Source organism: Spirillospora sp. NPDC127506 (assembly GCF_040302145.1).
Taxonomy (GTDB): domain Bacteria; phylum Actinomycetota; class Actinomycetes; order Streptosporangiales; family Streptosporangiaceae; genus Spirillospora.
The window spans coordinates 56,183-167,208 of record NZ_JBEORG010000002.1 but is presented as its reverse complement, the minus strand read 5'-3'; the positions used below and the strand labels follow the sequence as shown (position 1 = coordinate 167,208).

Here is a 111,026-nt window from a genome sequence, read left to right as displayed (position 1 = left end):
GCGGCCTCGTCCAACTCCTCGCGGGCATGTGGGAGTTCCGCAACCGGAACGTGTTCGGCTGCACCGCCTTCTCCACGTACGGCGGTTTCTGGATCGGCCTCGGGCTGTACGTCCTCCTCGTCGCCGGCGGGGCGACCCCCGCCCAGGAGGCGAACGACCTCGGCTGGATCCTGCTGGCCTTCGCGATCTTCAACACCTACATGATGCTGTGGTCGACGCAGGTCAACCAGGCCGTCCTGGCGGTCTTCGTCACCCTGGAGGCCACCGAGATCATCCTGTTCATCGGCCAGTTCTCCACCAGCGAGAACACCATCAAGATCGGTGGCTACGTGGGCGTCCTCACCGCCCTCTGCGCCTGGTACGCGTCCGCCGCGGGCGTCATCAACGGCATGATGGGCCGGACGTTCCTCGGCGTCGGCCGTCCCATGGCCCGGCAGCTCAGCCCCAGCCCCGACCCCACCCCCCACTGACCCCGCACCCCACCCGACGCCCCCGCCGCCCCGCGGCGGGGGCGTCCGCCGTAGAAACAGATCCGCGCCCGAGCGTGTTGCACCCGGTGACCCCTACGAGGAAGGTGCGACCCGTGCGCGTTGAAATCTGGTCCGATGTCGTCTGCCCCTGGTGCTACATCGGAAAGCGGCAGTTCGAGAAGGCGCTCGCAGGCTTCGAGCACCGCGACCAGGTCGAAGTGGTGCACCGCTCCTTCCAGCTCGACCCGTCCTTCCCGCCCGGCGAGACCGTCGACGTGGCCGACATGCTGGCCGCCAAGTACGGCATGCCGCGCGAGCAGGCCGTGGAGATGAACCGCCAGATGGAGAAGCGCGCCGCGACCGTCGGCCTGGAGTACCGCCTTGAAGGCGGCCGCGCAGGCAACACCTCCGACGCGCACCGCCTCGTCCACCTGGCCGCGAAGCACGGCCTTCAAGACGAAACCGTCGAGGCCCTCTTCAAGGCGCACTTCACCGACCGCCGCTCGGTCTTCGACCACGACTCCCTGACCGAGATCGCCGGAGAAGCCGGCCTGGACGCGGCCGCGGCGCGCGAAACCCTCTCCTCCACCGCCTTCACCGCCGAAGTGGAGGCCGACCAGCGCGAGGCCCGCGACCTGGGCGCTACGGGCGTCCCCTTCTTCGTGATCGACCGCCGCTACGGCATCTCAGGCGCCCAGCCCCCGGAGGCCTTTACCGAGGCCCTGACCCGCGCCTGGACGGACGCCCATCCCACCCTCACCACAATCGGCACGCCCAGCGAAACCTGCACCGACGAAACCTGCACGCCCTGACGCCGGCCCGCCCACGGCACTTGGTCTCGTCCTATTCTCCGCTTCCGGTGATACGCGCACAGGCTTCGGCGCAATCATCAGCCTGCTTGTTGAGCTTTATCTCCCGATACAAGTCGGCAGCGTGCCGATACTGTCGGCGCGCTTCGTCGTGGTGTCCCTGACACTCTGCCAGTTGGGCGAGCTTCATACGGATCTGGGCTTGACCGCCCCGATCGTCGAGCTCCTGGAACAACTCGGAGGCCCTGCGGTAATGGGCGCTCGCCTGGGGGAAGTCACGCCTCGCCCGCGCGACGTCTCCCAGGCCCCTGAAAGCTCCCGCCTGGCCACTCCGGTCCTCTAGCATTTCGTGAAGCTGAAGGGCTCGCCGGCCGTAAGCCTCGGCTCCGCCGAGATTCCCCCGCGCCAGCGCGACGTCCCCCAAGGCTATGAAGGTGTGCGCCTGCCCGAGCCGGTCCTCGAGCTCCCGGTAATGCTCGAACGCCTGCTGGTGGCACGCGTGCGCTCGGTCCAGTTCGCCCAGCAGCCTCGCCACGCGCCCCGAGGCCAGGAGCGCATCAGCCTGTCCGAGCCGGTTCCCCGCCTCCCCGTAGTGCTGGAGGGCCTGCCGGAAATACGCCTCGGCCTCGCCCAGGTCGGCCCGCGCCTGGGCGACGAACCCCGAGGTCAGGAGGATGGGGGCCTGGCCGGCCCGATCTCCAAGCTCCCGGTGGAGCCGGAGAGCCGACCGTAGACATCCGTCCGCCTGGTCGAAATCATTCCGTATCCGCGCGACCCTCCCCAGGCCGGCGAGGGCGTTCGCCTGGCCGCGCAGGTCGCCCGCGTCACAGGCCGCGGCGTGGCCGGCGGAATAAAGGCGGGCCGCCTGCTCGGGCTTGTTGTCCAAGGTCAGCCAGAAAGCGACATGGTCGACAAAGGCGTTCGCCTGTTCCCACTCCTCACTGAGGGCAGTCTGTGCGGCGACGGTGAGTTCGTCACTGGCGGCCGTCAGCCATGCACGCGCCTCGGGCGGCGTGCCGAACTGGTCGCTGGCCGCCTGATCCATGCTCTGCTTCGTGAGAGCGGCACTGGCCGAGTAGACCGCCGCTTCCAGGTGCTCGTACAAACGGCGACGCCCCTGCCGGACCTCGGGGTCATCATTCGCGTAATCGGTGGTGCGGCGGGCGTAGCCCAAGAACAGGTCGTGGAACGTATAGCGCCCCTGGGGCAACCCGATCAGCAAGTTGCGTTCAAGCAACCTCGCCAGCTGAACCGCCGCCAGCGGGCGGGGCCTCCCGGCAAGCGCCGCCACAGACGCCGCGTCGAAGTTCGGCCCCGGATGCCGGGCGCAGACGCCCAATGCCCGCCGCAACGCCGGAGGCAGCGCGCTGTAGGAGGCGGTGAAGGCCGCCTGGACGACCTGATCAACGTCCTCCAGATGCTCCAGCGGGTGTTCGGCGGAGCGCATCACCTCGATCACCTCGGCCGCGCTCAACACGGCCAGCAGCGATCCGGCGGGACGCAGCGCCAACGGCAGGCATCCGCACAACCCCGCCAGTTCGGCGAGTTCGCCGTCACGTGCCGCCATCTCCTCCTGCGACCGTCCAGCCACACCCACCAGCAACGCCACCGCGTCGGAGACGGACAGAGTGTCCACCCCGATCCGGACGGCGGCCTCCAGTTCGGTGAGACGATCACGGCTGGTCACCACGACCAGGCATCCCGCGGAGGTCCGCGGTCCGGGCAGCAACGGCCGCACCTGTGCGGCGTCGCGGGCGTTGTCCAGGATCAGCAGGACCCGGCGCTCGGCCAGCCATCCGCGCCACAGCCCGCCCTTGGCCTGCGCATCCGCCGGGATCTCGGCCGGCGCGAACCCGACCAGGGCCAGCAGCTCACCAAGGACCTCACCGGGGTCGCGCGGCCGATGCCCCGGGGTGAACCCTCTGAGATCGACCTCGAAACGCCCATCGGGGAACTGCTCGCCGATTTCAGCCGCCAACGCCCGGGCCAACGCGGTCTTCCCGGCCCCGCCCATCCCGTGCACAGCGGACATCACCACCGGCCGACCGGCCTCCCGCGCCCGCAGCCCCTCCCGCTGCAGCCGCTGTAACTCCGCGTCCCGGCCGACCAGGACCGGCGGCGGCACCAGCGTGTCCAACGCGACCGCCGTCCGCCCGCCCGTCCCGGAGTAGTAGTTGAACTGGACACCTCGCCCCTGGACCGCCTGCTGCGCCTGCCCGAGCGCGTCGGCACGGACGTCCGGGCCGGTCATGACGCCGGCGGAGAGCCGAACGTGTTGTGCTGGACGCCCCGCCCCTGGACGGCCTGCTGCGCATGGTCGAAAGCCCGAGCATCGACCTGCACCGCGCCAAGGTGCGCCACCAGCTCCCGCACAGCGGCCTCAGCCTCGGGATGGTCCCCCAGCAGATCCTCGAAGCGGATCCGCCATGCCTCTCCCTGACGCCTGGCGACTTCTTCGATCCGGTCTGCCGACGCCCCGACGACCTCCCGGCGGGTCTGCTCCAGCCGGTCTTCCTGCCGTCGCCCCTCCTCGGCGTCCCCACGGCTGAGCAGCCGCGCCGCCCGCACCCGCACCTGCTGCCATCCGTCGGTGACCATCGCCGCGACGAGGCCCGTCCCCGCCGACGCGGCCAGCGCCGCCAGCCCTTCGTTCAGCATCCCCGGACCTCCGGTCTAGGCATAAGAGCCAGTTACAGTATTGGCCGAACACCGCAAAAGCGCGCAGCGCCCATACGGCTAGAGCGCCCCGGTAGGTCGCACCTTCACCACCAGACCGGACAATCCGCCACCAAGCCGCCGCCCCCGATCAGCCCCCACACCAAGGAAGCACGACACCCTCCTCGCAGGTGTCCCCGTCCACGTCGTGCACGGCCGTCCGGTGACAGGCGCCCTCGCCACACCCTCCTAGCCGGCCAAGCACGCTGGCCTCGGCCACTGGCATCCGCATGAACTGCGGCACTCGGGGGCCTCGCTGATGCTGGCGCAGGGAACGCCGCTGCACGTCGTCTCTGAGATCCTCGGGCACACGTCCATCGCGACCACGAAGGACGTCTATAGGCACCTGCTCGTCGACGACAAGCGTGCGGCGGCTGAGGCGATGAGCGGCGCCTGATCGGTGCCCGTGGCTCCCACGGCGTACGTAAAAGCCCCCTTGCAAGATCGCAAGGGGGCTTTGACCTGGGCGCACCCGAAGGGATTCGAACCCCTAACCTTCTGATCCGTAGCAAGATCAACGCCGTCCAGGCGCGTCCCCACAAGTTCCCTGACCAGCGCCGCAATCTCCCGCAAGTCCACACCCGTCCAAGGTCATCCGACCCCGTTGTTAGCACCGCCGTTAGCACGCACACCCGCCCCGGAGGGTGCGCCCGCGCGAACGGCGAGACGGTGGGACAGACAGTTTCGCGCGGGCGTACCCGCCGGCCCGCGGGGGGCTGGGGGCCGCGAGGCCCCCGCTTCGCGCTCGCTCCGCCACTAGGACTCTGGAGACACTATGCAACAACCACGTTGTCCCAAGAGAGGGAGTTTCTTAAAAAGCTCCAGAGGTAAGGAGCGTGGAAAGTGCTCCGGCCACGCCTCCCGCGATTGCGCCTCCACCGGCAGCGATTGCATTAAGCCTATTATCCAGAGTGGTGCTCACCTGCCTAATAGCTGACGCTGCATACTCCATATCGAGAGCGGAAACGACTTCCACGTCATCATGAACATCACCGGCGAAAATAAGGTTGACGCCACAGTCGTCCATGTAGCCTTGATAGTCTCTGTAGGCGTCACCCCATTGACGCTTCATCGCCTCAATGTTAGCCAGAGATAGCCATATTCCAGCTAGGACGTACCGGGCGTGTCGCCGCCACCTCCGACCCTTCCAGCGCAGTCGATAAGACTTTCGCATTGGCAGGTCCATGAGGCGCGCGTGAGAATAGTAGTGCTGGAGTAGGTGCACCACCTCCTTGTCGATGGCACTTTCAATGTCCATCAGGCGTCGGGCATAGTTCTTGACTTGACCGAAATGACGCCCAATGCCGTCCAAGTTTGAGTGCAGCCAATCGACAGTTTCGAACTCGCTCTCGGCGACAAAATTCGGGAGCGTGACCTCGACGACCCCTTCGTTCGCTTGCTTTGTTACAAGAATGTCCTCTTCCATAAGTTCGTCGACGTCATATGATAGGAGCATGCTCGTATGGAGGAAAATATTTTTACATGCGGGGCTGCAGGCTTGCTCGTAGAGTGAATCACCCAGAGCTTCTACGGCGTCTTCGAGTATTCTCGCGACAATATGCCCTCCCGACAAGGGTTCAATTTCAGTGTTCTGGTCCCATAGGACAACAAGTACTATGCCATCCCAGGCTGCCCAATATGTGTCACTGGGAACGTCGTCGGCCCCGTGATGCTTGGGCTGGTTCTTTTCGGGAACTCGTACCTTAAATAGGATGGGGTTTGGAATATTGAGCGCATCGAACCCATCCGCTCCAGTTAGGAGAGTCTGGGACGAAGATTTCGCTCGGGGCCAGTAGACGTTTGTATCCATAAATTGAACGTTGACTTCGGGGCGACGAAGTTCGATTACGCGAGGGTCATTATTCAGTTTCTCGCATAGTGAATCCATTCGCTTCAAGCCGGCTGCCTCTAGTGATGAATCGATATCCTCGCTAAGTTGCCACAATAGAACAGCAATACGAGAAAAGCGAAATGAATCCTTGCTGGGCAGCGTCTCTTTTCTAGCGGCTGTTCGCCCTTCCATCACCGGTAGCCCCCTGAAGGTAACTTGTCCCTGCTTGCCCCGATTGGGGGCCGATTGTATCGCTTCGACTGGAAGTCTGAGCGGTCTTCCACAAAAGATCAAGGAACGCCCATAACTCGGGATCATTGTTGGCCCTGATGCAAGTGACCGGTTCGGCGTACCGGGTCCGGCCCGGAGAGGCCGCATGCCCGGTACGCCTAACCGGTCGGCGGCGCGGAGCGGCGCCCTTGAAGACGTGTAGAAAGTTCTCATCCGGCGGACGGGTGTTCCGGGTTCGGGGCCTCTGACCTGCGGTTATGGGATGAGCTTGGTTAGGGCTCGGCGGGTTTGGTCGGCGAGGCTGGTGGCTGCGCCTAGGCGGTTGTCGATGGTGAGGTGTGCGGCCTCGGGCGGGTCTTCGGTGTTGAGTCCGGCGGCGTACTCGTCCCAGTGGGCTAGTTTCCAGCCGTCCCGCGGGGCGTCGCGTAGCTCGATGTACTCGTGCATGGTGTCGATGTCGCTGTGCACCCAGATCGCGGTCACGTCTACGCCCTTGGCCTTGCAGCGGTGGGTGAGGCGGGGGAGCCAGTTCGGGTTGTTGAGTTCGGCGATGAACGGTGCGGCGAGGATGATCGATACTCCGCAGTCGATGTTGGCGTAGGCGGCGTTCATCAGGCACCGGTACTCGTGCGGGCGTACATCGGCGCGGTACAGGTCGGTGTGGCGGTCGTGCGGGTCACCGTGAAGCGAGATCAGCAGGCGCTCGGCCAGGCGGCGGGTGAGGGCGTCCTTGTCCAGCAGTGCCCAGCCTGACAGGTCGGACAGGAAGCGGGCGAACTCGGTCTTGCCGGATCCGGCGTATCCGCCGACCAGGACGAGGGTGGGGTTGCCGCCGGCGTTGGCGACGGCGCGGCCGTGCCAGGCGTTGGCTAAGCGTGTCTTCAGGGGGACGGAGTCGGGGAAGAACGCCGACAGGTCGAACGGCGCCCCGTCTGGGCCTGGGGTCTTGCCGCGTGCGTCGGCGGCCATGCGTTCTAGGACGGTGAGCGGGATGTTGTGGACGCGTGCCAGGTGCGGCAGCCAGTCGTCGGGGATGCGTTCGCCGCGCTCCCATCGGGAGATCTCGTGTCGGGTGAGGGTGTCAGAGCCGGTGAGGTCGCACAGCTCGGCGGCTAGTGCGCGTTGGCTCCTGGTGCCTCGTAGGCGCGCCAGATAGGCGCCGAACTCCCGTCGTTTCTCAGTGGGCATGTGGTGCTTCCTCCCGTAGTCGAGTGTGGCCCACACCTGGCCCCCTGTCAGGCTCCTTTGTAAATCGCGAGGCGGCGGAACGCTGGTCGTCATGCCGTACGGGCCCTCGGCGGGCTCGCCGTCGACTACAAGGACACCCACGATGGAAACGCGTGCGTCGCAGGAAGATCCGGCTCTCCGCCAGCTTCGGGAGGAGTTCACCGGGCATCGCATCTGGCGGTCTCGTCGCTGGGACGGCAAGGCCGGCGACTGGGTCGCGACGCTGCTCGACCCGGCGGCGGGTATCGACCCGACCGTGATCTGTTCGGACGCTGAGGCGCTGCGGTCGGCGCTCATCCGCGAGCGTCAGCGCGCGGTGACCCGCACGACCAAGAGGACCCGGTGATGGCTTCGGCCCCCGTGCCATCACCGGATGGGGTCGCCTTCGAGGCGGCTCCGGGGAAGGCTGAGGTGGCGCGGTCGGTGCTTATCCCCCCCGGATGCACTGGCCGTGTCCCCTCGGCGCTGGCGGTCGCGTCTGCTGTTGGGTCGGCTGCGGCGGGCGCTGCGGCGTGAGGGGTGGATGGCACAACGCCGGTATGGCGGGTCGCCGGTGGTGCTGCGTGTGTACTCGTCGGCTGCGCCGTTTCTCGGGGACAGCATCACGGTTGTCCGGGGTGATGGCGGGTGGTGGTTCCGGTCCAGTACCGGTGATCTGCTCGCGCCGTGCAGCCGTGTGGACCTGGCCGCGTCCGAAGTGGCGGCGCTGTTGGGTCCCTGGGTGGCTGCGGCCTCTGGATGCGGCGGCGCGGGCGGCCGGTGATGAGCGACGTGGCGGCGCTGGACGAGCTTGAGGCGCGGTTCGGGGTGCCGTGCTGGTGGGGGACGTATACCCGGGCGTATTGGGCGCTGGTGCCCGTGTCTGGGCGGTGGCGTCTGGTGGAGGCGTTGTCGCTTGGAGAGTTGGCCATGGCTATCCGGTCGCCGGACGGGTGGCCTTGGCCATAAGGACGGCCGCGCGGCAGGGTAGACGGCTGGGGTGTCGTCGGACGGCCCTGCCGCGCGGTCCTTTATGCCAGGTCGGCCGGGATGGTGACGGGGTCGCCGGGTCCGGTCGTCACGGCGGTGATGATGCGGCGGGCCGTCTGGGGCACGTCGGTTTCGTCGGTGTGAATGATCGCGTTGAAGACCGGCGTGTCCGCGGTGGCCCGTAGATCGGCAAGGGTCTCGTCCCATGCCTGGAGACGCTTGGCGGTGTCGACGTCGCCTCGGTGCTCTGAGCGCTTGGCGCAGACTTCCCGCGGGACCCACAACAGGACGCTCGTCCAGACGAGCGGGACGGCGAGGCGCAGGCGTTGAAGGTCGGCGACGTTGCCCATGTGGACGACGGGGATACGGTCGGCGTCCACCAGGGCGGCGATGTCCTGGCGGTCGATGGCGTAGACGTTGCCGTAGCGGTGCGTGCGGGTCACCTCCCATCGAGATCAGCAGGCGCTCGGTAAGGCGGCGAGTGAGCGAATCCTTATCCAGGAACGCCCACCCGGACACGTCGCCGAGAAAGCGCGCGAACTCCGTCTTTCCTGATCCGGCGTAACCCCCCACCAGGACGAGTGTGGTCGTTCCGACGCTGCCGCTCATGGCTCGGCCTCGCCACGCGCTGACCAAGCGGGCCTTGAGCGCGTCGCCGGCGGTGGGGTCCTGGCCCTGCGTCTGGTCGGAGACGCGGTCGAGTCCCTGCGTGATGGTGTTGGCGGCGTCCTCGGTGGCTGCGGGGTTGAGTGGAGCAGGGAGCGGGAGCGTTAGGTCTCCGGTCTCCTCACCGGGAAGCGGTAGACGAAAGCCAAGCTCTGGCTCTGTGGCCTCGTACAGCAAGCAGTAGGCGCGGCGGTAGTGCGGGCCTGGATACATGCTGCCGCTCTCATGGCCCCACAGCGTCTGAAAGTTCGCCGCGACCCTGAGCCCCCCTCGCTCGGCAACCCTGCGCAACTTGTCTCCGGCGGCCTCAAGACTCAGCCCGTGAGTCTCTCGGCGTTCACGCAGTTTGGCGGGCTGCCAACCGGGATGCTGCTTGGTCGTGGTCATTCGTGGCCTTCCGTTTCGCCGCAGATTTCGGCACATATGCGCAGGTGCCGAGCGTCTGCCGTGGGGGTGTGAAAACGGACGTATAAACGGACGTGAAAGAACCTGATGATGCATCAGTGATGGGCTAGAGGCGTCTCCTGAACTGAAATATCGGTGTGCCGAACGAGAGAACGGATCATGGCGGGAGGCGATCACCGGTGGCTGGCAGCGGCGAGCAGGGGCGGACTCCACAGGAGCAGTTGGAGCTGATTCTTGCCGAGCTGGACGAGCTCATTTGCCGGACTGACCAGCTTGCGGAGGGTCTGGGAAGACGGCCCGTTCGATCCGGGCGACGCGCTCTCCCAGATCACGGACGGCGGCGAGTACTTCCGTGAGCTGCTTCATCGTCACTTCGTCGTCGCCGGTCGCCGGCGCGGCCTCACCGGGTGGGCGGGCGTCGGCCTGGTCGCGGACGAACACGCCCTTGCCCTGCTGGCCGATCACGACACCTTCGGTCCGCAACACGCTGATGGCGGCCTTCACGACCCCGGCGGACACCTCGTACTCCTCACGGAGCCGAGCCGTCGACGGTAGGGCCTGCCCTGCGGCAAGGCGTCCGTCCCGGATCTGTTGCCGCAGGTCATCAGCTATCTGCAGGTATCCGGGCCGTCCGGTCCTCTCGACCACTCATCTGCCTTCCGTCGGGGGCTCCGACTCAAGTTCAGCACACCCGACCGGCCAAGAAAACCATGGCTGCCTTGACAGCTTGGTCGTCTAGGCAGACTATGTTGTCCAAGTAGTTCGACGTAGCTCGGAGGTCTCTCCATGCGCAACATCCCGGTGGACGTGTCGGCGCTGACGTTCGTGTGCGTGTCGGCGCCGCGTCCCAAGCTGGTGAACCAGGACACGGGGGAGGTGAAGACCGACCGCAACGGCCAAACGGTGTTCACCGTCGGCCTGTCGGCCGCCGATGCGATGGGGCGGGTGGACCTGCTCAACGTGGCGGTGGTCGGTGACCAGTCGGTGACGATCGGGGAGGTCGTGACGCCGGTCGGGCTGGTGGCGTTCCCGTGGGAGGCGGTGCTCGGGGGTGAGAAGCGGTGGGGGGTTGCCTACCGCGCCGACCGCATCGCCCCCATCTCCTCGGCCGCGCCGTCGTCGGCCTCGTCGGCGTCGGCGTCCTCGTCGGGGTCGGGGTCGTCCGCTGCGGCGGGCGTGGCCTGATCGGCGGTCGTGATGACTGACCTACTCCTGGTGCTCGGGGCCTTGGCCGCTGCGGCGGCCGGGCTCTGGGCCTGGCGCCGCTGGCACCCGGCCTCGTTCTGGTACGGGATCGCTTTCCCGGCCCGTGCGGTGCTGGTGTATCTGACGTGGCATCACGTCGCCTCGGGCTGCAAGCTGACCCGTAACCGGCGGCGGTTCCGGCTCACCCTCGACGCGGTCCCGGTGGTGGGGCCGGCAAGCCGGTCCGCTGCGACCGTGGTCGAGCACAAGCGGCGGGTGCGGCGGGTCGACGTCGAGCGCGCTCCTCGCCTGGGGGTTCTGCGGCCGACCCGGCTGGGGTGGCGTATGCGGCTGCGGCTGCATGACGGGCAGGTCCCGGCCGACTACGAACGCGCGGCGGAGGGGATCGCGCACGCCTGGCGCGTCCACTCGGTGCGCGTGGTCGACGTCCGACCGGGCTACGTGACCCTGTGGGCCACGATGCGTGACCCGCTGGTGGATGTGGTCACTCAACCCGAAACCGGCGAACTGCTCACCGTCCGTCCCGGCAAGCTGGAAAACGGCCGTGACTGGCTGATCGACCTGCGCACCGTGCCGCACTGGCTCAACGCCGGGGCCACCCAGTCGGGCAAGTCCAACCTGGCCAACGCCCTGCTCAAGGGCCTGGCCCCGCAACCGGTCGCCCTGGTCGGCTTCGACCTCAAAGGCGGGGTCGAGTTCACCCCCTACGCCCCCCGCCTGTCGGCGCTGGCCACCACCCGCAAAGAATCGGTCGACCTGCTGACCGACCTGGTCGGCGAGGTAGAGAACCGGATGACCACCTGCCGCGCCCACGGCGCCCGCAACGTCTGGACCCTGCCCGAACACCTGCGCCCCGTGCCGGTGGTGGTCCTGGTGGACGAGGTCGCCGAACTGTTCCTGATGGCCGACAAGTCCGAGAAACAAGAGGTGTCGCGGACCGCTACCGCGCTGCTGCGGGTCGCCCAGCTCGGCCGGGCGTTCGCCGTGCACCTGATCGTGTGCGGGCAGCGCATCGGCGCCGACCTGGGACCCGGCGTCACCGCGCTCCGCGCTCAACTGTCGGGACGGGTGTGTCACCGGGTCAACGACCCCGAAACCGCCACCATGACCCTCGGCGACCTGGACCCGGCCGCCCTGGACGCCGCCCGCGCCATCCCCGCCGAGACACCCGGCGTCTGCATCGTCGCCGGACAAGACGGCTCATGGCACCGCGCCCGCTCGGTCTACGTCCCCGAGCATGAGGCCGAACAGGCAGCCCGCGAGTACGCGCACCTGACCCCTGCCTGGGATGCCCTCATCGGCTCCGTCCCGGCTGTCAACTCGGCCGCATAAGCGGCCCGCTCCCTCTCCCTCCCTCTCTTCTGGCTTGGCGTGAGCCCTGATCGCGCCACGTCCCTACCCGCCCCATGCCGAAACCGCTCCTTGGAGGCTGCCTGATGGTCGCCCGCGTCCGTGTCCTTCGTCCCCGTCCTCGTCCCCGGTTCACCGTCGTCCCGTCCCCCTCGTCCCCGTCCTCGGCATCGTCCTCGCCGTCCGGCTCGTCGTCCTCGGGCCCGTCCCGCTCGTCCTCGGGCTCGTCCTCGTCCGGGTCGTCGGTGGTGTCGTCCTGGGATGTGTGGCCGGTCGGTGTCGAGTGGGATGAGTCCGGTTCCCTGCACATCGCCCGCTGCCAGCGCTGCGCCGACTCCTTGGCCTCCCCCTCCTGCGACGAGGTCGACGACTGGGCCGACACCCACCGCTGTGACCCCGAACTGGCCGCGCTGCTGGCGCTGGTCACCTCCCGGCGGGCGGCATGACCCGCCGCATTCTGGGCGCGGTCGCCGATTCGGGGCCGGTGGTGGTGCTGGCCGGTATCGCGGCGGCAGGGTCGTTCACTCACATCCGCGACACCGCTATCGAGCACGGGCAACGCGGCTGGATGGCCTGGGCGATCGCGGTGTGCATCGACCTGACCTGCGTCATGGCGGCCGGAGAACGCCAACGTGACAAGCGCACCGGACGCGCAACGGGGCGGCTGTCGTGGCCGACCGTCGTTCTGGTCGGCGGGGTGCTGTTGTCGCTGGCCGCGAACCTGGCGCAGGCCGACCCGTCGGTGTGGGGCTGGATCACCGCGGGCACTCCAGCGGGCGCGTTCCTGGTCGCCGTCTCCATGCTCGAACGCCGCAAGGCCGGCCCCGGTGTGGTGGCTCGTCCTTCGCCGGTCCCGGACTCCTTCGGCCACCCGTCCCCGTCGCCGTTCCCGTCCGGGGCGCCGTCCCAGTCCTCGTCCTCGACGCCGTCCCGGTCCTCGTCCTCGTCGCCGTGGGTGGTGTGGGAGGACAAGCAACCCACCGTCGCCGCCGTCCCGGCCGTCCAGCACGCCACCACCGAGCAGGGCCAGGACGAGCAAGACGAGCGGGACGGCCAGACCTCCATCCCCATACCTGCCGATCGCTCCGCCCCGTCGCCCTCGGCCGCGTCGCCCTCGTCAGGTCCGGAGGGTCCGGCGGGGCCGCTGTTCGACTTCGCGCGCCGTGTCGCCGCCGAACACGAGAGCGAGCACGGGCGGCCCATCACCCGTGACGCGCTGCGCGCCCGGCTCGGGGTGTCCAACCAACTCGCCTCCGACCTGCTCCGCCAACTCCGCACCGAAACCGCATCCCTGTCCTGACCCTCTGGAGGAACCCGCCATGACCGCCCCCACCCACCACACCGACCAGACCGGCCAGACGGCCCCGATCGTGCCCGGTGACCTGTTCGCCCGGCACCAGACCATCACCGGCCTGCGCGCGCTCGCTGACTTCCTGGAGGCCAACCCGGCCGTACCGGTCAACGAGTACGGCGCGACCTTCCACGTGCCCATCCGGGCCACCGACGACGCCTCGGCCGCCGCACTGGTCGACCACGCGGCGGCACTGCTGGGCGTCAACGCCCAACACGACACACGGCGGGGCGGCCACTACATCGCCACCCGCACCTTCGGCCGCATCGACTACACCGTCTTCCACATCCCCGAACAGGAGCGGGCGGCCTGCCTCGCCCGCGACAGCTACCGCACCAACATCACCCTCGACACCACACAGGACGACCAGAACACCGACCAGGACGGCGGCCAGGACACCGGGCGGACCGCCTGATGCGCGCCCGTACCGGTCACCCGCGACCGCTGCCCGCACTCCCCCCGCTGGTCGGGCTGGTCGCCGGGTGGGTGTGCGGGACGTGCGGCGGGGGCGGGGTCACCTCCGACGGGACCACCTGCCCGGACTGCAACGGCCACGGCCACACCATCTGAGGGGATCCGCCGATGTTCCTGCGCCGCTGCGGCTTCGTCTGCTTCTGGCTCGTCCTGGGCCTGTTCCTGGTCCGCCAACCCGAACGGGCCGCGCACGCCGTCCGGGCCATCGTCGGCGGCCTGGCCCTGGTCGCCGATGCCCTCGCGCGGTTCACCACCGCCTTCTAGTCCCCGGCGTGGCCGCTGTCGCCGGCAAGCATCCGCGGCCACGCCGGGTCATCCCACCCACCCGCAACGGATGAGGAGACCGGTTCATCGTGCCTGATCCTGCCCCGTACGTCACTGGACTGGCCGCCCGCGACATGGCCGCCCGCTACAACCGGGCCGACTTCCGAGCCTGGGCACGCCGCGCGCACTCCACCGGCGGCTGCGCGCAACCGGTTCACCTGCGCGGCCGCGTCACCCACCTGGACCCGCTGACCAGCGAGATCCTGCACCACTACTCCACCGCCCGTGAGCCGGGCGGGGTGCTGCGGGTGGCGTGCAAGACCCGGCGGGCCTCGCGGTGCCCGGCCTGCGCCGAGACCTACCGCGCCGACACCTACCAACTCGTCCGCGCCGGACTCGTCGGCGGCAAAGGCGTCCCCTCCTCTGTGTCGTCGCATCCGGCGGCGTTCGTCACCTTGACCGCGCCCTCCTTCGGGCCGGTCCACACCCGCCGCACCGGCAAGGCCGGGGGCGTGGTGGCCTGCCGTCCCCACCGCGATGGCGGGACATGCCCGCACGGGCGGCCGGTCTCGTGCACCGTCCGCCACTCGGCCGATGACCCTCGGCTCGGGCAGCCGATCTGCCCCGACTGCTTCGACTACACCGGCGCGGTGCTGTGGAACGCCCACGCCCCCGAACTATGGCGCCGCTTCACCCTGGCCTTCCGCCGCTATGTCGCCCGGTCGGCCGGGCTGCGGGTCTCGGACCTGCGTGAGGTGCTGACGGTGTCGTTCGCCAAGGTCGCCGAGTACCAGCGGCGCGGCCTGGTGCACTTCCACGCCGTCATCCGCCTGGACGGACCCGGCGGCCCCGACAACCCTCCGCCCGCCTGGGCGTCCCTCGACCTGCTCAACGCGGCCGTGGACCACGCGGCGGGCGCGGTCACCGTCTCCACTCCGGCGGCGGGCGACGTCCCGGCCCTGACACATGAGTGGGGCTCACAGGTCGACGTCCGCCCGATCACCACCACGGGGGAACTGACCGATAGCGCGGTGGCGGGCTACATCGCCAAGTACGCCACCAAGGCGGCTGAGTGCGTCGGCACCCTCGACCGGCGAATCAGGCCGACTGACGACCTGGCCGACCTTCCCGTGAGCGGTCACGCGCGGCGGCTGATCGCCGAGTGCCTGCGCTTGGGTGCGATCGAGGAGTACGCCGGGCTGCGGCTGGCCGAGTGGGCGCACATGCTCGGCTTCCGCGGCCACTTCTCCACCAAATCCCGCCGCTACTCCACCACCCTCGGCGCGCTGCGTGCCGCACGCATCGAACACACCCGGCGTGACCTCGACATCTCGACCGGTCGCCTGCCCTTCGACGACGACCAGGTCCTCGTGATCGCGCACTGGCGCTACCTCGGCCAAGGCATGACCCCCGGTGAAGCACTGCTGACCGCTGCCCTCACCGGCAAACCGCTGCCCTCACTCACCACCACCGATGAACGGAGTTCTGCGTGCCCAAGCTCCTGCTGACCGTCCCCGAAGCGGCCAAAGCCCTGGCCATCTCGCGCAGCAAGCTCTACGAACTGCTCGCCTCCGGCGCGCTGCGCTCGGTCCGCATCGACGGCTCACGCCGCATCCCGCTCCACGCCCTCAACGACTACATCAACGCCCTCATGCAAGCAGAAGAGGCAGCCTGATGACCGACACCCCCAGCTCCGGAAACCCGCGCAAGCCGTCCAAGAGCAAGCCGAGCAAGAACCGGCCCAAGCTCCGCGACGGCGTGATGAAACGCGGCAGCACCTGGTCCTACGTCATCCGCGTCACCGACCCCGAAACCGGCATCTCCAAACCCAAGTGGGTCGGCGGGTTCGCCACTGAGGACGCCGCCAAGGAGGCGCGGGACGAAGCACGGGTCAAGGCGCGGCGCGGCGAGTACATCGACCGCAACGCCATCACCGTGGGCGACTACCTAGACGAGTGGCTCGACGCTCACGCGGTCGAGATCAAGCCCAAGACCCTCGCCGATTACCGGCACCTGATCGAACGGCACGTCAAGCCCAACATCGGCGGCCTGCGGCTCCAAGCCGTCCGGCCGGGCCAGATCACCAAGCTCTACCGCGACCTCATCACCACCGGCGGGCGTCAAGGCACCGGGCTCTCGCCTCGGACGGTCGCCTACGTTCACGCCGTGCTTCGTAAGGCGTTCGGTGACGCCGTCTTGGTCGACCAGGTCATCCCGTCCAACCCGGTCGAGCGTGCCAAGCGGCCTCGGATGCGTTCTGCCGAACCTGGCGAGGTCTGGACGCCTGCGATGCTGCGGGCCTTCCTCAAGGTTGCCGAGACTCACCGGCTGTTCGCCTTCTTCCACCTGGCCGCGTACTCCGGTGCTCGGCGCGGGGAGTTGCTCCACCTGCGGTGGCGCGATGTCGACCTGGACGGCGCAACCATGCAGATCAAGGGATCGGCCTCGTTCATCGCCGGCGAGCGCATCGAGGGCACGACCAAGAGCGGCCGGTCCCGCACGGTCAGCCTCGACGCCGGGACGGTCGACGTCCTCAAGGCACACCGCAAACGCCAGCTCGCCGACAAGCTCAAGCTCGGCAAGTCCTGGAAGGGCGCCGACAGGGAAGCGGACGGCTACGTCTTCGTCACCGGATGGGGCGAACCCGTCCATCCCGACACGGTCTCGTCCCTCATGACGTCCCTGATCAAGCTTCACAACGCACCCACGGACGGGACGCCTCCGGCTGAGCCGTTGCCGCACGCTCGGCTTCACGACCTCCGTCACGTCCACGCGACGACACTCCTCCTGGCGGGCGTCCCCGTCCATGTGGTCGCCGCGCGGCTCGGGCACGCTGACCCGTCCATCACGCTCCGGGTCTACGCACACGTCATCAATCAGCAGCTCGTGGAGGCAGCCGAGATCTTCGCCAAGCGAGTGGAGGACACCGCCTAGATCAGATGCCCTGTTAGCAAGACCGTTAGCAAAAGCCCCCTCGCGGAAGATCGCAAGGGGGCCTTGACCTGGGCGCACCCGAAGGGATTCGAACCCCTAACCTTCTGATCCGTAGTCAGATGCTCTATCCGTTGAGCTACGGGTGCCTGCCGCAGCCAACTGTACCGGCTCCGCGGACCTGTCCGCGAATCAGTTGGCCGATGCGAGGTTACGGAAGTGTGACTTGAGTCACGGAACCCTCCATCAGGGTGGTACGCCAAAGGGAGATCGAGACGGGGTGACGTGCTATGCCCGTCCGAATCCCAACCCCCTGAAGGAGAACCCTCATGCGCATGTCCGCCACCAAGCTGGTCGGCGTTGTCGTCGCCGGTGGCTTGATGCTCGGCTCCACGGGCTGCGGCGCGGTCGACGCCATCGCCGGCGGGAAGAAGAAGACCGCCTGCAAGAACATCGAGACGGAGCTGCGGAACTTCTCCACCGGCGGCATGTCGATGACGTCCCCGAGCGGCGCGTCCGCGACCGCCCAGAAGTTCACCGACACGGCCGCCAAGGTCCGGTCGGAGGGGAAGAACGCCGGCGGCGACGTCGAGACCGCCGCGACCGCGTTCGCGGGCGACCTCGACAAGACCGCCGAGATGCTGCGCAAGCTGAGCTCCGGCGACACCTCCGCCATCGGCCGGCCCGACACGGCCGCCATGCAGCGCCACGGCAACGACCTGGCCAAGGCCTGCGGATACACCGGGTTCCGCTTCGGCTGACCGTGGGGATCTCGCTCCCGCGGCCCCGGGAGCGACGCGCCCGCAGCGCTTTCCCACTATGCTGTCGGGTCCACGGGACGCTGGCTTTGCCGGTTGGCTCGCCGAACCGGTAGCCTGTCCTGAGCCTGATGGCTACTGGAGGATTCGCCTAGTCCGGTCTATGGCGCCGCACTGCTAATGCGGTTTGGGTTCACGCCCATCCGGGGTTCAAATCCCCGATCCTCCGCCACTCCGACAGGGACTTCGTCCAAGATCTCCATCTCGGACGAAGTCCCTGTCGCATTCCAGATGTCCGTATTTCCGCACCTGGTGTGCACATGGTGTGCGTGGGACGTCAGCGGAGTGCGCTTCGTCCCCGGCCAGGGCCGGGTCCTGGCCCTTTCGGGCTTGGTTACCCTGCGTTTTGCCGCGCCTGGTGGCGGTGCGGGACAGCAAGGACCTGGACGGGCCCGTCCTCCTGCTGACCCGCGTGGCCCTGCGGACGGCGGTCCAGTCCGCCACCGACACGCACCGACCACCCCGCCCCCGTCGAGCGGCGGCGAACCGTTCGTCCAAGCGTCCCGGCGCCCACCGGTCTTCATGAACGTGCGTCGTACCGGGCGCGGGCCTCGAAGACGCGATCCATGTGCGTCTCCGCCCACGTCTTGATCGCACTCATCACCGGGAGCAGGTCCTGGCCGAGCGGGGTGAGCTCGTAGTCGACGCGGGCCGGCACCGATGCGGTCACCGTGCGGGTGAGCAGGCCGTCGCGTTCCAGCGTGCGCAGGGTCTGGGTGAGCATCTTCTGGCTGACACCGGCGATGCGGCGGGCGAGTTCGCTGTGCCGGTGCGGGCCGTCGGCAAGGGCCGCGATCACCAGCGCCGCCCACTTGTCGGTCAGCGTGCTCAGCAGCTCCCGGGTCGGGCAACCTGCCAAGAACGCGTCATAGTCGCGTTTGGCCTGCTCTCGACGTTGCGCGGCAGTCGTGGTCGCCATGTGCCACCTCCCGTGCGGTTCCCTAGGCACTTCTAGGTACCTACTTTCTCATGGTGCCTCACCTTACCTAGCTTGGAGAAACCACGACGTACAGCGGAGGGCACGAAGATGCGCGCAGTCAGATATTCGCAGTTCGGAGGGCCAGAGGTCCTGTATGTGGCGGCTGACCTACCGGTACCCGAACCAGGACCCGGGCAGGTACGGGTACGGGTCGCCGCATCCGTGCTGCACCCGGTCGACCTCATGATTCGCGCCGGCCGGTTCCCGGCGCCGCTGCCGACCGAGCCGCCGTACACACCCGGCTGGGACGTGGCGGGCACGATCGACGCGGTGGGTCCGTCCGTCGGCGCTTTCGCCGTCGGTGACGACGTCATCGGCTTCTCACCATGGATACGAACCACGGTCGGTACCCACGCGGAGTACGTGGTGCTGGAGGCCGCCTGGCTGAGCTTCGCACCCGCCGGGGTTCCCGCCACCGAAGCCGCGGCCCTGCCGACCAACGGTCTCGCCGCCGCCCAGGCCCTCGACCTGCTCGCGCTCCCGGCGGGCTCGACCGTCCTCGTCACCGGCGCCGCGGGGCAGGTCGGCGGGTTCACCCTGGCCCTGGCCCGGGCGGCCGGGCTGCACGCCACGGGACTCGCGGGGGCCGACGACCGCGAGTTCGTCGAGTCGCAGGGCGCGGCGTTCATGCCCCGCTCGGACGATCCTGTCGCGGCGGCGCCAGGCAAGTTCGACGCGGTCGTCGACCTGGCGGTGCTCGGCCCCTCACTGATGGAAGTGGTCAGGGACGGCGGCGGCTATGTGGCCGCTTCGCCCCCGCTACGCCCAGAGCCGGTGCGAGACATCCGGACGTTCGCAATGGACGTGGCACCGGACGGCTCCCGACTGGGCGACCTGGTCAAGCGAGCCGAGAACGGTGAAATCCCGCTACGGGTTGCCGAAGTGCACTCCTTCGCCGACGCCGCTGCGGCGCACGACCGACTGGCCCAAGGCGGCGTGCGCGGCGCCGTAGCGGTCATTCCCTGATCCGCAGCGCGGGTGGGCAGCGGTGAACCTGGAGGTGTGGGCTCAAGCGGCGGACGTCGTCAGCTTGGTGTGTGCCCAGATCATGCAGTCGTGCCAGGTGTCGGAGTCGGGGTCGGGTGACGTCCAGGCACGACAGTGGTGTGGGAGACGTTGCTCGTACTGGTAGCCGGCGCGGTCGGCCAGGCTCAGCGAGGGCGTGTTGGTGGGGTCGATCTCAAGCCAGATCCGGTCTAGGCCCAGTTCGTCGTGCGTCCAGCGGGTCAACGCGTTGATACCGCGCAGGGCCAGGCCCTGGCGACGGCTCTCCGGTCGCACCCAGTAGGCGAGTTCGGCGCTGTCCGGGCCGTCGATCATCAACCCCAGGGCACCGAGCAGGCGGTCGCGTTCGATGATCCCGTAGGACGCCTGGCGTCCCGCGGCCGGATCCCAGGCGTCCAGCGCCGCGCGCGCGTCCCGAGGTGTATAGGGCCCCACGTGCGGCCCCCAGAGGGCCCGGGCCGACTCGGTGCCGGTGTTTTCCGATGCTGGACACCGACCCTTGCACGAAGCTCGGCGCGGATCACCGCGCCGACGCTGCTCGTCTGTGGTGATGACGACCCGTTCCCCGCTGATGACCAGCAGGTGTTGCTCGACGCCATCCCCAACGCCCGGCTGTCGCTCTACACGGGTGCCGGGCACGGAGTCCACCTGGCGCAACCCGCACGCGTCGTCAACGACATCGTCGTTTTCCTCGCCGATACAACCCCTTCGACCTAGCGGAGCGTCGACTGCACCATCCGCTCATGCCGCGAAGAGTTGCCGTGTTCGGATCCTCTGCCGACGTCGGGCTCGTGGTTACATCAGCGAGACCGCGATGCGTCCGCCACGCCTGTATCGTCCGGTCCCGAAACATTCACCGCTCAACGAAATCGATCCTGTCCAGGATGGGTCAGCGGCGTCGGCGGGTCACTGGACTCGGCAGTTCTGCGGCGATCTCAGCGAATCCATCCAGCACCTTGGGCTCGAAAGCACCCTTGACGTTTTCGGCTTCGGCAACGGTAAGCCGCGCACCTTTGTCGATCGAATGGTAATAACGTCCGGTGAACCGAACGCCAGCCAGGCCGAGCATACTCGCGGCCAGGGGCTTGATGTCGCCGGTGCCGTATACGTCGATCACCTCCTGGAACCGCTTCCGGGCACCGCTGGTTCGAAAGCTCACCCAGGCAACCGAGACGAGGGCGGTGTTCCCACGCCGATCAGCGATGGCAATCAACCTCCGCTGCAACGAGGTACACGGATTGCGTATGAGGGTTCGCTGCACCTCACCGAACGTGGCGCGCGCGCACGCCCGATTCCGCCGACTGGTCGTCTGTTTTAATCGCCGCATTCCCAAACGACGCCACGCTTCGTCGGACTTGCCCTTGCGCGCTGACCGTTTTGCGTTCACCTTACGGACCTTGACGGTCTCCACGTTCACCGGTGAACTTCCCGTCCCGCCAGTGACTCCGCCACTCCCCAGGATCATGATCGCAGCCACTCCGGCCGCGACGATCTTTCCTCCACCGTCGTCGATCGGAATCCTGCGGCCATCCTTGGTGATCCAGCGTTCCGCCATGACCACTCCAGACATCATTGGTCAGATCGTAGTCAGGCTAGAACAGACCACCGACAGTTCATGGCGGTTCCCCTATGATGTCCGGCTCCGGACGTGGCGTCCCGGATCTCCGAATCAGCAGCGCACCGCACAACAGGACCAGCCAACGCCGACGCGGCAGGCCCTCGAGCCGGCCCATGCGCCCGAAAAAGAACTGCTAATGCGGTTAGGGTGCAGGCCAATCTGGGGTTCAAATCCCCGATACTCCGCCACTCCGCCCAGGGACTTCGTCCAAGATCGCGATCCGGACGAAGTCCCTGTCGCGTCTTTTGGACGCCTGCTTCGCGGCTCTGGATAGCACGTGGCTAGGCAGGGGATGCCGCGCCAGCCTTGGCCAGCGCAGGTCATAGGCCCTGGGTGGAGCACCGGAACGACTGCCCCTGTGTGTTCAGTTCAACTCCCTGCACCAGTCAGTCGGAGTCGGCTGCGCGGTTGTCGGGCGTCAGGTGGGTAGGCGGGTGGCGAGGCCGTCCAGGACTATGTCGAGTTGGCGTTCGAAGCGAGGGTCGCCCTCGTCGCGTAGGTGGCCGGCCGCCTTGACCAGTTCCGCGCCCTCACCCAGCCAAGCATCGCGCTCGTCGGGCGAATAACGTCCCGGCTCCGACTGGGTCCGTTCCTGCTCCTCGATGACGAAACCGACCACGAACGCGATGACCAGGTCGAGGACGTCGTCCGCCTCGGCGAGCGTGAAGCCGGCAGCGGTCAGGCGGGCGAGCCAGGACTCCTTCGCCTTCACCACCTCGGGGTCGGCGAGGCGCGTGCCGCTGAAGATGCGCGCTCCGTCCCGGTGGCGCAGGTACTCCGCGCGCAGAGCGCGCGCGTAGGCGGCCACGTCGTCACGCCAACTGCCGCTGGGAGGGATCGCGGAAACGGCGTCGGTGACGCGGCGCATGACGAACGTGCTCATCTCGTCGAGCAGTTCCTGCTTGTTGCGGACGTGCCAGTACAGCGCGGGGGCTCCCACATCGAGCCGGGACGCGAGTGCTCGGACGGTGAGGGCGTCCATGCCCTCGTCATTGAGCAGCTCGAGCGCCGCCGCCACGATGCGCTCCCGCGTGATGCCCTTCGCCACGGTTGACACCTTAACAAAGTTCAGGCACGGTGGGTCTCGTCCGAATTGAACTTAGTTCAGGAGCGTGCCATGCGTGCTGCAGTCGTCAACGACCCTCAATCGGCCCCCGCCTGTGCCGACTTCCCCGACCCGGAACCCAGGCCGGACCGGCCGCCGCTGCGTCTCGTGGGCGCGGGTCTGCACCACATCGTCCGCGGGCTGGCCTCCGGCCGTCATTACGGCAGTGACCAGGCGTATCCGCTCGTCCCGGGAATCGACGCCGTGGCTCGGACCGACGACGGCCGGCTGGTCTACACGGGGTTCCCCCGGCCGCCGTGGGGCACGATGGCCGAGCGGATGGTCACCCCGTTCGAGGTGGAACTGCCCGCCGGGGCCGACCCGCTGGCGGTCGCCGCCGGTATGAACCCGGCCATGTCGGGCTGGATGGCGCTGGCCGCCCGCCACAAGGAGGTCGGCGAGATCGGTACCACGCTGGTGCTCGGAGCGACGGGCATGTCGGGCGGGCTGGCGGTCCGGGCGGCACTGTCCCTCGGCGCGAAGCGGGTCATCGCGGCCGGACGCAACGCCGAGGCGCTGGAACCGCTACGCGACCTCGGCGCCGACACCGTCGAGCTCGCGGCAGCCGCGCCCGACACCTGGGCGGAGTCCCTCGGTGCGGCCTTCGCCGAGGCGCAGCCCACGCTCGTGCTCGACTTCGTGTGGGGCCCTGTCGCCGAGGCCGCCTTCGCCGCTCTGGGCGCCGCCGGAATGGACGAAGGCGCCCCGCCCACCGACTACGTGCAGATCGGCTCGCTCGCCGGGACCGACGCGGCCCTGCCCGCGGCGCTCCTGCGCAGCCGGCGGATCCGGATCAGCGGCAGCGGTGCGGGCTCGGTCTCGAAGGCCCAGATGATCGCGGAGCTTCCCGAGATCATCGCCCGGTTCGGCGACGGGACGTTCGAGGTGCCCTACACCGCCTACCCGCTCAGCCGCGTCCACGAGGCGTGGGCCCACGAGGGACGCGGCAGAGCGGTCATCGTCCCCGACTGACCGGGCCCCGTTCGAGGAGACCGGAGGACGGCCGTGCACAGCGCGCATTGGTCGTCCTCTCGGGTTCGCGGGCATGCCCACGGCGGGAGCTGCGTCAGCCCGATCGTCGAACAGGCCCGGAACAACGGAAAGGCGGCTGCTTCGCCGGCCCATGCGCAAGGAGGGCAAACACGCAGCCGCCGACTCAACATCGCCGATCAGGGCCCCGAACGGCGCCGTGACCAGCACCTAGCGGCCCGACGCGATCTGCTTCCACGAGCGCGAAGGCCACGGGATCGGGGGGTGGCCGGCCTGGAAGAAGGTCAGGTGGGTGGGCGGATTGCGCGTCTGCGGATCACGCCGTCCACGTTGAAGCGGGATAGGAGTTCGGCGAGTAGTGCGCGTGTTTCGTCCACGCGGTCCCTGCCGAATTCATCGGCCAGTTCCGCGTCGAGGGCCGCGCGATGTCTGCGGGCGGCATCGACTGCCGCCTGGCCGTAGTCGGTGAGGTACAGCAGCTTGGCGCGTGCGTCGTGGGGGGACGGATCGCGGGTGAGCAGCCCGCGGCGCTCAAGGTCGGCGACGGCCTTGGACGCGGCCTGCTGGCTGACGTTCATCCGTTCGGCGAGGGAAGTGATCGACAGCGGTCCGGCGAGCACGTGCTGGATCACGACCCCGTCGTTGAATCGCAGCTCGCCGAAGCCGTCGGCCGCCAGCCGCCGTTGAACCTCGTCGGCCATGGCCCAGCCCGCGAACAGAGCGGCCAGTGACAGGTCGATGTTCTCGGGCGTAGGATGCACAACCATGGTTGTGGATTCTAACAGGGCCGAGGCAGGGCCGCTCGACGACTTCGTCCGCATCGCGCACCGCATCGTCTGGTGCTCCCTGGCCACGGTGGATCGGAACGGCCGTCCGCGCTCCCGCGTCGTCCATCCCTACTGGGAGCGCGGTGAGAACGGCCTCACCGGCTGGATGTTCACCCGCTCGGCTTCGCCGAAGATCGCACACCTCGGCCACCGTCCCTACGTCTCGTGCTCGTACTGGGACCCGGCGCAAGAGGTCGCGGTAGCCGAGTGCGAGGGGGAGATCGCCGACGATGAGGCGACCCGGGCCAGGGTCTGGGACCTGTTCGCGACGGCGGCGGAACCACTCGGTTACGACCCGCGGATCATGGGCGTCGAGGACCATCGCGACACGGGCGTCACCGTGATCAAAATGACTCCGTGGCGGCTGGTCACTCTGAACGGCTCATGGCGGCGGGACGCAGCCGTGCCCATGGAGTCGGTCGGGTGACCGGCCCCATGAAGCCGCGGGTTACGGTAGGCGGCCGACGCCGCCGGTGATCTTCAGGCGGGTGGGCAGCGGTTCGATGTCGGGCCGCCACTGCTCGACATCGACCAGGCCGGGCGGCAGGAGCTCGAACCCGTTGAAGAACCGCAGGACCTCCTCCCGGTCCCGGAAGTAGGTCTCCACCGGGGTGCCGTCGGCGACCGCGCGCAGCTGCGCCATCGCCTCCGGGTCGCTGTGCGCGGCGAACTGCGACAGCACCAGATGGCTGCCGGGGACCAGCGGAGCGCAGAACCGGCGGACGAGCCCGGCCGGATCCTCGGCATCGGGGACCAGGTGCAGCACCGCCGCCAGCAGCACCGCGACCGGCTCATCGAAATCGAGCAGGTCCTGCTGCCGCACCTGCTCCAGGATCGCGTCCGGCTCGCGGATGTCCGCCTCCAGGCAGGTCACCCGGGGCGTGGTGGCCAGGAGGGCATCGTTGTACACCTTCACGACCGGGTCCCGGTCGACGTAGACGACGCGCGCGGCGGCGACCTCGCCGACCGCCTCGTGGACGCTGGGTGAGGTGGGCAGCCCCGTGCCCAGGTCGAGGAACTGGCGGACGCCGCTCTTCGCCAGATACCGGACGGCGCGGATCACGAACGCCCGGTTCGCCCGCGCGAGCAACCGCTGGTCGGGGACGACGGCCAGCACCGCCTCGGCGGCCTGCCGGTCGACGTCGTAGTTGTCCTTGCCGCCCAGCAGGTAGTCATAGATGCGCGCGGCACTCGGCTTGCTCTGATCGACCGGGGTGTTCCCGGACTGCAAGCCGTCCACGGCCCTCACCGCCCGCCTTGTACCAAATGCCCGTCTACCGACTGCACGATGGTAACGCCGTCCAAGGAACCCTCCTCCTTCGCAAATAGAACATTTCGGTGTCGCCCGGAGACGCGCTTCGATGACCTCGACGGGGCCGCAACGCGGCCCATGCGCTGATGGGACACAATGCCGGAGTGACGCGGTTGCTCGATGATGAGGCGCTGGTGCGCTCGTCGGTCGTGGCGAACTGCGCGATGAACCGCGAACGGTCCCTCAGCGGCTCCAATGGCTACGGTCGAGAACTCGGCATTGACGTCATGGCCGAGTTGAGCACCCGCGCCAGGACGGCATCGCCCGTACGGTGGCTGGACGTGTGCTGCGGGAGTGGACGGGCTCCGGCCGAAGCGGCCGGGCTCCTGGCCGATCGCGGCCTCACAACCCAAGCCGAGATCATCGGGCTGGACCTGGTGGACCAGTTCGTCTCAGGCAGCCGTCCCCCGCTTCTGCGTCTGATCAGCGGATCGGTGACCGAGTGGGTCCCTGACGGCCGCTTCGACCTCATCACCTGCGTGCATGGGCTGCATTACGTGGGCGACAAACTCGGCGTCCTGAGCCGCATCGCCTCGTGGCTCACCGGCGATGGGCTCTTCGTCGCCAACTTCGACGCCCGCTCGGTCCGCCGCGCGGACGGCACACCCGCCGGCCGCCGGCTCACCGCCCGACTGCGCGCCCAAGGGTTCGCCTATGACTCCGCCCGCCGCCGCATCTCCCGCCGCGGAGGCGGGGAGGTACGGCTCCCGTACCGGTATCTCGGAGCGGACGATCAAGCCGGCCCCAACTACACCGGACAGCCCGCCGTCGACTCGTTCTACGAACCACTCCCATGAAGGGGTCTACGACGACCGGCTCGTCATAAAGGCACGGGTTCAGTCGTCCTCCGACAGTTGCCGGCGGCAGCGCCGCAGGCGCTTCTCAAGCCGGTCTCGTGTGGTTGCCACCTCGGGTGGCGTGGCGCTGGTATGCGGTTGCGCGAGGCGCACGGGGCGGGTCATCATCGGGGCATGATCTTCAACCGAAAGGGCGGCGACGCCCAGGCGCGGTGAGCGCGCCCGTGCGGCGCGTAGACGCCGCCGAACCCCTGACCGGCCTTCCTCGCAAGAGCGCACGCGGTGTGTGGCAGGAGGCCACCAAGATCCGTCGGGAGTGGCTCGAACAGGGCCTGTCCACGCAGCCCGCCGACCGCAAGAAGGCCGAAGACGCCATCGCCGGCCTGTACACGAGGATGTTCCGTCCCCGGCCCCGGTTCCAGTGGGTCGACTCTCCGCACCGGGCGATCCCGCTCGTCGCCGGCCTGCCCACGCTCGACCGGCTGTACGAGCGGATCCGGGAGCCGCGCCCGCAGGGACCGCCGCCGGTGGCCAGCGATCTGGCCATGGTCGCCAGTCAGCTGCGCGGCTCGCTCAGCGCCGGTGTCGTCCATCCAGATCCTGAGCTGACGCCGGTGCGCAAGGGCAAGCACAAGGAGCCGTGGCCGGAGCTGCCGCCGCTGGAGGCGCTCGACGCGGGGGTTCCCGTGGGCGTCGTGCTCCACCAGGGCATCCATACCGCCCTGCATCGCAGCCTCGCGCACGGATTCCGCCGGCCCGTCCGCGCCGCGCTGGCCGGCGGACGTGTGCCGGTGTGCTGGTACGGGCAGCAGGACGCGGGGTGGGTCGCCTACTACGACGCCCTCCACCGGCTCGGGCTGGCCCGGTACGGCCCGGACGCGTTGGACCACCTCGGCCTTTGGGCCGCCCTTGCGCGCTCGTGCGGCTGGTGGTGGCCCGGCGAGGACGTGTGCGTCGTGGTCGAGCGCCCCGAACTCGTCCTTACCGAGCCCGTTCCCGGGACCTGGCACGGGGAGGTCCGGCTCCGGCGCGGCGGCGTCCGCTACCGCGACGGCTGGCACCCGCTGCTGAGCTGACCGCAGTGCCGGGACGAGAGCCGTTTCTCGTCCCGGCCCTCTGCCAAGCTGATCGGGTGACTGGGAGGGCATCGGCGGCCGATCGGTTTCGGGATCGGCGGGAACGCAAACGCGGGTACGACTTCGTCGACGAAGTGCTGGTGCACTGCCCCAGGCGGCGAGCCTGGTGGAGCGTCTCCCCAGGTGGCTCAAGGCGGCCAAGAATCGGGCCGAGGTTTTGAGGACGATAAGGCGCTTGCGTTCGACGCTTCCCGCTGAGGCATAGGACCCGCTCCTCCCGCGTTCTTGCAGGCTCGCTCGATCTTCCTATGGCCGCCATGTGATGCTTGGGCTGCGTGAACAGGTCGGGACGGCGGTGGGGCGGGGATGGGCGGACGACGCAGGGGCGGCCGGGGATTGAGGAGATACCGGCTCCACAACCTCGGGCCTTTCGCCGTCACCCAGCTCGTGATCGGCATCGGGTTCCTGATGATCTGGCCCTTCGTCTTCGGCGTCTTGGTGGAGGACGTCACGGCCACCGGGCGCGCCGCGAAAGGCGAGGGGGTTCCCGGCACGTTCACTGCGCTGTCGGAATCGTGCGGGCGCGGCGGGTGCACCTGGTACGGGACGTTCACGACCGACAGCCTCTTCCAGCTGACCCATGGAAGCGTCCAGCTCAGAGGGAAAGGCACCCGTTCCATTGAGGCCGGGGACGCGATTCCCGCCCTCGACGTCGGCTCAGGAGACTTCGTCCAGATGAAGGGCGGGTCGCCGGATTGGGACCACCCGCTCGGCGTCGGGGCCATCGCCGTGGTGGTCGGCGGCCTCGGGGTGGGGCTGAACGCCATGGTGATGTGGGGCGTCTACTGGACGCGGGCCGCTCCCGCGTCGCGCAGGCGGCAGGCGAGCGAACGGGAGGGTTCCCGGCTGGGCCGCCTCGGCGACCGAGACCGGTGGGGCTGGCGGGCGCGGCCGGCCGCGTCCACCGTCCGGGTGAGAATCGCGAGGTCCAGGGGGCGGACGCTGGCCGCGGCCGTCGGTGTGCTCTCGTTGGCGGCCTGGCTGGGGCTGTTCATCCTGATCTGGGATGAGTTCAACGAGGAGACCACCCGCGCCGAACTCGTAGGGGCGTTGTGGTTGCCGCTCTTCGCGGCGGTCCTCGCGGGGGTGGCGATCCAGACGTTCAGGCTGGTGCTGGTCCGGCCTCGGCTCTGGGTGACGGACGACGAGATCGTCATCTGGGACGCGCTGCTGCTGTGGAAGGTGCTGCGCGTCCCGCGCACGGCGATCGCAGCGATCCATTACGGCGATGAGCCGCGGCGGCGCCGGATCGAGGACGGCGTGACCCAGTTGACGCCGTTCCGGGAAGAACTCAACCTCGTCCTGCAGATGCGGGACGCCATTCCCCTCCCCGCGCGCCGGCTGCGGTGGGGGAACTGGTTCTGGGTCATGCTGACCTTGCGGGATCTGAATCCGCATAGGCCCATGCCTCAGCGGGGACGGCGGGTCCGCTGGCTGTGCCTTCGGGTGAAGGAGCCGCGCAGGGCGGCCACCGACCTCGACCGCTGGCTGGCGGAGGGCGAAGCACCCCCGGTGCCGGGGTCCGCGCCGGTCGATCACTTCCATTACGCCGCCGCCCGTACGCACCGCGGCACCGGCACTGCGCGCATCAAGATCAAAGGCCGGCTCCCCCAGCCGGTGCTGGCCGAGTTCAGGAACGAAGGCCCCGGGACGCTCCGGGCCTGGCTTCGACGCACCGAGTTCGGCCGCGGCACACCGGTCGTGGTGTGTCCCAGGGCAGCGACGATCGTCCTGGACGACCGTCTGGTGTCCGACAAGGCGCTCACGAAGAGGTTCCTGCACGTCGAGGCGGAGGGGCCGTGGACCGTCACGATCTGCGGTCCGGAACGCGGGCGCGGCTTCACCGGCTCGGCCACGGGCAGCGGACACGAGGTGCTCAGCTACCAGGGGCCGCCCGGAATCGCCGTCATGACCTGCCCGGACGGGCAGCCCCACCAGGTGCACCTGCACGGGCCTGACCTGGTCGCGCTCCACGGCTGCGATCCGGTCGTGGCCGGCGCGGTGCCCGGCACGCCATCCCTGCCGAGCCGGAGCACGTTCGCGGTCCCGGCGCAGGCGATACTCCAGGTGAGAACCGCCGCAACGGACTGGCGGATCGAGGTCACGCCTCTCGGACAGGCCGACGACCGCGCCAAAGCGCCGACCGGCCGCGTCCGGCCGTTCGAGCACTCCCTGTCCGGTGACCGGACCGCCGTGGTGCGCTACCTGGGCCCACCGGGACCGGTGCTGTTCCACAGCGGGAACGCGTTCGGCCTCCTCCAACTCGACGACGCCACCCTGATCCCCGTCCGGACGCTCGCCCTCCCGGACGGCGGCCAGGCCGACGGCACCGAGATCCACCTCCGCCCCCGCGCGCTCCTCCAGGTCACCGGAGGCAGCGGCACCTGGTCCTTGAAGGAAGCCCACCTCACGGAAGCAGCAGGCTACGAAGGGCCGTCATCCGCCTCGACGGCGTAGTCCGCCAGCTGAGGGGGCAGCGGCAGGCCGTGCTTCTCGGCGAGGAAGAGCGTCTGCGCGTAGAGACGGGCTTGCTTAGCGACGTCTCCGATGACCCAGGCGTTGGTCTCGCCGACGTCACGATCGACACGACCGGGATCCCCTTGGCCGCCGCCGCGCTCCCAGCCGGTGGTGCAGCGGTGCCCCTCGGGCAGTTCCGCGGCGGCGCTGCGCTTCCGGCGCCCGCGATGCGCGAGCGGCGGTCCCGTCCGGGACGCGCGGCGCCGCCTCGGCCGGCGAGGACCGGGGCCGCGGTCCTCACCGGCCGGCGCCGTCCCGCTCAGGACGCGACCTCGGCGCGGGCCGCCTCGTCGAACAGGGGGTTCGTCATCGCGACGATCTTGGGCCGGAACCTGCCCTTCGCGCACACCAGGCCGGTGGCCTTCTCGCCCGGGGCGAGCTCGGTGGTGGCGATCTGCCCCTCGTAGTCGCCGAGGGCGGTGCTGGTGTCGTGCTTGGTCTTCTTGGTGTCGGTGATCGAGAAGTAGAGCGGGTTGACCTCCAGCTGCTTCTTGGTCTGGTTGGTGACGGTGACCTTGACGCAGGACAGGGCGCCGCCGTCGCTCAGGACGCTCCGCTTCGCGGTCGCCCGCTTGGCGGTCAGCTTGATCGGGAACTTCTCGGCCTTGCCCTCGGCGCCGCTCTTGCCGGCGGACTTGCCGGGGCCCGCCGACTGGACGGCGACCGGGTCCTCCTCCAGGTTGCAGCCGGCGGCGAGGACGGCGACCGCGACGAGGCCGATGGTGATCTTGCGCATGGTGTGCTCCTTGGTGTCAGGGGGTGAGAGCGGAGGCCGGAAGGCCTCCGCTCGGGCGGCTCAGCCTTGGGCCGCCGCGAGCAGTTCGAAGAACTCCTCGTGGTCGATGACGGTGATGCCGTGGCCGCGGTCGCGGAGCCGCTGCGCCTTGGCGTGCTTGCCGGTCGTGGTCGCTCCGGGCGCGAGCCGGTGGGGCTCGACGCCGCCGAGCACCAGCAGGTCGACGAAGCGGGTGACGTCGTCGGCGATGTGGGCTCCGAGGGCCGCGATCCGCCGGGCGGCCTCCGCCCTCGTCATGCCGGGCAGCTTTCCGGTGAAGCAGACGGTGGCCCCGTAGAACGGGTTGTCGGGGTCGGCGCCGGGGTCGGCGGCCGGGGACGGCTCGGGCGGTGCGCCGCCCCGGTGGACGCACCCCCGGCGGACGCCGCCGCGGTAGGAGCCCATCCGGATCCCGTGGGCGGCGAGGAGGTCGCCGAGCCTGGCCGTCCCCTGCCGGCGCAGCGCGGCGATCATCACCTCGGCCGCGGCCCGCGCGTCGGCGGCGGCGTCGTGATGCCGGGGAAGGTCGATGCCGAGGGCGCCGGCGAGCACCGGCAGCTTGTACGACAGCAGGCCGTCCCAGGCGCGCCGCGCGACGACGAGCGTGCATGCGAAGCGGAGGTCGGGGACGGGCAGGCCGACGGCCCGGCACGCGTCGGCGAGCACTCCGATGTCGAAGGCCGCGTTGTGCGCGACGAGCGGGGCGCCGCCCGCGAACTCGACGATCCGCTCCAGCGTCTCGGGCCAGCCGGGGGCGTCCCGGACGCGGTCGGCGGTGATGCCGTGGATGCGGACGTTGCAGGCGTCGAAGTGGTCGTGCCCGGCGGGGGGCTTGATGAACGACGACCACTCCTCGACGATCTGCCGTTCCTTCACCTTGACGAGGCCGACCGAGCACGGGCTTCCCCGCAGGGAGTTCGCCGTCTCGAAGTCGATCGCCACCCACCCGGTCATCCCGTGCTCCTCGCGCCCTGGCCGTCTGAAAGCACCATCATGAGAGCATGCCGTGAAAGCACTGTCAAATGCTTTCGCGGCATTGGGTGGTGTACAGTGGCGATGCTCCCGAAAGCTGACAAGGATGTGCCGATGGCATCGCAGAGCGAGCAGCTGACCGCCGCCGAGATCTCCCGGCTCGCCGGCGTGACGCGCGCGACCGTGAGCAACTGGCGCCGGCGCCACCCCGACTTCCCGCAGCCCACCGGCGGGACGGAGGCCAGCCCGAGCTACGACCGGCAGCAGATCGAGGCGTGGCTGGACGCCCGGGGCCGCCTCCCGGCCCGCTCGTCCAGCGACGAGCTACGGGCCCGCCTGCGCGGCCGCCCGCCGGGCGAGATCGAGGCCGTCGCGCTGTTCACGGCGCACCTGGCCGGGCTGGACGCCCGCGAGCGCGCCGCGACCGCGAAGCTGACCGACGGCGAGCTGACCGCGCTGCTCGCCGAAGCCCTCGCCTCGACCGGGTCCGGCGCGACGGGCGACGCGAAGACGCCCTCCGCGGGCGACGCGAAGACACCCGCGACGGGCCGCGCGAAGACACCCGCGACGAGCGGCGCGACAGTGTCCGCGACGCTGCTGCGAGCGGCCGCGCAGGTCGCGCACCAGGAAGGCCCGCTCGCCGCCTTCGACGTCCTCGACGAGCACACCGAGGCGCCGATCGGCGTCCGCGGGACGCATCCGACACCGGACGCGCTCGCCGATCTGATGGCCGCGCTGGTGACGACCGGCCACGCGCGCGTCCGCAGCGTCCTCGACCCGGCCTGCGGCGGCGGGCGCCTGCTCGCCGCGGTCGCCGCAGCCCTTGAGCCCGGCGCGGACGTGCGCGGCCAGGAGTACCGTCCGGTCACCGCGGCCCAGGCCAGGGCCCGGCTGGCGGAGGCGGCGCCGCGAGCCTCGGTGGACGTGCGGACCGGCGACAGCCTCCGCGACGACGCCTTCCCCGGCCTGCACGTGGACGCCGTGGTGTGCAACCCGCCCTACGGCGACCGCGACTGGGGCCACGACGAGCTGGCGTTCGACACCCGGTGGGCCTACGGCGTGCCGCCGCGTTCGGAGCCGGAACTCGCCTGGGTCCAGCACGCCCTGGCGCATCTGGCCGAGGGCGGCCAGGCCGTGCTCCTGCTGCCGCCGGCGACCGCGTCGCGGCCGTCCGGCCGCCGCATCCGGGCCGAGCTGATCCGGCAGGGCGCGCTGTGCGGGGTGATCGCCCTCCCCGCGGGCCTCGCCGTGCCGCACCACATCGGGCTTCACCTGTGGATACTCCGGGCCCCCGACGCCGGGCGCCCCGGCCGCGACCTGGTGCTGCTGATGGACGCCTCCGCCGGCGAGGGCAGGGCCGCCGACGCCGGCAAGCTCCACGAGACGATCACCGGGACGTGGCGGGCGTTCACCGAGACCGCCGCCGAGTTCGCCGAGATCCCGGGAACCGCGCGCGCACTCCCGGCGATCGACCTCCTGGACGAGCTCGTCGACCTCTCGCCCGGACGGCACGTCCGCATCGCGCCCGTGATCACCCCCGACGCGGCCCTGCGCGACGTCGCCCGGCTCATCGAGCGCCTCGAAGCGGACGTCGCCGCGCTGGCCGCCGCGACCGAGATCGGGCCGCTGGCCTCGGCCGGGGAGGCGAGCCGCACCTGGCGAACCGCGACGGTCGCCGACCTGACCCGCGGCGGCGCCCTCGCCGTCCACAAGGGAACGCGGGCCGCCACGACCGACCCCATGTCCGCCGGCCACGCGGACCGGCCCGTCCTGCGGGCGCGCGATCTGATCGGCGGGACGCGGGCCGGCGGCGACGCGCGCGGACTGCACCTGGCCGATCCGATCGTCGTCGAGGCGGGCGACGTCCTGATCACCCAGATCGTCGGCCCGCACGGCGTCGCGGCGCGCGTGGCGGACGAGGAGGACGCCGGATGCCTGCTCGGCAACGGCGTGTTCCTGCTGCGCCCCGACCCGGCGCGACTCGACCCGTGGTTCCTCGCCGGATTCGTCAGCGCGCCCGACAACGTCAGCCAGGCGACGACCGGCAGCTCCACGCAGCAGCTCGTGGCGTCCCGGCTGCGCGTCCCGCTCCTTCCGATCGGCGAGCAGACCGCCTACGGCCGCGCGTTCCGCAAGGTGGACGAACTCCGGAGCACCGCACGGAACGCCGCGAACCACGCCGACGAGGCAGCGGACCTCATAGCCACCACCCTCAGCAGCGGTGCGCTGCTCCCCCCGGGGATCGAGTTGCCATGAGCCGCAGCGCAGGCCGTCCCGCATCCCCCAGACTTGAGAATCCCTGCTCCGCAGGCCGGCACATCCGGAGGGGAACCCGTTGAACTCGAGCAAGCACACCGAACTGGTCAACCACGCCTGGTCGGTCGCGGACCTGCTGCGCGGCGACTTCAAGCAGTCGGAGTACGGCAAGGTCATCCTGCCGTTCACCGTGCTGCGCAGGCTGGAGACCGTCCTGGAGCCGACCCGGGCGGCCGTCCAGGAGACGGTGGAGCGGTTCAAGGGCAAGGACATGGACACCGACCGGTTCCTCCGCCGCGCGTCGGGCCAGTCGTTCTACAACACCACCGGCTACACCCTCGCGAAGATCGCCAACGATCCGGAGCACGCCGCGACGAACCTCACCATGTACATCGCGGGCTTCTCCCCGAACGCGCGGGAGGTGCTGGAGAAGTACGAGTTCGCCCAGCAGATCAGGCGGCTGGACGGCGCGAACCTGCTCTACAAGGTCGTCGGGCGCTTCGCCGACCTGGACGTCCGCCCCGAGGTCGTGCCCAACCACGCCATGGGCTACTTCTTCGAGGACCTCATCCGGCGCTTCTCGGAACTCTCCAATGAGACGGCCGGTGAGCACTTCACGCCGCGCGAGGTCATCAAGCTGATGGTGAACCTGCTGGTGGCGCCGGACGCGGACGCGCTCAGCGTGCCCGGCGTCGTCCGCAAGGTGCTGGACCCGGCCTGCGGCACCGGCGGGATGCTCAGCACGACGCAGGAGTACATCACCTCGCTCAACCCGGACGCGACGGTCGAGGTGTACGGGCAGGAGCTCAACCCCGAGTCGTGGGCGATCTGCCGGTCCGACCTGATGATCAAGGGGCAGGACCCGGACCACATCGCGTTCGGCAACTCCTTCAGCGACGACGGCCACCGGAACGCCAAGTTCGACTACCTGCTGGCCAATCCGCCGTTCGGCGTCGAGTGGAAGAAGGTCAAGGAGGAGATCGAGCACGAGTACGAGACGCTCGGCGAGTCCGGGCGCTTCGGGGCGGGGCTGCCGCGGATCAACGACGGCTCGTTCCTGTTCCTCCAGCACATGATCTCGAAGATGAAGCCGCGGGAGGCCGGCGGCAGCCGCATCGCGATCGTCTTCAACGGCTCGCCGCTGTTCACCGGCGCCGCGGAGTCGGGCGAGTCCCGGATCCGCCAGTGGATCATCGAGAACGACTGGCTGGAGGCGATCGTCGCGCTGCCCGACCAGCTGTTCTACAACACCGGGATCTCCACCTACTTCTGGATCGTCACCAACCGCAAGCAGCCCGACCACGAGGGCAAGGTCGTCCTCCTGGACGCCCGGGACTACTGGCAGAAGATGCGCAAGTCCCTGGGCGACAAGCGCAAGGAGATCGGCGACGGCCAGGACGGGCGCCCCGACCACATCGGCGAGATCACCCGGCTCTACGGCGACGCCCTGGAGGTCGCGGCCGACCCTGCGCACCCGCTGCACGGCAAGGTCAAGGTCTTCCGCAACCAGGACTTCGGCTACCGCCGCATCACCGTCGAGCGTCCCCTCAAGCTGCGTTTCGAGCTGACCGAGGAGACCTTGGCGGCGCTTGAGGCCGCCAAGCAGGTGCAGAAGCTCGACTACGCCGCAGCCCTCGTCGACGCGGTGCGGCCGCTCCTGGGGAGCAGCTGGCCGACCAAGGCGGAGATGCTCAACGCGCTCATGGGCGCGGTCGTGGACGCCGGCCTGCAGTGGCCGCCCGGCGCCGCGTTCGCCAAGGCCGTCCGCGACGCCATCGGCGTCCGCGACCCCGAGGGCGAGACCCAGTACGTGCGCAAGGGCGTCATCGAACCGGACACCGACCTGCGCGACTACGGGAACGTCCCGCTGGACCAGGACGTCGAGGACTACCTCAAGCGCGAGGTCCTCCCGCACGTCCCGGACGCCTGGATCGACCACACCAAGACCAAGATCGGCTACGAGATCCCCTTCACCCGCCACTTCTACGTCTACAAGCCCCCGCGCCCCCTGGCGGAGATAGACGCCGAACTGAAGGCCCTCGAAGCCGAAATCCAAACCCTCCTCAGCGAGGTCACCGAATGACCGTGGTGCGCATCAAGTCGGCGGTCTCCAACCCGGTGGAGAAGTCGGACGGCACGCCACGGCCCTTCATCGCCTTGGAGGACATTGAGAAGGGCACCGGCAGGCTGCTCACCTCGCAGCTCGCCGTGAAGGCGGCCGGGGACAGCGTCGCCCACCGGGCCGGAGACGTGCTGTTCAGCAAGCTCCGCCCCTACCTCGCCAAGTCGTACATCGCCACCGAGGCCGGCACCGCGACCGGGGAGCTTCTGGTGCTGCGTCCAGGGCCGAGGATCGCCTCGGAATTCCTCTTCTACCTGACGCTGTCGCGGCCGTGGATCGAATGGGCGACCACGACCGCGTACGGGTCGAAGATGCCCAGGACGTCGTGGGAGCTGGTCGCGGAACACCGCGCCTGGCTTCCGTCCGTGGAGGAGCAGCGGCGCATCGCCGGTTTCCTGGACGCCGAGACCGCCCACATCGACCGGCTCGCCGGCGACTACGGCAAGCTGAAGGCGCTGTTCATCGAGCGGCACCAAAGGGTCATCGACTCCAACTTCGAGCCGATCGAAGACACCACGATTCCCCTGAAGTACATGGTCCGCTTCATTGAGGGTCCGGGGATCATGGCGGAGGACTTCCGGTCGTCCGGGGTGCCGTTGGTCCGGCTGCGCGGCCTCAGGGACGGAAATGTCACGCTGACCGGCTGCAACTATCTGGACGCCGCGATGGTCGCCAAAAGGTGGAGCAAGTTCGCTCTCAGGCTCGGCGACCGCGTGATCAGCGGCAGCGCCACCATGGGAGAAGTCTCCTCTGTCACCTCGCCCGAGGTCGTGGGCGCCATCCCGTACACCGGGCTGATCATCCTGCGTCCCACGTCCCCGGCAGTGGACATGGACTACGTCGAGTGCTTCCTACAGTCATCGTCGTTCTTCAAGCAGATCGACGCCCTCAAGGCGGGCGCGGCCATGCAGCACTTCGGCCCCACGCACCTGGCACAGATCAGGATGCCGCTGCCGGACATGGGCACTCAGCTGCAGATTTCTAAGGAAGTGAAACGCGCGACCTCCCAGATGCAGCAGATGAGGGACCTCGTGGACCGGCAGCTGTCCCTGCTGGCGGAGCGCCGCCAGGCGCTGATCACGGCGGCGGTCACAGGGGAGTTCGATGTTTCTACGGCATCCGGTCGTGGGGTTGCGGAGTAGGGCATGAGTCCGGTGCATGACGAGAAGGCGTTCGGGGACGCGATCGTCGCGGCGATGCTCAAGAGCGGCTGGCAGGAGGGCGATCCGCGCGACTACCGGCCGGAACTCGGCCTGGACACCCGGCAGCTCTTCACCTTCATCGGTGCCACCCAGGGCGACGAGTGGGAACGGCTCGTCATGCTCTACGGGAGCAGCACCGAGGCCGCGCAGGTCGGTTTCGCCAAGCGGCTCGATAGGGCGATCGCGGAAGACGGGGTGCTCACCGTCCTGCGGAAGGGCGTGAAGGATCGGGGCGTCCTGATCCGCGTCGCCTACTTCAAGCCGAACCTTGTGCTGGACGACTCCGCCCTGAACGAGTACCGGGCCAACCGGCTGACGGTCGTGCGCGAGCTGGAGTACGCGACCAAGCAGGCCGACAAGGGCAACCGGCTCGACCTGGCACTGTTCGTCAACGGGATTCCGGTCGCGACGGCCGAGCTGAAGAACCCGCTGACCGGGCAGGGCGTGGAGCAGGCGAAGGAGCAGTATCGGCGCGACCGCGACCCGAGTGAGCTGATCTTCCGGCAGCGGGTGGTGGCGAACTTCTGCGTCGATCCCGACCTTGTCTTCGTCGCGACGCAGCTGCGGGGGCAGAAGACGCGGTTCCTGCCGTTCAACACCGGGTCCGAAGGGCCGGGGCAGCCTGGCGGCGCGGGCAATCCGGCGCCGGTCGAGCCCGGAACGTACGCGACCTCGTATCTGTGGACGCGGATCTGGGAGCCGGAGAACTGGCTGGACATGCTCCAGCGGTTCGTCCACGAGCAGAAGTCGAAGAGCGCCGGCGGCCGCACGAGCAAGACGATGATCTTCCCGCGCTACCACCAGTGGGATGTGGTCAAGAAGCTCACCGCGCACGCCGCCCGCCACGGGGCCGGTCACAACTACCTGGTGATGGCCTCCGCAGGTTCCGGCAAGTCGAACACCATCGCATGGCTGTCGCACCGGCTGTCGTCGCTCCACACGCCCGTGAACGCCGCCGAGCTTGCGCCGGAGGCGGTGGCGAACGGGGTCGAGCCGGGGACGCCGGTCTTCGACAAGGTCGTCGTGATCACCGACCGGCGGAACCTGGACGCCCAGTTGCGGGAGACGATCGGCGCGTTCGAGCAGACCGCCGGGCTCGTGGTGAAGATCGACGAGAAGACCGGCGCGAAGTCCGAGCAGCTCGCCAAGGCGCTGTCCCGGTCGTCCGGGAAGATCATCACGGTGACGCTGCAGACGTTCCCGGCGCTGATCGACTTCTTGAAGCGCAACCCGACCGAGATCGCCGGTCACCGGTTCGCGATCGTCGTGGACGAGGCGCACTCGTCTCAATCCGGAGACGCGACGACGGCGGTCAAGGCCGCGCTGCGCGACCTGGGCCTGGACGCCGACGACGAGGACGAGGGTGCCACGACGGTCGAGGCCAAGCTGGAGCGCAAGGCCGCGCAGCGCTCCCAGGCGTCCAACCTGTCCTACTTCGCGTTCACGGCGACGCCCAAGAGCAAGACGCTGGAGCTGTTCGGCACGCTGGACACCGCGGCCGGAAAGTCGACGTACCGGCCGTTCCACACCTACTCGATGCGGCAGGCCATCGAGGAGGGCTTCATCCTCGATCCGCTGCGCAACTACGTCACGTACGACACCTATTGGAAGCTCGTCAACAAGAACCCGGACGAGCGGGAGGTCGACCCGTCCAAGGCGAACACGCTGCTGGCGCGGTACGCGGTGACGCACCCCTCGACGGTCGCGCAGCACGCGAAGATCATCGTGGAGCACTTCCGGGCGCACACTCAGGGGCGGCTCGGCGGACGCGCCAAGGCCATGGTGGTGACCGCGTCCCGCAAGAGCGCCGTGCAGATGTCGCGTGCGATCAAACAGCACATCGACGACATGGGATACGGCATCGGCGTCCTGGTGGCGTTCTCCGGCTCACTCACGTACGAGAAGGAAGAGGTCACCGAGTCCAAGGAGAACGGCGGCCTGCCCGAGGGCGCCCTTCCCAAGGCGTTCGCGTACACGCGGGCCGACGACCTGGCCGCGCATACGGGCGGACGCGGCAAACCCGAATACCGCATCCTCGTCGTGGCCGAGAAGTATCAGACCGGCTTCGATCAGCCGTTGCTGACGACGATGTACGTCAACAAGAAGCTGGCGGGGATCTCGGCCGTCCAGACGCTGTCCCGGCTCAACCGCACCGCCGACCGCAAGAGCCAGACCGACCTGGCGGTCGTGGACTTCGTCAACGACGCCGAGGACATCCAAGAGGCATTCCGCCCCTACTACGAGGAGGCGATGACCCTCCCGTCAGACCCGAACCTCCTCTACACCGCGCAGAGCCGCGTCATGTCGGCGCAGATCCTCGTCAACGCGGAGATGGAAGAGTTCGCCCGCGCCTACCTCGAAGCCGAGGAGAGAGCCGCCGGCTCTACGGCGCGATGGCAGAAGCTGCACGCCGAGCTGTACCGGCTGCTGAACCCGGCCGTCGTGCGCTTCACCGCGCTGATCGACAGCGAGGACGAGGACGACCACGAGACAGCCGAGGACTTCCGCGCGAACCTCAACGACTATGTGCGGAAGTACGGATTCCTTTCGCAGATCGTCCCGTATCACGACGCCGAGCTGGAGCGTCTCCACCTGTACGGGAGGCACCTGCTCAACAGGCTCCCGAGGCGCGCTGACGGCGGCGTCGACATCGGCGAGATCGACCTAAGCCACATGCGGGTCGAGAAGACCGGCGAGCACGACCTCAGGCTCACCCCCGAAGGCGCGACGGTGGTGAAGGGATTCGGGGACGGCGCCGGCGGCGCCAAGGAGCCGGAGAAGTCGCCTCTCGCAGAACTGATCGAGAGGTTCAACGCCAAGTTCGGCACGGACTTCACCGAAGAGGACATCATCCAGCCGTTCGAAGAGGCGATGGCCGACCCCAAGGTCAAACAGGCCGCGGTCGCCAACAACGACCAGGAGAACTTCGGGGTCGTCTTCGACAAGGTCTTCGAAGACAAGATGATGGACCACGTCGACACCATCGCCACCCTCGGCGAGAAGTACTTCGGCTCCGACCCCGAGTTCAAGTCGTCCCTGAACAGCCGCGCCCGACGTGCCGCCTGGCAACTGCTGCGCGAACAGGCCGGCGTCGCCTGATGCCTTCGTCCGTCCAGCCGTCCCCGAGCGAATCGGAGGGCGGCTGGACAGGCCATCTCCGCTCTCGAAACACTTAGCCAGGGCAAACAACGGCGAGTGCACGCGGAGTAGGAATGCCGGTCAGGACCATTGCCGACCGCTATGAACTGATCGAGGAGATCGGGTCCGGCGGCATGGGCACGATCTGGCGCGGCTACGACTCCGTCCTGGACCGCGAGATCGCCGTCAAGGCCATCCGCCCCGAGATGCTGCTCGCACCCGAGCACATCGCCGACCTGGCCGAACGGTTCCGCCGCGAGGCGCGCGTCACCGCCCGCATCCAGCACCACGGCGTGCCCCAGGTGTACGACGCCGTCCTGGACGCAGACTCCGCGGATCGCCTCTACCTGGTGATGCAGTACATCCCGGGCAGGAACCTGCGCTCCTACATCGACCCGGCCGACCCGCTGCCGGTCGCCTGGGCCGCCGCGATCGGCGCGCAGATCGCCACCGTGCTCTCCCACGCGCATGCGATCCCGGTCGTGCACCGCGACCTGAAACCCGACAACGTCCTGGTGACCGATGACGGGACGGTCAAGGTCCTCGACTTCGGCATCGCCGCGATCCTCCGCCGCGACGTCACCAGGATCACCGTCACGGGCAGCCCGATGGGCACCAGCCGCTATATGTCGCCCGAGCAGGTCAACGCCGCGCAGGTGACCCCGCAGAGCGACCTCTACGCCCTGGGCTGCGTCCTGCACGAACTGCTGTCGGGGACGCCCGTCTTCAACGGCAAGAGCCAGTACGAACTCTGGAAACAGCACATCACCGCCGAGCCCAAGCGGCTGCGCAGCCTGCGCCCGGACGTGCCGCCGGAGCTGCAAGAACTCGTCCTGGACCTGCTCGCCAAGAAGCCCGAACAGCGACCGGCCGACGCCTACGCCGTCTACGAGCGCCTGCTCCCGTTCCTGCCGTCCCCCGGCTCGCCGGCGCTCCCCACGAGCCCGCGGCTCGGCGAGATGCCCGACCCGACGCTCCTGTACCGGCAGCCGAACGCCCCTCGCCGCCGCCCGCGCCGTCCTGCTCCGGTTCCGGCAGCGCCGCCGACCGTGCCGCACGCACCGACCACACCGCCCACCCAGCTCCAGAACGCCATCGAAGACGCGCTAAAGCGCTCCACGCAGCTCCTCGAATCCGAGCGGTTCGCGCAGGCCGCCGACGCCGTTGAGGCCGTCATCGGCCCGGCCGCCAAGGTGCTGGGTTCCGAAAGCCCGGACCTGCTCAAGCTCCGCTTCCACCGCGCGCTGATCCTCTTCCTCGGCGGGGACTCGCGCACTGCCCTCCCGGAGTTCGACTCCCTGGCCGACGCCTACGCCCGCACCGCCGGGCCGTCCAGCGATCGCGCCCTGGAGTCCCGCCGCTATGCGGCCCACTGCCGCGCCAACCTCGGCCAGAACACCGTGGCGCTCGACCAGTTCCGGCGCCTCCTGGACGACGTAGCCGCCGCCGACAGCCACGCCAGCGAACTCGCCCTCGACATCCGGTACAGCATCGGCATGCTCCTGCTGTCCGCCGACGACCGAGCCGCCGCGGAGAACGTGTTCGAGTCCCTCTACCAGGACCACCTCGTCATCAGCGGCCCCGACGACGAACGCACCCGCGAAATCGCCGACATCCTCACCCGCATCCGCCTCCCCACGTCTCCATAGCGGCACCGGAGCACAGAAAGTGCCCCAATGCGGTCGCGGGCAGCTTTTCGCGCGGCAGCCGATGGTTGAGCGGGCTCGTGAGCACGCATTCCGATGGGTAGCGGAGGGGCGGACGGGAGGGAACGCCCCTCCGCTGGTCTTCAAGTGCGGTCGATGACCGCGAAGACGACCTTGCCGGCCTTGCCCGCGAGCGGGCGGACGCCCCAGCGGCGGGAGAACTGGTCGACGATGAACAGGCCCCGGCCCACCTCGCTGACCATGTCGGCTTCCCGCACGTGCGGCAGGACGCACGTCGCGTCCTGGACCTCCATCCACAGGGCGTCGTCCTCGGTGCGGTCCAGCCGCAGAATCACATCGCCGTCCTTTTCGGACGCGTAGAACAGCGCGTTGGTGACCAGCTCACTCGCCACCAGGCACGGTACGAAGTCGTCCATGCCCCACTGGCCGACGACCAGCCGCACGAACTGCCGGACCTCCGCGACGACCTTGAGGTCCTGCTTCACCACCATCTCGTTCCGCGTCGCCGCCTGGCCCATGACCTCTCCTCACTGTGTGTGGCGAACACCACACATTTAGCAAGGTTCCCAGCTACGATGCTGTTACCGAGCTGGCTTGGTAACGACTGGTGACACACGCACCCTCTCGGCGAGGTACCAAGAAGGGGAAACTTTGCGATCATGCCCCCAAGACGCCAACGCCCCAAGGAGTCCCCCGCCCTGATCGCGTTCGGTGGACAGATGCGCCGAATGCGCGAGGCAAAAGGCATCACCCAACAGTCCATCGCCGACCGCACGAACATCAGCAAGGCTCAGGTGAGCCGTATCGAAAACGGCACCAGGCGGGCTACACGGTCATTCGTGGAGCAGGTCGACCGCATCCTCGGCTCCGACGGAGCCCTGAACAAGCTCTGGGAAGACCTGAACAGGGACGGCCACCCGGTCCCGATCTGGTTCGACTGGCCCAAGATCGAGATGGATGCGGCGATGCTTGTCTCGTGGGAGCCCATGCTGATCGCGGGCCTCGCCCAGACTCCGGCCTACGCGTCCGCCCTCCTGCAAGGCAACGAAGAGGCCGTGGCAGCGCGGCTCGCTCGCCAAGAGATCCTTAAGGGGCGCGACAGACGCACGCCTCCGGAGCTTGTGCTGCTGGTCGACGAGCAGGCGCTTCGTCGTCCGGTCGGCACAGCCGAGACGATGAAGGAGCAGTTGGAACACCTATTGGACCTGAGCATGTTGCCCAACGTCACGGTTCAAGTAGTGTTAGAAAGTGGCGAGCACGATGGCAACATGGGCGCGTTCACCATCGCCACGATGGACGATCGAAGTGAGGTTGCATACGTCGAGACGGCGATTCGCGCCATCACGACGGATGATCCGACGGACTTGTCCGTGCTGGCGCGTACTCTAAACGCTCTTCGTTCACGGGCACTCACCGAAGAGATGTCGCGCGAGTTGATTAGAAAGGTGGTCCGGGAGAGATGGACCTGAGAAACGTCAAGTGGCGCAAGAGCAGCTACACCGGCTCCAACGGCGGCAACTGCGTCGAGTTGGCTGAAGTGGCCGGCTCGGTGGTCGCGGTGCGGGACAGCAAGGACCCGGACGGCCCCGTCCTCCTGCTCACCCGCACCGCCCTGCGAACCGCCGTCCAAACTGTGAGAGACGCCCACTGATCATCCGACGTCACCACCCGGCTCCCGACCTACCGAGCAGCAGCCATAGAGGGCAGAGCGATCACAAACAAGCCAGCCGTCCGGCATCACCACTAACAATCCGGCGGGATCTGTCCAACCTCACGAACCCCTAGTCGTGCACCTCATCAGGTGCTCACGCAGGCAACATCACGTGAACTGATCCGAAAGGTCGAGGAGAGATGGACCCGACGAACACCACGTGGCGCAAGAGCAGCTACAGCGGCTCTAACGCCGCCGAGTGCGTCGAGCTGGCGAACGTGGCTGGGGCGGCCGGTTCGGTGGTGGCGGTGCGGGACAGCAAGGACCCGGACGGTCCCGTCCTCCTGCTGACCCGCACCGCCCTGCGTGCCGCCGTCCGAGCCGCCACCGACACCCACTGACCAGCCCACCGCCCGGCTCACCGAGCAGCGGCCGGCCGTTGCTGGGCGTAGATGAGGGCCGGGGCGTTCTTGTAGTCGGTTTCGCGTAGGAAGCGGTGGCCTATCCGTCGCGCCACTGCGATGGAGCACGTGTTCCCCGGGCGGATGACTGAGATGACCTCGTCGGCGCCCAAGGTGGTGAAGCAGTAGGCGACGGCGGCGCGGGCGGCTTCGGTGGCGTAGCCCTTGCCCCGGTGCTCGCGGGCCAGGCACCAGCCGACGCCGAGGCCCGGGAAGTCGTGCGGTTTCCAGGGGCCCGCGCGTCCGACGAAACGGCCCGTCGCCCGCTCGACCACCGCCCAGTGGGAGTAGCCGCGGATTTCGCGGTGCCCGATGAAAAGGGCCAGGCTGCGCCAGGCGTCGGCCGGGGAAGGGCCGACCGGGTCGGCCAGGCCCTCCGCCACCTGGGGGTCGGCCATCATCGCGGCGTAGTCGTCGAAATCGTCGCCGGTGAGGGGGCGGAGGGTCAGGCGTTCCGTTTCCAGGACGGTCATGGTCACAGTGTCCGATCGCGGCGTCTCAGTCCGGCTTGGCCTCCAGGTCTTTGACGTAGCGGTGGACGGGGACGTCCACCGTGCCGGTCGCGGTCGGGGCCTGGTAGGTCATGAGGCCCGTGTCGCGCCAGCCGTGGAATTCGTAGAAGCGGCGGGCGCGCGTGTTCCCGGGGACCACCGCCAGCCACGTCTGGGCGTGCCGGCCCCGGAACCGGTCTTCGGCCGCTTGCAGGAGAGCGCCGCCCGCGCCTTGGCCTCGGGCCGCCCTGTCTACGGCGAGCTGGATCACCTCGCCGTCGTCGTCACCGAGGATGATCAGGCCGAGGATCCGGCCGCCGGCGTCCGCGGCGACGAGGGTGGAGCCGGCGTACCTCTCGATGTGGGCGGCGAAGTGGTCGGGGCCGCGCGCGTCCATCAGCGCGGCGGGGACGTGGCCGGTGTGCCCGTCGAGCCACGCCGCCCGCCACAGCGGCGCGAGCGTCGGCAGGTCGGCGGGCTCGGCCGGTCTGACGATCATCGGGGCACCTTCCTCGGACGGCGTGACTCGGACGATATCGGCGTGCGACATGGGTCAGGTGCCGGGACTTGCGGCGCGTGCCGGGCGGTCGCGCGGCGGGGTGAGGGCGGCGGCCGCGAGGGCGCCGACGGCGGCGGCGACCGCGGCCAGCACGAAACCGTCGGTGAACCCGTCGAAGGTGTCGCCCGTCAGGCTCGCCGCGGCGACGCTGGAGATCACCGCGGCGCCGAGGGACGCGCCGAACTCGTGGAACGTGCTGACGATCCCGGACGCGATGCCGGATTCGTGCGGCGCCACCTGCCCGAGCGCCGTGGCGGAGGCGACGACGAACATCGCGCCGGTCCCGGCGCCCGCGACCGCCGTGCCGATCACGACGTTCAGCGGGTGCAGCGAGAGCGCGGGCAGGGCCATGCCGGCGGCGGCCGCCAGGAGGCCCGCCACGGCCGGGGGGCGCGGGCCCGACCTGGCGATCATCCGGCCGGTGAGGTTCGCGCCGAACATCGTCGCGACCGCGACGGGCAGGAACAGCAGGCCGGTGCGCAGGGCGCCGTAGTCCTTCCCGTGCTGGAAGTAGAACGTGCCCAGGAAGAACACCGCGATCATCAGGGCGGTCGCCATCAGGATCAGGAAGGTGCCAGTCGCCACCGGGCGCCGCACCAGCAGCGAGACGTCCATCATGGGGGACACGGCGGTCTTCTGCCTGACCGTGAACGCCAGGTAGCCGGTCGCGGCGAGCAGGACCAGCCAGCCGGTCGCGGCAGTCAGCCAGCCGTCGTCGCCGGCGCGGATCAGCGCGTAGATCAGGGCGCCGGACGAGGCGGTGACCAGGAGCGCCCCGAGGACGTCCAGCCGCGGCCGGGGCTTGGCCGCCTGCTGGCGCGGCAGCATCCGGGCGAGCGCCAAGATGATCACGAGCCCGATGGGGACGTTGACGTAGAACACCCAGGGCCAGCCGGGGCCCGCGGTCAGCGCGCCGCCGAGCAGGACGCCGAGGGCGGCGCCGCCGCCGCCGAGCGCCGACCACACGCCGAGCGCCCTGTTCCGCTCGTCGCCGTCGAACAGGCTCACGACCAGGGACAGCGCAGCGGGTGACAGCATCGCCGCGCCCACTCCCTGGGCGACGCGGCCGCCCAGCAGCATGCCGGCCGATCCGGCCAGCCCGGTGACCAGGGACGCCGCCGTGAAGATCAGCAGGCCGGCGAGGACGACGCGTTTGGCTCCGATCAGGTCGGCGGTGCGCCCGCCCAGCAGCATGAGGCCGCCGAACGCCAGGGTGTAGGCGCTGACGGTCCAGGTCACCGCCTGGCGGCTCAGGCCCAGATCGGTCTCGATGTGCGGCAGCGCGATGGCGACCACGGTGACGTCGAGGATCAGCATGAGCTGGGCCACCCCGAGGAGGCCCAGGATGCGCCAGCGCAGCGGGTGCGCGGGTGCCGGTGATGTCATTGCACTCTCCTTAACTCGTACAGGTGCATACGACTTATTGGAGAGTAACACGTATGAGGGTGTACGAGTTAGGATGCCTGCATGACGACCGCCTCAACCGGCCGGCGCCGGCGCGCGGACGCGGAGCGCAGCATCGCCCGCATCGTGTCCGCGGCCCGCGAATGCCTCAGCCGCGATCCGAACGCGAGCATCGACGACATCGCCAAGGCGGCCGGCGTCGGGCGCATGACCCTCTACGGCCACTTCCGCAACCGGAAGGAGCTGATCGAGGCGGCCATGGCCGACGCGCTCCGCGCCGGCGAGGAGGTGCTGTCGGAGGTCGACCTCACCGGGCCCGCGCAGGAGGTGCTGACCCGGTTGCTCGAATCGAGCTGGTCGCTGGTGGCGGAGTCGACCGCGCTCCTGGCGGCGGCCCAGGGCGTCCTTCCCGCCGGACGCATCCGGGAGATGCACGCCGGGCCGGCGCAGCGCGTCGAGGACCTCGTCCGGCGGGGCCAGGAAGAGGGCGCCTTCCGCACCGACATGCCGATCGCGTGGCTGGTCAGCGTCGTGCAGTACGTCCTGCACGGCGCCGCGGAGGAGACCCGCGCCGGCCGCCTCAAGCCCGAGGAGACCGGCCGGGTCGTGATCGCCACCGTCCAGTCCATCCTGGCCGCGTAGCCGCGCCCCACGGCCCCCGCGGATCAGCCGACGAACTGGTGGTCTGTCCGGATGCGGCCCTCGGCGTCCAGGTAGAGGACGTCGACACCGCCCCCGACGGGCTCGCGTGCGCCGGCCGTCACCATCGACCAGGGGACGGCGACCACGTTCGCCGCCAGGACGGCCGGGTCGGCGGCGGCCGTGAAGACGTGCTCGCCCGGCGCGACGAACATCTCGTAGGCCCTGGTGATCCGCGCCTCAAGGGCGTCGTACCCGCGGACCTCCAGCGGCGGCGCCGGGACGGCGAGCGCCGCGGCGGCGTCCCGGATCGCCTCCGGCGGGTTGACGAGCACGTGCAGCGCGCCGGGTGCCCACAGCTCCCGGATCAGCGCGCTCCGCGCCGCCGGGTCGGGCTCGTTCCACTGGGCGACGTATCGGTCGGTCAGTCGTTTCGCATCGGATTCGTGGCTCATGCCGGGCAGTGTGCGCGCCCGGTGCGCGGCTCCGCGATTCCCCGCAGGGAATCGCGGCGCGGTGCGCGACCCGTTTGAATGGCGGTATGACGGTGCAGGCGGAGCCCGGACAGTTCGCCCGCGAGCTGCGACGCTGGCGGACGCGGCGGCGCGTCAGCCAGCTCGATCTCGCCATCAGGGCGGACACGACCCAGCGGCACCTGAGCTTCCTCGAACGGGGGCGGTCGCGGCCGGGGCGCGCCATGGTCGTGCGGCTCGCGGAATCGCTCGGCCTTTCGCTGCGGGAGCGGAACGAGCTGCTGCTCTCCGCCGGGTACGCGCCCGTCTATGCCGAGTCGAGGTTGGACGGCCCCGAACTCGGCCCGGTGCGCGAAGCGCTGGAGCGCATCCTCGACGGGCATCTGCCGTACCCGGCCGTCATCGTCCGGCCCTACGGGGAACTGGTCGCCGCCAACCCGGCTTTCGACGTCATCGCCGAAGGGGCCGCACCCGAACTGCTGAAGCCGCCGGTCAACGTGCTGCGCCTCGCGCTGCACCCCGATGGAATGGGGCGCCGGATCGGCAATCTTGCTGAGTGGGGACGCCACGTCACCGGCAGCCTGCGCGACCGGCTTGCCCGGAGCCCCGATCCGCGGCTGGAGGAGTTCATCGCCGAACTGGACGGCTATCTGCCCGATGTGGGCTCACCGGACGGCCATCTCGGTTTCTCCGTGCCTCTGCGCCTGCGCGTGAAGGAAGGTGAGCTGCGCCTCATCAGCATGCTCACATCCTTCGCGACCGCCGTCGATGTCACGCTCGCCGAATTGCGCCTCGAAGCCTTCCTCCCCGCAGATGAGGCCACGGGCGCGATCCTCCGGGAGCGGGACGAGCGGCGGGGGGCCGGGTAGTGGCCCGGCCCGCGTCGTCCGGGTGTCACGTGGTCGAGCCGCCTGCCCGACCGGGCAGGATGGCGGGGTGAACGAACTCGAAGAAGGCACCCGGCTCACTCTGGACTTCGACAAGCTCGCCGGCGTCGCGGCGACCGGCGCGCGGGTCGTCCCCGTCGTCCTGCAGGACGCGGCCAGCGGCGACGTCCTGTTCATCGGCTACGCGAACGACCAGGCACTCAAGGCCACGCTGGACGAGCGGATCGCCGTGCTGTGGTCGACGTCCCGCAACGAGCTGTGGCGCAAGGGCGCGACCTCCGGGGACGTCCTCGAACTGGTCGACGTCCGCGTCAACTGCGAGCAGAACTCCCTCCTCTACCTGGTCAACCGCACCACCGGCGGCGCCTGCCACACCGAACTCCCGTCCGGTGAGGCCCGCCCGACCTGCTACTACCGCTCGCTGACCGACACCGAGGCCCTCCGCCACATCACCCCGTAGCGGCCTTGCCAGCCCGCCGGGAACTCCTGCGGGAGCCAGGCCGCGAGTTCTGCGCGGGCGGCGGTCAGCTGGGCCGCGGTGGGCGGGGCGCCGGTCGCGGTGTGCGGCGAGCCCGGCCGCGACCTGCTATCCGGGCTTGACGTTTCCGTTTCCGGCGCCTCGGCCCGAGTTCTGGCCGGGCGGTGAGCCGTTGTCGATGCCGCTGCCGGTCCCCTGGCCGCTACCGCCGCCGATGCCGTTGTTGCCGGCCCGGCCGCCGCCGTTGTTGTTACCGGGGCCCCGGGGCGGCGCGCTGGTGCTGTGCGGGTTCGGGCTCTTCGCCTTCTGCTGGCCCGGCGCGCTCGACTTGCCATGCTGGTTCTTCTCCGCCGACGCGGACGAGGAGGGCGACGGCGCGGAGGGCAGCGGCGACGGCGTGTACTGCGTCGCCGGCGCGCTGTCGCGGCCGTCTCCGCCGTGCTCGGAATGCGACGGGGACGGCGCGGGCGCCGGGCTCTGGCCGGGGAAGTGCCCGGTCGCGTAGGCGACGCCGCCGCTCAGCAGCAGGATCGAGCCGCCGATCACCGCGATGGCCTTGGCGGTCAGGAACCGGCGCACGACGGCCGGCCGGGACGTGCGGGCCGCGGCGGGGGCGGCGCGGAACGCGGCCGCGGCGGCGTCCTCGCCCGCAAGTTCCGCCGGGCGGCCGGGCGCTGCGGCGGCGCCGAGCAGTGCGTGCAGGTCGTCGTGCCCGCCCGCACCGGCGAGCAGCCGCTCGGCGGTGCGCCGGTCGAGCCCTCCGGCCTCGGTGTTGTCGCTCATGACACCCCCTCAGCGCCGCTACCGCCGCTTTTGTCACCCTGGACGAGCGGCCGGGCGGCCCCGGCGTCCGACAGCCGGTCGGCGAGGCGGCGCAGGCCGCGGTAGGCGGCGGTGCGGACGGCGCCCGAGCGCTTGCCGAGGACCCGGCCCGCCGACTTGGCGTCCAGCCCGACGACGACGCGCAGCAGCACCGCCTCGGCCTGGTCGCGGGGAAGTTCGGAGATCAGCCGCAGGGCCTTCTCGGTGGCGATGCCGTCGAGGGCGTCCAGCTCGGTGTCGCCGTCGGCGGCCATCGTCACCAGTTCCTCGGCGGGCAGGTCGGCGCCGGGGCGGCGGGACTTGCGGCGCAGGTGGTCCAGGGCGCGGTGCCGGGTGATCGTCGCGGTCCAGCCGCGGAACCCGTCGAGGTCGCCGCGGAACGAGCGCAGGTCGCGGGCGATCTGCAGCCACGCCTCCGAGGTGACGTCCTCGGCGTCCGCGCCGACGAGCGCGCCCGCGAACCTGATCAGCCGGGGCTGGACGTCGCGGTACAGCATGCGGAAGGACTCCTCGTCGCCGTCCTGCGCCGCACGCAGCGCACGATCGAGTTCGCCCTCGTCCACCGCGCCATTGTGCAGAACTTCTCCCCCCGGTGTGACATGTACCGGCGGGTTCGCGCTGAACGATTGACACCCGCGTCGCCGGGACGTCCACTCCCCGCCTCGAATACTGGACGATCATGATCGGCAATTCCCCGCACGACCGGGACGAACTCCTCGTCACCGGCATTCAGCCGGTCGCGGAGCCGCTGATGGATCCGCTGCCGGACACCTCGACGGAGCCGGCCCCCGACACGAGCCCGACGAAAGCGGCGGCGCCCGTGTTCGTCGACGCGTCCGGCTGGCGGGCGCGGCTCGGGCGCCGCCTGGGCCTGCTCGCCGGCTCGCTCCTCCTCGTGTTCCTCGCCGCGCTCGGCCTCGGCATGACGACGGGCACCGATGTTCCGCTGACCCCGTGGAGCGAACCGTCCGCCCATCCGCGCGTGAAAGTGAGCCACCCCCAGGTCAAGCCGACGAAGGCGACCGAGCCGCCCGCCGCCGGGCCGCGGCCCACCGAGGGGGCCGGGAACCCGGCCCCGTCCAGAGCGCCCGTGACGGCCTCCTCCGCGCCGCATCCCGCGCCGACGGCCGTCGCCACCCCGAGCCATCCGGGCAAGTCCCAGGCGAGCCCGCCCGCCTGGGGGCGCAACAACAACAAGAAGAACCACTGACCGTGCGGCGGAGTGAGCCGCAGGGCCACTGGGTTCTGCTCATGCTCGGCGGGCTGGCGCTGACCGTCCTCCTGCTGCTGGACGGCTTCGCGCACGGCGCCGTCGGCGAGGCCCGCAGGGACGTGCCGGAGCGTCCCGTGCCGGCTCCGGCGCAGGTCCTCTCCGGCGGGCCCGTGCTCAACCTCGCGGGCGGCACGCCGCGCAGCCGCCGCATGCCGCCCAAGACGATCGCGCTCACGTTCGACGACGGACCCGACCCCGAATGGACGCCGCGGATCCTGGACGTCCTGCGCCGCCACAACGCCCATGCCACATTCTTCGCCGTCGGCGCGCACGTGGCGCAGAACCCGGCGCTGACCCGGCGCATCCTCCGCGAGGGCCACGAGATCGGCTCGCACACCTACACGCACGTCGACCTCGCCGCCGCGCCCGCGTGGCGGGGACGGCTGGAGACGGACCTCACGCAGCGGGCGCTCGCCGGCGCGGCCGGCGTCCACACCCGGCTGATGCGGATGCCGTACTCGTCCCGCCCCGACGGCCTGACCGCGCCGGAGTGGCGGGCGGCCGAGCGGGTCGGCCGGGACGGGTACCTGATCGTCCTCACCGACCGGGACACCGAGGACTGGGCGCGGCCCGGCACCGCGAAGATCGTCCGGACGGCGCTGGCCGCGGAGCGGCGCGGCGAGGGCGCGGTCGTGATGCTGCACGACTCGGGCGGCGACCGGGCGCAGACCGTCGCCGCCGTCGAGCAGATCATCGACCGGCTCCAGCCGCGCGGGTACCGGTTCACCACGCTGACGCGGGCGCTCGGCCTGCCGCCGGCCGAGGTGCCGGTGCCCCTGCACGAGAAGGCCGTCGGCTGGACGCTGGTCGCCGCGCAGCGCGCCGCGTCCGCGCTCACCGGGACGATGGGCGCCGCGTTCGCGGTCGCCGGGATCCTGTACGTGCTGCGGCTGATGCTGCTGCTGGTGTTCGCGCACGTGCACATGCGCCGGGTCCGCCGCCCGGGTCCGCCGGTGATGCCGGAGATGACGCGGTTCGGGGAGCTGCCGCCCGACCCGTTCCCGCCCGTGTCGGTGATCGTCCCCGCGTACAACGAGGAGGCGGGCATCGCCGCGACGATCGCGTCGCTGCTCGACACCGACTACCCGGGCGCCGTCGAGGTGATCGTGGTGGACGACGGCTCCACCGACAGCACCGCCGCGATCGTCGAGACCATCGGCCTGCCGGGCGTCCACCTGATCCGCAAGGCGAACGGCGGCAAGCCGAGCGCGCTCAACGCCGGCCTGTTCGTGGCCAGGTCCGAGATCGTCGTGCTGGTGGACGGCGACACCGTCTTCCAGCGCGACACCATCCGGCACCTCGTCGCGCCGTTCATGGACCCGTCAGTCGGTGCGGTCAGCGGCAACACCAAGGTCGCGAACCGGGGCGGCATCCTCGGACGCTGGCAGCACATCGAGTACGTCATCGGGTTCAACCTCGACCGGCGGATGTTCGACATCCTGCAATGCATGCCGACCGTGCCCGGCGCGATCGGTGCGTTCCGGAAGTCCGTCCTGGCCGAGGTGGGGTTCGTGCCAGGCGACACCCTGGCCGAGGACACCGACCTCACCATGGCCATCTGCCGCACCGGCGCGCGGGTGGTCTACGAGGAGAAGGCCATCGCCTGGACGGAGACGCCGTCGTCCCTGCGCCAGCTCTGGAGGCAGCGGTACCGCTGGTGCTACGGGACGATGCAGGCGATGTGGAAGCACCGCCGTTCCGTCATCGAGACCGGCGGCTCGGGCCGCTTCGGGCGCCGCTGCCTGCCCTACCTGGCGGTCTTCCAGGTGCTCCTTCCCCTGTTCGCCCCCGCGGTCGACCTGTTCGCCCTCTTCGGGCTGGTCTTCCTGGACCCCGCCGTGCCCGTCCTCACCTGGACGGCGTTCGTCGCCGCGCAGGCCGCCGCCGGCGCCTACGCCCTGTGGCTGGACGGCGAGCGCCTCCGCCCCCTGTGGGTGCTGCCGCTCCAGCAGTTCGTCTACCGGCAGCTCATGTACCTGGTGGTCGTCCAGTCGGTGGTCACGGCGCTGCTGGGGTCGCGCCTGGGATGGCACACGATCCGGCGCACCGGAACCTTCGCGGAGCCGCGGGAACAATACCGGGGACCCGTCGGTTACACGTGACGGCCGGTGTGCCTGGTGTCCCCGGGCCTCACCTTTTGCCTTCACGGAATACCGTCCGGCTGGAGCCGTGTTGTGCCTTTCGCCGAGAGGCGACCCGCACATCGGCCGCAAGACTCGACCCCGCCGGGCGACCGGCGGGGTCTGGTCGTTTCTGGGGCGGACGGGCTCTGCGGCACACTGGCGGGCATGAGCCTTGCCGCGCACCTGGAAGACCTCGGCCGACCGCTGATCGACGAGCAGCTCGCCCACCCCACGGTGGCGGGCATCGCCCAAGGGACCCTCGACGAGGCCGTGTTCCGCTCCTGGCTCGAACAGGACTACCTCTACCTGCACGACTACGTGCGCGTGTTCTCCCGCCTCGCCTGGCAGGCCCCCGAGGCCCACCTGGGCGACCTCGTCGACCTCGCCCACTCGACCTTCCACGACGAGATGGAGCTGCACCGCTCCCTGTCCGCCGAGTTCGACGCCGACCTGGAGGGCGCCAAGAAGGGCCCCGCCTGCGTCGCCTACACGTCCTTCCTCCTGGACGCCGCCGCCGTCTACTCCGAGGGGCTCGCGGCCCTCTACCCCTGCATGTGGGGCTACTCCACGCTCGGGCAGCGCCTCGCCGAGAACCCGCCGTCCGACCCGCGCTACCGCCGCTGGGTCGACACCTACGCCGACCCGGCCTTCGCCGCGCTGACCCGCCGCATCGCCCAGATGATCGACGAGTGCGGCGCCGACGAGAAGACCGCCGAACGCCTCTTTCTGGAAGGCATGCGCCACGAGCTGGCCTTCTGGGACGTCCCCCTGTAGCAGGGTGCCCTGTAGCAGGGTGCCGGGGGCTACGCCGTGGGGACGGGAGCCGCCGGGTAGTCGGTGTAGCCTTCGGCGCCGCCGCCGTAGATGAGGCTCTCGATCGGCCTGGCCAGGGGGGCGCCGGTGGCGAAGCGGTGCGGCAGGTCGGGGTTGGCGATGAAGTAGCGGCCGAACGAGAAGGCGTCGGCCAGGCCGGCGGCGACCACCACCTCGCCGGACTTCTGAGTCGTGGGGTCGGGGCCGTTGAAGTTGCCGATCAGGGTGCCCGACCAGCGCGGGCGCAGGTCGGCCAGCGCCCCGTAGGCGCCCCGCTCGATGACGTGGAGGTAGGCGAGGCCGAGCGGGTCCAGGGTGTCGACGAGCGTCCGGTAGGTGCCCTGCGGGTCCTCTTCGGCGATCTCGTTCTCCGGGTTGTGCGGGGAGATGCGCAGCCCGACGCGTCCGGCGCCCACCTCGGCCGCCACGGCCTCCACCGCGTCCAGCGCGAACCGCAGCCGCCCGTTGCGGGAGCCGCCGTACCGGTCGGTGCGCCGGTTGGTGTTCTCCGCGAGGAACTGCTGGATGAGGTAGCCGTTCGCGCCGTGCACCTCCACGCCGTCGAACCCGGCGCGGATCGCGTTGCGGGCCGCGGCGGCGAAGTCGGCGACGGCCGCCTCCGCCTCGGCGGTCGTCATGGCGCGCGGCGCGACGTGCTCGACGTAGCCCCGGCTCGTGTAGATCGGCTCGCCTTCGATGCGGACGGCGGACGGCGCGAGGGGCGTCGCCCGGCCGGGCAGGTTGAGCGGGTGCGTCATCCGTCCCACGTGCCAGAGCTGCGCGAAGATCCGCCCGCCGGCCGCGTGCACGGCCTCGGTGACCTCGCGCCACCCGGCGACCTGCGCGTCGGTGACCAGGCCGGGGATGCCGGGGCCGCCCTTGCCGAGGACGTGCGGCCACAGCCCCTCGGTGACGATCAGCCCGGCCGCCGCGCGCTGCGCGTAGTAGACGGCGGTCAGCGGGTGCGGGACGCCGGTCGCGTCGTCGGCGCGCCCGCGGGTCATCGGCGCCATCACGACCCGGTTGGGCAGCGCGAGGTGCGGGCCCTCATAGGGCGTCAGCAGCGTCGGGCGGGTCATCGCGCACCCCTGTCGATCGCGACGGCCTCGACCTCGATCCGCCAGTCGGACCGGGCCAGGGAGCTCACTTCGAGCAGCGTGTCGGCGGGGTAGGGCTCGCTGAGGAACTCCTCGCGGAGCCGGATGACGTCGTCGAGGTCGGCGGCCATGTCCCGGACGAAGATGCCGATCTTCACGATGTCGGACAGGCCGGCGCCCGCCGCGGCCAGCACCCGCTCGACGTTCTGGAACGCCCGGCGCCCCTGGTCGAGGAAGCCGCCGGGCACCGTCCGCCCGTGCTCGTCGATGCCGGCCTGGCCGGACACGTGGATGAACCCGCCGGCCCGGATCGCCTGCGAGATCCGGTACGGCTCGTACCAGTCGGGGGCGGTGGCGATGCGTTCGATCATGGCGACTCCGTTTGCATGTACATGCATGAATTGTATGTGCATGCAGATATTGGCACTGCATGTAAGCTGGTGTCAACCAGGAAGGCGGGGTGCGGGATGAGCGTGGACGAAACGGCCCCGGTCACGGCGGACGGCCGGCTCTGGGACGGCGTCGTGACCCTGCACGCGCGCGTCGAGCACCGGCTCGCCAAGGCGCTGCAGAGCCGGCACGGCATCGGCCTCTCGGAGTTCCGCGCGCTGTGCCGCCTGTCCCGCGCCGCCGACGGCGAGCTGCGCATGCAGGAGCTGGCCGACCTCATCGGCCTGAACCAGAGCTCCGTCAGCCGCCTCGTCGCCCGGCTGGAAGCCGCCGGCCTCACCCGCCGCGACATGTGCCCCAAGGACCGCCGCGGCGTCTACACCGTCATCACCGACGAGGGCCGCGCCGTCCAGCAGAAGGCCGCCCCGACCTACGCCGACACGCTCACCGAGGCCCTCGACGACGCCGCGAAGGACCCGTCCCTCGCCCCGCTCCTCGCCGCCCTCCGCCCCTGACCCGGGGTGCCGCCGGCCTCCCGGCAGCGCGGTCTGCCGCGGCACCGCAGGGCGGCGTGCCTCAGATCCAGCCGCCGATGCTGCGGTTCTGGGAGACGGCGGTGTCGAAGGCCAGCGGGCACGCCAGGATCAGGGTGCGCATCGGCTCCGGCGGCTGGACGCGCATCTGCAGGACGTAGCGGTCGGCGCCGGTGAACATCTGCGCCAGGAACTCGCCGTAGCCGTCGAAGCCGCGCTGGATGCGGGCGAGCTCCTGCTGCTGCCAGTCGGTGATGCGGCCGCTCAGCAGCTCGTAGTAGCCGATCTGCTGCTCCTGCGCGGTAAGGATCTCCCAGCCGCGCAGCGCCCGCTTGCGCAGGTGCCCGATGAGCCCTCCCTGCGGGGTGAGCACCTGCATCTGCGGCGTGCCCATGAAGCCGTACGGCTTGTAGAAGAGGAAGTACGGCATCCCGTCGGGGCGGTAGATCGTCAGCTTGCGCTCGGCCTTGGTCTGGCTGGCCTGGTTGAGGACCCGGAACGCCTTCTTCGCGCCGCTCACGCCCTCTTCCCGGACATAGGCGGCGGGCTGCCCCTGCGGGCTCCAGATCGTGTAGTTGGCCTCGGTCGAGAAGAACTGCGCCGGCTGGTCGTAGACGAGGAGCGGCGCGCCGTACAGGTCGGGGAACCCCTGCTGCTGGGGGGCCTGCGGCTGCTGCGGCGGGTATCCGCCCTGCTGGGGCGGCGCGTAACCGGGCTGCTGGGGCGGGTAGCCGGGCTGCTGCGCGGGGTAGCCGCCCTGCTGCGGTTGCGGCGGGTACCCGTAGCCCGGCTGGGGCGCGTAGGGCGACGCCGGCGGAGCGGGCGCGTGGCCCGGCCGGGGAGCGCCGTAGCCCGGGCGCGGCGGACCGTATCCGGGTCCGGCGGGTGGGGGCGGGGGGTATCCCATGGCGGCTCCTGAGCGCGGCGATCACCGGGGTTGCTCGCGACACGATACGCCGCCCGCGCGCCGCGTCCCGGCGGAGCGGCCGGATTCAGCCGGGCCCGTTCACTTCAGCAGCCGGGACATGCGGCGGTCCGCGAGAGGCTTGCCCCCGGTCTGGCAGGTGGCGCAGTACTGGAGCGCCGAGTCGGCGAAGGAGACCTCCCGGATCGTGTCGCCGCAGACCGGGCATTTCTGGCCGGTCTTGCCGTGCACGCGGAGCCCGGTCTTCTTCTCGCCCTTGAGGTCTTGGGCTTCGAGGCCGCGCGAGCGCTCCACGGCGTCCCGGAGCGTGGTGACGATCGCCTCGTGCAGGACGGCGACGTCCTCCCCGGTCAGCGTCGCCGCGATCTTGAACGGGGACATCTTCGCCGCGTGCAGGACCTCGTCGGAGTAGGCGTTCCCGATGCCGGCGATGACCTTCTGGTCGCGCAGCAGCCCCTTGATCCGGGTGCGCTTGCCGTTCAGGATCGCGCCCAGCGCGTCGGCCGTGAAGGCGTCGTCCAGCGGGTCGGGGCCGAGGGACGCGACGCCGGGCACGTCCGCCGGGTCGCGGACGACGTACACCGCGAGGCCCTTCTTCGTGCCGGCCTCGGTGAGGTCGAAGCCGGAGCCGTCGTCCAGGTGGACGCGCACCGCGAGCGGGTTCTTGCCCCCGGGCCGGACGGGCTTGGCCGGGATCTCGTCCCGCCAGCGCAGCCAGCCCGCGCGGGCGAGGTGGATCACGAGGTGCAGCCCGTCGACGTCCAGGTCGAGGAACTTGCCGTGCCGGGACGCGCCGGTGACGGTGAGCCCGCCGAGCGCGGTCACCGGCGGGTCGTACGTCTTCAGCGCGGAGATGGCGAGAACATCGACGCGGGCGACGGCATGGCCGACCGCGCGCTCGCGCAGGAACCCCGCCAGCGCCTCCACCTCGGGTAGCTCAGGCATGCCACCCAGTATCGGCGAACCGGGCGGGGGTTCGTCCACAGGGCTGTGGACGCCTGTGGAAAACCCTGGGGAGGGCATGTGACCGGAATCTCGAAATAACCCGTAGGGGGTACCGGTTGCCAGGAGCGTTCGGTTATGACAGCATGAGGGATGTCAGATACCCCCCAGGGGTAATAGCGAAGGGAGACGCCGATGAGCACCGCCACCTACACCGTCACCGGGATGACCTGCGGCCACTGCGTGAGCTCGGTCACCGAGGAGGTCGAGCAGATCCCCGGCGTGACCGCCGTGGACGTCGACCTGGAGACCGGCAGGGTCACCGTCACCAGCGACACGCCCGTCGACGACGCCAAGGTCAAGGACGCCGTCGAAGAGGCCGGATACCAGCTGCAGTCATGACCGGTGCGCGCCCCCGGGCCGGGGGCGCGCCCGGACGCACCCGAGTGGAGTGAATCGGCATGAACAGCGCGACCAAGGTCGGCGCGTACGCCCTGGGCCTGGCGGTCGTCTTCGGCGGCGCCGCCGGGATCGGCAAGGCGGCCGGCCCCGTCGGCGGCACGGCGGAGATGGCGTCCCATGAGGGCGGCACCGGCGGCGGGCACGGCGGCGACGAAGGCGGGCACGGCGGCGGGCACGGCGGAGGCGCCGCGTCGCACGCCCCCGGCGGCCTCCAGGTGTCGGAGGACGGCTACACGCTGACCCCGCGCACGGCGACCGTGACCCCCGGCAAGAAGACCGACTTCCGCTTCACCATCGACGGCCCGGACGGCAAGCCCGTCACCGGCTTCAAGCCCCTGCACGGCAAGCGGCTGCACCTGATCGTCGCGCAGCGCGACCTGTCCGGCTTCCAGCACCTGCACCCGACCGAGATCGGGGGAGGCGTCTGGACCGTCCCGATCGAGCTGCCCGAGCCCGGCGTGTACCGGTTCTTCACCGACATCCAGCCGGACGGCGCGGCGCGGCAGCTCACGCTCGGCACCGACGTCTTCGCCCCGGGCACCATGCGGCGCACCCCGCTGCCGAAGCCCGCGCAGGTCGCGAAGGTGGACGGGTACGAGGTGAAGCTCACCGGCGGCCTCACTCCCGGCAAGTCCACCGAGCTCACCCTCACGGTCAGCAAGGGCGGCGAGCCGGTCACCGACCTGCAGCCGTATCTTGAGGCGTACGGGCACCTGGTCGCGCTGCGGCAGGGCGACCTCGCCTACCTCCACGTCCACCCGGACGGCGAGCCCGGCGACGGCGCGACCAAGCCCGGTCCCGGCATCACGTTCTCCGCCGAGGCTCCGAGTGCCGGCGCATACCGCCTGTACCTGGACTTCAAGCACGGCGGCAAGGTCCGCACCGCCGAGTTCACCGTGCACGCGGGCGATGCCGGGGTACCGGCGGAGGAGCCCGCGCACGACGACCGGCCGCACACCCACTGAGTTCCGCACGGTCGAGGCAGAGGAGGAGAGCGATGAGCACGGACACCGAGTCCGGGCGTATCGAGCTGGCGATCGGCGGGATGACGTGCGCGTCGTGCGCCAACCGCATCGAGCGGAAGCTCAACAAGATGGACGGCGTGACCGCGACCGTCAACTACGCCACCGAGAAGGCCAGCGTCGAGTTCGCCCCCGGCGTCGCCCCGGAGGACCTGGTCGCCACCGTCGAGCAGGCCGGCTACACCGCCGCGCTCCCGGCCGCCCCCGCGGCCGGCGGCGGCCCGGCGCAGGAGCCCGAGCCGGACGACGGCCTGCGCCCGCTGCGCCAGCGGCTGATCACGTCGGTCGTCCTGTCGGTCCCGGTCATCGCGATGGCGATGATCCCGGCGATCCAGTTCGAGGGCTGGCAGTGGCTGTCGCTGACGCTCGCCGCACCGGTCGTCGTGTACGCGGGCTGGCCGTTCCACCGGGCCGCGGCGATCAACCTGCGGCACGGCGCCGCGACGATGGACACGCTGATCTCGCTCGGCACGCTCGCCGCGTTCGGCTGGTCGCTGTGGGCGCTGTTCTTCGGCACCGCGGGCGAGCTGGGCGTCAAGCACGGCTTCGAGTTCTCCATGACTCGCTCGGACGGGTCGATGAACATCTACCTCGAGGCCGCGGCCGGCGTGACCATGTTCATCCTGGCCGGACGCTACTTCGAGACGCGGTCCAAGCGCCGCGCCGGCGCCGCGCTGCGCGCCCTGCTGGAGTTGGGCGCCAAGGAGGTCTCGGTCGTCCGCAACGGGCGCGAGGAGCGCATCCCGGTCGACCGCCTGGCGGTCGGGGACGTGTTCGTCGTCCGCCCCGGCGAGAAGATCGCCACGGACGGGACGGTCGAGGAGGGCTCGTCCGCCGTGGACGCGTCCATGCTGACCGGCGAGTCCGTCCCAGTCGAGGTCGGGCCGGGCGACGCCGTCGTCGGCGCGACCGTGAACGCGGGCGGCCGCCTGCTGGTGCGCGCGACCCGCGTCGGCGCCGACACCCAGCTCGCCCAGATGGCGCGGCTGGTGGAGGAGGCGCAGACCGGCAAGGCGCAGGTGCAGCGGCTCGCCGACCGCATCTCCGGGATCTTCGTCCCGATCGTGATCGCGCTGGCGGTCGGCACGCTCGGCTTCTGGATCGGCACCGGCGAGCCCCTCGCCGGCGCGTTCACCGCCGCCGTCGCCGTGCTGATCATCGCCTGCCCGTGCGCGCTCGGCCTCGCCACCCCGACCGCCCTCATGGTCGGGACCGGGCGCGGCGCGCAGCTCGGCATCCTGATCAAGGGTCCGGAGGTCCTGGAGTCGACCCGCGCGATCGACACCGTCGTCCTGGACAAGACCGGCACCGTCACCACCGGGAAGATGGCGCTGGTGGACGTCGTCACGGCCGACGGCGTCTCCGAGGCCGACGTGCTGCGGCTGGCGGGGGCGCTGGAGAACGCGTCCGAGCACCCGATCGCGCAGGCGATCGCCAAGGGCGCCGTGGACCGGGTCGGCGAGCTCGGCGCGGTCGAGGACTTCGCGAACGTCGAGGGCCTCGGCGTCCAGGGGATCGTGGACGGGCACGGCGTCCTCGCGGGGCGTCCGCAGCTCCTGGCCGAGTGGTCGCAGCACCTCACGCCCGGCCTGGAGCGCGCGATGGAGGAGGCGCAGGCGCTCGGCCGCACGGCCGTCGCGGTCGGCTGGGACGGCGCCGCCCGCGCGGTGATCACCGTCGCGGACCAGGTCAAGCCGACCTCCGCCGAGGCGATCGCGCAGCTGAAGGCCCTCGGCCTGCGCCCGGTCCTGCTGACCGGCGACAACGAGACCGTCGCCCGCACGGTCGCGGAGGCGGTCGGGATCGGCGAGGTCATCGCCGAGGTCCTGCCCCAGGACAAGGTGGACGTCGTCAAGCGCCTCCAGTCCGAGGGGCGGACCGTGGCGATGGTGGGCGACGGGGTCAACGACGCCGCGGCGCTCGCCCAGGCCGACCTGGGCCTCGCGATGGGCACCGGGACGGACGTGGCGATCGAGGCGTCCGACCTGACGCTGGTCCGCGGCGACCTGCGGGCCGCGGCCGACGCGATCCGGCTGTCGCGCCGCACGCTCGGCACGATCAAGGGCAACCTGTTCTGGGCGTTCGCCTACAACGTGGCGGCCCTGCCGCTCGCGGCGTCCGGCCTGCTCACCCCGATGATCGCCGGCGGCGCGATGGCGTTCTCCTCGGTCTTCGTGGTCAGCAACAGCCTCCGGCTGCGCCGCTTCAAGCCCCTGACGGCCGCCCCGGCCGCCGCCGTCCCGGCGACCGCCGAGACCGGCCGGCAGAAGGCCCCGACCCTCAGCTGACCCGCTTCCGGCGAGCGCGCGGCCCCACCCGGGACCGCGCGCTCGCTCATGTCGACCCCGCGGCCCATGACGACTGACTCGTCCGGGCGAGTCCCCCGCGGACAGAGCAGGCCCCGGCGCGGGCCGGGGCCTGTGGTGGTGAACCGAGCCGGAACGGGGAAGGCTCGTTCGTCAGCGGACCTTCGTCAGCGGACCTTCGGGACGTTGCCGAAGAGGGGGGCGACCTTGGCCCAGCGGTGGAGCTGGCAGCCGTCCCCGCGGGTGAACTTGGCGTCGATCTTTTCGCCCCGCCAGGTGCCCCGCACCGTGGCGATCTCGGGACCGCCGTAGATGTCGGTGCACATCTGGTCCTTCGGGACGGGCTTGAAGGGTTCCTTGGCCTTGGTCAGGGCCGCGCATGCGTCGGCGGCCTTCGGATGGGTACCGCCAGGGGGATCGCAGGTCAGCGTCCAGGTCTTGGCGGGGGCCTCCGCGGAGGCCTTGACCTTGATGGTGAGGGAGTCTCCCGGGGTGCCGGAGGGCTGTACGGACGTCGTGCCGGACGGCGCTTCGGCGGGGTCTCCGTTGGCCTGTTCGTCGCCGCAGGCGGCCAAGGTCAGGAGCATGGCCAGCCCGGGCGCTGCGAAGAGGAGCGTCCGATACCGCATGCGTGATTCGACGCAGGGCGGGTTCGCGCGGTTCCATGGGGGTGTGATGAATTTCGGGGAAGACGTGCCGGCGGTGGGCGCGGCCGACGTCCCGCAGGACGGCTACCTGCTGGACGTCCGCGAACAGGACGAGTGGGACGCGGGCCATGCGCCCGAGGCGGTCCACATCCCCATGCGGCAGCTGAGCGACCGCGCCGGCGAGATCCCGCGCGACCGGGAGGTGTACGTGATCTGCCGGTCCGGCGTGCGGTCGGCGCAGGTCACGGTGGCGCTCAACCAGGCGGGGTGGCTGGCGCGGAACGTCGACGGCGGGATGAAGGGCTGGGTCGAGGCCGGGCGCCCCATGGAGGGCGCGGGCGGCGGCCCGCCGTATGTGGCGTGATCACCCCTTTTGGTAGTTGACGGGCGGTTGTACGATCGGCTCCGACCGATAACCGCGGGAGCTCGGGCCGAGAGCCGGGCTGAGAGGGCGGCCTGCAAGGCGTCGCCGACCGCATGAACCTGTCCGGGTAATGCCGGCGTAGGGAGCGTGTGTCCCGTGACGTCCGACGTCGAAAAGCGCCCTGAGGCCAACGAGGCCCCCTTCACCCTCGACGAACCCGCCCCCAAGGTCCTCGGGTTCTGGGACCAGAGCGCGTTCTGGGCCAACCTGGGCGTCAGCCTCCTCGCCTTCTCCGGCGCCTACACCGTCCTCGCGCCGGACGACGACGGCGCGCCGACCATCTCCATCATGGCGGGCATCGTCGCGATGGCCGTCGGGACGGTCATCGGCGGGCTCATGCTCGGCCTCGCCGCGGTCCCGGGCGCCCGCACCGGCCAGCCCGCGATGGTGCTGCTGCGCGGCCTGTTCGGCGCGCGGCTGTCGTACGCGCCGACGGTCCTGAACATCGCGCAGCTCATCGGCTGGGGGACGTTCGAACTGATCGTCATCGCGGACGCGGCCCGCGAGCTGTGGGACGGCGTGCCGCGCTGGGGCTACGTGGTCGCCGCCGGGGCGATCACCACGGTGCTGACGGTGTGGCCGCTCGGCTCGGTGCGGCTGCTGCGCCGCTACGTGACGGTCGCGGTGGCGATCGCGCTCGTCTACTTCTACGTGGAGCTCGTCCGGCAGCCGCTGCCCGACCTGACGGAGGGCTCGTGGGGCGGCTTCTGGATCGGCGCCGACGCGGCGCTCGCCGTGTCGATCTCGTGGGTTCCGGTCGCCGCCGACTACACCCGGCACTCCCGGACGGAACGGGCGGCGTTCGGCGCGGCGTCCGTCGGCTACTCCGCCACGCAGATCATCGCCTACGTCCTCGGCCTGCTGGCGCTCGCGCTGGTCGCGGGCGACAGCGGCAGGGTGTTCGACCCCTTCCTCGGCCCGACGCTCGGCGTGGTGTTCTTCGCGGTCTTCGTGCTGCGGGAGGCGGACCAGTCGTTCGCCGACACCTACTCCACCGCCGTCTCGATCCAGAACCTGTTCCCGCGCGCCGACCGCCGGGTGCTGAGCGTCGCGCTCGGGACCGGCATCACCGTCCTCGCGCTGGTCCTGGACATCGGCGACTACGCGGGCTTCCTGACCCTGATCGGCTCGGTCTTCGTCCCGATGCTGGGCGTCCTCGCCGCCGACTTCTTCCTGGGCCGGCGCCACCGCTCGTCCGCCGAGCCCGGCGAGGGCGGCGGTGCGCCGTCCGAGGCGGAGGCCGCGGCGCGGCTGGACGGGTGGGACGTGTCGCGGCGGGCGCCGTCGCGGTGGGGGATGATCGCGGCGTGGGCGGCGGGGTTCGTCGTCTACCAGCTGATCAACCCGGGCACGGTGCGGCACTGGGCGGGGTTCTGGCGGGACGTCCGGGACGCGCTGCACTTCGTCCCGCAGACCTGGATGAGCGCCTCGCTGCTGTCGTTCCTGGTGGCCGGGGCCGCCGCGCTGCTCATCGGGCGGGTTACCAGGCGGTAGCCTTACCAAAAGGTAAGGTTCACGTGGCAATTTACGATGCAAGTTACCCGGCGGCGTGCCGGAGTCCGGTGGCACGATGACAGACGTGTACCAGCACGTCCACGATCCGATCGCGCGGGCGGTCATCGAGAGCGCCGCCGACGCCATCGTGGCCGTCGACCAGCAGCACCGGGTGACCGTGTGGAACCCCGCCGCCGAGCGGATGTTCGGCTGGAGCGCCGCGGAGATGATCGGGCGCGTCCCGCCCATCGTCCCGGACGAGCTGAAGGCCGAGCACAACGCCGTCCAGGAGCGGCTCCTCACCCGGCCCGCCGGCGAGGGCGAGAGCGGGCAGATCTCGATCGCCACCCGCCGGTTCCACCAGGACGGCCGCCTCATCGACGTCCGCATCGACACGAGCCTGCTGAAAGACCCCAGTGGGACGCTGCTCGGCTGGGTGGGCGTGTACCACCCGGTCGAAGAGGACGAGATCGTCCAGCACCACATGACCGAGCGGGCGCGGCTCGTCCGGCGGCTGAACGACATCGTCGCCGACCTGAACGCCGAGCTCGACCTGGGCGTCGTCCTCGACCGGATCACCGCCGCGCTCATCGAGCTGACCGGAGCCGACGCGGGCGGGTTCGTCCGGATCGAGGGGGACCGGCTGCGGCTGGTCAGCATGTCCGGGCTGCCGGAGCACATGCGCGGCCGGACGGCGGAGCTGCGGCCCAGCCTGGTCGGGGAGCTGCTGCGGTCGGGCAAGACCGTCAAGCTCGCGACCGGCGAGCGGCGGCTCGGCGACCTGATCTGGTCCGAGCTGCCCGGCCTGCACACGATCGCGCTCGGCCTCTCCTACCTGCAGAACCGCCCCTACGGGGCGCTCTACGCGCTGTTCTCCGGGAGCAAGGCCGGGCACACCGAGCTGGAGCTGCTGGAACTGCTCGCGGGGCACGCCGGCGTCGCGGTCGGCAACGCCGTCGCGTACGCCGAGGTCGTGCGGCAGCGGGCGCACGAGCGCGCGGTGATCGACTCCAGCGCCGACGGGATCGCCGTCCTCGACCACGACCTCGTCGTCCGGCAGTGGAACCCGGCCGCGCACACCCTCACCGGCATCCCGCCGGAGGACGCGATCGGCCGCCCGCTCCCGTTCGCCATGCCCGGGCTCGGGGAGAAGCTCACCTTCCGGCTGGAGTCCGGGACGTGGCTGAACGTGCTGGCCGCCGAGATCGAGGAGACCGGCGAGCTGGTCGTCGACTTCCGCGACGTGTCCGAGACGAAGGCGCTCGAAGAGGCCAAGGACCTGTTCCTCGCCACGACCAGCCACGAGCTGCGCACGCCGATCACCGTGGTGCAGGGGTTCGCGTCCACGCTGGTCAACCGGTGGGACGAGATGGCCGACGGCGACCGCCGCACCGCCGTCGCCACCATCGCCGAGCGCGCCCAGTCGCTCGGCCGCCTGGTCGAGCACCTCCTCCTCGGCTCCCGCGCCGGGGCCGACGAGCTGGCCGTGACGATCGAGTCGTTCGACCTGGCCCGGGTGCTGGAGGGCGTCGTCGCCGGGTTCCGCTCCCTGTCGCCCCTGCACCGCGTCGAGCTGGAGATCGATCCCGATCTGCCGCCCTGCCGCGGGGACGCGATGGCGACCGACATCGTCCTCGGGCAGCTCCTGGAGAACGCCTTCAAGTACTCCCCGGACGGCGGGACGGTCAGCGTCCGGGCCGTGTGCGAGGGCTCCGACATCGTCGTGACGGTCCAGGACGAGGGGATCGGCATCCCGGCCGGCGACCATGAGCGGATCTTCGAGCGGTTCGTCCAGGGAGACGCGGGGGACCGGCGCCGCTTCGGCGGAATCGGGCTCGGTCTGTACATCGTGAAACGGCTGACCGAGGCACAGGGCGGGAGAATTTCAGCCCATCCGGCTGAACGTGAGACATATCACACTGATTCTCGCAAAGCTTCAGTAGGCGCCGAAGTGGCGCAAATGGAACGGACCATTAATCGTCGCGACACCCTGCTGCGCACCGCGGAAGGGCACGGACCCGCAGGTGGCGCGCGTGCCGGCGACGGGACCCGCATGCGCCTCGTGCTTCGCGGAGCGGACTGACCCGGCCGTGGTCACTCACCGTGACGACACTCCCTCCGGGGCGCCCGGTGAGACCGGTGTGACCTGGGCGTTCGGAGGTCCCGGCGGATGGCACCCTTGGCTGGTGCGAGAAAGTTCGGTGACCGCGGGGTGTGATGGACGAAACGAGTGCGTGAGGCATGAGTCCGCCGTCGGGTGGATAGATCCTTTGTTGGTTGCCGTTGGTGACGAGGTTCCGTTCGGGGGTGATCACCGTGACCGGACGGCCGGTGACTCGTTGTACAGGCGATGAACCCGACCGGCCGGGTTTCCGGCTGTGGACATCAGGGCATTTCGGTCGTACCGGAAGAGCGACGGCGGGACTCGTCCGAGTAAGCGGAACCACGGGGAGGTGAGGGCGTCGAGCGTCGTACTGCTGCCACACGCACCGTCCAGCGTCGCGGTCGCCCGCAGGCGCCTCAGCTCGGAGTTGGCCGACTCGGGGGTCTACGAGTCCATCGTGGACGACGCGAGCGTCATCGTCAGCGAGCTCATCAGCAACGCGCTCCGGCACGCCAGGCCGCTGCCGTCCGGCCAGGTCAGGGTCTGCTGGGTGCGCCACGGCGACGTGCTCGAACTGGAGGTCAGCGACGGCGGCGCCATGACCGAGCCCCGGCGCGGCCCCGGCACGCTGTCCTCGCTCGGCGGGCGCGGGCTCGGCATCGTCGAGGCCCTGTCCGACGGATGGGGAGTACGCCACGAGGACGGCGCCACCACGGTCTGGGCCGTGCTGCGCGCCCCCGGGACGACCGGCGAGAACGGGGCGGCCGCCCCCGTCAGGACGCACGCCATGGTCCCCGACCTGTCCGACTTCCCGGACCTTCTAGACGAAACCGACGAAGATCTGTGCAACCCAACCAGGAATGGAACGCCCGCAAGTAGGGCATATCCGGCATAAGAGGACCCCGCCTGGAAGGAACCCCGCCCTACCTTGTATGGTCCTCCCAAAGCTCGGGCGATGTCGTGCCCCCGTCGACACCGCCCGAGCTTTTCCATTGCGTCCGCATGCCCGACTCAGTTGTTCTTGCGGCTCGGGTCAGATGTCGTCGCGGAGGGTGGGGCAGGACATGCAGCGGGGGCCGCCTCGGCCGGTGCCCAGTTCACTTCCGCTGATGCGGATGACCTCGATACCCGCCGCTTCGAGTTGCGCGTTCGTCTCGATATTGCGTTCGTAGGCGACGCACAGGCGCGGGGCCACGGCGAGGGTGTTGTTGCCGTCGTCCCATTGCTCGCGTTCGGCGGTCACCGGGTCGAGGCCGGTGTCGATCACCTTGAGGCGGTCCAGCCGCATCGCTTCGGCGGCCGCCTCCAGGAACGGGCGCGGCTCTGAGACGTGCAGGTCGCCGTCGGCGAGGGTCACCTTGTGGGCCATCAGGGAGTGGGCGACCGGCGGGTACATGACGACGGTGTCCACGTCGACCATGGTGCAGACGGTGTCGAGGTGCATGGTCGCCCGCTCCTGGGCGATCGGGACCGCCAGGACGGTGTGCGCCAGGCCGGCGTCGAAGACCTGGCGGGCCAGGCGCTCCACACCGGCCGGGGTCGTCCGCTCTCCGGTCCCCACAGCGATCACGCCGGGGCACAGGAGAAGGACGTCGCCTCCTTCGACGTGTTCGAGCGATCGCGTGTAGACCGGTTCGACGCCCGCGAAGCGGGGGTGGTGGGCGTAGACGATGGCGGTCAGGGCGGACTCGCGGCGGCGGGCCTCCATCGCCAGGCTCGTCACCGCCACCCGGTCGCCGATCCAGGTGCTGTTGTCGCGGGTGAACAGCAGGCCGGGCAGGGGGTCGACGATGAAGTCGAGCGTGTCCATCAGCCGGTAGACCAGGCCGTGCCCGGCCTTCAGCTCCTCGTGGGCCAGACCGCCGATCAGGGTCTGGGTGAGGTTCTCCGGGTCGAGGTCGCGCAGGCAGTCCCCGACGATGCGGCGGAGCTGGTCGCCGAGGCGCAGGTCGTCGATGGCGTCGGCGATCGCCTGTTCGCGGGCCTCCTCGTACTCCAGGGCGTCCTGCAGCAGCTCGGTCAGGTAGAGGACCTCGACGCCGCGGGAGCGGAGGGCCTCGGCGAACGCGTCGTGCTCCTCCTGAGCGCGGCCGACCCACGGGATCGCGTCGAACAGCAGCTTGTCGCTGTTGCGCGGGGTGAGCCGTCTCAGTTCCGCGCCGGGACGGTGCAGCAGGACGGTCCGCAGCCGTCCGACCTCGCTGGTGACCCGGTGCTCGTGCGCTGTCTTCGCTGCCGTCACTCTTCGCAGTCTAGGCGTGTGCCAGCATGCGAGCGTGATCACAAGGACCGCGGCGCTGCCGCTGCACCTCACGTCGGCGACGATGCTGCGGGTGTCGGCCGAGGGCGTCGCGACGGCACTGGTTCTGACGGTCGAGGCGCGGACGGGGAACGCGGCCACCGCCGGGTACCTGCAGACCGCCATGACCCTCCCGTACGTGCTCAGCGGGCCGATCATCGGGAACCTGCTCGACCGGGTCGGGCGCCCCCGCCGCCTCGCCGTCGCGCTCGCCGCCGCCTACGCCGCCGCGACCGCGCTGCTGCTCGGCATGGCGGGGAGCTCGCCGCTCTACCTCGCGCTGTGCGTCGCGGCCGTGATCGGGTGCACCGAGCCGATCGTCGTCGCGCTGACGAGCCTGCTGCCCCGGTTCGTCCCGGCCGGCCGGCTTTCGCGCGCCTACGGGCTGGAGGCGTCCAGCTACAACCTCGCGGGCATCGCCGGCCCCGGCCTGGCGGCGGGCCTCGCCGCGCTGGCCGGCGGCCGGTACTCGGGCGTCGCCGTCGTGGCGGTGGGCGTGCTCGGCCTGCTCACCCTGCCTCTCCTCCCCTTCCCCGGCCCCCACGTCACCGCCGGCGAAACGCCCCCGGACGCGGAGGCCGCCGACCCGGTCGGCGTCGCCGGGGCGGACGCGGGCAGCACGGCGGAACTGGCCTCGTCCCCGCAGACGGACGCGACGCGATGGACGTCGATGATCACGGGCGGGCTCGTCGTGCTGGCCCGGGTTCGGGTGCTGCGGGCGCTCACCGTGGCGACGACCCTCGCCTGGACGGGGTTCGGCGGCGTCGCGGTGACGGCGGTGCTGCTCGCCGAGCACATCGGGGCGGCACCGAGCGCGGGCGGACGGCTGCTCGTCGCGCTCGCGGTCGGGTCGCTGATCGGGTCGCTCGCGGCCAGCCGCTGGCTGACGCCCAGGCACGCCGAGCCGGTCATGGTCGCCGGGCTGGTCGCGTTCGGGGCGGCGCTCGCGGCGCTCGCCGCGGCCCCGTCCATGCCGTGGGCGACGGCGGCGTTCGTGGCGGCGGGGATCGCGGAGGGGCCGGTGTTCGCGGCCACGCTGATGCTGCGGCAGCGCGAGTCGCCGCCCGACCGGCTCGGCCAGGTCAACACGACGGCGGGCAGCCTCAAGATCGGCGCCTCGGCGGTGGGCGCCGCGCTGACCGCCGCGACCGCGGACGCGGTCGGGCCGATCGGGCTGGTGCTGGGGATCGCCGCCTTCCAGTTCGCCGGCGCCGCCGCCGGCCTGGTGCTGCTGCGCGTCCCGGCGGGCGGGCACGACGCGTCCCCGAAGACGCCGGCCCCCGAGCGCGGGAGGCCGGGCGGCGGCGGGTGAAAAACCGGTCGACTTTCCGCGCGGCGCTCCGTACCGTCCGGAGCATGTTCTTCGCGGCCGGCACCATGACGCTCGCGGGCATCGCCCCGCTGAGCGCGGTGCCGGCCGCCTTCTCGGCAGCGGCAGCGGACGCGGTCGCCGCCGGCGGCCTGCGAAGCTGACCCCTCTCCGTCCGACCCTTCCGGAGAACCAGCGGAGGGGGGTGGTCTGGAACGTCGGTTCTCACCGGATCCACCAGTGAGGACGAGGCCGATGGCCAAGCAGCTTTACGAGCGCGACAAGCCCCACCTCAACATCGGGACGATGGGGCACGTCGACCACGGCAAGACGACGCTGACCGCGGCGATCACGAAGGTGCTCGCCGACCGCGGGCTGGCGTCCGCCGTGCCGTTCGACCGCATCGACCGCGCCCCCGAGGAGCGCGACCGCGGCATCACGATCAACGTGGCGCACGTCCAGTACGCGACCGCGACCAGGCACTACGCCCACGTGGACATGCCCGGGCACGCCGACTACGTGAAGAACATGATCTCCGGCGCCGCGCAGGTGGACGGGGCCGTGCTGGTCGTGTCCGCGCAGGACGGGGCCATGCCGCAGACGCGCGAGCACGTCGTCCTCGCGCGGCAGGTCGGCGTCGAGCACATCGTCGTCGCGCTGAACAAGGCCGACGCGGTCGAGAACGCCGAGCTCCTCGACCTCGTCGAGCTGGAGGTCAGGGAGCTGCTCTCCGAGTACGGCTTCCCCGGCGACGAGGTGCCGATCGTGCGGGTGTCCGGGCTGCGGGCGCTGGAGGGCGACCCGTACTGGACGGCCCGCATCGGCGACCTGCTCGACGCGATCGACGGCTACGTGCCCGTCCCGCCGCGGGTGCTGGACAAGCCGTTCCTCATGCCGGTCGAGAGCGTCCTGACGATCACCGGGCGCGGCACCGTCGTGACCGGGGTCGTGGCGCAGGGCGCGATCCGGCTCGGGGACGCCGTGGAGGTCGTCGGGCTCGGCGAGTCGTTCGGCTCCGTCGCGACCGGCCTGGAGACCTTCGGGCAGACCATGGACCGCGCCGAGGCGGGCGACAACACGGCCATGCTGCTGCGCGGCGTCAAGCGCGACCAGGTCCGGCGCGGCCAGGTGGTCAGCGCGCCGGGCGCGATCCGGCCGCACCGGCGGTTCCGGGCGCGGGTCCGGGTGCTGACCGCCGCCGAGGGCGGGCGGTCCAGGCCGTTCTTCCACGGCTACCGGCCGCAGTTCCACTTCCGCACGACGGACGTGGTCGGCGGCGTCGACCTCGGCGGCGACGGCGGCATGGCCATGCCCGGCGACACCGTCGAGATGGCCGTCGAGCTGGGCAAGCCCGTCGCGATGACCGAGGGGCTCGGCTTCGCGATCCGCGAGGGCGGCCGCACGGTCGGCGCCGGGACGGTCACCGCGCTGCTCGGCTAGCGGGCCAAGGGGGTCCGGCGGAGGCGTCCGCCGGGCCCCCTACTCTTGGGGGGCGGAAGAAATCGTCACATCGCGGGTGACCGCGTGGTCGCGAACCGCTGGCGGATGCGATCTTGATGTGGTGAGATTCCGCCATCACCCCCGCAGACAGCCCCCCTTTCTGGAGAACGTGTGCGATCCCCCCGCGCTCTGATCCCCCTCCTCTCGGTCTGTGCGGCCGCCGCGGTCGTCACCGCGGCCGCCACCGGCGCAAGCATCGAGGGCCTCCCGGGCGGTGGCGGCGGTCCCGCCCACGCCGACGCGCCCGCCCCCCGCCCCGCCGCCGCGACGATCAACGCCGTCACCTGGAACGTGTGCGGCGGCGGGCCGGGCTGCCCGTCCGGCGCGGCGCCCGCGAAGCTCGCCAAGCAGATCGTCCAGCGCATGCACGCCACCGAGGTCGGCGGGCGCAAGGTCAAGACCAACGCCGTCCTCCTGCAGGAGGTCTGCGAGGGGCACGTGCGGGCCTTCAAGAAGACCATGGGCACGTGGACGTGGGCGTTCGCCGCGTCCCCGGGCGGCGCGTCCTGCGCGCAGGGCGGCGGCAGGACCGGCATCGCCATCGGCACCGGCGCCCCGCTGACCGGGGTCCGCCAGGCCAAGCTGCCGGCCCCCGCCGGCCGGGCGCGCATCGCGCTCTGCGGGAACGTGCCATCCTGGGCGACCCGGGTGTGCGTCACCCAGCTCAGCCCGGCCGAGGGCGACGAGTGGCGGCAGAAGCAGGCCCGCGCCCTCGCCTCCCTCGCGGGCACCGGCCGCGTCCTCCTGGGCGGCGACTTCGCCGACAGCCCGGACAGCCCGGCCCTCGACCCGCTCTACAGCGCGTACGCCGAATGCGACCAGACCGGCTCGTCCCGCACCGGCGCGAAGACCCGGCAGGACTGGCGGGGCACCGCGGTCGAGAAGACCGACTACCTGTTCATCCCCAAGTCGGCCGCCGTCTCCTGCAGCGTCCCCGCGAACCGCACCAGGGCGTCCGACCACCGGCCCATGTCCGCCGAGGTGCGCTTCACGTGAAACATCCAGGGGCGCCGCCGCGCCCCCTGGACCCGGCGGTCAGTGGACGCCGCGCTCCTCGCCCTGCCAGTAGGGCGCGCGGAGCTCGCGCTTGAGGATCTTGCCGGTGGGGTTGCGCGGGATCTCGTCCCGCCGCTCGACGGAGGTCGGGCACTTGAAGTGGGCCAGGTGCTCGCGGCAGTAGTCGATGATCTCCTGCTCGGAGACGTCCGAGGTGAGCACCACCAGCGCCTTCGGGGTCTCGCCCCAGCGCTCGGACGGCACGCCGATGACCGCGCAGTCGGCGACGTCCGGGTGGCCCATCAGGACGTTCTCCACCTCGGCCGGGTAGATGTTCTCCCCGCCCGAGATGATCATGTCCTTGACCCGGTCGTGGATGTAGAGGTAGCCGTCCCCGTCGAGGTAGCCGGCGTCGCCGGTGCGGAACCAGTTGTCCTCGGACAGCGCCGTGGCGGTCGCGTCCGGCATCCCCCAGTAGCCCTTCATGTTCTGCGGGGTCTTGCAGAGGACCTCGCCGACCTGCCCCGCGGGGACCTCCTCGCCGGTGGACGGGTCGACGATCTTGAGCGCGGTGTTGTCGTTGGGCAGGCCGGCGCTGCGCAGCCGGTGCGCGTTCGGGCCGTCCGGGTCGTGGTCGGCGGGCGGCAGCATCGTTATCGCGCCGGTGACCTCGGTGAGCCCGTAGACCTGCATGAACTCGGTGCCCGGCAGCATCCGCATGGCGCCGCGCAGGACGTCCTCGCTGATCGGGGACGCGCCGTACAGCATGAGCCGGAGGCTGGACAGGTCGCACGCGGCGACCTCCGGGATCAGCTGCATGAACTGCAGCAGCACCGGGACGAGGAAGATGTGCGTGACGCGGTGCCGCTCGATGCCCTTCGCGATCAGGGTCGGGTCGGGCTCGCGCGCGATGACCGCCGTGATCGTGTTGTAGACGGCCGAGACGGTCAGCACGTTGCCCGCGACGTGGTACATCGGCATCGCGACCATCAGGACCGACGAATCGTCGATGTCCCAGACGTCCGTGGTCACGTCCAGCGCCGCGAGGAAGTTGTCGTGCGTCAGCATGACGCCCTTGGGCAGGCCCGTGGTGCCGGACGAGTACAGCTGGACGAACACGTCCGCGGCGTCGGGCTCGTGGTCGGGCGCGGTGTCGGACGCCCCGTCGATCCAGGCGGCGTAGTCCTGGTAGGCGTGGTCCGAGCCGCCGATGACCACCATGTGGGCGGTGTGCTCCAGCTTGCCGGCGATCGCGTCCAGCACGGGGACGAACTCGGGGCCGACGATGAAGACCTTCGCCTGCGCGTTGTTGACGATGTAGGCGACCTCGTCCGGGGCCAGCCGGTAGTTCACCGGGACCTGGACGGCGCCGATGCGGGCGGCGCCGAACAGCTGCTCGGCGTACTCGAGGGAGTTCTTGTCGAGGATCGCCACCCGGTCGCCGTGCCCGACGCCCACGGACGCGAGCGCGTTGGCGACCTGGTCGGCGCGCCGGTCGAAGTCACGGAACGTGACCTCCCTGTCGCCCGCGATGTACGCGACCCGATCGGGATGCGAACGTGCGCGTTCCCGCAGCACCTCTGTCAGACCCGGCACGATGGTGTCCCTTCGCCGATGACCGCCTGGTTATCCGGCATCATGCGGTCACCGGCGACGCCCCGCAAGGGGGATGAGCTGCTTACCTACCGGCTTTTGGACATCTTGGACACGGCGGTCACGGCGAGTACCACGACGACGCCGACGAGTCCGATGAAGAAGAAGAACTTCAGCATCGAGATGATGGCGCCGATGACGGTCATCGCCAGCCAGATCGCGAGCACCACGCCGATGATGGTCAGAATCGTCTTACCCATGCCTCCACCGTAGGCGCCGCTCCCGCGAAGCACATCACCCTCGGGTACGAGCCTGACCCCCACTCTGCGACGGGGCCCACCCTGACGACCACTCAGGGAACCCCCTGACCATCCCGAGACCCCCGCCCGTCACGCCCGGCCCAACCCGCCGACCCGTTCCGTGCCGGCCATTCCTTACGGGGTGGTGACGAGTGGGAGCGGCGGCGGCGCCGGCCGCTTAGCGTGTGGGGGTGAAGTCTGTGAGTCCCGCCGGGCGCGTCCTGGTGGTCGACGACGATCCGACGGTCGCGGAGGTCGTCGCCCGCTACCTGGCCCGCGACGGGCACGAGGTGGTCTGCGTGGCGGACGGCCCGACCGCGCTGCGCAAAGCGCTCGACCACCCGCCGGACCTCGTCGTCCTCGACCTGATGCTGCCCGGCATGGACGGTCTGGAGGTGTGCCGGCGGCTCCGCGAGACCTCGACCGTCCCGATCGTGATGCTGACGGCGCTCGGCGCGGAGACCGACCGGCTCGTCGGGCTGGAGACCGGCGCCGACGACTACGTGACGAAGCCGTTCAGCCCGCGTGAGCTGGCGCTGCGGGTGAAGTCGGTGCTGCGCCGGGCGCGCGGGGCGCTGGTCCCGACCGGGCCGTCCGGGCCGCTGCGCGACGGCGACCTCGTCGTGGACGTCAGCGCGCACGAGGCGGGCCTGCGCGGCGAGCGGCTCGCGCTCACGTCGCGGGAGTTCGACCTGCTGGCGTTCCTGATGCGCCACCCGAGGCGCGCGTTCACCCGCGACGAGCTGCTCGAACGCGTCTGGGACTGGACGTTCGGCGACTCCTCCACGGTGACCGTCCACGTCCGGCGGCTGCGGGAGAAGATCGAGGACGACCCGACGGCGCCGCGCCGCATCGTCACCGTGTGGGGCGTCGGCTACCGCTACGAGCCCGCCGCGCACGACGCGGCGGAAGAGCGCACCATGGACGGCGCATGATGATCCCCCTCGAAGACCTCCTGTGGGTCGTCTTCTACGCGGTGCTCGCCGCGTTCACCGTCGCGGCGCTGGCGCTCGGCGTCCTGTACGGGCTGCGCGGGCGGTCGGTCGCGACCCAGCTGATCGTGGTGGGCGTCGCGACGGTGCTCGCGACGATCTCCGGCATCCTCGTGATCTCGTTCATGATGGTGCTGAACGACCACGACCGGGCGGTCGTCCTCGCGGTGGTGACGTCCGCCGGCGTGGTCGCGATGGCCGTGTCGGTGCTGCTGGGACGCCGCCTGGTGGCCGCGAACCGCACCCTGGTGGAGGCCGTCCGCGCGGACCGGTTCCGGCCGCCGGCCGCGCACCTGCCCGCCGAGCTGGCCGAGCTGTCGCGGGAACTGGAGGCCGCCTACGACCGGCTGGCCGCGTCCCACGCGCGCGAGCAGGCCCTCGAAGCGAGCCGCCGCGAGCTGGTCGCCTGGGTGAGCCACGATCTGCGCACCCCGCTGGCGGGCCTGCGCGCGATGGCGGAGGCCCTGGAGGACGAGGTCGTCGCCGACCAGGGCACCGTCCAGCGGTACCACGGTCGCATCCGGGTCGAGGCGGAGCGGCTCACGGAGATGGTGGACGACCTGTTCGAGCTGTCCCGGATCCACGCGGGGGCGCTGCGGCTGTCCCGCGAGCGCGTCGGCCTCGCGGACCTGGTCGCGGACGCGGTCGCCGGCACCGAGGCGCTCGCCCGCGCGAAGGGCGTCCGGCTGCGCGGCGACGTCCGCGAGGGGCTGCCCGTCCGGGTGGACGCGGGCGAGCTGGGCCGCGCGCTCCGCAATCTCGTCGTCAACGCGATCCGGCACACCCCGAGCGACGGCGCCGTCGAGATCATCGCCGAGGTCAGCGAGGGGGAGGCGCGGGTCACGGTCGCCGACGGCTGCGGCGGCATCCCCGAGGACGACCTGCCGCGCGTGTTCGACGTCGCGTTCCGCGGCGAGGCGGCCCGCACCCCGGGCGGCGGCGCGGGCCTCGGCCTCGCCATCGCCCGCGGCATCGTCGAGGCGCACGCCGGCAGGATAGGCGTGGCCAACGCGGGCCCCGGCTGCCGCTTCGAGGTCCGCCTGCCCCTCACCGTCTGACCCCGCCGCCCCCACGCGGCGGGCCTCAGGGGTCCAGGGCTTCGGAGATGGTGCGGAAGGTGGGGCACGGCCAGCGGGACATGCAGGCGCGGCAGCGGCGGATGGGGCGGTCGGGGTCGCTGGTGATGCCGCCGGCCTCCTGCGGGCGGTGCAGGTCGAGCAGCCGGACGCCGAGGTCGGCGAAGGCGAGGACCTCCTCCCGGGCGCCGGCGAGGAAGGCGAGGTCCGCGCGGGACAGGCGCGTCCTGATGGGGACGTAGCCGTTGCTGTTGACCAGGCGGGACAGGACCTGGGTGGACGTCCGCCACGAGCTGGACTTCGCCGAGCGGGCCCGGATCGTCTTCAGGCGCTCGCGCAGCCGTGTCTCTCTCGGATCGGCCATGTGTTGCACCTGCTCAGCCTCTCTCACTCCGCGCCTCCATGCGGCGCGAACCGGGGAGTTCGCACCGCCGGAGTCGTCCGAGATTAGGACAATACTGTCCGTAATTGTCAAAGCGTACGGGGCTGGCAAGGCGGCGACACGCCCCGGAAACGCCCACGCCGCGCGGGACTTGGTCAACTGCCTGGCCCCCGGGCCGTTCGCGAGATAGTGTGCCGGACGTGGAGCTAAACGTCTCGACCGCGTCTCAAGGAGGTCACGCCGTCGTTACGGCGACCGGCGAACTGGACCTGTACACCGCGCCCAGACTGCAGGCGGCCCTCGCCGGGCTGCTCCGCGAGCAGGCGACCCGGATCACGGTCGACCTGAGCGGCGTCGAGTTCTGCGACTCGACGGGCATGAACGTGCTGCTGTCGGCCATGAAGCGGCTCAAGGAGCAGGGCGGTTCGCTGGAGCTCGCCGCCCCGCGCCCGGCCGTCCGGCGGATCCTGCAGGTCACCGGGCTCGACACCGTCTTCACCGTCACGGACGGGGCGCCGGTCCCGGACGCCGGCTGAACCGCCGGCGCCCCGCGGGGGTCGCCGCGTCGGCGCGCCGGTAACGGTTCGCATCGGCCTGCCGCGCCGCGCGCCCGTCCCGGACTACCATCGCGGATATGCAGGACGTAGCGGTGATCATCCCGGCCAAGGACGAAGCCGACCGCATCGCGGCCACCGTCAAGGCCGCCCAGGAGCTGCCCGGCGCCGACCTCGTCGTGGTGGTCGACGACGGCTCCTCCGACGGCACCGGCCGGGTGGCCCGCGAGGCCGGGGCGCGGGTCGTGCGGCACAGCCGCAACCGCGGCAAGGGAGCGGCGATGGAGACCGGCGCGGAGGCCGTCAGGCTCCTCGACGACGGCCGCGACCAGCCCCGCCACCTGCTGTTCCTCGACGCCGACCTCGCCGAGACCGCGCGCGAGGCCGCGCCGCTCGTCGAACCCGTCCGGGCCGGCGACGCAGACATGACGATCGCGGTGTTCACCACGACGGTGAAGCTCGGCGGGCACGGGTTCGTCGTCCGGCTGTCCCGCGAGGGCATCCGCCGCGCCACCGGCTGGGAGCCGGACGCCCCGCTCAACGGGCAGCGCTGCCTGACCCGCGCCGCGTTCGACGCGGCCCTGCCGCTCGCCGCCGGGTTCGGCGTCGAGACGGCGCTCACCATCGACCTGCTGCGGCAGGGCTTCCGGGTGCGCGAGGTGGAGGTACCGCTCGCGCACCGCGCCACCGGCACCGACTGGCGCGCCCAGCTGCACCGCGGCCGCCAGTTCCGGGACGTGGCGAGGGCGCTCGCCGTCCGCGAACCTGCGGTCGAGCGGCGCCTGGGCCGGCTTCGCGGCAGCCGCCGGTGACCCGACTCGGGACGGGCGGGCTCTGCGGCGTCGGGGCCGGCCTCGCCTGCTTCCTCGGCACCGCCCTGCTGGGCCCGTCGGTGTTCGAGCCCGACCTCGAAGGCTCCCGCGGCCAGCCGCCGTACTCGCTCGTCGCCCACCCGTCGCCGTACCTGGTGATCGGGCTGGTCGTCGCCGGGATCATCGCGAGCACCACCGGGCTCGGGCTGTGCTTCGCCGACGTCCGGAAAGGCGGGCGCATCCCGGCGCGGTCGCTGGTCGCCGCGGGGCTGCTCGCGGCGGTCGCGTTCATGTGCATGCCGCCCGTCGGGTCCACCGACCACCTGAACTACGCGTCCTACGGGCGGATGGCGGCGACCGGCCACAACCCGTACGTGACCAGCGCCGACGACCTGTCGCGGGACCCCGTCGCCGGGGCGCCCGAGGAGTGGCGGACGACGCCGTCGGTGTACGGGCCGCTCGCCACCGGCGAGCAGGCGCTCGCCGCGTGGATCGGCGACGACTCCGTGCGGATCACCGTGTTCGTCATGTCCGTCGCGAACGTGCTCGCGTTCGCGGCGACCGCGCTGATCCTCTACCGGACGTCCCGGACCGAGGAGCGGCGGCTCCGCACCGCGCTGCTGTGGACGTGCAACCCGCTCGTGCTGTTCCACCTGGTCGCGGGCGCGCACAACGACGTCCTCGCGATCGCGCCGGTGGTGGCCGCGCTCGCCGTGTTCGGGCGGCGGGCCGGATGGCCGCACGCCCTGGCCGCCGGTGCGCTCGCCGGCGTCGGCGCCGCGGTCAAGCTGCCCGCCGCGCTCGCCGCCGGCGGACCCGCCCTCGCGCTGCTCCGCGAGCGGAGATGGCGGTCGCTCGGCCGCCTGCTCGCGCTGGCCGCAGGCGCCGTCGCCGTCACGGCGGCCGCGTACCTCCTCGCCGGGCCGCACGCACTCGACCAGGTCCGCGAGGCGAGCAACATGGTGTCGTTCGCGACCCCCTGGCACCTGGTGGACGAGTCGCTCGGCCGCGGCTCGCAGCGCGACGTCATCAAGACGGGCGCGATGCTGCTCGGGCTGGCGCTGTTCCTGCTGCTCGTCAGGGCGCTCCCCAAAGAGGACGGCGAAGAGCACCGCCGGTACGGAGCGGCCCTCGTCCTCGCGTGGCTCCTCGTCGCCCCGTACGCGCTGCCCTGGTACGACGGGTTCGGCTGGGCGCTGCTGGCGCTGCTCCCGTGGACGCGCATCGACTGGATCCTGCTCGCCCACACCGCGGCCCTCAGCCTCGCCTACCTGCCGGCCCGCGCCCCCGCCCGCATCCGGCTCCCCGACGACCTGGAGTGGCTGTTCACCGTCGTTCGGCCGACCGTGATCCCGTGGACGCTCCTGGCGATTCTGACGGCGCTGGTGGCGGCGTGTCTGCGTTCCTCAGGTCGATCTCCAGCGACCGCAGGCCGGCCGCGAGCATCAGCGGGGTCGCCAGGCTGAACGCCACCGACAGGATCACCACGCCGGAGTCGTTCACCAGCGTGCCGATCACGCCGGCGGCCAGCGCGCAGATCAGCGCCGGGCGCATCGACAGGCTGTGCTTGTAGGCGCCCTGCAGCAGCGACACCCGCCAGCGGGTGGGCCGCGCCAGGACGAAGAACAGGAACACGACGGCGGCGGCGATCGCGAGCGTGTACGGCCAGTACCCGAGGCTGTTCAGCATCGCGTTGAACTTGCGGGTGACGATGCCCCAGGCGTCCCCGTCCATGAGGTCCTGCCAGAACCGGCCGAGGTGCGTCGGGTTGGCGCTCCGCGCGTTCAGGTAGGAGATGAACAGCACGATCGCCGCGCCCGCCGCGAAGAAGAGCCCGAGCCTCGGCGCGGACACCCGCTTCCCGGCGACCATCAGGCCGAGCATCGCGAACGCCGGGACGATCGCCAGCACGCCGCCGAAGTCGCTGCCGAACGCGGGCAGCCCGTCCACCACGACGGCGAACACGCCGATCGCGGCGACGATCCCGACCGCGACCGCCGTGCGGCGGCGGCGCAGCGGGTACTCCGTCAGCCACGCCGCCGTCAGGATCGCGGCGACCGCGAACAGCGAGAACGCCTGGTTGCCGAAGCCGTAGAAGCGGCCCGCGACCAGCGCCGTGTAGCCCATCAGCGTGTTGAGCTGGAGGTTGGACCCCGTCATCACGTCCAGCGCGAGGACGATGCCCGTCACCCCGGTGATCACCAGCCCGGGGACGACCACGGACCGCCGCCACGGGCCGGCGAGCGCCACGCCCGTCAGCAGCCCCGCGAAGCCCAGCACGGTGCAGATCAGCACGGGCGTCGGATGCTCGGCCCGCCACCACGGCAGCAGCCCGGCGAGGAACGACGCGCCCGGCGCCGCCCCGCCCAGCAGCGCTATCACCCGGGTGCCGCCCAGGATCCGCGTCCGCGACCGGCGGTCGCCGCCGAGCCGCCGCAGCGCGACCACCGCGATCCCGTACAGGACGAGCTGCGTCGCGAACAGCACCCAGTAGAACGACGTCTGGACGGTCCGGATCGCCTGCGCCGCGACGTCCTCGTCGACGAGCGCGTCGACCCGGTCCCGCGTGGACGCCTGCGACGGCTGCGCCTTCCACGCCGACCCCACGGCCTGCTTCGGCTGCGGCAGCCCGAGCAGCTTCATCGCGGTCGCGGTGACGTCGGTGAGCGTGACCAGGCCCTCCTGCCGGGTCGCGCTGGACGTCATGAACCCGGGCCCGTACCCGTCGCCCGCCGCGACGGCGACGCGCAGATGCGGGTCGACGCCGATGTCCGACAGCCCCGCCAGCAGGACGGTCGTGCCCTGGGGGAGGCCGGTGACGACCTGGGCGACCCGGCGGTCCGCGGCGGCCGCGGCGGCGGCGCGCTTGGCGTCCGACAGCGGGATCTGGTCGCCGTGCGCGTCGACGCCCGCGTTGATGTAGGCGCGGAACAGGTCGTCGACGTCGACCGCCGCGAGCGGGCAGCGCGCCCAGTCGGCGGCGGTGACCTTGTCGGGGGACGGGACGTAGCGGTCGACCCGGCCGCCGCCGTTGCCGACGCCGAACACCGCGCCCGGCCCGACCGCCATCGTGCAGCCGCCCGCCTTGTGGACGGCCTCGCCGAGCAGCCCGATCTCCGCGTGGTAGTTGGTGCCCGCGTTGTCGCTCTTGATGGCCGGCCAGCCCGCGGCGATCGCGCCGTCCTTCGGCACCGGGCCGGTGGGGGAGTCCTGGCCGGGCAGGATCGGCGCGGCCGGCAGCGCGCAGTCGCCGTGCGGCAGCCGGGACCGCTGCCCGGCCGACACCGTCAGCCAGCCGTCCGTGGGGCAGGTGTTGACCCGGGTCGTCCGGACGCTGAGGCCGGCCGCGGAGCCCCCGGCCGTCAGGTCCCACAGCGCCGGGGTGTTCTCCCGGCCGACGTCGCTCCACATCAGCCCCGGGACCCCGATGATCACGACCCGCCCGGTCGCGGCGCGGTCGCCGGCGTGCGCGGGCGACCAGCCGAGAACCCAGGTCAGCGCCGTGGCGAGGGTCGCGAAGAACACGGCGATCTTCGTCCCCCGGGGCATCATGGCGTCAAGGCTACAAGAGCACTACCACCGCACAGGGGCCATATCCTGCGGGCTGTGGACGGTCCCATGGTGCGGCAGGCGGGTGAGGCGCGGGGCGGGCGCCCGAACCGGCTCCTCCTTCTCGCCGGCGCCGCCGTCGCCGCCGCGGCGGTCGCCCCGATCGTGTCCCGCTGGCTCACCAACCCGCCCGACCAGCGGCTCGTCGACCTGGAGGTGTACCGGGAGGGCGGGCTCGCCGTGCTGCGCGGGGCGCCGCTGTACGACTTCCTCACGCAGCCGCCGCAGCTGCTCCCGTTCACCTACCCGCCGTTCGCCGCCGCGCTCGCCGTCCCGTTCACGCTGCTCCCCTGGCGGGCCGCGCAGTGGACGTGGGTCGTGCTGATCTACGTCTCGCTGGCGATCGCCGTCTGGTACGCCTTCCGCGACCTCATCCGCCGGACCGGGCGCTGGGCGCCGCTCACCGCCGGCGTCCTGTTCGCCGCGATGGCGTGGCTCGACCCCGTCCGCGACCAGGTCCGGTTCGGGCAGGTCGGGCTGTTCCTGCTCGCCATGTGCCTCGCCGACTGCTGCGCCCGCGTCCCGCGCTGGCCGCGCGGCGCGCTCGTCGGGCTGGCGGTCGCGATCAAGCTGGTGCCGGGCGTCTTCCTGATCTACTTCCTGCTCACCGGGCGGCGGGACGCGCTGGTCAACGCGGTGCTCACCGCCGCCGCGGCGACCCTGGCCGGGTTCGCGCTGCTGCCCGCCGACTCGTCCGCCTACTGGTTCGGCGCGCTGCTGCAGGGCGGGGACCGGACGGGCGCGGTCGACGGGACCACCAACCAGGCGATCCACGGCATCGTCGCGCGGATCTTCGACGAGGGCCCCGTCCGGACGCTGGTGTGGCTCGTGCTCGCGCTGATCGTCGCCTGCTACGGCTTCTCCCGGGCGCGCCGGGCCGCCCTGGCCGCCGACGGGCTGACCGGGACGGCCTCGTCCAGCCTGCTGCTCGGCGCCGTCGCGATCGTCGGGCTGCTGTCCGTCGTGCTGTCCCCTGTGGGATGGATCCACCACCTTGTCTGGATGATCGCGGTCATCGGTGCTTTGGCCGGAGACGGCCGGGACACGCGAAGATGTCTGCTCGCGCTCGGCGCCTGGTTCCTGTTCCTGTGGCCGCTGCCGTGGTGGGGACGCGCCTGGATCGGCCCGGAACACTCCGCCATAGCGGAATTCGCGGGCCAAGTCCTGCGCGACTCGTTCGGGATCGCCGCGCTCGCCGCCATCGCCGTCCTCGGCACCTGGTTGGTCAAAAGGGTCAAACCCGGCCCCGATCAGGGGGTTCCTTCGCAACCGAAGGCCGAGGTCGGTACGCTCGCCACGTGATGCTTGTCGCGGTGGCCGTCGCGGGTCTGGTCGCCGGTATTGCAGGGCTGTCCGTCGCGGTGGTCGCGCACAACCGGGTCAACCAGGTCGTCGACGAGTGCGGGGAAATGCTCAGGCGCCAGCTCCAGGTCGCCAGCGGATCGGTGGACGAGCGCGCGCTGCGCGACCTCGCCATCGTCCACTACGACGCGCTGAAGGAGATGTCCGGGCACCGGTCGTTCTCCCTCGCTCTGATCAACGCGGTCGGGGACGGGGTCGTCGTCAGCTCCATCAACGGGAGGACCGAGACGCGGACGTACGCCAAGGCCGTCCAGGCCGGGCACCCGGTCGAGACGCTCTCCCCCGAGGAGAGCCACGTCCTGCGGGCCGCCCGGCTCGGCAAGGGCCCGGTCGTGTCGCTGGACGACCCGCTCGCCGACTTCGGCAGCGGCGACCGCACGTCAGCCCGCACCTGACGCCCGCGCCCGACCCACGCGCCCGACCCACGCGCCCGATCCACGCGCCCGATCCACGCGCCGGCGCTCGCCGCGCGGGCGGCGGCACCGCATTGCCCGCCGGCAAGTAAACTCGGCGTGTTCGTCCGCACCATCCGCCTCGGGGGACTCCGTGACCGCAGACAGCAGGCCAGCGCGCTACGCCTACCTGGGTCCGCAGGGCACGTTCACCGAGGCCGCGCTGCTCACCCTGCCGGGCGCCGCCGGCGCCGAGCACGTCCCGTACGCGACCGTCCCGGCCGTCCTCGAAGCGCTGCGCAACGGGGACGTGGACACCGCCGTCGTCGCGCTGGAGAACTCCGTCGAAGGCTCGGTCCCCACCACGCTGGACGAGCTGGCCACCGGCGAGCCCCTCCAGATCGTCGGGGAGATCCACCTGCCGGTCTCGTTCGCGCTGCTCGTCCGCCCCGGGACGGCGCTCGACGACATCAAGACCGTCGCGTCCCACCCGATCGCGCAGCCGCAGTGCCGCCGCTGGCTGCTGGAGAACGTCCCGCACGCCGAATGGCGCGCCGCCACGTCCAACGCCGAGGCCGCCCAGCACGTCGCCGACGGCCACTACGACGCCGCGCTCGCCGGCTCGTTCGCCGCGGCCCGCTACGGCCTGTCGATCCTCGCCGAGGACATCCACGACGTCGCCGACGCCGTCACCCGGTTCGTCGTCCTGCACCGTCCCTGCACGCCGCCCGCCCCCACCGGCATGGACAAGACGACCGTCGTCGCGTTCATCGGCGAGGACCACCCGGGCGCCCTGCTGGAGATCCTCAACGAGTTCGCCGTGCGCGGCGTCAACCTGACGCTGATCCAGTCGCGCCCCACCGGCGCCGGCCTCGGCTCCTACCTCTTCTGGATGGACTTCGAGGGCCACGTCGCGGACGCCCGCGTCGGCGAGGCCCTGATGGGGCTGCGCCGCGTCTGCGCCGACCTCCGCTTCGTCGGCTCCTACCCCCGCGCCGACCGCGTCCGCCCCGAGATCCGCCGCGGCACCCACGACACCGACTTCACCGAGGCCGCCTCCTGGCTGGACGGCATCCGCACCGGCCGCCCCTGATCATTTCGTGCCCGGGGAACGTCGCTTCCCCGCAAACCGTGCAAAGGCGAGGGCGTCATCCCGGTACCCCCTTGATCATGGAGCGTCCGTGCGCGGGCGGCCGCTGACGTAGGCTGCCCTGGTGGCCAGGGACTTCGATCTTTACGAGCGGGAACTGTGGGCGGGGCGCGCCCCCGCGTACGAGCGGGGGTTCGGCCGGCTCACCCGGTACACGGTCGGTCCGCTGCTGGACGCGGCCGGGGTCACGGGCGGGACGCGGTTCCTCGACGTCGGGACGGGCCCCGGGTTCGTCTCGCTCGAGGCCGTCCGGCGCGGCGCCGAGGTGTCGGCGATGGACGCCGAGGAGAGCATGGCGGAGACCGCCCGGCGCAACGTCCCCGGGCTGGACGTGCGCGTCGCCGTCCTGCCCGAGGTGCCGTTCCCGGACGGGTCGTTCGACGCGGTCGCCGGCAACTACGTCATCAACCACGTGGCCGACCCGGGCGCGGCGATCGCCGCGCTGCGCCGGGTGCTGCGGCCGGGCGGGCGGCTCGCGCTGAGCTGCTGGGTGATGCCGGGCAGCGGCGCCCTCGCGATCGTCCGCGAGGCGATCGAGCAGGCCGGCGTGGCGTGGCCGGAGGACATCCCCGAGTCGCCGTTCATGCGGTACGGCGAGGCGGCCGCGTTCCGGCGGCTGGTGGCCGAGGCAGAGCTCACCGAGGTCGCGGTCGAGGAGGTGACCTGGGAGCACGCCGTCGACCCCGAGGAGTGGTGGCGGGCGGTCGCGCTGTCCAGGGTCGGCACGGCCGGCGTGATCGTCGCGCGGCAGGACGCGGACACCGTCGCCCTGATCAAGGACGCCTATGACACGATCATCGCCGACTACGGGGTGGACGGCGGCCAGGTCTCGCTGCCCGCGCACGCGCTGCTGGCGAGCGGCGTCCGCTGACACCGCGGTCGCCTGAACCGCGGTTCATACGCGCGCGGACGCGGGGCCCGTACCGGTAGCCTCGGGTCTGTGATTGACCTGCGAGCTCTTCGAGAGGATCCGGAGCGGCTGCGCGCGTCGCAGCGCGCCCGCGGTGAGGATGACGCCGTCGTCGACCGGCTGCTCGACCTGGACGAGAGGCGCCGCTCGGCGCTGACCTCGTTCGAGCAGCTCAGAGCGGAGCAGAAGAGTTTCGGCAAGTCGGTGTCCAAGGCGAAGGGCGACGAGCGCGAGGCGCTGCTCGCCCGCGCGAAGGAGCTGGCGCAGCAGGTCAAGGAGCGGGAGGCGGAGGCCGACCGGCTCGGCGCGGAACTCGACGAGGTGCTGAAGAGCGTCCCGAACCTCATCGAGGAGGGCGCCCCGCCCGGCGGCGAGCAGGACTTCGTCGTCCTGGAGCACATCGGCGAGCCGACGTCGTTCGACTTCGCGCCGAAGGACCACCTGGAGCTGGGCGAGAGCCTCGGCGCGATCGACATGGAGCGCGGCGCGAAGGTGTCGGGCGCGCGGTTCTACTACCTGACGGGCGTCGGCGCGCGGCTCCAGTACGCGCTGCTGAACCTCGCCATGGAGACGGCGATCGCGAACGGGTTCGTCCCGATGTACCCGCCGGTGCTGGTGAAGCCGGAGGCGATGGAGGGCACCGGGTTCCTCGGCGCGCACGCCGCCGAGGTGTACCACCTCCCGGCCGACGAGCTGTACCTGGTCGGGACGTCGGAGGTGCCGCTCGCCGCGTACCACATGAACGAGATCATCGACGAGCTGCCACGGCGGTACGTGGCGTGGTCGTCGTGCTTCCGCCGCGAGGCCGGCTCCTACGGCAAGGACACCCGCGGCATCATCCGCGTCCACCAGTTCGACAAGGTGGAGATGTTCTCCTACTGCGACCCGGCCGACTCGCACGCCGAGCACCTGCGGCTGCTGGACTGGGAGAAGGAGATGCTCGCCAAGGTCGAGATCCCGTACCGGGTGATCGACGTGGCGGCCGGCGACCTGGGGTCGAGCGCGGCCCGCAAGTACGACTGCGAGGCGTGGGTGCCGACGCAGAACACGTACCGCGAGGTCACCTCGACGTCCAACTGCACCGAGTTCCAGGCGCGGCGGCTCGCGGTGCGGTTCAAGGACGCCGACGGCAGGAACCAGCCGGTGGCGACGCTGAACGGCACGCTGGCCACCACCCGCTGGATGGTCGCGATCCTGGAGAACCACCAGCGGGCCGACGGCTCGGTGCGCGTCCCCGAGGCGCTGCAGAAGTTCCTCGGGCAGGACGTCCTGGAGCCGATCAAGCGCTGACGGCGGTCCGGCCCCGAGCCCGTCCCGCCGGTCGGGACGGGCTCGGGGCCGAGCCTCAGGGTGTCGCCGGCGTCGCTTATGGTTTGTGGCATCTGCCCTGGAAGGTGACATGAGCCAGTCCGCGCCGCGCGTGATCGCCACTGACCTCGACGGCACGATCGTGCGCTCCGACGGCACGATCTCCGCCCGGACCGTCGAGGCCCTCGCCCGGGTCGAGCAGGCCGGGGCGATGCTCGTGATGGTCACCGGCCGGCCGCCGCGCTGGATGGCGGACATCGCCGCGGCCGTCGACCACCACGGCGTCGCCATCTGCGCCAACGGCGCCGTCGTCTACGACCTGCACACCGAGACCGTCCTGGAGACCCGGGAGATCCCGCCGGACGTGATCGCCGAGGCGATCGGGCGGCTCCGCGGCATCTCCCCCGAACTGCAGTTCGCCGTCGAGCACCCGACCGGGTTCTATTTCGAGCACAGCTACCACCTCGGCCGCTGGGACGCGGAGGCGTTCGGCGGGCGCCGCGTGGACGCCGCCGAACTCGTCAGCCGGCCCGGCACCAAGCTGCTCGCCTTCCACCCGGACGCCGACCCCGACACGCTCTCGGAGAAGGCCGTCCAGGCGGTGGGCGACCTCGTGACGGTGACGCACTCGTCCGGGCGGGGCCTGCTGGAGATGAGCGCGCTCGGGGTCACCAAGGCGAGCGCGCTCGCCGCCTTCTGCACCGAGCACGGGCTCGCGTCCGGCGACGTCACGGCGTTCGGCGACATGCCCAACGACCTGCCGATGCTCACCTGGGCGGGCACGTCCTACGCCGTCGCGAACGCGCATCCGCTGGTGCTGGCGGCCGTGACGCACAAGACGTCCCGCAACGACGACGACGGCGTCGCCGAGGTCCTGGAGCGCCTCTTCCCCTAGCGCGTCCCCGCGGAGGGGGCGGGCATGACGACGGCCGCGCCCTCGGTCGTGCGGGTGCGGCCGTTCGTCATGTCCCGCGGGCGGCGTCCCGCGGGCGGGCGCGTCCGGCGGGTTACAGGTAGGGGCCGGACGAGCGCGGGCGCGACTGCTGCTGTTGCTGCTGCTCCTCGGCGCCGGGCGGCATCATCCCGGCGGGCAGGGCGCGCCGCATCTGCTCCAGCTGCGCCCGCGCCGCCATCTGCTGCGCGAACAGCGTCGTCTGGATGCCGTGGAACAGGCCCTCCAGCCAGCCGACGAGCTGCGCCTGGGCGATCCGCAGCTCCGACTCGCTCGGCACCGTCTCCTCGGTGAACGGCAGCGACAGCCGCTCCAGCTCCTCGACCAGCTCGGGCGCGAGGCCGTCCTCCAGCTCCTTGATGGACGACTTGTGGATCTCCCGGAGCCGGGCGCGGCTCGCCTCGTCCAGGGGGGCGGCCTTGACCTCCTCCAGGAGCTGGCGGATCATCCCGCCGATCCGCATCACCTTCGCGGGCTGCTCGACCATCTCGGTGACCGACTTGCCCTCGGACTCGCCCTCGCCGGCGTTCTCCACGGCGATGCCGTTGGGGCCGACCACGAGGACCTGCGGTTCCTGCTCTTTCTTCGAAGGCTCGCTCATAAATTCCACATCCTCACACGGTCAACAAGATCTTGCCGACGTGACCACTCTCTTCGAGCAACTCGTGCGCGCGCGCCGCCTCCGCCATCGGGAAGCGCCGGTCGATGACGGGCCTGACCCTCCCCGACTCCAGCAGAGGCCACACATGCTCGCGTACCCCGGCCACGATCTCCGCCTTCTCCTCCGGCGGACGGGCCCGCAGCGTCGTCGCGTGCACCAGCGCCCGCTTGCGCAGCAGCTTGCCGAGGTCCAGCTCGGCCTTGGCGCCGCCCTGCAGGCCGATCACCATCAGCCGTCCGCCGGTGGCGAGCGCCTCCACGTTCCGGGCCAGGTACTCGGCGCCGATCAGGTCGAGGATCACGTCGTAGGGGCCGGCCTCCACGAAGTCTTCCTCGCGGTAGTTCACGGTGACGTCCGCGCCCAGTTCCCGGCAGCGGGCCGCCTTCTCCGCGCTGCCCACGGTCGTCACGACCCGCGCGCCGCACGCCTTCGCGAGCTGGATCGCGAACGTCCCGATGCCGCTGCCGCCGCCGTGGACGAGGAGGGTCTCGCCCTCGCGCAGCCCGCCCAGCCAGAACACGTTCGACCACACCGTGCACGCGACCTCCGGGAGTCCGGCGGCTTCCGCGACGTCGACCCCGCGCGGCACCGGGAGCGCCTGCGCGGCGGGCACCGCGACCCGTTCGGCATATCCTCCCCCGGCGAGCAGCGCGCACACCTCGTCGCCGACGTCCAGGCCGGTGACGCCCGCGCCCAGCTCGGCGACCCGTCCCGACACCTCCAGACCCGGGTACGGGGGAGCGCCCGGGGGCGGCGGGTAGAAGCCCATGCGCTGCATAACGTCGGCGCGGTTGACCGCGCTCGCCGCCACCTCGATCAGCACCTCGCCCGGTTCCGGCCGCGGGTCGGGGACCCGCGTCCACTCCAGGACGTCGGGGCCGCCCGGCTCGCGGATCACGATGGCATGCATACCGATCACGCTACCGGGCGCGGCGGCCCCGCCCGAGCGCCCCAAGGGCGATCTACGCGCGGGATGCACGCCATTGGGTCATGGGTATCCTGCGGGGGGATCGGTTTGCCCACCTGCACCGTGTTGATCATCAGAGGCGTGCCCTAGGGGGAAGAACGGTGGCGAGGAATGAGCACGACGGGCGCTCACTGGAGGAGCGCCTCGCCTCTCTCGACGCGATGAGCGAGGACGCGGCGGAACCGGCCCCCGAGGGCGAGGAGGCGCCGCAGCAGCCGCCCGCCCGGCAGGAGAACGCGCCGCCGCCTCCGCCGCCCGCCGCGGAGAACAACCCGTGGCTGGCCGCGCCGCCCGCCTTCCAGGGCGGGCCGGAGGACACCGGCTTCAACCCTCCCCAGCCTCCGCCCCCGCTCTACGACGGCGGCCCCATGCCGCAGCCGTTCGACGGGGGGATGCTCCCGCCGCCGTACTACCCGGCGCCCGCCAACGACCCGTCCCAGGGCGGGCAGCCTCCGCAGCCGTCGCCGTACGACGCCAACGGCAGCGCCGCGCCGCCGCTCGACCAGCTGCCGCCGTACCCGTCCGAGCAGCTCGCGCAGCAGCAGGACGCGAGCGGGCAGTACCAGGCGATCGACCCCGCGACCGGGCAGCCCTACCCGCAGGACACCGACGCCTCCGGGCAGCCGTACGTGCCGATCGACCCGAACACGGGCCGTCCGCTCACCCCTGATGAGGCGGGCTCCCCGCAGGAGGTGAACGGGGCGGTCCAGCAGCAGTTCCCGCCGGCCGACCCGAACGCGGGCCTGCCGTACGCGCCCGACCCCAACGCCCAGCAGTTCCCGCCGGCCGACCCGAACGCGGGCGCCCAGCCGTACCCGCAGCAGTTCCCGCCGATCGACCCGAACACCGGCCAGCCGTACCCGCAGGTCGACCCCAACACCGGGCAGCCGTACCCGCAGCCCTACCCCCAGATCGACCCCAACACCGGCCAGCCGTACCCGCAGCCGTACCCCCAGATCGACCCCAACACGGGCCAGCCGTACATGCCCATCGACCCCAACACCGGGCAGCCCTACCAGGCGTACGGCTACCCGGCCGGGCCGCACCAAGGGCAGCCGCAGCAGGGGCAGCCGCAGCAGGGGCAGATGATCCCGCCGGGGCACGCCGCCCCGCCGCAGCAGCCGCAGAGCACCGACAGCCTCAGCTCCGAGAACCTCCTGGGCGAGCGCCGCATCGCGCCGTCCTCCGGGTGGCGGCGCGCCGTCTACAAGGCGACCGCCGGGAGCATCCACCCCGGCGAGTCGCAGAGCGAGCTGCGCCGCAAGGACCTCATCGCGCGGGCCCGCACCCCCGTCGCCGGCGGCCACCACCGCGTCGCGGTCATGTCGCTGAAGGGCGGCGTCGGCAAGACGACCACCACCACCGGCCTCGGCTCCATGCTCGGCTCCTTCCGCGGCGACCGGGTCATCGCGGTGGACGCCAACCCCGACCGCGGGACGCTCTCCGACAAGGTCAAGCTGGAGACCGCCGCCACCGTCCGCGACCTGCTCAACAACCGCGAGAACATCCACCGGTACGCGGACGTGCGCGCGTTCACGTCGCAGAACGAGGCGCGCCTGGAGATCCTCGCCTCCGACCGCGACCCCGCGGTCAGCGAGGCGTTCTCCGCCGAGGACTACGCGGCCGTCGCCGTCGTCCTGGAGCAGTACTACTCGGTCTGCATCACCGACTGCGGCACGGGGCTGCTGCACTCGGCGATGGCGGGCGTGCTGAGCCTCGCCGACCAGCTCGTCCTCGTCAGCTCCCCGTCGGTGGACGGCGCCCGGTCCGCGAGCGCGACCCTCGACTGGCTGGAGGCGCACGACCACGGGCACCTCGTCCGCAACGGCGTCGTGGTCCTGTCGATGGTCCGCAACCGCACCCGCAGCCAGGTCGACCTCGACAAGCTCCAGGCGCACTTCGAGAGCCGCTGCCGCGCCGTCGTCCGCATCCCCTACGACGACCACCTGGAGGAGGGCGCCGAGGTCGAGCTCGACCAGCTCGCCCCCGCCACCCGCGAGGCCTACCTCACCCTCGCCGCGGTCGTCGGCGACGGCTTCGCCTTCCAGCGCCCGCCGCAGACCTGACCGCCGCCGGACGGTAGGGTCACGTTCCGTGACGGACGTCGATGGCTTGTACGTGGGGAAGGCCGGCCCGGACGCCGCCGGCGACCGGGGCTGGCTGCTCGGGCATTTCAAGCCGGCCGGCGACCTGCGGCACAGCGACGAGGTCGCGATCAAGTGGGGCGTCCACCCGAAGGGGGAGCGGCGCGCGCGGTGGACGGACGGCGAGAAGCGCACCGCCCTGCTCGTCCTGATCAGCGGCCGGTTCCGCCTGGAGTTCCCCGGGCGGAACGTCGTGCTCGCCGAGCAGGGCGACTACGTGGTGTGGGGGCGCGGCGTCGACCATTCGTGGGAGGCCGAGGAGGAGTCGGTCGTCATGACCGTCCGCTGGCCGTCCATTCCCGGCTACCGCGTGCCCGGCGAACCGTAGGCCGACCCGGGTATGCGGTCGAGGGCAGGCCGCGGTGACCGCTATCGTGGGCGTTGGGCCGGGCCGACCGGCCGCCGGGAGAGTTCGCATAGTGGACTAGTGCAGGCGCCTTGAAAGCGCCCAGGGCTGGGGACAGTCCTCGTGGGTTCGAATCCCACACTCTCCGCCACGTGGCCCGGGGGCGATCCCCTGGAAGGCCGCGGTCCCCCAGGGACCGTCACAAAGAGGCCGACTCGGGCATAAGTCATCCGTTACCCTCTTCGGCATGTCGCAGACACCGAATGATCCGGCAGGTACGACGCACCAGTTCCAGAACTTCGCGAACCAGGCGCAGCCGCAGAAGTCCGGGCCGAACATCGGTCTGATCGTCGGCATCGTCGCCGTCGTGGCGGTCGTCGCGATCCTGGTGATCGCGTTCATGATGATGTGAGGGCGCGTCAGCGGCCGCTGCTGCTGAAGTGCTGGTAGTCCCTGGCGCCGCTCCAGGTGCCGCCCCAGCCCCAGCCGATCGAGGCGAACGCCCGCACCACCTTGTCGCCGGCGTGGATCATGCCGGGCGCGTCGAGGTCGCGGTTCCGGTACCTCTTGCAGGACTTGTGGGCGATGTGCCCGTCCGCGTAGACGTAGGGGTTCTGGCACGGGTTGATGTCGACGGCGAGGCCGTACGCGTGCTGGGAGAACGAGCTCGACCCCGTCGCGGTGCGGCAGTTGAAGGCGGAGGTGTTGTTGGCCTCGATCGACTCGAAGTCGCTGCCGCCGTACTTGTCGACCGGTTCCATCCGCTCGATCGGGAACTTCATCTTGTAGAGCTTCCGGAACACGGAGACGAGGTCGCCGGCGGCCTTGGCGTTGACGACGAGCCGCCCGCCCGTGTGCGGCTCGTCGTCCATGCCCCAGTAGGTCATCTCGATCATCCGGAGCCCGGACGGCGCCACGGGGCAGCCCTTCCGCCAGGAGGACCTCAGGTCCCGGGCGGTCACCTTCTTGATCTCCGCTTGGAAGCCCTGCTCGGTCGGGGACGCCGACGGGGACGCGGAGGGCGAGGCCGCGGTGCCCGGTGCGGTGGGCGTTGCGGTGGGCGGGGTCGCGGCGGGCGGCTCGCCCGAGTCGTCGGAGCCGCGGCCACATCCGGCCGCCGCGAGCACCGCCGTGAGCAGGACGCCGAGCAAAGTCGCGCTGGAGATCGGGCCTCTACCTGGCATCTTTGCAGCATACGCAGGCCGGTGGGTGTTCGAGCCGCACCCATGATTCGCTACGGTGCGTTTGAGGGCGCGCCCGCCGGATAGGGGCGGCGTGGACCTTCGTTCGACCGCCGGGCATGTCGTCCGGTGACGTCCGGTCCAGGGGAGCCGGGATGTCCAGGGGAGCCGGGATGGCGGAAGCTCAGGAGAGCGACCTCCCAAGCCTCGAAGACGAGATCTTCGCGGTGGCGCACAACGTGGAGGTCGAGCAGGGGGCGGCTGCCGAGCCGCGACTGCCGACGGACAAGGCGCAGGTCCTGGTCGAGCGCGCGCGTGCGTTCCTCACCCGGGACGTGAAGGCGCTGGCGGCGGGCTTCGGCGTGTTCGTGTTCGTCGATCTCGTGATGATGTGGGCGCCGCTGATGATGAGCCGCCGCCCGAGTCTGCTGCCGCAGTTCATCACGCTGCTGCTGCTGGCGTTCGGGCTCGGCGGGCTGCTCGTGTGGCAGGTCGGCGGCCGGTGGCGGACGTTCGGCATCGGCATGATGCTCGCCTGGGGGTTCCTGACCCTGGTGTCGGTCGGGTTCCTGACCGGGGTGACCGTCCCGCTGTAGGCCGGGACCCCGCTGTAGGCCGGGACCCCGCTGTAGGCCGGGACCCCGCTGTAGGCCGGGACCCCGCTGTAGGCCGGGACCCCGCTGTAGGCCGGGACGCGCGCCGCCGCCGGACGCGCGCTCAGGCCGAGGGGCCGACCCGCTTCCGGACCATGCTGAACGCGCGGCCGATGGCTTCGAGGTCCTCGGGCTCGATCACGTCGATGAAGAACGTGCGGACGGTCTCGACGTGGTCGCGGGCGGCGCGCTCGAGCGCCGCGAAGCCCTCGTCGGTGAGGTGCGCGTAGACGCCGCGCTTGTCGTTGGGGCAGCTGTCCCGCTTGACCAGGCCCTTGTTCTCCAGGCGGGAGCAGGTGTGCGACAGCCGGCTGCGGGACTGGCTGGCGTTCTCGGCCAGCTCGGCCATCCGCAGGCGCCGCTCGGGCGCCTCCGACAGGCGGACGAGGATCTCGTACTCCGACACCGACAGACCGTGCTTGGTCTTGAGGTCGCGGTCCATGATCTCGGTGAGCCGGACGCTGCCGTCCACGTACGCCCGCCAATCGCGCTGCTGGGCGGCATCGAGCCAGCGAGGTTCGCTCATACCGGAAAGTATAGGCCCATATGTTGAACATTCAACTAGTGCACGCTATCTTCACGGTAGCAGGACGGGACGACGCCGTCCGACCGCGGAAATAGTTGAATCCTCAACTACGTTCCACGAGGCAGTGCACCGCCCGGCCGGACGGGGCACCCGAGCGAGGGGAGAACCCATGCCTGCCGTGATGGCCGACCCGCTGACCCTGCCCCGCCTCCCGCTGCTTCCGGAGGCCGGCACCGACTGGCGCCGCGTCGCGAAGGTCGTGACCGCCCAGCGCCACCTCGAAGGCGAGGGCTTCCAGGTGCGGCGCCCCTTCCCCGGCGTCGACCTGGCCCTGGCCGACCCGTTCCTGCTCCTCGACCACATGGGCGCCGTCGAGTACGCGCCGGGCGAGGCGAAAGGTACTCCCTGGCACCCGCACCGCGGGTTCGAGACGGTCACGTACATCATCGATGGAGCGTTCCAGCACCAGGACACCACCGGCGGCGGCGGTCTGATCTCCGACGGCGCCACCCAGTGGATGACGGCCGCGTCCGGCATCCAGCACATCGAGCAGCCGCCGCCCGAGCTGGTCGCCAAGGGCGGCCTGTTCCACGGCATCCAGCTCTGGGTGAACCTGCCGCGCGCCCAGAAGTGGGTGCCGCCGCGGTACCAGGACATCGAGGCCCGCGACGTCAAACTGCTGGCCGCCGACGACGGCTCGTCCCTCGTCCGCGTCATCGCAGGGTCGCTCGCCGGGTACGACGGCCCCGGCGTCACCTACACGCCGATCAACTACCTGCACGCGACGGTCGCGCCCGGCGCCCGGCTCGCGCTGCCCTGGCCGCGCGACTTCAACGCGCTGGTGTACGTGCTGTCCGGACGCGGGACGGCCGGCGTCGAGGAGGTCGGGCTGGACGAGGGGCAGCTCGCCGTGTTCGCCGGCTCCCACAACAAGGGCACCGGCGACGGGCTCGTCGTCCGTGCCGCCGACACCCAGCCGCTCGCCAGCGCGAACGGGTGGGAGATCCTCGTCCTGGGCGGCCTGCCGATCCGCGAGCCGGTCGCCCGCTACGGGCCGTTCGTGATGAACACCCGCGAGGAGATCGTCCAGGCGTTCGAGGACTTCCAGGCCGGACGCATGGGCACCGTCCCCGCCGACAAGGTCCCGCACCGCTCCGACGCCGACGAGTCCGCCATCTGACCCCGCGGGCGAACGGGGGCCGCGCCGGCCAGGCGGCGGCGCGCCCCCCGCAAGACTCCCGCGGGCGGCCCTGCCCGGATACCCCCGCTCCGGGCAGAGCCGCTCGCGGGCCGTTTCCCGGTTCGCGTGACGGGGGCGAGCGCATGCGCTAGTGTGTTCGAATAGTCGAACAGAAGTTCGACCTACGCGGAGGCGCTCGCCCGGGGAGGCGGCATGGTGGCAACGGCCATGAGGGGGGTGGACGCCCCCGCGCGCTGCGGGCGGCGGCGGGAGCACGCGACACGCCGCAGCGATTTCTACGCAAATCTACGGCCGCAGCTATATCGCCTCATAGAGTCCGACAGCGTGGACCCCGTGCGCAATCCCTATGCCCCCGGCGCCGGGCAGCGCCCCCCGGAGCTGGCCGGCCGCGACCGCGAGCTCCGGCAGTTCGAGGTGGTGCTCGAACGCGTGGCCCGCGGGCGTCCCGAGCGCAGCATGATCATCACCGGGCTGCGCGGGGTGGGCAAGACCGTGCTGCTCAACGCGTTCCGGTCGCAGGCGATCCAGCGGCTGTGGGGGACGGGCAAGATCGAGGCCCGGCCCGACCAGTCGATCCGCCGCCCGGTCGCCTCGGCGCTGCACCGCGCCGTCCGGGAGCTCGCGCCCCGGCACCGCGCGCCCGACCGCATCGAGGACTTCCTCGGCGTGCTGAAGGCGTTCGCGCAGTCGGAGCCGGAGCCGTCCGGCAAGGCGAAGGCGCGGGCGCACCGCTGGCAGCCCGGCATCGACGTGCCCGCCGCGCGCGGCCGCGCCGACTCCGGCGACCTGGAGATCGACCTCACCGAGCTGTTCGTGGACGCCGCGTCCGTCGCGACGGACGTCGGCGCCGGCATCGCCCTGTTCGTGGACGAGATGCAGGACGTCCCGGCCGACGACGTGTCGGCGCTGTGCGCGGCGTGCCACGAGCTGTCGCAGGTCGGCGGGCCGCTGATCGTGGTGGGCGCGGGGCTGCCGCACCTGCCGGCCGTCCTGTCGGCCAGCAAGTCCTACAGCGAGCGGCTGTTCCGGTACGCGCGGATCGACCGGCTCGACCGCGAGTCGGCCGACTTCGCGCTGATGGCCCCGGCCGAGCGCGAGAACGTCACCTTCACCAAGGAGGCCCTCGACGCGCTGTACGGGGCGGCCGACGGCTACCCCTACTTCGTCCAGGCGTACGCGAAGGTCGTCTGGGACGTGGCGCCCGGCACCCCGATCACGGCGGACGACATCAAGGTCGCCGCGCCGGAGGCGGAGAGCGAGCTCGCGGTGGGCTTCTTCGGCAGCCGCTACGAGCGCGCCACCCCCGCCGAGCGCGACTACATGCGCGCGATGGCCATGCTCGGCGACGACCCGGTGCCGACGGCGTCGGTCGCGGACGAGCTGGGCCGCAAGCCGTCCAGCCTGTCGCCCGCCCGCGACGGGCTCATCAAGAAGGGCCTCATCTACAGCGCCGAACGCGGCATGGTCGCGTTCACCGTGCCGCATTTCGGCAAGTTCCTCCGCTCCCAACCCAACTGATCGACCCGGCCTCTCCCTCGCCGGCCTCGGCGAACCCGCGGATTCGCCGCTATTGAGTTCTCTAGCGAAAAGGCTAGAGAACGGTAGAAGGCCGCATCGAACCGAATGCGCGCCAAGGCGCCACCGGCGGGACGGCCGCCGCGCCCAGGTCGCCGACGCCGCCTCGTTCGCGGCCGGCGCCGTCCGCAGAATATTCGCGTCTCTAGCAATAATTCTAGAAATCCGTAGATTTAGCTCGCCCCATTCTCTGGCCGTGTATAGCACCTCCTAGTATTTTTCCTAGAAAGTCCTATAGAAAGCCAGAGGTCGCGTACCGAGCCCGGTGTTGCCTGGTGGGACGGGGTGGGTAGGACCCCGACGGATGCCCACTGAACGGGCACAAGGTCTAAGTCGGGGGGAAGCATGACAGACCGAGACCGGTTCCGCGGTCAGGACACGGACCACGAATTCAGCCAGGAAGACTTCACCGGCCAGGACGAGACCACCTCGTCCTCCGGCTACGACGACTCCATGGGCTTCGACGAGTCGCTGGGCTACGACGAGGCCGTCGGCTACGACGAGGCCGTCGGCTACGACGAGGCCGTCGGCTACGACGAGGCCGTCGGCTACGACGAGGCCGTCGGCTACGACGAGATGCAGGACCAGGGCGGACGGATGCCGCACCCCGGGGACGAGTACACGTCCGAGCGAGACACCTACCACGGGCAGGACGCGTACTCGGCCCACCACGAGGACGAGTACGACACTCACGAAGAGGAGCTCGGAAGCGGGGGCGCCGAAGGCGGCCGGTGACCCGTCCTGCGCGCTAGACGGCCGCCGCCGGCTCGGGCGTCACGACGGCCGCGCGCACGTCCCGGTCCTGTCCGGCGGTGGACACGGCGAACACGATCTCCACGTCCCGGTCGTCCACCCGGGCCGCGAAGACCACGAACCGCCGGCAGCCCTCGCGCCACACGTCCAGCGGGACGGCGCTCGCGACCGCGTTCTCGTACGCGGCCCACTCCGCGCTCTCGTGGAGCGTCGCGTACGTCTCCGCCAGCGGGCTGCGCCGCCGCTCGCACGGCGGCTCGGCGGGCGCGCGCCGCCGCTCCACCAGCTCGGCCAGCTCCGGCGACAGCGCCGCGAACAACGCCAGCTCGACCGCGAGGACGAGCCCGACCTGGGATTGGACGTCCCGCAGCACGTCCAATCCCGCGAGCGGCGCGCCGAGGGACGCGACCGCCGCACCGGTGAACAGCACGGCCCGCAGCACGCTGCGCCGCCCGACCTTCTTGCCGCTGAGGCCGCCGAAGCAGCCGCACCCGGCGTCCGGCCTGCGGACCCTCAGCTCGCCGACCACCCAGGTCGCCGCCGCGAACGCGACCGTCGTCGCGAGCCGCACCGACAGGTGCGAGGTGACCAGCAGCGCCAGCCCGAGGAGGCCCTCGCCGGCCGCGAGCCCGACCGTCATGCCGCGGTTGCGGCGCACCGCCGTCAGCCGCGCGAGCCCCGCGGGCACGGGCACGCCGTGCACGTGGTCGGGGGCCTCCGCGGCCGGCTCGCGCACCGTCAGCTTCGCCGCGCACGCGGCCAGCAGCACCGCCGCGAGCAGCAGCACCTGCGAGTTCTGGAACGCCGTCACCATGGCCCCTCCACCGGCAGATCCGGGCGGACGGAGGCGTTGAAGCAGCCCGCGTCGAGTTCGCCGCCGAGCCCGGCGAACGCGACCGGCGTCAGCTCGACGATCCGGCCGCGCGGCGACGCGCCGCACTCCACGCACCGGTCGCAGAACCGGGCCGCCGTGCAGCCGCACTCGACCACCGGCACCGCCGCGGCCCGGCCCCCGCACTCGTTGCGGACGCTGATCAGGCTGCCCACCGACAGGTACGGGAACGGGACGCAGCCGGACGGGGCGTCCGCGCAACCCCCGGCGGCCCCCTCGGAGTCGACCGCCGGATAGGCCGCCCCGTCCGGCGTCTCACCGCCGGCCTCCCCGAACCACGTCGCCGTCCCGCGCAGCACCCCGGGGACGGGCGCGGTCGCCTCCGGCGCGGCGAGGTCGTCCGCCCGGTATCCGGGCTGGGACGTGCCGGGGCGCACCGCCCGCGGCCCGTCCGGGGAACCGACGCAGATCACGTCGATCAAGTAGCCGGGCTCCAGCCGCGGATGCCGGACCAGCACCCGCTGCAGGGCGTGCGGGGGGATCACCACACGGGCGCGACCGCGGTGGGCGCCCATGTCCACCTCCACGGTGTCCCTCCCGCACGCCAGAATCGTTCCGGCGACCCGTCGTATGTCGACCCAGACCCGATCCGCGACGAAGACGCCCCGGCCGCCGAGCGGGCCGCCCGTCCCCTCGGCGCCGGCGCCGCCCTCCTTCAGCCGGACGATCACCGGGCGGCCCGGCCGGAGCGCGGCGAGGCCCCCGCGCCCGCCGTGCCAGATCCCGGTGTCCCCGCTCATCGCGAACCGGACCTCCGTGCCGCCCGCGGCCAGCGCCAGCAGGTGCGGGCTGGCGTCCAGGACGATCCCGCCCACCGCCCGCAGCGGCGGCTCCGCCGCCGGGAGGCCGGGGGGCGCACCGAACACGGCCGCACGCCGGCGGCGGCGCGCATCGCTGCGCGCGTCACGTAAGGGGGACGGCATCGCGGCACTCCGGCATTGATCACTCTGGGCGACGGATGGGAAGACGCTGCGTCAAGGCTCACGTGCCGTGACCTCGCCTGTCGACGGATTTGTCGCGATAAGTCAGCCACCGGTGGACGTCTGATCTACCTCGGGTAAAGATTATGAACTGGTTGACCCGGATATGTGATTTGTGTAGGCCCAGAATCACGATCTCCCTGCGATCGTCGACCACACCGGGAGCGGCCCGGCGCCGGCTCCCCAACCCCTTGGTCCGGTGGTGCTGTGAACGCGACGCGTAACGAGGAGTTCCGCGCGTACGTGGCGGAACGCAGGCCCGCCCTCCTCCGCACGGCCATGAGGCTCGCCGCCGACCGCGCCGAAGCGGAGGACCTGCTGCAGGCCGCCCTCGCCAAGACCTACCTCGCCTGGGACCGCATCGAGGACCCCGCCGCCGTCGACGGCTATGTCCGCCGCGCCATGGTCAACACGCAGATCTCCTGGTGGCGGCGCCGCAAACTCGAGGTCTACCCCACCGACCGGCTCCCGGACCGTCCCGTCGAGGACCACACCGACCGCAGCGAGATGCACGACGCCCTCGGCCGCGCCCTCGACCGCCTCCCCGAACGCCAGCGCCTGGCCGTCATGCTCCGCTACTACGAGGACATGTCCGAGCGCGAGATCGCCGAGGTCCTGGGCGTCAGCGTCGGCACGGTGAAATCCACCGTCTCCCGAGCCATGGCCCGCCTCAGAGAGCTGTACTGAATGGCACGGCCAGTGGGTTCTGCCCCTGGGCGAACACCTGGTCTCTGGGCTAGAAAGACCTTGGGAAGCCGTTTCTGGCAGGAGGCGTGACGTGTTCAGCACCATGCAGGATTTCCCACTGACGATCACGACGATCATGCGCTACGGCGCGGAGGTCTTCGGCGGCGCCGAGGTGTCCACCTGGACCGGGGACGGGGCGCGGCGGCGGAGCTACGCGGAGGTCGGGGAGCGCGCCGCGCGGCTGGCCGGGGCGCTGCGCGGCCTCGGGGTGGACGGCGACCAGCGCGTGGCCACGTTCATGTGGAACAACGCCGAGCATCTGGAGGCCTACCTCGCGGTCCCGTCGATGGGCGCGGTGCTGCACACGCTCAACCTGCGGCTCTTCCCCGACCAGCTCGTCTACATCGCGAACCACGCCGAGGACCGGGTCGTCATCGTCGACGGGTCGCTGATCCCGCTGCTGGCGCCGGTGCTGCCGCAGCTGAAGACCGTCCAGCACGTGGTCGTGGTCGGTGAGGGGGACGCGGCGCCGCTGGAGGGCGCGGGCAAGGAGCTGCACCGGTACGAGGAGCTGCTGGCGGCGGCGCCGGCGACGTTCGACTGGCCGGAGATCGACGAGCGGTCGGCCGCGGCGATGTGCTACACGAGCGGCACGACGGGGAACCCGAAGGGCGTCGTGTACTCGCACCGGTCGGCGTACCTGCACTCGATGGCGACGTGCACGGGCAACGCGATCGGGCTGAGCGCGTCCGACATCGTGCTGCCGGTGGTGCCGATGTTCCACGCGAACGCCTGGGGCATGCCGTACGCGGCGATCATGGCGGGCGCGCCGCTGGTCATGCCGGACCGGTACCTGCAGGCGGAGCCGCTCGTCCGGCTGATCGAGGCCGAGCGCCCGACGATCGCCGGGGCGGTGCCGACGATCTGGTCGGACGTGCTGCGGTACGCGAAGGAGCACGGGTCCGACCTGAGCTCGCTGCGGCTCGTGCCGTGCGGCGGGTCGGCGGTGCCGGAGGCGCTGATGCGCGGGTTCGACGAGATCGGCGTCCGGATCGTCCAGGCGTGGGGGATGACGGAGACGTCGCCGGTCGCGACGGTGGCGCACCCCCCGGCGAAGTCCTCCGGCGAGGAGGCGTGGCGGGCGCGGATGAGCCAGGGCCGCGTCCTCGCGGGGCTGGAGATGCGCGTCGTCGGGGACGGCGACCGGGTGCTGCCGAACGACGGGGAGGCCGTGGGGGAGGTCGAGATCCGCGGGCCGTGGATCACCGGCGCCTACTACCTCGACGAGGACCCCGGCAAGTTCCACGACGGCTGGCTGCGGACGGGCGACGTGGGGACGTTCTCGGCGGACGGCTACCTCGTCCTCACCGACCGGGCCAAGGACGTCATCAAGTCGGGCGGCGAGTGGATCTCCTCGGTGGAGCTGGAGAACCACCTGATGGCGCACCCGGACATCGTGGAGGCGGCCGTCGTCGGCGTCCCCGACGAGCGGTGGCAGGAGCGGCCGCTCGCCTCCGTCGTGGTGCGGGACGGCGCGACCGTCACCCCGGAGGGCCTGCGGGAGTTCCTGTCCGACCGGGTCCCGAAGTGGCAGCTCCCCGAGCGGTGGGCGTTCATCGACGAGGTCCCGAAGACGTCCGTCGGCAAGTTCGACAAGAAGGTGCTGCGGCGCCGCTACGCCGACGGTGACCTGGAGGTTCGCCAGATCGGCTGACCGGATTCCCTGCACCGGGTCACGACCCGCGTGATTACGGAGAGGGGCGATAAGCCTCCCGGGTGTTACCTTAACGGTGGATTTCGGGAGATGATGTGGTGCAGATGGGGTCCGCGGGTGTATGCAAGGTGGGCTGATTGTCCGGACGACCCCCGTGGGGGCGGACCCCTCATGCCGCTGCCGGGAGCGTGAATGCCCAGGTTGTCCACCTCCGCACGCTCGGCCGACCGCGAACTGGTCAAGGGGCTGAACGAAGGCGACGAGGCGGCGCTCGCCGCGCTCTATGACGAGTACGCCGAGCGCCTGTACGACTACGCCCTGTCGATGACGGGGGACGGCAAGACCGCCGCGGAGGTCGTCCACGACACGTTCATCGACGCCAGCCGCCGCGCCCCCCGGATGCGCGACCACCTGCACCTCGGCTCCTGGCTGTACGGGGCGGCGCGGCGCCGCTGCGTCCGGCGGGGCCGCGCGAAGGTGCTGTTCTGGGACCGGGACGGCGAGTTCGCCGACGCCGCGTTCGTGGACCGTGCCGATGACGACGGCCTCGGGCTCGAATGGCCGCCCGCCGACGAGCTGCACGACCTGCTCCGCGGCTGCCTGGCCCGGCTGGAGCCCGTCGACCAGGAGGTCATGTTCCTGGCGTTCCGGCACGGCCTGCGCCCGGCCCGGCTCGGCGCGGCGCTCGGCCTGTCGCCGCGGCGGGCCGCGGCGCGGATCCGCCGGGGGCGCGCCGAGCTGGAGGCGGCGCTCCAGGACGTCCTCCGCCGCACCGAGCGGGCGTGCGCCGCGGGGCGGGCGGAGGTCGCCGTGCCGGCGGTCCGCGCGGCGGCGCAGGACGAGCCGGACCCCGCCGCCGCGCCGCGCCCGGGCGGACGCCTGGCGCGGGCGCTGCACCGGCGCGCGGCCGACTCCCCCGCCGACCCCGAGACCGAGCGGCATGTCGCCGACTGCGTCGACTGCCTGCGCCGCGGCCGGGTGTCGCCCGCCGCGCTGCTGCGCCGGGCGCCGGCGCCGATCCTGCCGGCGGCGCTGCGGCACCGCGTCATGCACACCGCGACCGACCCCGAGCTGGCCGGGTACCGGGCCGACATCGCGGCGCGCGGCGGCGCGCTCACCCCGTCCGGCCTGCCGAGCCAGCCGGACGTGCCGTCGCCGTTCACCCGCCGGTGGCTGTTCACCGCGGGCGGCATGGCGGGCGCGCTGGTCGCCGCGCTCATCGCGGTGTTCGCGATGGGGCCAGGCATCGGCAGCGGCACGCTGTCCTGGCCGCCGTTCCACACGCAGCCGCAGCCGTCCATCACCAAGGTGGCGCCGCCGGACGGCTCCGGCGGCGGAGGGCGCCCCTCCCAGGCGCCGGGCGGGGGGACGCAGAACCGTCCCGTCCAGCCGCCGTCGAGCCCGCCCGCGCCGGAGCAGGATCCGAAGCAGACCCAGGACCCGTCGGCGCCGCCGTCGCAGCCGGCCGACCCGCCCGCGCGGCCCGGCGTCCTCGTCGTGAGCCCCGCCGAGGTCGAGATGTACGGCACTAAGACCGCGCAGGTCAGCCTCACCGCGAGCGGCGGCCCGGTGACGTGGACGGCGATGACCTCGACGAGCCAGCTGATCCTCTCGGAGATGCAGGGCGGCATGTCCGAGGGCGGCACGATGAACCTGACGCTCACCCTCCGCACGGCGATCATCGGCCTGCCCGGTCAGGGCACGGTGACGTTCACCGACTCCGAGGGCGCGGCGCACCAGGTGAAGGTCGTCTGGGGCGCCACGCTGCTGTGACGGCTCAGCCGCCGGCCCGGCCGTCCTCCCCCAGGGCGTCCCGGATCGTGGCGAGGCGCTCGCCGAGCGCCTCCTGCACGCGGGCCTCCATCGCCCGCGCGATGAACGGCTCGACGACCATCTTCACCAGCGGCCGCATGCGGCGGACCACGGCGGCGACCTCGGCGACCTCGTCGCCTCCCGGGACGGGCTTCCCCTCCAGCCGGTCGAACACGTGCTCCTGGACGAGGTTGACGAACCGTCCGGCGATCACGTCGCAGTCGTCGCGGATCTCCGCGGCGATGTCGAGCACCGAGTCGAGCGGGATGCCGGCGGCGACCAGTTCGGCGCCCACGTGCAGCAGCCGCGGGCTCGGCACCCGGAACTTCTCCCCGTCGGGCTCGATCAGCCCCAGCTCGACGGTGCGCTGCCGGACGCGGGCGATCTCGTCCTCGTCCAGCCCGGCGCCGAACTTCTCGACGAGTTCCTCATACGTGGTGGTGCCGGGGATCTCGTCCGACCAGGGGTCGGTCAGGACCTTCTCCAGGCCGAGCACCTCGCCGACGTCCTTGCCGGTCTCCCACGCCGAGAGCAGGTCCTTGATGATCGCGAACGTGTAGCCGCGGCCGAGCAGCTGGCCGATCAGCCGGAGCCGCGCCAGGTGCGCGTCGCCGTACATCCCGACGCGGCCTTCGAGACGCGGCGGCGGGAGCAGCCCCCGGTCCTGGTAGGCGCGGATGTTCCGCACGGTGCTTCCGGCCAGCCGCGCCAGCTCGTCGATTCGGTACTCGGCCATATGGACGTGATCTTACTCCCGCACCCATTGTTACATTATTCGATGGCACATAGGGTTGCGGCCATGGCGGACGACATCGAGGAGACCCTCCTCGGCGGCCCCCTGCGCTACACGCGCAAGGAGGTCGAGACCCTCTCCGGCGTCCCGGACGACTACGCGCGCCGCATCTGGCAGGCCCTCGGCTTCCCGGCCCCGCCCGACGACGAGGTCGCGTTCACCGACGGCGACGTCGCCGCCCTCCGCGAGATCAAGGACCTGCTCGCCCACGACATGGTGGACGAGGAGATGGTCCTTGAGCTGGTCCGCGCCGTGGGCCAGACGATGGGGCGCCTCGCGAGCTGGCTCGGCGACGTGTGGCTGGCCCGGCTCGGCGAGCTCCGGTCCGCCGAACCCCTCACGTCCGACATGGTCACCGCCGCGCTCGCCGCCACCGAGGAGCTGCGCCCCGCGTTCGAACGCCTCCTCCTGCACGGCTGGCGCCGCCAGCTCACCGCCGCCGGCATGCGCGCCGCCGCCACCACGGAGGCCGCCCACTCCGACCCCGCCGCCGGTCTCGCCCACCTCGCCGTGGGCTTCGCCGACATCGTGTCCTTCACCCGGCTGAGCAGGCGCCTCGACAGCGACGCCTTGGCGGCGTTCATCGAACGCTTCGAAACGACCACCGGCGAGATCGTCGCCGAGGCCGGCGGCCGCATCGTCAAGACCCTGGGGGACGAGGTCCTCTTCGTCGCCCCGACCCCGTCCGCCGCCGCCGACATCGGGCTCAGCATCGCGGACCGCTTCAACCAGGCCCCGGACTTCCCGAAAGTCCGCGTGGGCCTCGCCTACGGCGAAGTGATCCAACGCCTGGGCGACGTCTTCGGCACCCCGGTGAACATGGCCGCCCGCCTGACGTCCACCGCATACCCGGGAACGGTTCTGGCAGGCCCCGCCCTGGCCGCAGCCCTCCCGCGCGACACCTACGAAGTCTCCTCCCTCCGCCCCCGCCCGCTACAGGGCTTGGGCCGAGTGAAGCCCTACGTCCTGCGCCGCCCCCGCCCCTGACCCCTCTCTGGGGTGAATGAGGTCCGATGCACGATCTGCTGGTTCGCGGGGGGACGGTGCTGGACGGCACCGGCGGGCCCGCACGCCCCGCGGATGTCGCCGTCTCCGCGGGACGGATCGTCGAGGTCGGGGGCATCGCGGGCGCGCGGGCGGTCAGGGAGATCGACGCCGCCGGCCGGTACGTCATGCCGGGCTTCATCGACACCCATGTGCACGGGGACGCGGCGGTGTTCGACCCGCGGGTGCAGCTCGCGGCGCTGCGGCAGGGCGTGACGACGTTCGTGCTGGGGCAGGACGGCGTGTCCTACGCGCCGGCCGGCGCGGAGACGTTGCGGTATGTCGAGCGGTATTTCGCACCGGTGAACGGCAGCCATCCGGGTTTGGACGGCGGGACGGTGCCGGTGGCGGAGCTGCTCGATACGTACGACCGGCGCGTTCCGCTCAACACCGTGTACCTGCTTCCGCACGGGACGATCCGCCACGGCGTCATGGGCACCGCGCGGCGGGCGCCGGACGCCGGTGAGCTGGCCGCGATGCTCGCGGAGGTCGAGCGGGGGCTGTCGGAAGGCGCCGCCGGCCTGTCGACCGGGTTGGAGTACGTGCCCGGCGCCTACGCGGACGCGCGGGAGATCGCCGCGCTGTGCGCGCCGGTCGGTGCGGCCGGGTTGCCCTATGTGACGCACATGCGGGGTTACGAGGCCGACGCCGTGCGGGCGATGGCCGAGGTGCTGGAGATCGCGCGGGCGGGGCGTGTGGCTCCGCACGTGTCGCACTACCACGGTCCCAAGGACGAGCTGGCCGGGCTCGTGGACGGGGCGCGGGCCGAGGGCGTCGATCTGACCTTCGACAGCTATCCCTACCTGCGCGGGTCCAGCACGTTAACGCTGGTCACGCTGCCCTCGTGGCTGCCGATCGCCGATCTCGACGCGACGCTCGACGCGCTCGCCCGGCGGGACGTCCGGGAGAGGCTGGAGGCCGAGTGGTTCGCGCACCGGGCCGAGGTGTGGCCTCGCGTCACGCTGTCGCACGTCCCGGCCGACGGGTTCCGGTGGGCGGAGGGCATGACGCTGCCGGACGCGGCGGCCCGCATGGGGAAGGGCCCCGGCGAGTTCTGCTGCGACCTGCTCGTCGCCACGCGGCTGGAGGCCGGGTGCGTGTTCATGCAGCCGCCGACCAACAGCGAGGAGTCGGTGCGGGCGCTGCTGCGGCATCCCGCGCAGATGGCCGGGTCGGACGCCGTCTACCAGGGCGGTCATCCCCATCCGCGCGGGTGGGGGGCGTTCGCGCGGCTGCTGGGGCGGCACGTCCGCGAGCTGGGCGACTGGACGTGGGAGCAGGCCGCCGTCCACCTGGCCGGGCGCGCCGCCGACCGGTTCCGCCTGCGCGACCGGGGCCGCATTGAGGCGGGACGCGCCGCCGACCTCGTCGTCCTCGACCCCGCGACCGTCACCGACCGCTCCACCTACGAGAATCCCCGCGTTCTCGCCGAGGGGGTCGAGCACGTCGTCGTCAACGGCGTCCCGGTCCTGGACGACGGCGTCCTCCGGCAGGCGAATCCGGGACGGGTCCTGAGGCCGGCCTGACGCCCCGGCTCCCGCACCGGTGGGGCGCCTCGCGGATTGAGACCGGCGGTACCGGGCCATCAGTAGGTCAGGGAGGTCGGCCCGATGGTGGAGTGGACCTGCCCGGACATCTCGCGCGCGCCCGGGTCGTCCCGGCCGCGCCGCCGCACCGAAGGAGGGAACCAGCCGTGAGCCTCGCCGTTCCGGACGAGCACGTCGACTGGCGGACGAAGGGCCTGTGGCAGCCCGCGCCCGTCTCGCTGCGGGAGTTCGCCGCCGCCCGGCACCCGCTGTTCGGCGGCCCGTTCACCTGGCCGGTCATGGTGGCGCGGCGCACGGCGCTGGAGCACAACATCGCCGCGCTCGCCGGCTTCTGCGCCGAGCACGGGCTGGCGTTCGCGCCGCACGGCAAGACGACCATGGCGCCGTCGCTGTTCCGGGCGCAGCTCGACGCGGGCGCCTGGGGCATCACCGCGGCGACCGCGAACCAGGTGCTCGCCTACCGGACGCTCGGCGTCCCCCGCATCCTGCTCGCCAACGAGCTGCTCGACCCGACCGCGCTGCGCTGGCTGGGCGGCGAGGTCGACAAGGGCATGGACTTCCTGCTCTACGCGGACTCCCCCGAGGGCGTCGCCGCGATCTCCGCGGCGGCCGGGGGACGCCCGTTCAGGGTGCTCGTCGAGCTGGGGCACGCGGGAGGACGCACCGGCTGCCGCACCGTCGAGCAGCTCACCGGGGTCGCCCGCGCCGTCACCGCCGCGCCCGGCACCGAGCTGGCCGGGGTCGCCGGATACGAGGGCGGGCTGCCGGACGTCCCGTCCGCCGCCGCCTACCTCCAGGCGCTGCGGGACGCGACCATCGCGCTGTCCCCGCTGCTGCCGCGCGAGGTGGTCGTCACGGCGGGCGGCAGCGCCTACTTCGACCAGGTCGCCGAACGGCTCGCCGGCGACTGGCTGCCCGGCCACGACCTCACCGTGGTGCTGCGGAGCGGCGCCTACGTCTCCCACGACGACGGCCTCTACACGGAGAAGACCCCGTTCAACCGGGTCCCCGGGTCGCTGGACGCGGCGCTGGAGATCTGGGCGCAGGTCACGTCCGTCCCCGAACCCGGTCTCGCGATCGTCGGGATGGGCAAGCGGGAGGCGCCCTACGACGCGGGCCTGCCGGTCCCGCTGCGCGTCCGCCGCCCGGACGGCACGGTGCTGCCCGCCGAGGGGCTCCGCGTCACCGGCACCAACGACCACCACGCCTACCTGGCCGTGGACGGGCCGGCTCCCCGCCCCGGCGACCTGGTCTGCTTCGGCATCTCGCACCCGTGCACGGCCTTCGACAAGTGGCAGGTCATCCCGGTCGTGGACGACGACCACACCGTGACCGACCTGATCCGCACGTACTTCTGAGAGGACGACCATGATCCCCCGCTCGACGCCGGGAGGCGCGCCGCGGGCGATCAGCCCGTAGACCTCGGTGGCGGCGCTTCCCGCGAAGCCCGCGGCTCCGACCAGCCAGACGGGACGGCCCTGAAGAGCGGTCGAGTGCATCGCTTGCTCCTTCCAGAAGAGGTGCTTCCGGAAGGACGTCGATTCCGCCGGGGCGTTTTCGACATCAGTTGAGGATCGGCGCCAGGGCGAACGCGGAGAACACGTCCGGGTGCTGGAAGACGACGTTGCGTGCGATGCCCTTCGGCGTCACCGTGAAGACCTGCAGGGTGTGGAGCCGGTAGGCGCCGTCGGAGAAGTGGTAGGCGACGGCGGCGGGCTGGGCGTTCGCGGTCGTCCGGGTCATGCGCCAGCCGGTGCCGCGCATCGCGAACACGCGTTCCATGAAGCGCCCGTAGTCGCGCCTGCCCAGGTACCAGAGCGGGACGGGCGGCATCTCCAGGACGGCGTCGTCCGTCAGCAGCGCGACGAGCCCCGCGACGTCGGCGGCCTCGAACGACTCGATGTAGCGGTCGAGGACAGCGCCGGCGCCCGCGTCGTCCGGCTCGGCGATCTCCTCCTCCGGCGCGACCCCGGCCAGCCCCGCCCGCGCCCGCTGCAGCGCGCTGTTCACGGCGGCCGGGGACGTCTCCAGCAGCCCGGCGACCTCGGCCGCGCTGAACTCCAGGACGTCCCGCAGGATCAGCACGGCCCGCTGCCGGGGCGGCAGCACCTGCATCGCCGCGATCAGCGCCAGCCGCAGGCTGCCCCGCCGGACGGCCCGCGCCGCCGGGTCGTCCGGGAACGGCTGCAGCCACGGCACGTCCAGCGCCGGGGCGAGCGGCGCCTCCGGATCGCCGCTCGGCGCGCCCAGCCCGGACGGGAGCGGGCGCCGGGCCCGCCCCCGCAGAGCCGTCAGGCACGCGTTCGTCGCGATCTTGTAGAGCCAGGTGCGGACGGACGAGACCTCCGGGTCGTACCGGTCCCGGGCGCGCCAGGCGCGCAGCATCGTGTCCTGCACGAGGTCCTCCGCCTCGTGCACGGACCCGAGCATCCGGTAGCAGTGCACCAGCAGCTCCTGCCGGTACGCGCCGAAGTCCTCGTCCATCAGGAGCCTCTCAGGCCGGTGCGTTGGCGTAGGCGGAGACGAGCCACCGGCCGCTCCGCCTGGACAGGACCCAGGTCGCGAGCCGCTCGCGCTCGGCCCGGACCGCGTCCTCCCCCGCCATGATGATGCCCGCCCTGCTGACGATGACGGCGGTGTCGCCGTCGACGCGGACGTCCTGCGGCTCGTCCACGGCGCGGGACCCCTTCAGCGGCCCGGCGAACGCCGCCGCCATGTAGTCGCGCACCGCCTCGCGTCCCCGCTGGAAGACGCCGGGCAAGACCACGGTGGCGTCCTCCGCGTACAGGTCGGCGAAGGCGTCGGGGTCGTTGTCGGCCCAGGCCGCGTACATCCGTCCGAGCACGGCCCGGACGTCGCTCTCGCTGCTCATGGGGATCTCCTCTCGATCCGGTCGGTCGAGATGTGTACCGCCGGGCCGTCGCCGATTCATCGGTCCGGCCGGAAGAAGTTCCGCCGGACTCCGCGGGGGCCGCGGCGGGAAGCGGCCATTCCCGTGGCGCGGGTCTTCGGGAACGAGGAAACTCGTGCCATGGCCTCTCAAATCGATGAGTCGGTTCCGCATTCCGCCCGCATCTGGAACTACTGGATCGGCGGCAAGGACAACTACCCGATCGACCGGGAAATGGGCGACCGGATCGCCGCGGGATATCCGCAGATCAAGGCGCAGGCCATCGCCGACCGGGCGTTCATCGGCCGGGCCGTGCGCTACCTCGTCCAGGAGCAGGGCATCCGGCAGTTCCTCGACATCGGCACCGGCCTGCCGACCGTCGACAACACGCACGAGGTCGCGCAGCGCATCGCGCCCGAGGCGCGCATCATGTACGTCGACAACGACCCGCTCGTGCTGGCGCACGCCCGGGCGCTGCTGACGAGCACCCCGGAGGGCCGCTGCGAGTACCTCGACGCGGACGTCCGCGACCCCGACACGATCCTCGCCAAGGCCCGCGAGCTGCTGGACTTCACCCGGCCCGTGGCGGTCATGCTGGTCGGCATCCTGC

109 protein-coding genes, 4 tRNA genes, 2 pseudogenes and 1 riboswitch (2 of these 116 running past the window's edge) are annotated in these 111,026 nt (G+C 71.3%); of the genes and pseudogenes, 73 read left to right on the top strand and 42 right to left on the bottom strand.

The genetic code is table 11. The features are described 5' to 3' along the window. Both ABTW95_RS03475 and ABTW95_RS03470 read left to right on the top strand, forming a co-directional pair. A protein-coding gene (locus ABTW95_RS03475; protein ID WP_396448146.1) for an acetate uptake transporter crosses the window boundary here: on the top strand, positions 1–470 show its 3' portion. 166 nt of this gene lie to the left of the window's left edge; 470 of the gene's 636 nt are visible here — the last part of the coding sequence; its start codon lies beyond the left edge, outside the window; its stop codon occupies positions 468–470. 113 nt (positions 471–583) lie between these two features. Next, positions 584–1,282: a DsbA family oxidoreductase gene (locus ABTW95_RS03470; RefSeq protein WP_500224203.1), complete on the top strand. Its 699-nt coding sequence runs from the start codon at positions 584–586 to the stop codon at positions 1,280–1,282. A gap of 31 nt (positions 1,283–1,313) precedes the next feature. Here the strand turns inward: ABTW95_RS03470 and ABTW95_RS03465 are convergent, their stop codons facing one another. Together ABTW95_RS03465 and ABTW95_RS03460 are read right to left on the bottom strand one after the other, a co-directional pair. Then, entirely contained in the window at positions 1,314–3,530 is a 2,217-nt protein-coding gene (locus ABTW95_RS03465) for a tetratricopeptide repeat protein (protein ID WP_500224202.1), read from the bottom strand. Next, entirely contained in the window at positions 3,527–3,937 is a 411-nt protein-coding gene (locus ABTW95_RS03460; RefSeq protein WP_500224200.1) for a hypothetical protein, read from the bottom strand. The genes ABTW95_RS03465 and ABTW95_RS03460 overlap by 4 nt, the downstream gene beginning before the upstream one ends. 268 nt (positions 3,938–4,205) lie before the next feature. On the opposite strand from ABTW95_RS03460, the pseudogene ABTW95_RS03455 reads away from it, so the two are divergent. Next, positions 4,206–4,391 (top strand): annotated as a pseudogene (locus ABTW95_RS03455) (tyrosine-type recombinase/integrase); the annotation flags it as partial. Positions 4,392–4,461: 70 nt separating this feature from the next. Here ABTW95_RS03455 and ABTW95_RS03450 read toward each other — a convergent pair. The 3 genes from ABTW95_RS03450 to ABTW95_RS03440 all read right to left on the bottom strand — a co-directional run bounded on the left by ABTW95_RS03450 (position 4,462) and on the right by ABTW95_RS03440 (position 7,244). After that, positions 4,462–4,526 (bottom strand) — tRNA-Arg (locus tag ABTW95_RS03450). 279 nt (positions 4,527–4,805) lie between these two features. Next, positions 4,806–5,804 (bottom strand): hypothetical protein, encoded by a 999-nt coding sequence (locus ABTW95_RS03445; protein ID WP_500224198.1) that lies wholly within the window; start codon positions 5,802–5,804, stop codon positions 4,806–4,808. Between the two features lie 507 nt (positions 5,805–6,311). After that, positions 6,312–7,244, bottom strand: coding sequence for an AAA family ATPase (locus ABTW95_RS03440; protein ID WP_500224197.1), 933 nt, complete (start codon positions 7,242–7,244; stop codon positions 6,312–6,314). A 142-nt stretch (positions 7,245–7,386) separates the two neighbouring features. Here ABTW95_RS03440 and ABTW95_RS03435 point away from each other — a divergent pair, with 142 nt between their 5' ends. Then, positions 7,387–7,629: a hypothetical protein gene (locus tag ABTW95_RS03435; protein WP_500224194.1), complete on the top strand. Its 243-nt coding sequence runs from the start codon at positions 7,387–7,389 to the stop codon at positions 7,627–7,629. Between the two features lie 664 nt (positions 7,630–8,293). Here the strand turns inward: ABTW95_RS03435 and ABTW95_RS03430 are convergent. Continuing rightward, positions 8,294–8,695 carry a hypothetical protein gene (locus ABTW95_RS03430; protein WP_500224191.1) on the bottom strand — a complete coding sequence of 134 codons (402 nt, stop codon included), beginning with the start codon at positions 8,693–8,695 and terminating at the stop codon, positions 8,294–8,296. Positions 8,696–9,575: 880 nt separating this feature from the next. Continuing rightward, the gene (locus ABTW95_RS03425) at positions 9,576–9,971 is read right to left on the bottom strand and encodes a winged helix-turn-helix domain-containing protein (protein ID WP_500224187.1); all 396 of its coding nucleotides are present in this window, start codon (positions 9,969–9,971) and stop codon (positions 9,576–9,578) included. 138 nt (positions 9,972–10,109) lie between these two features. Here ABTW95_RS03425 and ABTW95_RS03420 point away from each other — a divergent pair, with 138 nt between their 5' ends. From ABTW95_RS03420 to ABTW95_RS03380, 9 genes are all read left to right on the top strand, one after another. Then, on the top strand, positions 10,110–10,508 hold the full coding sequence (locus ABTW95_RS03420) for an SCO3933 family regulatory protein (RefSeq protein WP_500224183.1): 399 nt from the start codon (positions 10,110–10,112) through the stop codon (positions 10,506–10,508). Positions 10,509–10,520: 12 nt separating this feature from the next. Next, positions 10,521–11,861, top strand: coding sequence for an FtsK/SpoIIIE domain-containing protein (locus tag ABTW95_RS03415; RefSeq protein ID WP_500224181.1), 1,341 nt, complete (start codon positions 10,521–10,523; stop codon positions 11,859–11,861). A gap of 104 nt (positions 11,862–11,965) precedes the next feature. Beyond that, entirely contained in the window at positions 11,966–12,325 is a 360-nt protein-coding gene (locus ABTW95_RS03410; RefSeq protein ID WP_500224178.1) for a hypothetical protein, read from the top strand. Beyond that, a complete protein-coding gene (locus ABTW95_RS03405; RefSeq protein ID WP_500224175.1) occupies positions 12,322–13,179 on the top strand; it encodes a DUF2637 domain-containing protein in 858 nt (285 codons plus the stop codon). The genes ABTW95_RS03410 and ABTW95_RS03405 overlap by 4 nt, the downstream gene beginning before the upstream one ends. 19 nt (positions 13,180–13,198) lie before the next feature. Beyond that, entirely contained in the window at positions 13,199–13,645 is a 447-nt protein-coding gene (locus tag ABTW95_RS03400) for a hypothetical protein (RefSeq protein ID WP_500224173.1), read from the top strand. A gap of 167 nt (positions 13,646–13,812) precedes the next feature. Continuing rightward, the gene (locus ABTW95_RS03395; RefSeq protein ID WP_500224169.1) at positions 13,813–13,968 is read left to right on the top strand and encodes a hypothetical protein; all 156 of its coding nucleotides are present in this window, start codon (positions 13,813–13,815) and stop codon (positions 13,966–13,968) included. An 89-nt stretch (positions 13,969–14,057) separates the two neighbouring features. Beyond that, the gene (locus ABTW95_RS03390; protein ID WP_500224165.1) at positions 14,058–15,476 is read left to right on the top strand and encodes a replication initiator; all 1,419 of its coding nucleotides are present in this window, start codon (positions 14,058–14,060) and stop codon (positions 15,474–15,476) included. Continuing rightward, the gene (locus ABTW95_RS03385; protein ID WP_500224162.1) at positions 15,458–15,643 is read left to right on the top strand and encodes a helix-turn-helix domain-containing protein; all 186 of its coding nucleotides are present in this window, start codon (positions 15,458–15,460) and stop codon (positions 15,641–15,643) included. The genes ABTW95_RS03390 and ABTW95_RS03385 overlap by 19 nt, the downstream gene beginning before the upstream one ends. After that, positions 15,643–16,902, top strand: coding sequence for a site-specific integrase (locus ABTW95_RS03380; protein ID WP_500224160.1), 1,260 nt, complete (start codon positions 15,643–15,645; stop codon positions 16,900–16,902). Before ABTW95_RS03385 ends, ABTW95_RS03380 begins: the two co-directional genes overlap by 1 nt. Positions 16,903–16,975: 73 nt before the next feature. On the opposite strand, the gene ABTW95_RS03375 is transcribed toward ABTW95_RS03380, so the two are convergent. Continuing rightward, positions 16,976–17,048 (bottom strand) — tRNA-Arg (locus tag ABTW95_RS03375). A 180-nt stretch (positions 17,049–17,228) separates the two neighbouring features. On the opposite strand from ABTW95_RS03375, the gene ABTW95_RS03370 reads away from it, so the two are divergent. Both ABTW95_RS03370 and ABTW95_RS03365 read left to right on the top strand, forming a co-directional pair. Then, positions 17,229–17,660 (top strand): hypothetical protein, encoded by a 432-nt coding sequence (locus tag ABTW95_RS03370; RefSeq protein WP_500224155.1) that lies wholly within the window; start codon positions 17,229–17,231, stop codon positions 17,658–17,660. Between the two features lie 137 nt (positions 17,661–17,797). Next, positions 17,798–17,889: transfer RNA gene (locus ABTW95_RS03365), tRNA-Ser, on the top strand. Between the two features lie 348 nt (positions 17,890–18,237). Here the strand turns inward: ABTW95_RS03365 and ABTW95_RS03360 are convergent. Next, positions 18,238–18,636 (bottom strand): winged helix-turn-helix transcriptional regulator, encoded by a 399-nt coding sequence (locus ABTW95_RS03360; protein WP_500224151.1) that lies wholly within the window; start codon positions 18,634–18,636, stop codon positions 18,238–18,240. A gap of 108 nt (positions 18,637–18,744) precedes the next feature. Between ABTW95_RS03360 and ABTW95_RS03355 the strand changes: the two genes are divergently transcribed. Next, positions 18,745–19,662, top strand: a complete 918-nt coding sequence (locus ABTW95_RS03355; protein WP_500224149.1) for an NADP-dependent oxidoreductase — start codon at positions 18,745–18,747, stop codon at positions 19,660–19,662. 42 nt (positions 19,663–19,704) lie between these two features. Here the strand turns inward: ABTW95_RS03355 and ABTW95_RS03350 are convergent, their stop codons facing one another. Continuing rightward, positions 19,705–20,136 carry a GNAT family N-acetyltransferase gene (locus tag ABTW95_RS03350; RefSeq protein WP_500224147.1) on the bottom strand — a complete coding sequence of 144 codons (432 nt, stop codon included), beginning with the start codon at positions 20,134–20,136 and terminating at the stop codon, positions 19,705–19,707. A gap of 147 nt (positions 20,137–20,283) precedes the next feature. Here ABTW95_RS03350 and ABTW95_RS03345 point away from each other — a divergent pair, with 147 nt between their 5' ends. Beyond that, on the top strand, positions 20,284–20,418 hold the full coding sequence (locus ABTW95_RS03345) for an alpha/beta fold hydrolase (protein WP_500224144.1): 135 nt from the start codon (positions 20,284–20,286) through the stop codon (positions 20,416–20,418). A gap of 172 nt (positions 20,419–20,590) precedes the next feature. On the opposite strand, the gene ABTW95_RS03340 is transcribed toward ABTW95_RS03345, so the two are convergent. Both ABTW95_RS03340 and ABTW95_RS03335 read right to left on the bottom strand, forming a co-directional pair. Further along, positions 20,591–21,274 (bottom strand): hypothetical protein, encoded by a 684-nt coding sequence (locus tag ABTW95_RS03340; RefSeq protein WP_500224143.1) that lies wholly within the window; start codon positions 21,272–21,274, stop codon positions 20,591–20,593. Positions 21,275–21,737: 463 nt separating this feature from the next. Then, positions 21,738–22,367 (bottom strand): TetR/AcrR family transcriptional regulator C-terminal domain-containing protein, encoded by a 630-nt coding sequence (locus tag ABTW95_RS03335; RefSeq protein ID WP_396453298.1) that lies wholly within the window; start codon positions 22,365–22,367, stop codon positions 21,738–21,740. A gap of 69 nt (positions 22,368–22,436) precedes the next feature. On the opposite strand from ABTW95_RS03335, the gene ABTW95_RS03330 reads away from it, so the two are divergent. Further along, positions 22,437–23,396, top strand: a complete 960-nt coding sequence (locus ABTW95_RS03330) for a hypothetical protein (RefSeq protein WP_500224141.1) — start codon at positions 22,437–22,439, stop codon at positions 23,394–23,396. 302 nt (positions 23,397–23,698) lie between these two features. Here the strand turns inward: ABTW95_RS03330 and ABTW95_RS03325 are convergent, their stop codons facing one another. Further along, a complete protein-coding gene (locus ABTW95_RS03325; RefSeq protein WP_500224139.1) occupies positions 23,699–24,181 on the bottom strand; it encodes a MarR family winged helix-turn-helix transcriptional regulator in 483 nt (160 codons plus the stop codon). On the opposite strand from ABTW95_RS03325, the gene ABTW95_RS03320 reads away from it, so the two are divergent. Next, the gene (locus tag ABTW95_RS03320; protein WP_500224135.1) at positions 24,180–24,668 is read left to right on the top strand and encodes a pyridoxamine 5'-phosphate oxidase family protein; all 489 of its coding nucleotides are present in this window, start codon (positions 24,180–24,182) and stop codon (positions 24,666–24,668) included. The genes ABTW95_RS03325 and ABTW95_RS03320 overlap by 2 nt on opposite strands. Positions 24,669–24,689: 21 nt before the next feature. On the opposite strand, the gene ABTW95_RS03315 is transcribed toward ABTW95_RS03320, so the two are convergent. Continuing rightward, entirely contained in the window at positions 24,690–25,481 is a 792-nt protein-coding gene (locus tag ABTW95_RS03315; protein ID WP_500224132.1) for an SAM-dependent methyltransferase, read from the bottom strand. A gap of 176 nt (positions 25,482–25,657) precedes the next feature. Between ABTW95_RS03315 and ABTW95_RS03310 the strand changes: the two genes are divergently transcribed. From ABTW95_RS03310 to ABTW95_RS03300, 3 genes are all read left to right on the top strand, one after another. Continuing rightward, positions 25,658–26,350 (top strand): class I SAM-dependent methyltransferase, encoded by a 693-nt coding sequence (locus tag ABTW95_RS03310; RefSeq protein ID WP_500224129.1) that lies wholly within the window; start codon positions 25,658–25,660, stop codon positions 26,348–26,350. A 224-nt stretch (positions 26,351–26,574) separates the two neighbouring features. Then, entirely contained in the window at positions 26,575–27,426 is an 852-nt protein-coding gene (locus tag ABTW95_RS03305; RefSeq protein WP_500224127.1) for a DUF6745 domain-containing protein, read from the top strand. A gap of 396 nt (positions 27,427–27,822) precedes the next feature. Beyond that, on the top strand, positions 27,823–29,943 hold the full coding sequence (locus ABTW95_RS03300; protein WP_500224124.1) for a hypothetical protein: 2,121 nt from the start codon (positions 27,823–27,825) through the stop codon (positions 29,941–29,943). A gap of 319 nt (positions 29,944–30,262) precedes the next feature. Here the strand turns inward: ABTW95_RS03300 and ABTW95_RS03295 are convergent, their stop codons facing one another. Continuing rightward, positions 30,263–30,739: a DUF4352 domain-containing protein gene (locus tag ABTW95_RS03295; protein WP_500224119.1), complete on the bottom strand. Its 477-nt coding sequence runs from the start codon at positions 30,737–30,739 to the stop codon at positions 30,263–30,265. A 60-nt stretch (positions 30,740–30,799) separates the two neighbouring features. After that, positions 30,800–31,732 carry an exonuclease domain-containing protein gene (locus ABTW95_RS03290; protein ID WP_396452017.1) on the bottom strand — a complete coding sequence of 311 codons (933 nt, stop codon included), beginning with the start codon at positions 31,730–31,732 and terminating at the stop codon, positions 30,800–30,802. Between the two features lie 132 nt (positions 31,733–31,864). On the opposite strand from ABTW95_RS03290, the gene ABTW95_RS03285 reads away from it, so the two are divergent. The 5 genes from ABTW95_RS03285 (at position 31,865) to ABTW95_RS03265 (ending at position 42,117) form a co-directional block, all read left to right on the top strand. Further along, on the top strand, positions 31,865–34,006 hold the full coding sequence (locus ABTW95_RS03285; protein ID WP_500224116.1) for an N-6 DNA methylase: 2,142 nt from the start codon (positions 31,865–31,867) through the stop codon (positions 34,004–34,006). A gap of 79 nt (positions 34,007–34,085) precedes the next feature. Next, entirely contained in the window at positions 34,086–36,089 is a 2,004-nt protein-coding gene (locus ABTW95_RS03280; RefSeq protein ID WP_500224114.1) for a type I restriction-modification system subunit M, read from the top strand. Further along, complete coding sequence (locus ABTW95_RS03275; RefSeq protein WP_500224111.1) at positions 36,086–37,270, top strand: restriction endonuclease subunit S domain-containing protein; 1,185 nt, start codon at positions 36,086–36,088, stop codon at positions 37,268–37,270. Before ABTW95_RS03280 ends, ABTW95_RS03275 begins: the two co-directional genes overlap by 4 nt. Positions 37,271–37,273: 3 nt before the next feature. Beyond that, positions 37,274–40,429, top strand: a complete 3,156-nt coding sequence (locus ABTW95_RS03270) for a type I restriction endonuclease subunit R (protein WP_500224109.1) — start codon at positions 37,274–37,276, stop codon at positions 40,427–40,429. A gap of 113 nt (positions 40,430–40,542) precedes the next feature. Next, positions 40,543–42,117 (top strand): protein kinase domain-containing protein, encoded by a 1,575-nt coding sequence (locus ABTW95_RS03265; RefSeq protein ID WP_500224104.1) that lies wholly within the window; start codon positions 40,543–40,545, stop codon positions 42,115–42,117. A gap of 140 nt (positions 42,118–42,257) precedes the next feature. Here ABTW95_RS03265 and ABTW95_RS03260 read toward each other — a convergent pair whose 3' ends face one another. Beyond that, positions 42,258–42,653 carry an ATP-binding protein gene (locus ABTW95_RS03260; protein ID WP_396452005.1) on the bottom strand — a complete coding sequence of 132 codons (396 nt, stop codon included), beginning with the start codon at positions 42,651–42,653 and terminating at the stop codon, positions 42,258–42,260. A 141-nt stretch (positions 42,654–42,794) separates the two neighbouring features. Here ABTW95_RS03260 and ABTW95_RS03255 point away from each other — a divergent pair, with 141 nt between their 5' ends. The 3 genes from ABTW95_RS03255 (at position 42,795) to ABTW95_RS03245 (ending at position 44,187) form a co-directional block, all read left to right on the top strand. Beyond that, complete coding sequence (locus ABTW95_RS03255; RefSeq protein WP_396452003.1) at positions 42,795–43,604, top strand: helix-turn-helix domain-containing protein; 810 nt, start codon at positions 42,795–42,797, stop codon at positions 43,602–43,604. Further along, on the top strand, positions 43,595–43,786 hold the full coding sequence (locus ABTW95_RS03250; RefSeq protein WP_396454902.1) for a DUF397 domain-containing protein: 192 nt from the start codon (positions 43,595–43,597) through the stop codon (positions 43,784–43,786). The genes ABTW95_RS03255 and ABTW95_RS03250 overlap by 10 nt, the downstream gene beginning before the upstream one ends. 200 nt (positions 43,787–43,986) lie before the next feature. Then, on the top strand, positions 43,987–44,187 hold the full coding sequence (locus tag ABTW95_RS03245; RefSeq protein ID WP_396454901.1) for a DUF397 domain-containing protein: 201 nt from the start codon (positions 43,987–43,989) through the stop codon (positions 44,185–44,187). Positions 44,188–44,204: 17 nt separating this feature from the next. On the opposite strand, the gene ABTW95_RS03240 is transcribed toward ABTW95_RS03245, so the two are convergent. The 3 genes from ABTW95_RS03240 to ABTW95_RS03230 are packed head-to-tail and all read right to left on the bottom strand — an operon-like array spanning position 44,205 to position 46,683. After that, complete coding sequence (locus tag ABTW95_RS03240; RefSeq protein WP_500224098.1) at positions 44,205–44,720, bottom strand: GNAT family N-acetyltransferase; 516 nt, start codon at positions 44,718–44,720, stop codon at positions 44,205–44,207. Positions 44,721–44,745: 25 nt separating this feature from the next. After that, the gene (locus ABTW95_RS03235) at positions 44,746–45,237 is read right to left on the bottom strand and encodes a GNAT family N-acetyltransferase (protein WP_396447447.1); all 492 of its coding nucleotides are present in this window, start codon (positions 45,235–45,237) and stop codon (positions 44,746–44,748) included. Between the two features lie 54 nt (positions 45,238–45,291). Continuing rightward, complete coding sequence (locus ABTW95_RS03230) at positions 45,292–46,683, bottom strand: MFS transporter (RefSeq protein ID WP_396447446.1); 1,392 nt, start codon at positions 46,681–46,683, stop codon at positions 45,292–45,294. Positions 46,684–46,764: 81 nt separating this feature from the next. On the opposite strand from ABTW95_RS03230, the gene ABTW95_RS03225 reads away from it, so the two are divergent. Then, positions 46,765–47,343, top strand: coding sequence for a TetR/AcrR family transcriptional regulator (locus tag ABTW95_RS03225; RefSeq protein WP_396447445.1), 579 nt, complete (start codon positions 46,765–46,767; stop codon positions 47,341–47,343). Between the two features lie 23 nt (positions 47,344–47,366). Here ABTW95_RS03225 and ABTW95_RS03220 read toward each other — a convergent pair whose 3' ends face one another. Beyond that, on the bottom strand, positions 47,367–47,795 hold the full coding sequence (locus tag ABTW95_RS03220; protein WP_396447444.1) for a hypothetical protein: 429 nt from the start codon (positions 47,793–47,795) through the stop codon (positions 47,367–47,369). Between the two features lie 86 nt (positions 47,796–47,881). Here ABTW95_RS03220 and ABTW95_RS03215 point away from each other — a divergent pair, with 86 nt between their 5' ends. Then, positions 47,882–48,682 (top strand): helix-turn-helix domain-containing protein, encoded by an 801-nt coding sequence (locus ABTW95_RS03215; protein WP_396447443.1) that lies wholly within the window; start codon positions 47,882–47,884, stop codon positions 48,680–48,682. 67 nt (positions 48,683–48,749) lie between these two features. Next, positions 48,750–49,160, top strand: coding sequence for a phosphoribosyl-AMP cyclohydrolase (locus ABTW95_RS03210; protein ID WP_396447442.1), 411 nt, complete (start codon positions 48,750–48,752; stop codon positions 49,158–49,160). Between the two features lie 126 nt (positions 49,161–49,286). On the opposite strand, the gene ABTW95_RS03205 is transcribed toward ABTW95_RS03210, so the two are convergent. Then, complete coding sequence (locus ABTW95_RS03205) at positions 49,287–49,961, bottom strand: hypothetical protein (protein WP_396447441.1); 675 nt, start codon at positions 49,959–49,961, stop codon at positions 49,287–49,289. Then, the gene (locus tag ABTW95_RS03200; protein WP_396447440.1) at positions 49,958–50,563 is read right to left on the bottom strand and encodes an RNA polymerase sigma factor; all 606 of its coding nucleotides are present in this window, start codon (positions 50,561–50,563) and stop codon (positions 49,958–49,960) included. The genes ABTW95_RS03205 and ABTW95_RS03200 overlap by 4 nt, the downstream gene beginning before the upstream one ends. Before the next feature lie 116 nt (positions 50,564–50,679). Here ABTW95_RS03200 and ABTW95_RS03195 point away from each other — a divergent pair, with 116 nt between their 5' ends. From ABTW95_RS03195 to ABTW95_RS03185, 3 genes are all read left to right on the top strand, one after another. Further along, on the top strand, positions 50,680–51,210 hold the full coding sequence (locus ABTW95_RS03195; protein ID WP_396447439.1) for a hypothetical protein: 531 nt from the start codon (positions 50,680–50,682) through the stop codon (positions 51,208–51,210). Between the two features lie 2 nt (positions 51,211–51,212). Further along, on the top strand, positions 51,213–53,375 hold the full coding sequence (locus tag ABTW95_RS03190; RefSeq protein ID WP_500224085.1) for a bifunctional polysaccharide deacetylase/glycosyltransferase family 2 protein: 2,163 nt from the start codon (positions 51,213–51,215) through the stop codon (positions 53,373–53,375). A gap of 186 nt (positions 53,376–53,561) precedes the next feature. Continuing rightward, positions 53,562–54,170 (top strand): TenA family protein, encoded by a 609-nt coding sequence (locus ABTW95_RS03185; RefSeq protein WP_500224082.1) that lies wholly within the window; start codon positions 53,562–53,564, stop codon positions 54,168–54,170. Positions 54,171–54,199: 29 nt separating this feature from the next. On the opposite strand, the gene ABTW95_RS03180 is transcribed toward ABTW95_RS03185, so the two are convergent. Together ABTW95_RS03180 and ABTW95_RS03175 are read right to left on the bottom strand one after the other, a co-directional pair. Next, positions 54,200–55,288, bottom strand: a complete 1,089-nt coding sequence (locus ABTW95_RS03180; RefSeq protein WP_500224079.1) for an alkene reductase — start codon at positions 55,286–55,288, stop codon at positions 54,200–54,202. Further along, entirely contained in the window at positions 55,285–55,677 is a 393-nt protein-coding gene (locus tag ABTW95_RS03175; protein WP_500224078.1) for a RidA family protein, read from the bottom strand. Before ABTW95_RS03175 ends, ABTW95_RS03180 begins: the two co-directional genes overlap by 4 nt. Before the next feature lie 96 nt (positions 55,678–55,773). Between ABTW95_RS03175 and ABTW95_RS03170 the strand changes: the two genes are divergently transcribed. Then, positions 55,774–56,211, top strand: a complete 438-nt coding sequence (locus ABTW95_RS03170) for a MarR family winged helix-turn-helix transcriptional regulator (protein ID WP_500224075.1) — start codon at positions 55,774–55,776, stop codon at positions 56,209–56,211. 61 nt (positions 56,212–56,272) lie between these two features. On the opposite strand, the gene ABTW95_RS03165 is transcribed toward ABTW95_RS03170, so the two are convergent. Both ABTW95_RS03165 and ABTW95_RS03160 read right to left on the bottom strand, forming a co-directional pair. Then, the gene (locus tag ABTW95_RS03165) at positions 56,273–57,136 is read right to left on the bottom strand and encodes an LURP-one-related/scramblase family protein (RefSeq protein ID WP_500224071.1); all 864 of its coding nucleotides are present in this window, start codon (positions 57,134–57,136) and stop codon (positions 56,273–56,275) included. Between the two features lie 99 nt (positions 57,137–57,235). Further along, positions 57,236–58,099: an Fpg/Nei family DNA glycosylase gene (locus tag ABTW95_RS03160; RefSeq protein WP_396447432.1), complete on the bottom strand. Its 864-nt coding sequence runs from the start codon at positions 58,097–58,099 to the stop codon at positions 57,236–57,238. A gap of 192 nt (positions 58,100–58,291) precedes the next feature. On the opposite strand from ABTW95_RS03160, the gene ABTW95_RS03155 reads away from it, so the two are divergent. Genes ABTW95_RS03155 through ABTW95_RS03145 form a run of 3 tightly spaced genes read left to right on the top strand, consistent with a single transcriptional unit; the run spans position 58,292 to position 61,868 of the window. Further along, complete coding sequence (locus ABTW95_RS03155; protein ID WP_396447431.1) at positions 58,292–58,498, top strand: heavy-metal-associated domain-containing protein; 207 nt, start codon at positions 58,292–58,294, stop codon at positions 58,496–58,498. 59 nt (positions 58,499–58,557) lie between these two features. Next, positions 58,558–59,523, top strand: coding sequence for a DUF8832 domain-containing protein (locus tag ABTW95_RS03150; protein WP_500224066.1), 966 nt, complete (start codon positions 58,558–58,560; stop codon positions 59,521–59,523). A gap of 32 nt (positions 59,524–59,555) precedes the next feature. Then, positions 59,556–61,868 carry a heavy metal translocating P-type ATPase gene (locus ABTW95_RS03145; protein ID WP_500224063.1) on the top strand — a complete coding sequence of 771 codons (2,313 nt, stop codon included), beginning with the start codon at positions 59,556–59,558 and terminating at the stop codon, positions 61,866–61,868. Between the two features lie 185 nt (positions 61,869–62,053). Here ABTW95_RS03145 and ABTW95_RS03140 read toward each other — a convergent pair whose 3' ends face one another. After that, positions 62,054–62,515 (bottom strand): SSI family serine proteinase inhibitor, encoded by a 462-nt coding sequence (locus ABTW95_RS03140; RefSeq protein WP_500224061.1) that lies wholly within the window; start codon positions 62,513–62,515, stop codon positions 62,054–62,056. A gap of 46 nt (positions 62,516–62,561) precedes the next feature. On the opposite strand from ABTW95_RS03140, the gene ABTW95_RS03135 reads away from it, so the two are divergent. From ABTW95_RS03135 to ABTW95_RS03120, 4 genes are all read left to right on the top strand, one after another. Then, positions 62,562–62,897 (top strand): rhodanese-like domain-containing protein, encoded by a 336-nt coding sequence (locus ABTW95_RS03135; RefSeq protein ID WP_396447427.1) that lies wholly within the window; start codon positions 62,562–62,564, stop codon positions 62,895–62,897. A gap of 44 nt (positions 62,898–62,941) precedes the next feature. Continuing rightward, positions 62,942–63,059, top strand: a riboswitch (TPP riboswitch). Next, positions 63,054–64,451, top strand: a complete 1,398-nt coding sequence (locus ABTW95_RS03130; protein ID WP_396447426.1) for a purine-cytosine permease family protein — start codon at positions 63,054–63,056, stop codon at positions 64,449–64,451. (Overlaps the previous riboswitch by 6 nt.) Positions 64,452–64,527: 76 nt before the next feature. After that, positions 64,528–66,534 (top strand): PAS domain-containing protein, encoded by a 2,007-nt coding sequence (locus ABTW95_RS03125; RefSeq protein WP_500224058.1) that lies wholly within the window; start codon positions 64,528–64,530, stop codon positions 66,532–66,534. Between the two features lie 370 nt (positions 66,535–66,904). Then, a complete protein-coding gene (locus ABTW95_RS03120; RefSeq protein WP_396447423.1) occupies positions 66,905–67,450 on the top strand; it encodes an ATP-binding protein in 546 nt (181 codons plus the stop codon). 138 nt (positions 67,451–67,588) lie between these two features. On the opposite strand, the gene ABTW95_RS03115 is transcribed toward ABTW95_RS03120, so the two are convergent. Continuing rightward, positions 67,589–68,797 (bottom strand): arginine deiminase, encoded by a 1,209-nt coding sequence (locus ABTW95_RS03115; protein WP_500224054.1) that lies wholly within the window; start codon positions 68,795–68,797, stop codon positions 67,589–67,591. Positions 68,798–68,831: 34 nt separating this feature from the next. On the opposite strand from ABTW95_RS03115, the gene ABTW95_RS03110 reads away from it, so the two are divergent. From ABTW95_RS03110 to ABTW95_RS03100, 3 genes are all read left to right on the top strand, one after another. Further along, positions 68,832–70,166: an MFS transporter gene (locus ABTW95_RS03110; RefSeq protein WP_500224052.1), complete on the top strand. Its 1,335-nt coding sequence runs from the start codon at positions 68,832–68,834 to the stop codon at positions 70,164–70,166. A gap of 252 nt (positions 70,167–70,418) precedes the next feature. Then, complete coding sequence (tuf, locus tag ABTW95_RS03105) at positions 70,419–71,603, top strand: elongation factor Tu (RefSeq protein WP_500224051.1); 1,185 nt, start codon at positions 70,419–70,421, stop codon at positions 71,601–71,603. Positions 71,604–71,774: 171 nt separating this feature from the next. Further along, a complete protein-coding gene (locus ABTW95_RS03100; RefSeq protein WP_396447419.1) occupies positions 71,775–72,659 on the top strand; it encodes an endonuclease/exonuclease/phosphatase family protein in 885 nt (294 codons plus the stop codon). A 39-nt stretch (positions 72,660–72,698) separates the two neighbouring features. On the opposite strand, the gene ABTW95_RS03095 is transcribed toward ABTW95_RS03100, so the two are convergent. Together ABTW95_RS03095 and ABTW95_RS03090 are read right to left on the bottom strand one after the other, a co-directional pair. Continuing rightward, on the bottom strand, positions 72,699–74,255 hold the full coding sequence (locus ABTW95_RS03095) for a long-chain-fatty-acid--CoA ligase (RefSeq protein ID WP_500224048.1): 1,557 nt from the start codon (positions 74,253–74,255) through the stop codon (positions 72,699–72,701). 86 nt (positions 74,256–74,341) lie between these two features. After that, positions 74,342–74,512, bottom strand: a complete 171-nt coding sequence (locus ABTW95_RS03090) for a hypothetical protein (RefSeq protein ID WP_396447417.1) — start codon at positions 74,510–74,512, stop codon at positions 74,342–74,344. A gap of 230 nt (positions 74,513–74,742) precedes the next feature. Here ABTW95_RS03090 and ABTW95_RS03085 point away from each other — a divergent pair, with 230 nt between their 5' ends. Both ABTW95_RS03085 and ABTW95_RS03080 read left to right on the top strand, forming a co-directional pair. Continuing rightward, positions 74,743–75,486 carry a response regulator gene (locus tag ABTW95_RS03085; protein ID WP_500224047.1) on the top strand — a complete coding sequence of 248 codons (744 nt, stop codon included), beginning with the start codon at positions 74,743–74,745 and terminating at the stop codon, positions 75,484–75,486. After that, on the top strand, positions 75,483–76,601 hold the full coding sequence (locus ABTW95_RS03080; protein WP_500224045.1) for a sensor histidine kinase: 1,119 nt from the start codon (positions 75,483–75,485) through the stop codon (positions 76,599–76,601). Before ABTW95_RS03085 ends, ABTW95_RS03080 begins: the two co-directional genes overlap by 4 nt. Before the next feature lie 25 nt (positions 76,602–76,626). On the opposite strand, the gene ABTW95_RS03075 is transcribed toward ABTW95_RS03080, so the two are convergent. Next, positions 76,627–76,983 carry a hypothetical protein gene (locus ABTW95_RS03075; RefSeq protein ID WP_500224043.1) on the bottom strand — a complete coding sequence of 119 codons (357 nt, stop codon included), beginning with the start codon at positions 76,981–76,983 and terminating at the stop codon, positions 76,627–76,629. Positions 76,984–77,201: 218 nt separating this feature from the next. Here ABTW95_RS03075 and ABTW95_RS03070 point away from each other — a divergent pair, with 218 nt between their 5' ends. From ABTW95_RS03070 to mptB, 3 genes and pseudogenes are all read left to right on the top strand, one after another. After that, positions 77,202–77,537: an STAS domain-containing protein gene (locus ABTW95_RS03070; protein ID WP_396447413.1), complete on the top strand. Its 336-nt coding sequence runs from the start codon at positions 77,202–77,204 to the stop codon at positions 77,535–77,537. Positions 77,538–77,635: 98 nt separating this feature from the next. After that, on the top strand, positions 77,636–78,367 hold the full coding sequence (locus tag ABTW95_RS03065) for a glycosyltransferase family 2 protein (RefSeq protein WP_396447412.1): 732 nt from the start codon (positions 77,636–77,638) through the stop codon (positions 78,365–78,367). Beyond that, positions 78,364–79,515: pseudogene (mptB, locus tag ABTW95_RS03060) on the top strand (polyprenol phosphomannose-dependent alpha 1,6 mannosyltransferase MptB); the annotation flags it as partial. The gene ABTW95_RS03065 and the pseudogene mptB, both read left to right, overlap by 4 nt. A 178-nt stretch (positions 79,516–79,693) precedes the next feature. Here mptB and ABTW95_RS03055 read toward each other — a convergent pair. Further along, the gene (locus ABTW95_RS03055; RefSeq protein WP_500224040.1) at positions 79,694–81,919 is read right to left on the bottom strand and encodes a hypothetical protein; all 2,226 of its coding nucleotides are present in this window, start codon (positions 81,917–81,919) and stop codon (positions 79,694–79,696) included. A 54-nt stretch (positions 81,920–81,973) separates the two neighbouring features. Between ABTW95_RS03055 and ABTW95_RS03050 the strand changes: the two genes are divergently transcribed. From ABTW95_RS03050 to ABTW95_RS03025, 6 genes are all read left to right on the top strand, one after another. Further along, positions 81,974–83,278, top strand: a complete 1,305-nt coding sequence (locus tag ABTW95_RS03050) for a glycosyltransferase 87 family protein (protein ID WP_396447410.1) — start codon at positions 81,974–81,976, stop codon at positions 83,276–83,278. Continuing rightward, positions 83,278–83,733 (top strand): DUF4446 family protein, encoded by a 456-nt coding sequence (locus ABTW95_RS03045; protein WP_396447449.1) that lies wholly within the window; start codon positions 83,278–83,280, stop codon positions 83,731–83,733. The genes ABTW95_RS03050 and ABTW95_RS03045 overlap by 1 nt, the downstream gene beginning before the upstream one ends. 151 nt (positions 83,734–83,884) lie before the next feature. Further along, complete coding sequence (pheA, locus tag ABTW95_RS03040) at positions 83,885–84,823, top strand: prephenate dehydratase (protein ID WP_500224035.1); 939 nt, start codon at positions 83,885–83,887, stop codon at positions 84,821–84,823. A 121-nt stretch (positions 84,824–84,944) separates the two neighbouring features. Further along, complete coding sequence (locus ABTW95_RS03035; protein ID WP_500224034.1) at positions 84,945–85,751, top strand: class I SAM-dependent methyltransferase; 807 nt, start codon at positions 84,945–84,947, stop codon at positions 85,749–85,751. Positions 85,752–85,820: 69 nt separating this feature from the next. Next, positions 85,821–87,080 carry a serine--tRNA ligase gene (gene serS / locus ABTW95_RS03030; protein ID WP_396447407.1) on the top strand — a complete coding sequence of 420 codons (1,260 nt, stop codon included), beginning with the start codon at positions 85,821–85,823 and terminating at the stop codon, positions 87,078–87,080. A gap of 109 nt (positions 87,081–87,189) precedes the next feature. After that, on the top strand, positions 87,190–87,993 hold the full coding sequence (locus ABTW95_RS03025) for a Cof-type HAD-IIB family hydrolase (protein WP_396447406.1): 804 nt from the start codon (positions 87,190–87,192) through the stop codon (positions 87,991–87,993). Between the two features lie 112 nt (positions 87,994–88,105). On the opposite strand, the gene ABTW95_RS03020 is transcribed toward ABTW95_RS03025, so the two are convergent. Together ABTW95_RS03020 and ABTW95_RS03015 are read right to left on the bottom strand one after the other, a co-directional pair. After that, the gene (locus ABTW95_RS03020) at positions 88,106–88,651 is read right to left on the bottom strand and encodes a bacterial proteasome activator family protein (protein ID WP_396447405.1); all 546 of its coding nucleotides are present in this window, start codon (positions 88,649–88,651) and stop codon (positions 88,106–88,108) included. A gap of 13 nt (positions 88,652–88,664) precedes the next feature. Further along, on the bottom strand, positions 88,665–89,621 hold the full coding sequence (locus ABTW95_RS03015) for an NAD(P)H-quinone oxidoreductase (protein WP_396447404.1): 957 nt from the start codon (positions 89,619–89,621) through the stop codon (positions 88,665–88,667). Between the two features lie 158 nt (positions 89,622–89,779). Between ABTW95_RS03015 and ABTW95_RS03010 the strand changes: the two genes are divergently transcribed. The 4 genes from ABTW95_RS03010 to ABTW95_RS02995 all read left to right on the top strand — a co-directional run bounded on the left by ABTW95_RS03010 (position 89,780) and on the right by ABTW95_RS02995 (position 92,580). Further along, a complete protein-coding gene (locus ABTW95_RS03010) occupies positions 89,780–91,744 on the top strand; it encodes a MinD/ParA family ATP-binding protein (protein ID WP_500224030.1) in 1,965 nt (654 codons plus the stop codon). A gap of 28 nt (positions 91,745–91,772) precedes the next feature. Then, positions 91,773–92,150 carry a cupin domain-containing protein gene (locus tag ABTW95_RS03005; RefSeq protein ID WP_500224028.1) on the top strand — a complete coding sequence of 126 codons (378 nt, stop codon included), beginning with the start codon at positions 91,773–91,775 and terminating at the stop codon, positions 92,148–92,150. 77 nt (positions 92,151–92,227) lie between these two features. Further along, positions 92,228–92,319: transfer RNA gene (locus ABTW95_RS03000), tRNA-Ser, on the top strand. 96 nt (positions 92,320–92,415) lie between these two features. Beyond that, a complete protein-coding gene (locus ABTW95_RS02995) occupies positions 92,416–92,580 on the top strand; it encodes a hypothetical protein (RefSeq protein WP_500224025.1) in 165 nt (54 codons plus the stop codon). Between the two features lie 7 nt (positions 92,581–92,587). Here the strand turns inward: ABTW95_RS02995 and ABTW95_RS02990 are convergent, their stop codons facing one another. After that, positions 92,588–93,352, bottom strand: coding sequence for a M15 family metallopeptidase (locus tag ABTW95_RS02990; protein WP_396447399.1), 765 nt, complete (start codon positions 93,350–93,352; stop codon positions 92,588–92,590). A 170-nt stretch (positions 93,353–93,522) separates the two neighbouring features. Between ABTW95_RS02990 and ABTW95_RS02985 the strand changes: the two genes are divergently transcribed. Then, positions 93,523–93,945, top strand: coding sequence for a hypothetical protein (locus tag ABTW95_RS02985; protein ID WP_500224019.1), 423 nt, complete (start codon positions 93,523–93,525; stop codon positions 93,943–93,945). Positions 93,946–94,066: 121 nt separating this feature from the next. On the opposite strand, the gene ABTW95_RS02980 is transcribed toward ABTW95_RS02985, so the two are convergent. Then, positions 94,067–94,528, bottom strand: coding sequence for a MarR family winged helix-turn-helix transcriptional regulator (locus ABTW95_RS02980; protein WP_396447397.1), 462 nt, complete (start codon positions 94,526–94,528; stop codon positions 94,067–94,069). A gap of 169 nt (positions 94,529–94,697) precedes the next feature. Between ABTW95_RS02980 and ABTW95_RS02975 the strand changes: the two genes are divergently transcribed. The 3 genes from ABTW95_RS02975 (at position 94,698) to ABTW95_RS02965 (ending at position 98,039) form a co-directional block, all read left to right on the top strand. After that, a complete protein-coding gene (locus ABTW95_RS02975) occupies positions 94,698–95,708 on the top strand; it encodes a pirin family protein (RefSeq protein WP_396447396.1) in 1,011 nt (336 codons plus the stop codon). Between the two features lie 354 nt (positions 95,709–96,062). Further along, positions 96,063–97,247, top strand: coding sequence for an ATP-binding protein (locus tag ABTW95_RS02970; protein WP_500224013.1), 1,185 nt, complete (start codon positions 96,063–96,065; stop codon positions 97,245–97,247). A gap of 402 nt (positions 97,248–97,649) precedes the next feature. Further along, a complete protein-coding gene (locus ABTW95_RS02965) occupies positions 97,650–98,039 on the top strand; it encodes a hypothetical protein (protein ID WP_500224011.1) in 390 nt (129 codons plus the stop codon). 13 nt (positions 98,040–98,052) lie between these two features. On the opposite strand, the gene ABTW95_RS02960 is transcribed toward ABTW95_RS02965, so the two are convergent. Both ABTW95_RS02960 and ABTW95_RS02955 read right to left on the bottom strand, forming a co-directional pair. Then, positions 98,053–98,871, bottom strand: a complete 819-nt coding sequence (locus ABTW95_RS02960) for a MauE/DoxX family redox-associated membrane protein (protein ID WP_396447393.1) — start codon at positions 98,869–98,871, stop codon at positions 98,053–98,055. After that, positions 98,865–99,815 (bottom strand): hypothetical protein, encoded by a 951-nt coding sequence (locus ABTW95_RS02955; RefSeq protein ID WP_500224008.1) that lies wholly within the window; start codon positions 99,813–99,815, stop codon positions 98,865–98,867. Before ABTW95_RS02955 ends, ABTW95_RS02960 begins: the two co-directional genes overlap by 7 nt. A 321-nt stretch (positions 99,816–100,136) precedes the next feature. On the opposite strand from ABTW95_RS02955, the gene ABTW95_RS02950 reads away from it, so the two are divergent. From ABTW95_RS02950 to ABTW95_RS02940, 3 genes are all read left to right on the top strand, one after another. After that, the gene (locus tag ABTW95_RS02950) at positions 100,137–100,616 is read left to right on the top strand and encodes a SigE family RNA polymerase sigma factor (protein ID WP_396447391.1); all 480 of its coding nucleotides are present in this window, start codon (positions 100,137–100,139) and stop codon (positions 100,614–100,616) included. A 103-nt stretch (positions 100,617–100,719) separates the two neighbouring features. Next, entirely contained in the window at positions 100,720–102,330 is a 1,611-nt protein-coding gene (locus ABTW95_RS02945; protein WP_396447390.1) for a long-chain fatty acid--CoA ligase, read from the top strand. 192 nt (positions 102,331–102,522) lie between these two features. Continuing rightward, a complete protein-coding gene (locus ABTW95_RS02940; RefSeq protein WP_500224004.1) occupies positions 102,523–104,103 on the top strand; it encodes an RNA polymerase sigma factor in 1,581 nt (526 codons plus the stop codon). A gap of 4 nt (positions 104,104–104,107) precedes the next feature. Here ABTW95_RS02940 and ABTW95_RS02935 read toward each other — a convergent pair whose 3' ends face one another. After that, a complete protein-coding gene (locus tag ABTW95_RS02935) occupies positions 104,108–104,878 on the bottom strand; it encodes a MerR family transcriptional regulator (RefSeq protein WP_500224002.1) in 771 nt (256 codons plus the stop codon). 63 nt (positions 104,879–104,941) lie between these two features. Between ABTW95_RS02935 and ABTW95_RS02930 the strand changes: the two genes are divergently transcribed. The 3 genes from ABTW95_RS02930 (at position 104,942) to ABTW95_RS02920 (ending at position 108,884) form a co-directional block, all read left to right on the top strand. Further along, entirely contained in the window at positions 104,942–105,922 is a 981-nt protein-coding gene (locus ABTW95_RS02930) for an adenylate/guanylate cyclase domain-containing protein (RefSeq protein WP_396447387.1), read from the top strand. Between the two features lie 26 nt (positions 105,923–105,948). Then, on the top strand, positions 105,949–107,505 hold the full coding sequence (locus ABTW95_RS02925) for an N-acyl-D-amino-acid deacylase family protein (RefSeq protein ID WP_500223996.1): 1,557 nt from the start codon (positions 105,949–105,951) through the stop codon (positions 107,503–107,505). 167 nt (positions 107,506–107,672) lie between these two features. Beyond that, positions 107,673–108,884 carry an alanine racemase gene (locus ABTW95_RS02920; protein WP_500223993.1) on the top strand — a complete coding sequence of 404 codons (1,212 nt, stop codon included), beginning with the start codon at positions 107,673–107,675 and terminating at the stop codon, positions 108,882–108,884. Positions 108,885–109,089: 205 nt separating this feature from the next. Here the strand turns inward: ABTW95_RS02920 and ABTW95_RS02915 are convergent, their stop codons facing one another. Then, a complete protein-coding gene (locus ABTW95_RS02915) occupies positions 109,090–110,010 on the bottom strand; it encodes a sigma-70 family RNA polymerase sigma factor (protein ID WP_500223989.1) in 921 nt (306 codons plus the stop codon). Between the two features lie 10 nt (positions 110,011–110,020). Continuing rightward, positions 110,021–110,398 carry an SgcJ/EcaC family oxidoreductase gene (locus ABTW95_RS02910; RefSeq protein WP_500223985.1) on the bottom strand — a complete coding sequence of 126 codons (378 nt, stop codon included), beginning with the start codon at positions 110,396–110,398 and terminating at the stop codon, positions 110,021–110,023. A gap of 159 nt (positions 110,399–110,557) precedes the next feature. Here ABTW95_RS02910 and ABTW95_RS02905 point away from each other — a divergent pair, with 159 nt between their 5' ends. After that, positions 110,558–111,026: the 5' portion of an SAM-dependent methyltransferase gene (locus ABTW95_RS02905; RefSeq protein ID WP_500223983.1), read on the top strand. The gene runs 332 nt beyond the window's last position; 469 of the gene's 801 nt are visible here — the first part of the coding sequence; it begins with the start codon at positions 110,558–110,560; its stop codon lies off the right edge, out of view.

Excerpts from the sequence above, each read along its gene's own strand:
- ABTW95_RS03465 (WP_500224202.1), bottom strand. The coding sequence starts at position 3,530 with ATGACCGGCCCGGACGTCCGTGCCGACGCGCTCGGGCAGGCGCAGCAG.
- ABTW95_RS03460 (WP_500224200.1), bottom strand. The coding sequence starts at position 3,937 with ATGCTGAACGAAGGGCTGGCGGCGCTGGCCGCGTCGGCGGGGACGGGC.
- ABTW95_RS03445 (WP_500224198.1), bottom strand. The coding sequence starts at position 5,804 with ATGGATACAAACGTCTACTGGCCCCGAGCGAAATCTTCGTCCCAGACT.
- ABTW95_RS03440 (WP_500224197.1), bottom strand. The coding sequence starts at position 7,244 with ATGCCCACTGAGAAACGACGGGAGTTCGGCGCCTATCTGGCGCGCCTA.
- ABTW95_RS03435 (WP_500224194.1), top strand. The coding sequence starts at position 7,387 with ATGGAAACGCGTGCGTCGCAGGAAGATCCGGCTCTCCGCCAGCTTCGG.
- ABTW95_RS03420 (WP_500224183.1), top strand. The coding sequence starts at position 10,110 with ATGCGCAACATCCCGGTGGACGTGTCGGCGCTGACGTTCGTGTGCGTG.
- ABTW95_RS03415 (WP_500224181.1), top strand. The coding sequence starts at position 10,521 with ATGACTGACCTACTCCTGGTGCTCGGGGCCTTGGCCGCTGCGGCGGCC.
- ABTW95_RS03410 (WP_500224178.1), top strand. The coding sequence starts at position 11,966 with ATGGTCGCCCGCGTCCGTGTCCTTCGTCCCCGTCCTCGTCCCCGGTTC.
- ABTW95_RS03405 (WP_500224175.1), top strand. The coding sequence starts at position 12,322 with ATGACCCGCCGCATTCTGGGCGCGGTCGCCGATTCGGGGCCGGTGGTG.
- ABTW95_RS03400 (WP_500224173.1), top strand. The coding sequence starts at position 13,199 with ATGACCGCCCCCACCCACCACACCGACCAGACCGGCCAGACGGCCCCG.
- ABTW95_RS03395 (WP_500224169.1), top strand. The coding sequence starts at position 13,813 with ATGTTCCTGCGCCGCTGCGGCTTCGTCTGCTTCTGGCTCGTCCTGGGC.
- ABTW95_RS03380 (WP_500224160.1), top strand. The coding sequence starts at position 15,643 with ATGACCGACACCCCCAGCTCCGGAAACCCGCGCAAGCCGTCCAAGAGC.
- ABTW95_RS03370 (WP_500224155.1), top strand. The coding sequence starts at position 17,229 with ATGCGCATGTCCGCCACCAAGCTGGTCGGCGTTGTCGTCGCCGGTGGC.
- ABTW95_RS03360 (WP_500224151.1), bottom strand. The coding sequence starts at position 18,636 with ATGGCGACCACGACTGCCGCGCAACGTCGAGAGCAGGCCAAACGCGAC.
- ABTW95_RS03355 (WP_500224149.1), top strand. The coding sequence starts at position 18,745 with ATGCGCGCAGTCAGATATTCGCAGTTCGGAGGGCCAGAGGTCCTGTAT.
- ABTW95_RS03340 (WP_500224143.1), bottom strand. The coding sequence starts at position 21,274 with ATGATGTCTGGAGTGGTCATGGCGGAACGCTGGATCACCAAGGATGGC.
- ABTW95_RS03330 (WP_500224141.1), top strand. The coding sequence starts at position 22,437 with ATGCGTGCTGCAGTCGTCAACGACCCTCAATCGGCCCCCGCCTGTGCC.
- ABTW95_RS03320 (WP_500224135.1), top strand. The coding sequence starts at position 24,180 with ATGGTTGTGGATTCTAACAGGGCCGAGGCAGGGCCGCTCGACGACTTC.
- ABTW95_RS03325 (WP_500224139.1), bottom strand. The coding sequence starts at position 24,181 with ATGGTTGTGCATCCTACGCCCGAGAACATCGACCTGTCACTGGCCGCT.
- ABTW95_RS03295 (WP_500224119.1), bottom strand. The coding sequence starts at position 30,739 with ATGCGCAAGATCACCATCGGCCTCGTCGCGGTCGCCGTCCTCGCCGCC.
- ABTW95_RS03290 (WP_396452017.1), bottom strand. The coding sequence starts at position 31,732 with ATGACCGGGTGGGTGGCGATCGACTTCGAGACGGCGAACTCCCTGCGG.
- ABTW95_RS03285 (WP_500224116.1), top strand. The coding sequence starts at position 31,865 with ATGGCATCGCAGAGCGAGCAGCTGACCGCCGCCGAGATCTCCCGGCTC.
- ABTW95_RS03275 (WP_500224111.1), top strand. The coding sequence starts at position 36,086 with ATGACCGTGGTGCGCATCAAGTCGGCGGTCTCCAACCCGGTGGAGAAG.
- ABTW95_RS03270 (WP_500224109.1), top strand. The coding sequence starts at position 37,274 with ATGAGTCCGGTGCATGACGAGAAGGCGTTCGGGGACGCGATCGTCGCG.
- ABTW95_RS03265 (WP_500224104.1), top strand. The coding sequence starts at position 40,543 with ATGCCGGTCAGGACCATTGCCGACCGCTATGAACTGATCGAGGAGATC.
- ABTW95_RS03260 (WP_396452005.1), bottom strand. The coding sequence starts at position 42,653 with ATGGGCCAGGCGGCGACGCGGAACGAGATGGTGGTGAAGCAGGACCTC.
- ABTW95_RS03255 (WP_396452003.1), top strand. The coding sequence starts at position 42,795 with ATGCCCCCAAGACGCCAACGCCCCAAGGAGTCCCCCGCCCTGATCGCG.
- ABTW95_RS03250 (WP_396454902.1), top strand. The coding sequence starts at position 43,595 with ATGGACCTGAGAAACGTCAAGTGGCGCAAGAGCAGCTACACCGGCTCC.
- ABTW95_RS03245 (WP_396454901.1), top strand. The coding sequence starts at position 43,987 with ATGGACCCGACGAACACCACGTGGCGCAAGAGCAGCTACAGCGGCTCT.
- ABTW95_RS03240 (WP_500224098.1), bottom strand. The coding sequence starts at position 44,720 with ATGACCGTCCTGGAAACGGAACGCCTGACCCTCCGCCCCCTCACCGGC.
- ABTW95_RS03235 (WP_396447447.1), bottom strand. The coding sequence starts at position 45,237 with ATGATCGTCAGACCGGCCGAGCCCGCCGACCTGCCGACGCTCGCGCCG.
- ABTW95_RS03230 (WP_396447446.1), bottom strand. The coding sequence starts at position 46,683 with ATGACATCACCGGCACCCGCGCACCCGCTGCGCTGGCGCATCCTGGGC.
- ABTW95_RS03225 (WP_396447445.1), top strand. The coding sequence starts at position 46,765 with ATGACGACCGCCTCAACCGGCCGGCGCCGGCGCGCGGACGCGGAGCGC.
- ABTW95_RS03220 (WP_396447444.1), bottom strand. The coding sequence starts at position 47,795 with ATGAGCCACGAATCCGATGCGAAACGACTGACCGACCGATACGTCGCC.
- ABTW95_RS03215 (WP_396447443.1), top strand. The coding sequence starts at position 47,882 with ATGACGGTGCAGGCGGAGCCCGGACAGTTCGCCCGCGAGCTGCGACGC.
- ABTW95_RS03205 (WP_396447441.1), bottom strand. The coding sequence starts at position 49,961 with ATGAGCGACAACACCGAGGCCGGAGGGCTCGACCGGCGCACCGCCGAG.
- ABTW95_RS03195 (WP_396447439.1), top strand. The coding sequence starts at position 50,680 with ATGATCGGCAATTCCCCGCACGACCGGGACGAACTCCTCGTCACCGGC.
- ABTW95_RS03185 (WP_500224082.1), top strand. The coding sequence starts at position 53,562 with ATGAGCCTTGCCGCGCACCTGGAAGACCTCGGCCGACCGCTGATCGAC.
- ABTW95_RS03180 (WP_500224079.1), bottom strand. The coding sequence starts at position 55,288 with ATGACCCGCCCGACGCTGCTGACGCCCTATGAGGGCCCGCACCTCGCG.
- ABTW95_RS03175 (WP_500224078.1), bottom strand. The coding sequence starts at position 55,677 with ATGATCGAACGCATCGCCACCGCCCCCGACTGGTACGAGCCGTACCGG.
- ABTW95_RS03170 (WP_500224075.1), top strand. The coding sequence starts at position 55,774 with ATGAGCGTGGACGAAACGGCCCCGGTCACGGCGGACGGCCGGCTCTGG.
- ABTW95_RS03165 (WP_500224071.1), bottom strand. The coding sequence starts at position 57,136 with ATGGGATACCCCCCGCCCCCACCCGCCGGACCCGGATACGGTCCGCCG.
- ABTW95_RS03160 (WP_396447432.1), bottom strand. The coding sequence starts at position 58,099 with ATGCCTGAGCTACCCGAGGTGGAGGCGCTGGCGGGGTTCCTGCGCGAG.
- ABTW95_RS03155 (WP_396447431.1), top strand. The coding sequence starts at position 58,292 with ATGAGCACCGCCACCTACACCGTCACCGGGATGACCTGCGGCCACTGC.
- ABTW95_RS03150 (WP_500224066.1), top strand. The coding sequence starts at position 58,558 with ATGAACAGCGCGACCAAGGTCGGCGCGTACGCCCTGGGCCTGGCGGTC.
- ABTW95_RS03145 (WP_500224063.1), top strand. The coding sequence starts at position 59,556 with ATGAGCACGGACACCGAGTCCGGGCGTATCGAGCTGGCGATCGGCGGG.
- ABTW95_RS03140 (WP_500224061.1), bottom strand. The coding sequence starts at position 62,515 with ATGCGGTATCGGACGCTCCTCTTCGCAGCGCCCGGGCTGGCCATGCTC.
- ABTW95_RS03135 (WP_396447427.1), top strand. The coding sequence starts at position 62,562 with ATGAATTTCGGGGAAGACGTGCCGGCGGTGGGCGCGGCCGACGTCCCG.
- ABTW95_RS03125 (WP_500224058.1), top strand. The coding sequence starts at position 64,528 with ATGACAGACGTGTACCAGCACGTCCACGATCCGATCGCGCGGGCGGTC.
- tuf (WP_500224051.1), top strand. The coding sequence starts at position 70,419 with ATGGCCAAGCAGCTTTACGAGCGCGACAAGCCCCACCTCAACATCGGG.
- ABTW95_RS03090 (WP_396447417.1), bottom strand. The coding sequence starts at position 74,512 with ATGGGTAAGACGATTCTGACCATCATCGGCGTGGTGCTCGCGATCTGG.
- ABTW95_RS03080 (WP_500224045.1), top strand. The coding sequence starts at position 75,483 with ATGATGATCCCCCTCGAAGACCTCCTGTGGGTCGTCTTCTACGCGGTG.
- ABTW95_RS03075 (WP_500224043.1), bottom strand. The coding sequence starts at position 76,983 with ATGGCCGATCCGAGAGAGACACGGCTGCGCGAGCGCCTGAAGACGATC.
- ABTW95_RS03065 (WP_396447412.1), top strand. The coding sequence starts at position 77,636 with ATGCAGGACGTAGCGGTGATCATCCCGGCCAAGGACGAAGCCGACCGC.
- ABTW95_RS03055 (WP_500224040.1), bottom strand. The coding sequence starts at position 81,919 with ATGATGCCCCGGGGGACGAAGATCGCCGTGTTCTTCGCGACCCTCGCC.
- ABTW95_RS03045 (WP_396447449.1), top strand. The coding sequence starts at position 83,278 with ATGCTTGTCGCGGTGGCCGTCGCGGGTCTGGTCGCCGGTATTGCAGGG.
- ABTW95_RS03025 (WP_396447406.1), top strand. The coding sequence starts at position 87,190 with ATGAGCCAGTCCGCGCCGCGCGTGATCGCCACTGACCTCGACGGCACG.
- ABTW95_RS03020 (WP_396447405.1), bottom strand. The coding sequence starts at position 88,651 with ATGAGCGAGCCTTCGAAGAAAGAGCAGGAACCGCAGGTCCTCGTGGTC.
- ABTW95_RS03015 (WP_396447404.1), bottom strand. The coding sequence starts at position 89,621 with ATGCATGCCATCGTGATCCGCGAGCCGGGCGGCCCCGACGTCCTGGAG.
- ABTW95_RS02995 (WP_500224025.1), top strand. The coding sequence starts at position 92,416 with ATGTCGCAGACACCGAATGATCCGGCAGGTACGACGCACCAGTTCCAG.
- ABTW95_RS02990 (WP_396447399.1), bottom strand. The coding sequence starts at position 93,352 with ATGCCAGGTAGAGGCCCGATCTCCAGCGCGACTTTGCTCGGCGTCCTG.
- ABTW95_RS02985 (WP_500224019.1), top strand. The coding sequence starts at position 93,523 with ATGGCGGAAGCTCAGGAGAGCGACCTCCCAAGCCTCGAAGACGAGATC.
- ABTW95_RS02980 (WP_396447397.1), bottom strand. The coding sequence starts at position 94,528 with ATGAGCGAACCTCGCTGGCTCGATGCCGCCCAGCAGCGCGATTGGCGG.
- ABTW95_RS02975 (WP_396447396.1), top strand. The coding sequence starts at position 94,698 with ATGCCTGCCGTGATGGCCGACCCGCTGACCCTGCCCCGCCTCCCGCTG.
- ABTW95_RS02965 (WP_500224011.1), top strand. The coding sequence starts at position 97,650 with ATGACAGACCGAGACCGGTTCCGCGGTCAGGACACGGACCACGAATTC.
- ABTW95_RS02960 (WP_396447393.1), bottom strand. The coding sequence starts at position 98,871 with ATGGTGACGGCGTTCCAGAACTCGCAGGTGCTGCTGCTCGCGGCGGTG.
- ABTW95_RS02945 (WP_396447390.1), top strand. The coding sequence starts at position 100,720 with ATGCAGGATTTCCCACTGACGATCACGACGATCATGCGCTACGGCGCG.
- ABTW95_RS02940 (WP_500224004.1), top strand. The coding sequence starts at position 102,523 with ATGCCCAGGTTGTCCACCTCCGCACGCTCGGCCGACCGCGAACTGGTC.
- ABTW95_RS02935 (WP_500224002.1), bottom strand. The coding sequence starts at position 104,878 with ATGGCCGAGTACCGAATCGACGAGCTGGCGCGGCTGGCCGGAAGCACC.
- ABTW95_RS02930 (WP_396447387.1), top strand. The coding sequence starts at position 104,942 with ATGGCGGACGACATCGAGGAGACCCTCCTCGGCGGCCCCCTGCGCTAC.
- ABTW95_RS02925 (WP_500223996.1), top strand. The coding sequence starts at position 105,949 with ATGCACGATCTGCTGGTTCGCGGGGGGACGGTGCTGGACGGCACCGGC.
- ABTW95_RS02915 (WP_500223989.1), bottom strand. The coding sequence starts at position 110,010 with ATGGACGAGGACTTCGGCGCGTACCGGCAGGAGCTGCTGGTGCACTGC.
- ABTW95_RS02910 (WP_500223985.1), bottom strand. The coding sequence starts at position 110,398 with ATGAGCAGCGAGAGCGACGTCCGGGCCGTGCTCGGACGGATGTACGCG.